Source organism: Roseibium salinum (assembly GCF_026240905.1).
Classification (GTDB): Bacteria; Pseudomonadota; Alphaproteobacteria; order Rhizobiales; family Stappiaceae; genus Roseibium; species Roseibium salinum.
In genome coordinates this window covers 226,130-340,874 of the sequence record NZ_JAPEVI010000003.1, presented here as the reverse complement: position 1 = coordinate 340,874, position 114,745 = coordinate 226,130, and the positions used below count along the sequence as shown (strand labels likewise).

The 114,745-nt window shown below is 61.1% G+C and carries 100 protein-coding genes, 1 tRNA gene, 2 other RNA genes and 4 pseudogenes (2 of these 107 cut by a window edge); 50 read left to right on the top strand and 57 right to left on the bottom strand.

Annotated elements, in window-relative coordinates; all coding sequences use genetic code 11:
• Together ON753_RS06035 and gvpC are read left to right on the top strand one after the other, a co-directional pair.
• Positions 1-573, top strand: partial view of a hypothetical protein gene (locus ON753_RS06035; protein WP_265961670.1) — the 3' end only. It extends 648 nt beyond the left edge of the window; 573 of the gene's 1,221 nt are visible here — the last part of the coding sequence; the start codon falls outside the window, past its left edge; it ends in the stop codon at positions 571-573.
• Positions 570-776, top strand: coding sequence for a gas vesicle protein GvpC (gene gvpC / locus ON753_RS06030; protein ID WP_265961669.1), 207 nt, complete (start codon positions 570-572; stop codon positions 774-776). The genes ON753_RS06035 and gvpC overlap by 4 nt, the downstream gene beginning before the upstream one ends.
• A 172-nt stretch (positions 777-948) precedes the next feature.
• On the opposite strand, the gene ON753_RS06025 is transcribed toward gvpC, so the two are convergent.
• Complete coding sequence (locus ON753_RS06025) at positions 949-1,308, bottom strand: hypothetical protein (RefSeq protein WP_265961668.1); 360 nt, start codon at positions 1,306-1,308, stop codon at positions 949-951.
• Between the two features lie 565 nt (positions 1,309-1,873).
• Positions 1,874-2,542, bottom strand: a complete 669-nt coding sequence (locus tag ON753_RS06020) for a hypothetical protein (protein ID WP_265961667.1) — start codon at positions 2,540-2,542, stop codon at positions 1,874-1,876.
• 92 nt (positions 2,543-2,634) lie between these two features.
• On the opposite strand from ON753_RS06020, the gene ON753_RS06015 reads away from it, so the two are divergent.
• Positions 2,635-2,865, top strand: coding sequence for a helix-turn-helix domain-containing protein (locus tag ON753_RS06015; protein ID WP_265961666.1), 231 nt, complete (start codon positions 2,635-2,637; stop codon positions 2,863-2,865).
• Between the two features lie 2 nt (positions 2,866-2,867).
• Positions 2,868-3,242 carry a thermonuclease family protein gene (locus ON753_RS06010; RefSeq protein WP_265961665.1) on the top strand — a complete coding sequence of 125 codons (375 nt, stop codon included), beginning with the start codon at positions 2,868-2,870 and terminating at the stop codon, positions 3,240-3,242.
• 527 nt (positions 3,243-3,769) lie between these two features.
• Here the strand turns inward: ON753_RS06010 and ON753_RS06005 are convergent.
• Positions 3,770-3,845 (bottom strand) — tRNA-Lys (locus ON753_RS06005).
• A gap of 688 nt (positions 3,846-4,533) precedes the next feature.
• On the opposite strand from ON753_RS06005, the gene ON753_RS06000 reads away from it, so the two are divergent.
• The 4 genes from ON753_RS06000 (at position 4,534) to ON753_RS05985 (ending at position 8,864) form a co-directional block, all read left to right on the top strand.
• Positions 4,534-6,309: an acetolactate synthase 3 large subunit gene (locus tag ON753_RS06000; RefSeq protein ID WP_265961664.1), complete on the top strand. Its 1,776-nt coding sequence runs from the start codon at positions 4,534-4,536 to the stop codon at positions 6,307-6,309.
• Between the two features lie 25 nt (positions 6,310-6,334).
• Positions 6,335-6,907 (top strand): acetolactate synthase small subunit, encoded by a 573-nt coding sequence (gene ilvN / locus ON753_RS05995; protein WP_265961663.1) that lies wholly within the window; start codon positions 6,335-6,337, stop codon positions 6,905-6,907.
• Between the two features lie 102 nt (positions 6,908-7,009).
• Positions 7,010-7,825, top strand: a complete 816-nt coding sequence (locus tag ON753_RS05990) for an arylamine N-acetyltransferase family protein (RefSeq protein ID WP_265961662.1) — start codon at positions 7,010-7,012, stop codon at positions 7,823-7,825.
• A 205-nt stretch (positions 7,826-8,030) separates the two neighbouring features.
• The gene (locus ON753_RS05985) at positions 8,031-8,864 is read left to right on the top strand and encodes a hypothetical protein (RefSeq protein ID WP_265961661.1); all 834 of its coding nucleotides are present in this window, start codon (positions 8,031-8,033) and stop codon (positions 8,862-8,864) included.
• A 150-nt stretch (positions 8,865-9,014) separates the two neighbouring features.
• Here the strand turns inward: ON753_RS05985 and ON753_RS05980 are convergent, their stop codons facing one another.
• On the bottom strand, positions 9,015-9,497 hold the full coding sequence (locus tag ON753_RS05980; RefSeq protein ID WP_265961660.1) for an SRPBCC family protein: 483 nt from the start codon (positions 9,495-9,497) through the stop codon (positions 9,015-9,017).
• 149 nt (positions 9,498-9,646) lie between these two features.
• On the opposite strand from ON753_RS05980, the gene ON753_RS05975 reads away from it, so the two are divergent.
• Positions 9,647-9,979: an ArsR/SmtB family transcription factor gene (locus ON753_RS05975; RefSeq protein WP_265961659.1), complete on the top strand. Its 333-nt coding sequence runs from the start codon at positions 9,647-9,649 to the stop codon at positions 9,977-9,979.
• Positions 9,980-10,183: 204 nt separating this feature from the next.
• Positions 10,184-11,428 (top strand): phosphoglycerate dehydrogenase, encoded by a 1,245-nt coding sequence (serA, locus tag ON753_RS05970; protein WP_265961658.1) that lies wholly within the window; start codon positions 10,184-10,186, stop codon positions 11,426-11,428.
• 166 nt (positions 11,429-11,594) lie between these two features.
• Here the strand turns inward: serA and ON753_RS05965 are convergent, their stop codons facing one another.
• Entirely contained in the window at positions 11,595-12,842 is a 1,248-nt protein-coding gene (locus ON753_RS05965) for a GGDEF domain-containing protein (RefSeq protein ID WP_265961657.1), read from the bottom strand.
• A 416-nt stretch (positions 12,843-13,258) separates the two neighbouring features.
• Between ON753_RS05965 and ON753_RS05960 the strand changes: the two genes are divergently transcribed.
• From ON753_RS05960 to ON753_RS05935, 6 genes are all read left to right on the top strand, one after another.
• Positions 13,259-13,678 carry a thiol-disulfide oxidoreductase DCC family protein gene (locus tag ON753_RS05960; RefSeq protein ID WP_265961656.1) on the top strand — a complete coding sequence of 140 codons (420 nt, stop codon included), beginning with the start codon at positions 13,259-13,261 and terminating at the stop codon, positions 13,676-13,678.
• Positions 13,671-15,437, top strand: a complete 1,767-nt coding sequence (locus ON753_RS05955; RefSeq protein ID WP_265961655.1) for an SDR family oxidoreductase — start codon at positions 13,671-13,673, stop codon at positions 15,435-15,437. Before ON753_RS05960 ends, ON753_RS05955 begins: the two co-directional genes overlap by 8 nt.
• A gap of 166 nt (positions 15,438-15,603) precedes the next feature.
• Positions 15,604-16,353: a pyridoxine 5'-phosphate synthase gene (locus ON753_RS05950; protein ID WP_265961654.1), complete on the top strand. Its 750-nt coding sequence runs from the start codon at positions 15,604-15,606 to the stop codon at positions 16,351-16,353.
• Positions 16,354-16,424: 71 nt separating this feature from the next.
• Entirely contained in the window at positions 16,425-17,048 is a 624-nt protein-coding gene (locus ON753_RS05945) for a LysE family translocator (RefSeq protein ID WP_265961653.1), read from the top strand.
• A gap of 38 nt (positions 17,049-17,086) precedes the next feature.
• Positions 17,087-17,632: an NADPH-dependent FMN reductase gene (locus ON753_RS05940; protein WP_265961652.1), complete on the top strand. Its 546-nt coding sequence runs from the start codon at positions 17,087-17,089 to the stop codon at positions 17,630-17,632.
• 67 nt (positions 17,633-17,699) lie between these two features.
• Positions 17,700-18,077 carry a DUF805 domain-containing protein gene (locus ON753_RS05935; protein WP_265961651.1) on the top strand — a complete coding sequence of 126 codons (378 nt, stop codon included), beginning with the start codon at positions 17,700-17,702 and terminating at the stop codon, positions 18,075-18,077.
• A gap of 33 nt (positions 18,078-18,110) precedes the next feature.
• Here the strand turns inward: ON753_RS05935 and ON753_RS05930 are convergent, their stop codons facing one another.
• The 3 genes from ON753_RS05930 to ON753_RS05920 all read right to left on the bottom strand — a co-directional run bounded on the left by ON753_RS05930 (position 18,111) and on the right by ON753_RS05920 (position 20,476).
• Complete coding sequence (locus tag ON753_RS05930) at positions 18,111-18,914, bottom strand: siderophore-interacting protein (protein ID WP_265961650.1); 804 nt, start codon at positions 18,912-18,914, stop codon at positions 18,111-18,113.
• 331 nt (positions 18,915-19,245) lie between these two features.
• Positions 19,246-19,740, bottom strand: a complete 495-nt coding sequence (locus tag ON753_RS05925; protein WP_265961649.1) for a YHS domain-containing (seleno)protein — start codon at positions 19,738-19,740, stop codon at positions 19,246-19,248.
• Positions 19,741-19,879: 139 nt separating this feature from the next.
• The gene (locus tag ON753_RS05920) at positions 19,880-20,476 is read right to left on the bottom strand and encodes a TetR/AcrR family transcriptional regulator (RefSeq protein WP_265961648.1); all 597 of its coding nucleotides are present in this window, start codon (positions 20,474-20,476) and stop codon (positions 19,880-19,882) included.
• A gap of 149 nt (positions 20,477-20,625) precedes the next feature.
• Here ON753_RS05920 and gatC point away from each other — a divergent pair, with 149 nt between their 5' ends.
• The 6 genes from gatC to mdoH all read left to right on the top strand — a co-directional run bounded on the left by gatC (position 20,626) and on the right by mdoH (position 27,562).
• Entirely contained in the window at positions 20,626-20,913 is a 288-nt protein-coding gene (gene gatC, locus ON753_RS05915) for an Asp-tRNA(Asn)/Glu-tRNA(Gln) amidotransferase subunit GatC (protein ID WP_265961647.1), read from the top strand.
• A 17-nt stretch (positions 20,914-20,930) separates the two neighbouring features.
• Positions 20,931-22,415 (top strand): Asp-tRNA(Asn)/Glu-tRNA(Gln) amidotransferase subunit GatA, encoded by a 1,485-nt coding sequence (gene gatA / locus ON753_RS05910; RefSeq protein ID WP_265961646.1) that lies wholly within the window; start codon positions 20,931-20,933, stop codon positions 22,413-22,415.
• Between the two features lie 65 nt (positions 22,416-22,480).
• Positions 22,481-23,578: an NAD(P)/FAD-dependent oxidoreductase gene (locus ON753_RS05905; protein WP_265961645.1), complete on the top strand. Its 1,098-nt coding sequence runs from the start codon at positions 22,481-22,483 to the stop codon at positions 23,576-23,578.
• Between the two features lie 198 nt (positions 23,579-23,776).
• Complete coding sequence (locus ON753_RS05900) at positions 23,777-25,381, top strand: OpgD/OpgG family glucan biosynthesis protein (protein ID WP_323054685.1); 1,605 nt, start codon at positions 23,777-23,779, stop codon at positions 25,379-25,381.
• A 20-nt stretch (positions 25,382-25,401) separates the two neighbouring features.
• Positions 25,402-25,761, top strand: coding sequence for a hypothetical protein (locus ON753_RS05895; protein WP_265961643.1), 360 nt, complete (start codon positions 25,402-25,404; stop codon positions 25,759-25,761).
• A 1-nt stretch (position 25,762) separates the two neighbouring features.
• Complete coding sequence (gene mdoH, locus ON753_RS05890; protein ID WP_265961642.1) at positions 25,763-27,562, top strand: glucans biosynthesis glucosyltransferase MdoH; 1,800 nt, start codon at positions 25,763-25,765, stop codon at positions 27,560-27,562.
• 26 nt (positions 27,563-27,588) lie between these two features.
• Here mdoH and ON753_RS05885 read toward each other — a convergent pair whose 3' ends face one another.
• Positions 27,589-27,939, bottom strand: coding sequence for a ribbon-helix-helix domain-containing protein (locus tag ON753_RS05885; protein ID WP_265961641.1), 351 nt, complete (start codon positions 27,937-27,939; stop codon positions 27,589-27,591).
• 81 nt (positions 27,940-28,020) lie between these two features.
• Positions 28,021-28,614: a DJ-1/PfpI family protein gene (locus ON753_RS05880; RefSeq protein WP_265961640.1), complete on the bottom strand. Its 594-nt coding sequence runs from the start codon at positions 28,612-28,614 to the stop codon at positions 28,021-28,023.
• Positions 28,615-28,850: 236 nt separating this feature from the next.
• Here ON753_RS05880 and ON753_RS05875 point away from each other — a divergent pair, with 236 nt between their 5' ends.
• Positions 28,851-29,501 (top strand): TetR/AcrR family transcriptional regulator, encoded by a 651-nt coding sequence (locus ON753_RS05875; protein WP_265961639.1) that lies wholly within the window; start codon positions 28,851-28,853, stop codon positions 29,499-29,501.
• Between the two features lie 98 nt (positions 29,502-29,599).
• Complete coding sequence (ilvC, locus tag ON753_RS05870; RefSeq protein WP_265961638.1) at positions 29,600-30,619, top strand: ketol-acid reductoisomerase; 1,020 nt, start codon at positions 29,600-29,602, stop codon at positions 30,617-30,619.
• 145 nt (positions 30,620-30,764) lie between these two features.
• On the opposite strand, the gene ON753_RS05865 is transcribed toward ilvC, so the two are convergent.
• Positions 30,765-34,481, bottom strand: coding sequence for a tetratricopeptide repeat protein (locus ON753_RS05865; RefSeq protein ID WP_265961637.1), 3,717 nt, complete (start codon positions 34,479-34,481; stop codon positions 30,765-30,767).
• Between the two features lie 479 nt (positions 34,482-34,960).
• On the opposite strand from ON753_RS05865, the gene ON753_RS05860 reads away from it, so the two are divergent.
• A complete protein-coding gene (locus ON753_RS05860; RefSeq protein WP_265961636.1) occupies positions 34,961-36,136 on the top strand; it encodes a GGDEF domain-containing protein in 1,176 nt (391 codons plus the stop codon).
• A 36-nt stretch (positions 36,137-36,172) separates the two neighbouring features.
• Here the strand turns inward: ON753_RS05860 and ON753_RS05855 are convergent, their stop codons facing one another.
• The 4 genes from ON753_RS05855 to ON753_RS05840 are packed head-to-tail and all read right to left on the bottom strand — an operon-like array spanning position 36,173 to position 39,309.
• Positions 36,173-37,063, bottom strand: coding sequence for a D-alanyl-D-alanine carboxypeptidase family protein (locus ON753_RS05855; protein ID WP_265961635.1), 891 nt, complete (start codon positions 37,061-37,063; stop codon positions 36,173-36,175).
• 24 nt (positions 37,064-37,087) lie between these two features.
• Positions 37,088-37,849, bottom strand: coding sequence for an ABC transporter permease (locus ON753_RS05850; protein ID WP_265961634.1), 762 nt, complete (start codon positions 37,847-37,849; stop codon positions 37,088-37,090).
• A gap of 21 nt (positions 37,850-37,870) precedes the next feature.
• Positions 37,871-38,377, bottom strand: coding sequence for a GNAT family N-acetyltransferase (locus ON753_RS05845; RefSeq protein ID WP_265961633.1), 507 nt, complete (start codon positions 38,375-38,377; stop codon positions 37,871-37,873).
• Between the two features lie 8 nt (positions 38,378-38,385).
• Positions 38,386-39,309, bottom strand: coding sequence for an ABC transporter ATP-binding protein (locus ON753_RS05840; RefSeq protein ID WP_265961632.1), 924 nt, complete (start codon positions 39,307-39,309; stop codon positions 38,386-38,388).
• Between the two features lie 249 nt (positions 39,310-39,558).
• Between ON753_RS05840 and ON753_RS05835 the strand changes: the two genes are divergently transcribed.
• The 3 genes from ON753_RS05835 (at position 39,559) to ON753_RS05825 (ending at position 42,895) form a co-directional block, all read left to right on the top strand.
• Entirely contained in the window at positions 39,559-40,461 is a 903-nt protein-coding gene (locus tag ON753_RS05835; RefSeq protein ID WP_265961631.1) for a pirin family protein, read from the top strand.
• Positions 40,462-40,678: 217 nt separating this feature from the next.
• Positions 40,679-41,827 carry a GNAT family N-acetyltransferase gene (locus ON753_RS05830; protein WP_265961630.1) on the top strand — a complete coding sequence of 383 codons (1,149 nt, stop codon included), beginning with the start codon at positions 40,679-40,681 and terminating at the stop codon, positions 41,825-41,827.
• A 156-nt stretch (positions 41,828-41,983) separates the two neighbouring features.
• Positions 41,984-42,895 (top strand): PhzF family phenazine biosynthesis protein, encoded by a 912-nt coding sequence (locus ON753_RS05825; protein ID WP_265961629.1) that lies wholly within the window; start codon positions 41,984-41,986, stop codon positions 42,893-42,895.
• Positions 42,896-42,975: 80 nt separating this feature from the next.
• Here the strand turns inward: ON753_RS05825 and ON753_RS05820 are convergent, their stop codons facing one another.
• Entirely contained in the window at positions 42,976-43,629 is a 654-nt protein-coding gene (locus ON753_RS05820) for a glutathione S-transferase family protein (RefSeq protein WP_265961628.1), read from the bottom strand.
• A 143-nt stretch (positions 43,630-43,772) separates the two neighbouring features.
• Between ON753_RS05820 and ON753_RS05815 the strand changes: the two genes are divergently transcribed.
• The 5 genes and pseudogenes from ON753_RS05815 to ON753_RS05800 all read left to right on the top strand — a co-directional run bounded on the left by ON753_RS05815 (position 43,773) and on the right by ON753_RS05800 (position 48,111).
• Positions 43,773-44,126, top strand: coding sequence for an ArsR/SmtB family transcription factor (locus tag ON753_RS05815; RefSeq protein ID WP_265961627.1), 354 nt, complete (start codon positions 43,773-43,775; stop codon positions 44,124-44,126).
• Positions 44,123-44,614: an SRPBCC family protein gene (locus tag ON753_RS05810; RefSeq protein WP_265961626.1), complete on the top strand. Its 492-nt coding sequence runs from the start codon at positions 44,123-44,125 to the stop codon at positions 44,612-44,614. Before ON753_RS05815 ends, ON753_RS05810 begins: the two co-directional genes overlap by 4 nt.
• Positions 44,615-44,786: 172 nt before the next feature.
• Positions 44,787-45,203 (top strand): annotated as a pseudogene (locus tag ON753_RS26780) (DUF899 family protein); the annotation flags it as partial.
• A gap of 107 nt (positions 45,204-45,310) precedes the next feature.
• The gene (locus tag ON753_RS05805) at positions 45,311-46,174 is read left to right on the top strand and encodes a DUF7946 domain-containing protein (RefSeq protein WP_265961625.1); all 864 of its coding nucleotides are present in this window, start codon (positions 45,311-45,313) and stop codon (positions 46,172-46,174) included.
• A gap of 380 nt (positions 46,175-46,554) precedes the next feature.
• The gene (locus ON753_RS05800) at positions 46,555-48,111 is read left to right on the top strand and encodes a 2-isopropylmalate synthase (RefSeq protein ID WP_265961624.1); all 1,557 of its coding nucleotides are present in this window, start codon (positions 46,555-46,557) and stop codon (positions 48,109-48,111) included.
• 230 nt (positions 48,112-48,341) lie between these two features.
• Here the strand turns inward: ON753_RS05800 and ON753_RS05795 are convergent, their stop codons facing one another.
• Together ON753_RS05795 and miaA are read right to left on the bottom strand one after the other, a co-directional pair.
• The gene (locus ON753_RS05795; protein WP_265967071.1) at positions 48,342-48,851 is read right to left on the bottom strand and encodes a GNAT family N-acetyltransferase; all 510 of its coding nucleotides are present in this window, start codon (positions 48,849-48,851) and stop codon (positions 48,342-48,344) included.
• A gap of 250 nt (positions 48,852-49,101) precedes the next feature.
• Complete coding sequence (gene miaA / locus ON753_RS05790) at positions 49,102-50,043, bottom strand: tRNA (adenosine(37)-N6)-dimethylallyltransferase MiaA (protein WP_265961623.1); 942 nt, start codon at positions 50,041-50,043, stop codon at positions 49,102-49,104.
• On the opposite strand from miaA, the gene serB reads away from it, so the two are divergent.
• On the top strand, positions 50,042-50,932 hold the full coding sequence (serB, locus tag ON753_RS05785) for a phosphoserine phosphatase SerB (RefSeq protein ID WP_265961622.1): 891 nt from the start codon (positions 50,042-50,044) through the stop codon (positions 50,930-50,932). The genes miaA and serB overlap by 2 nt on opposite strands.
• A gap of 143 nt (positions 50,933-51,075) precedes the next feature.
• Here serB and ON753_RS05780 read toward each other — a convergent pair whose 3' ends face one another.
• From ON753_RS05780 to ON753_RS05755, 6 genes are all read right to left on the bottom strand, one after another.
• Positions 51,076-52,563 (bottom strand): Do family serine endopeptidase, encoded by a 1,488-nt coding sequence (locus tag ON753_RS05780; protein WP_265961621.1) that lies wholly within the window; start codon positions 52,561-52,563, stop codon positions 51,076-51,078.
• Positions 52,564-52,718: 155 nt separating this feature from the next.
• Positions 52,719-52,904, bottom strand: coding sequence for a DUF2065 domain-containing protein (locus ON753_RS05775; RefSeq protein ID WP_265961619.1), 186 nt, complete (start codon positions 52,902-52,904; stop codon positions 52,719-52,721).
• Positions 52,901-53,863 carry a protease modulator HflC gene (gene hflC / locus ON753_RS05770; protein WP_265961618.1) on the bottom strand — a complete coding sequence of 321 codons (963 nt, stop codon included), beginning with the start codon at positions 53,861-53,863 and terminating at the stop codon, positions 52,901-52,903. Before hflC ends, ON753_RS05775 begins: the two co-directional genes overlap by 4 nt.
• Positions 53,864-53,865: 2 nt before the next feature.
• A complete protein-coding gene (hflK, locus tag ON753_RS05765) occupies positions 53,866-55,047 on the bottom strand; it encodes an FtsH protease activity modulator HflK (protein ID WP_265961617.1) in 1,182 nt (393 codons plus the stop codon).
• Positions 55,048-55,330: 283 nt separating this feature from the next.
• Positions 55,331-55,807, bottom strand: a complete 477-nt coding sequence (locus ON753_RS05760; protein WP_265961616.1) for a GNAT family N-acetyltransferase — start codon at positions 55,805-55,807, stop codon at positions 55,331-55,333.
• Positions 55,808-55,827: 20 nt separating this feature from the next.
• Positions 55,828-56,388, bottom strand: coding sequence for a dihydrofolate reductase (locus tag ON753_RS05755; RefSeq protein WP_265961615.1), 561 nt, complete (start codon positions 56,386-56,388; stop codon positions 55,828-55,830).
• Positions 56,389-56,501: 113 nt separating this feature from the next.
• Here ON753_RS05755 and ON753_RS05750 point away from each other — a divergent pair, with 113 nt between their 5' ends.
• From ON753_RS05750 to ON753_RS05740, 3 genes are all read left to right on the top strand, one after another.
• Positions 56,502-56,879 (top strand): TfoX/Sxy family protein, encoded by a 378-nt coding sequence (locus ON753_RS05750; RefSeq protein ID WP_265961614.1) that lies wholly within the window; start codon positions 56,502-56,504, stop codon positions 56,877-56,879.
• Entirely contained in the window at positions 56,876-57,556 is a 681-nt protein-coding gene (locus ON753_RS05745; protein WP_265961613.1) for a DUF2461 domain-containing protein, read from the top strand. The genes ON753_RS05750 and ON753_RS05745 overlap by 4 nt, the downstream gene beginning before the upstream one ends.
• 61 nt (positions 57,557-57,617) lie before the next feature.
• Positions 57,618-58,979: a GH1 family beta-glucosidase gene (locus ON753_RS05740; protein ID WP_265961612.1), complete on the top strand. Its 1,362-nt coding sequence runs from the start codon at positions 57,618-57,620 to the stop codon at positions 58,977-58,979.
• A gap of 12 nt (positions 58,980-58,991) precedes the next feature.
• Here the strand turns inward: ON753_RS05740 and ON753_RS05735 are convergent, their stop codons facing one another.
• Entirely contained in the window at positions 58,992-60,071 is a 1,080-nt protein-coding gene (locus ON753_RS05735; RefSeq protein WP_265961611.1) for a serine hydrolase domain-containing protein, read from the bottom strand.
• 388 nt (positions 60,072-60,459) lie between these two features.
• Positions 60,460-61,254 carry a thymidylate synthase gene (locus tag ON753_RS05730; protein ID WP_265961610.1) on the bottom strand — a complete coding sequence of 265 codons (795 nt, stop codon included), beginning with the start codon at positions 61,252-61,254 and terminating at the stop codon, positions 60,460-60,462.
• A gap of 163 nt (positions 61,255-61,417) precedes the next feature.
• Here ON753_RS05730 and ssrA point away from each other — a divergent pair.
• From ssrA to ON753_RS05710, 4 genes are all read left to right on the top strand, one after another.
• Positions 61,418-61,788: a transfer-messenger RNA gene (ssrA, locus tag ON753_RS05725) on the top strand.
• A 173-nt stretch (positions 61,789-61,961) separates the two neighbouring features.
• Positions 61,962-62,543, top strand: a complete 582-nt coding sequence (locus ON753_RS05720) for an SspB family protein (RefSeq protein ID WP_265961609.1) — start codon at positions 61,962-61,964, stop codon at positions 62,541-62,543.
• A gap of 17 nt (positions 62,544-62,560) precedes the next feature.
• Positions 62,561-62,770, top strand: coding sequence for a DUF4169 family protein (locus ON753_RS05715; protein ID WP_265961608.1), 210 nt, complete (start codon positions 62,561-62,563; stop codon positions 62,768-62,770).
• A 6-nt stretch (positions 62,771-62,776) separates the two neighbouring features.
• Positions 62,777-62,995, top strand: coding sequence for a ribbon-helix-helix domain-containing protein (locus ON753_RS05710; protein ID WP_265961607.1), 219 nt, complete (start codon positions 62,777-62,779; stop codon positions 62,993-62,995).
• 83 nt (positions 62,996-63,078) lie between these two features.
• Here the strand turns inward: ON753_RS05710 and ON753_RS05705 are convergent, their stop codons facing one another.
• Complete coding sequence (locus ON753_RS05705; protein WP_265961606.1) at positions 63,079-66,888, bottom strand: AsmA family protein; 3,810 nt, start codon at positions 66,886-66,888, stop codon at positions 63,079-63,081.
• A gap of 281 nt (positions 66,889-67,169) precedes the next feature.
• Positions 67,170-68,585: an FAD-binding oxidoreductase gene (locus ON753_RS05700; protein WP_265967069.1), complete on the bottom strand. Its 1,416-nt coding sequence runs from the start codon at positions 68,583-68,585 to the stop codon at positions 67,170-67,172.
• Positions 68,586-68,833: 248 nt separating this feature from the next.
• On the opposite strand from ON753_RS05700, the gene ON753_RS05695 reads away from it, so the two are divergent.
• Entirely contained in the window at positions 68,834-69,328 is a 495-nt protein-coding gene (locus ON753_RS05695; protein ID WP_265961605.1) for a thioesterase family protein, read from the top strand.
• 128 nt (positions 69,329-69,456) lie between these two features.
• Complete coding sequence (locus ON753_RS05690) at positions 69,457-71,100, top strand: chloride channel protein (RefSeq protein ID WP_265961604.1); 1,644 nt, start codon at positions 69,457-69,459, stop codon at positions 71,098-71,100.
• Positions 71,101-71,130: 30 nt separating this feature from the next.
• On the opposite strand, the gene ON753_RS05685 is transcribed toward ON753_RS05690, so the two are convergent.
• A complete protein-coding gene (locus ON753_RS05685; RefSeq protein ID WP_265961603.1) occupies positions 71,131-72,945 on the bottom strand; it encodes an aminopeptidase P family protein in 1,815 nt (604 codons plus the stop codon).
• 239 nt (positions 72,946-73,184) lie between these two features.
• Between ON753_RS05685 and ON753_RS05680 the strand changes: the two genes are divergently transcribed.
• Positions 73,185-73,391 (top strand): hypothetical protein, encoded by a 207-nt coding sequence (locus ON753_RS05680; RefSeq protein WP_265961602.1) that lies wholly within the window; start codon positions 73,185-73,187, stop codon positions 73,389-73,391.
• Positions 73,392-73,568: 177 nt separating this feature from the next.
• Here ON753_RS05680 and ON753_RS05675 read toward each other — a convergent pair whose 3' ends face one another.
• Positions 73,569-74,459, bottom strand: a complete 891-nt coding sequence (locus ON753_RS05675; protein ID WP_265961601.1) for a 50S ribosomal protein L11 methyltransferase — start codon at positions 74,457-74,459, stop codon at positions 73,569-73,571.
• Between the two features lie 138 nt (positions 74,460-74,597).
• Here ON753_RS05675 and ON753_RS05670 point away from each other — a divergent pair, with 138 nt between their 5' ends.
• Positions 74,598-75,188, top strand: a complete 591-nt coding sequence (locus tag ON753_RS05670; protein ID WP_265961600.1) for a tetratricopeptide repeat protein — start codon at positions 74,598-74,600, stop codon at positions 75,186-75,188.
• A 148-nt stretch (positions 75,189-75,336) separates the two neighbouring features.
• On the opposite strand, the gene ON753_RS05665 is transcribed toward ON753_RS05670, so the two are convergent.
• The 3 genes from ON753_RS05665 to ligA form a co-directional block, all read right to left on the bottom strand.
• Entirely contained in the window at positions 75,337-76,164 is an 828-nt protein-coding gene (locus ON753_RS05665; protein ID WP_265961599.1) for an IS5 family transposase, read from the bottom strand.
• 300 nt (positions 76,165-76,464) lie between these two features.
• A complete protein-coding gene (locus tag ON753_RS05660) occupies positions 76,465-78,900 on the bottom strand; it encodes an ATP-dependent helicase (RefSeq protein WP_265961598.1) in 2,436 nt (811 codons plus the stop codon).
• A 394-nt stretch (positions 78,901-79,294) separates the two neighbouring features.
• On the bottom strand, positions 79,295-81,448 hold the full coding sequence (gene ligA, locus ON753_RS05655; protein WP_265961597.1) for an NAD-dependent DNA ligase LigA: 2,154 nt from the start codon (positions 81,446-81,448) through the stop codon (positions 79,295-79,297).
• 145 nt (positions 81,449-81,593) lie between these two features.
• Between ligA and ON753_RS05650 the strand changes: the two genes are divergently transcribed.
• Complete coding sequence (locus ON753_RS05650) at positions 81,594-81,881, top strand: hypothetical protein (RefSeq protein WP_265961596.1); 288 nt, start codon at positions 81,594-81,596, stop codon at positions 81,879-81,881.
• A gap of 43 nt (positions 81,882-81,924) precedes the next feature.
• On the opposite strand, the gene recN is transcribed toward ON753_RS05650, so the two are convergent.
• From recN to rnpB, 20 genes and pseudogenes are all read right to left on the bottom strand, one after another.
• Positions 81,925-83,595 carry a DNA repair protein RecN gene (recN, locus tag ON753_RS05645; RefSeq protein WP_265961595.1) on the bottom strand — a complete coding sequence of 557 codons (1,671 nt, stop codon included), beginning with the start codon at positions 83,593-83,595 and terminating at the stop codon, positions 81,925-81,927.
• A 143-nt stretch (positions 83,596-83,738) separates the two neighbouring features.
• A pseudogene (locus tag ON753_RS05640) lies at positions 83,739-84,556 on the bottom strand (outer membrane protein assembly factor BamD).
• Between the two features lie 263 nt (positions 84,557-84,819).
• Positions 84,820-85,764, bottom strand: coding sequence for a UDP-3-O-acyl-N-acetylglucosamine deacetylase (gene lpxC / locus ON753_RS05635; protein ID WP_265961594.1), 945 nt, complete (start codon positions 85,762-85,764; stop codon positions 84,820-84,822).
• 254 nt (positions 85,765-86,018) lie between these two features.
• Positions 86,019-87,821: a cell division protein FtsZ gene (ftsZ, locus tag ON753_RS05630; protein ID WP_265961593.1), complete on the bottom strand. Its 1,803-nt coding sequence runs from the start codon at positions 87,819-87,821 to the stop codon at positions 86,019-86,021.
• Positions 87,822-87,936: 115 nt separating this feature from the next.
• Positions 87,937-89,257: pseudogene (gene ftsA, locus ON753_RS05625) on the bottom strand (cell division protein FtsA).
• Positions 89,254-90,168 carry a cell division protein FtsQ/DivIB gene (locus ON753_RS05620; protein ID WP_265961592.1) on the bottom strand — a complete coding sequence of 305 codons (915 nt, stop codon included), beginning with the start codon at positions 90,166-90,168 and terminating at the stop codon, positions 89,254-89,256. The pseudogene ftsA and the gene ON753_RS05620 overlap by 4 nt, the downstream one beginning before the upstream one ends.
• Positions 90,156-91,082: a D-alanine--D-alanine ligase gene (locus tag ON753_RS05615; protein ID WP_265961591.1), complete on the bottom strand. Its 927-nt coding sequence runs from the start codon at positions 91,080-91,082 to the stop codon at positions 90,156-90,158. Before ON753_RS05615 ends, ON753_RS05620 begins: the two co-directional genes overlap by 13 nt.
• Positions 91,083-92,054: a UDP-N-acetylmuramate dehydrogenase gene (gene murB / locus ON753_RS05610; protein WP_265961590.1), complete on the bottom strand. Its 972-nt coding sequence runs from the start codon at positions 92,052-92,054 to the stop codon at positions 91,083-91,085.
• Positions 92,055-92,066: 12 nt separating this feature from the next.
• Positions 92,067-93,467 carry a UDP-N-acetylmuramate--L-alanine ligase gene (gene murC, locus ON753_RS05605; protein ID WP_265961589.1) on the bottom strand — a complete coding sequence of 467 codons (1,401 nt, stop codon included), beginning with the start codon at positions 93,465-93,467 and terminating at the stop codon, positions 92,067-92,069.
• Complete coding sequence (gene murG, locus ON753_RS05600; protein WP_265961588.1) at positions 93,464-94,570, bottom strand: undecaprenyldiphospho-muramoylpentapeptide beta-N-acetylglucosaminyltransferase; 1,107 nt, start codon at positions 94,568-94,570, stop codon at positions 93,464-93,466. The genes murC and murG overlap by 4 nt, the downstream gene beginning before the upstream one ends.
• A 17-nt stretch (positions 94,571-94,587) precedes the next feature.
• Entirely contained in the window at positions 94,588-95,745 is a 1,158-nt protein-coding gene (ftsW, locus tag ON753_RS05595) for a putative lipid II flippase FtsW (protein WP_265961587.1), read from the bottom strand.
• Position 95,746: 1 nt separating this feature from the next.
• A complete protein-coding gene (gene murD, locus ON753_RS05590; RefSeq protein WP_265961586.1) occupies positions 95,747-97,147 on the bottom strand; it encodes a UDP-N-acetylmuramoyl-L-alanine--D-glutamate ligase in 1,401 nt (466 codons plus the stop codon).
• Positions 97,148-97,152: 5 nt separating this feature from the next.
• The gene (gene mraY, locus ON753_RS05585) at positions 97,153-98,238 is read right to left on the bottom strand and encodes a phospho-N-acetylmuramoyl-pentapeptide-transferase (protein ID WP_265961585.1); all 1,086 of its coding nucleotides are present in this window, start codon (positions 98,236-98,238) and stop codon (positions 97,153-97,155) included.
• A 10-nt stretch (positions 98,239-98,248) separates the two neighbouring features.
• A pseudogene (locus tag ON753_RS05580) lies at positions 98,249-99,678 on the bottom strand (UDP-N-acetylmuramoylalanyl-D-glutamyl-2,6-diaminopimelate--D-alanyl-D-alanine ligase).
• Complete coding sequence (locus ON753_RS05575; RefSeq protein WP_265961584.1) at positions 99,675-101,144, bottom strand: UDP-N-acetylmuramoyl-L-alanyl-D-glutamate--2,6-diaminopimelate ligase; 1,470 nt, start codon at positions 101,142-101,144, stop codon at positions 99,675-99,677. Before ON753_RS05575 ends, ON753_RS05580 begins: the two are co-directional and overlap by 4 nt.
• Before the next feature lie 103 nt (positions 101,145-101,247).
• Positions 101,248-102,960 (bottom strand): peptidoglycan D,D-transpeptidase FtsI family protein, encoded by a 1,713-nt coding sequence (locus tag ON753_RS05570; RefSeq protein ID WP_265961583.1) that lies wholly within the window; start codon positions 102,958-102,960, stop codon positions 101,248-101,250.
• 10 nt (positions 102,961-102,970) lie between these two features.
• A complete protein-coding gene (gene ftsL / locus ON753_RS05565; RefSeq protein WP_265961582.1) occupies positions 102,971-103,324 on the bottom strand; it encodes a cell division protein FtsL in 354 nt (117 codons plus the stop codon).
• A 1-nt stretch (position 103,325) separates the two neighbouring features.
• Positions 103,326-104,366 (bottom strand): 16S rRNA (cytosine(1402)-N(4))-methyltransferase RsmH, encoded by a 1,041-nt coding sequence (gene rsmH, locus ON753_RS05560; protein ID WP_265961580.1) that lies wholly within the window; start codon positions 104,364-104,366, stop codon positions 103,326-103,328.
• Positions 104,363-104,830 (bottom strand): division/cell wall cluster transcriptional repressor MraZ, encoded by a 468-nt coding sequence (locus ON753_RS05555; RefSeq protein ID WP_265961579.1) that lies wholly within the window; start codon positions 104,828-104,830, stop codon positions 104,363-104,365. Before ON753_RS05555 ends, rsmH begins: the two co-directional genes overlap by 4 nt.
• A gap of 1,138 nt (positions 104,831-105,968) precedes the next feature.
• Positions 105,969-106,380: RNase P RNA component class A (rnpB, locus tag ON753_RS05550), an RNA gene on the bottom strand.
• Positions 106,381-106,747: 367 nt separating this feature from the next.
• On the opposite strand from rnpB, the gene ON753_RS05545 reads away from it, so the two are divergent.
• Complete coding sequence (locus tag ON753_RS05545) at positions 106,748-108,316, top strand: sensor histidine kinase (protein WP_265961578.1); 1,569 nt, start codon at positions 106,748-106,750, stop codon at positions 108,314-108,316.
• Positions 108,317-108,350: 34 nt separating this feature from the next.
• Entirely contained in the window at positions 108,351-109,169 is an 819-nt protein-coding gene (locus ON753_RS05540; RefSeq protein WP_265961577.1) for a response regulator, read from the top strand.
• Here the strand turns inward: ON753_RS05540 and pdxR are convergent.
• Positions 109,166-110,605: a MocR-like pyridoxine biosynthesis transcription factor PdxR gene (pdxR, locus tag ON753_RS05535; protein ID WP_265961576.1), complete on the bottom strand. Its 1,440-nt coding sequence runs from the start codon at positions 110,603-110,605 to the stop codon at positions 109,166-109,168. The two genes, ON753_RS05540 and pdxR, sit on opposite strands and share 4 nt — an antisense overlap.
• 113 nt (positions 110,606-110,718) lie before the next feature.
• On the opposite strand from pdxR, the gene ON753_RS05530 reads away from it, so the two are divergent.
• Positions 110,719-111,393, top strand: a complete 675-nt coding sequence (locus ON753_RS05530) for a pyridoxamine 5'-phosphate oxidase family protein (protein ID WP_265961575.1) — start codon at positions 110,719-110,721, stop codon at positions 111,391-111,393.
• Between the two features lie 102 nt (positions 111,394-111,495).
• Here ON753_RS05530 and ON753_RS05525 read toward each other — a convergent pair whose 3' ends face one another.
• From ON753_RS05525 to ON753_RS05515, 3 genes are all read right to left on the bottom strand, one after another.
• The gene (locus tag ON753_RS05525; protein ID WP_265961574.1) at positions 111,496-112,071 is read right to left on the bottom strand and encodes a lytic transglycosylase domain-containing protein; all 576 of its coding nucleotides are present in this window, start codon (positions 112,069-112,071) and stop codon (positions 111,496-111,498) included.
• 370 nt (positions 112,072-112,441) lie between these two features.
• The gene (locus tag ON753_RS05520; protein ID WP_265961573.1) at positions 112,442-113,203 is read right to left on the bottom strand and encodes an N-acetylmuramoyl-L-alanine amidase; all 762 of its coding nucleotides are present in this window, start codon (positions 113,201-113,203) and stop codon (positions 112,442-112,444) included.
• Complete coding sequence (locus ON753_RS05515; protein WP_265961572.1) at positions 113,200-113,892, bottom strand: J domain-containing protein; 693 nt, start codon at positions 113,890-113,892, stop codon at positions 113,200-113,202. The genes ON753_RS05520 and ON753_RS05515 overlap by 4 nt, the downstream gene beginning before the upstream one ends.
• 273 nt (positions 113,893-114,165) lie before the next feature.
• On the opposite strand from ON753_RS05515, the gene ON753_RS05510 reads away from it, so the two are divergent.
• Positions 114,166-114,745, top strand: the beginning of a protein-coding gene (locus ON753_RS05510) for a putative bifunctional diguanylate cyclase/phosphodiesterase (protein WP_265961571.1). The gene runs 1,616 nt beyond the window's last position; only the first 580 of its 2,196 coding nucleotides appear in the window; it begins with the start codon at positions 114,166-114,168; its stop codon lies off the right edge, out of view.

The window sequence follows — 114,745 nt, the reverse complement described above, 5'->3', positions numbered from 1 at the left end:
AACAACGGCTGGAAATTGGTGATGCAATTCAAAGGGTTTGCTCTTGCCGCTCATCAACGAGTGCTGATCGCCGGCCTTCAGGAAAACCCGCTGCGCCTGGCTGAAAACCTCGTCTTTGCCTCCGCCCTCGGAATGATGATCGGCTATTTGAAGTTCATGGAACGGGGCGACACTGAGGGAGCTAACCGCCTGTTGGACAATCCGGGGCTATGGATCTCGGAAGGCCTGGACCGCTCCGGCATCCTGACAATCCCATTCGAGGTTTCCAACACTGCGGAAAAGCTGGGAATGCCGATCGGCATCAAGTCCGGAATCCAGGCGGCAGCGCAGGACGAAGACCGGGGAGGGTCATTGTCCCGGTATGCGCAGCGCAACAAGCTGGGCGCGGTCCTGGGGCCATCTGCGGGCCTGTTCAGAGACCTGAGCACGATTGCCGAACAGACTGCCAAGGGGAGCTTTACGAAGGGCGGCGTGGGCTCACTGGTCCGGCAAATCCCCGGCGGGTCATTGCCTGGCGTCCGGACGGCAACGTATGGTTTTCTCAAGCCTGCACTGGAAGAAGGGATTGAATGATGGTCACGTTCCTGGCGCGACTCCGTGAAGAACAGTTACGTCAGGCAAAGGAAAGCCGCCGCTCTCTGCACGACGCTGAGCAGCAAGCACGCGTTGCCAGGTATTTCGCAGAGCCGCAGGCCACCGTCGCCGCTGCCGAGCTTCGCCGGGCACAGATCGAGGCCGCGTGGGCACAGCACATTTTGACGGACACCGGCGCTTGATCCCCGGCTTCCTCTTCGCGGCGTCTTTCGGCTTTGTCCTGGCCATCGTGTTCGGCCTTTTGTGAGCCTGTTTCAGAGGGAATTTTGACAATGGCCAACGCTGTAAAAAATATTGTATGTCCAAATATCGATATTACACCTGAGATGGTCTCAACCGCGATCAGGGCCGAAATCAAGGATTTCTATTCTTGCCCGACGCTAACTGGGCACGAGCCTCCTGAAACAGACTTAAGGTGGATAATCGGCGGAGTGCTTCAGCGCTTGTTCCCGCATCAATTGCTTTAGCGAATCGTCCCCCCCAACCCCGTTTTGCTTCCTCGGCATCTTCTGCTGTTGTCATGGGATTAATGTAGAGATCGAAATTCGATAAAGCTGTCGCGGCTTGCCCCAAATTCTTTAATCCTGCATCAAGATGTTTCGGTTGATAGACAAATATTGCGGACGTATCGAATGTTACATTTTTAAAAAGTCTTTCCAGCCGCTCACCATGTTTTTCGCCGTCCAGGGGTCTAATTGATCGCATGTTGGTCATGGTGAGGTTAACAAGCTTGACGTCCCTTGGATCGGCAAGCAGCAGAGCGTCTGGAAGATCTGAAGAAACTCCCCATCGCCAGTGTGCAAGCGTGTGTCAGAATCTTTCCAGCGCGTGTACACATGGCCAAGACGGCAGAGAAAACCTCAAATTGCTCGCTCGTCTCTCCAAATCGTGCCTTGGCCGCGGCATTGAGAGCCTGCCTTTGGATTCCTTGATTGTTGAGTGCCGAGTAGACCGCGTGGGCGGCGACATTGTCAGGTCCGATAATTCGAGCAAATAGTATTTGAAAATCGTGCTCGATTACCGTCCATAGCGAAAATATTTGCGTTACGAGGTTTGAAAGTTCTGGTCTGTCAACTAGCGCTGCTGTTGTTAATGTGAACTCAGCATTTGGGGCGATTGAGCTTAATGGTTGTGGCTCCACATCCGCCATTTTATTCTCCCCCTCGCTTAACTGTGATGGAAAGTACACACGAGAAACGAGAAGAGAGTCAAACCACACTCAAAAGAAAAGCGCGGCAGGTCGAAACCAACCGCGCTGTAATGTTGAGCAAAATTCAGTTCAGGCTGTAACACGCAATAGCCGGCGCAAGTCTTCGATGACAGCCAAGGTGCCGGGGTTGTCGTCATAAGAGCTTTGGCCAGACAAGGCGGGTTCAAGCTCGATCACCCGCATTTTGATCTTCACACCTTCCAGCGTTTGAGCGGGCGTTTCAAAGATCTGATAGCGAAGTTCCGAATATTCCCCAAAACACCTATCCGCGCGATCCTCGAATTCGCCAATGTTGTACTTCTCCTTCAGGCGCGCGTGGGTTTCCTCGTACGCCTGATATTCTTCCTTGGCTTGCCGCTGCCTTTCTTCCAGATCGTCATGCCATTTGTTGTAAATTTCCGGCAAATCCTTGCGGGCGAATTGGCCAAACGTCATTGCGTTGAAGGCTTCTTGAACGTCTGGCGGCATTGTGTCGTCAATGTCCTTGGGCATAGGCGGTTCGTAGGGCAGCTCCTTATCGACAATCTTGAACAGCTCCGTCATTTCCCTGTCGGCGGTGTTCATGCGCTCAACTGCATGTTCGTAGAGCTTGAACAACTCTTTTAGCTTGGCATCGGGATTGTCTGCCGCACTGGCGGGGAGGTTAGTGACTGCCAGGGTGGACAGCGCGGCAGCCGATCCTGTCAGCATATTGCGGCGGTTAATCGGATTTGTTGATACCTGTGATTTGTCGGGCATAGTAATGTACTCCTTCATGGATACAGTGTATCAATACGCGCAGAACAAATCTGCGTCAATACAACGTATCTATGCGGCAGGCTTTTATATCGATGAATGCAGAACAGGCACGAATGGCAAGGGCGCTTCTTCAAATGGGTGTTCGGGAAGTCGCGGCAGAGGCCGGCGTAACGCCCAACACGATTTCACGCATTGAAAATGGCGGCGATGCAAAGACATCGACAATCCAGGCCATCAAGGCAGTTTACGAAGCCCACGGGATTGTTTTTGTCGAACGGGGGGCAACGGTACAAACTGCGACAGTTTTCCAAAAGGCTGGATAGCAATGAAATCCACCGTTCTTCTCACGTGCACCCAACTGCTTGCCATTAGTGGAGACAGCATTCAATGCGATCGCATACCTATGCGCGATTTGGGCGACGGTGGGCCATTTCACTCCAGCTATGTTGCGCCAGAGATATATCGGGCTAGATGTCAAAAGGAACGTGAACTTGGCGTTGCGGCGAAGGCTCGCATGCAGGAATTTTTGGATACGCCCGGTGTCCAGGTTTTCTATTCAGGAAATCAGGGCTTTCTCGAGTGGCCCCTGGTCAGGGTCATATTGCCGAATGGGCGTAGCGCCGGGTCTGTTTTGATGGAGGAAGGACTGGTGCAGGTAATGCCATCGGATGAATTTCCAGATTGGTGCAATGAAAATTGACCAACTACGTTTCGATGGAGCGGCACTGGAAACGAGAGTATTTAGCCGCCGACTTCTGAAATGCTGACGACCTTGAGCGAGCGGCGAGAGTCAGCGCTACCCTAATCGTTTCTCTTTTCCAGTCCGATCCAATCTCGTCACGCTTTCTTGGAAACATATTTCGGTCGGCACTCGATATCCTGGCCACCACATCGAGGGCAGCGCCAGTTCCATTGCCTGGGCAGCTCTATGACAAGCTCCTGATCTCCGAATCCATCAAAGCCAGCCACCTCGTAATAGGCGCAGTACTGGAAGTCGATGATTATGCCAGCGCAACGCGCCTTGGCGAACGCAATGTTTATGGGGCTGACTGATGACGGCCTCGACACTCCCCTCTCCTTCTTCCTGTCCCTGGAACCAGAAAATAGGGAGCAAAATGGAAACAGATAATACGCCGGCAGATTCCGGACATAGTACGGACACAAAAATGCACCGCACTACCACCCCTTGAAGGTTAGCGTCTAAGCAATTGATTTTAAGAAAGAAATTGGTGGGTGAGTGGGGGCTCGAACCCCAGACCCGCTGATTAAGAGTCAGCTGCTCTACCAACTGAGCTACACACCCGTAAGCGACAAGGGCCGCGGCAATGCGCGGCGCGTCGGATTGCGGCTGTATATAATGCGGCCTGCCGTGACGCAATGCTTTTTATGTCACTTTTTCATCAATACGGTTATGCGCTTGGCGCCCGGCGGCTTCGGGCAAGTTTTGATTGCAAGATCCGCCGGGCGAAACAGCCCCGCTGGCAACTTTCAGAAACATAGCGCACCCTTTGCGCAATTTTCGAAATTAAGGCTTGACCGGTCAAACCCGCCTCACTAGGGTGCAGCGCATCAAGACCGGTCGGACATGACGGGCTTGTGCCACGTGTTGTATTGATGCCGTCATGCGGCTTCCGGTAGGGCTGGCGCGGGATTTCCCGCAAGACATGTCCACAAAGGCCCTGACGGCCTGCAGCATCAAAGGACCGGGACGGCATGATGATGTCGCTCATTCTAGTAGTGGTAGGAAGGCGCGCCTCCGCGGCGGGATAGACCCCGTACGGACAGGACGGCGCGCGACCAAGGCTCCCTCAGGGGCCTTTTTTTGTATCCGCCTCCTGACAACGCCCCTCTCCCGCCACCCGGGTCTTTGACGCCGCATGCGCCAGGGTGAAAACTAGCGAGCCAGAGCATCCAGGTGTTTCAACCTGCCTGCAGGCCGATCTGAAGAGCCAAGCCTGAAAATTCAGGCGCTTAATGCAAGGACGGAACGAATGACACGGGAAATGACCGGCGCCGAAATGGTCATCCAGGCGCTGAAAGACCAGGGAGTTGATACGATTTTCGGCTACCCGGGCGGTGCAGTGCTTCCCATCTATGACGAGCTCATTCAGCAGGAAGGTCTGGAGCATATTCTGGTGCGTCACGAGCAGGGCGCCGGCCATGCGGCCGAAGGCTATGCCCGCTCCACCGGCAAGCCGGGCGTCGCGCTCGTCACTTCCGGTCCCGGCGCCACCAACATGGTGACCGCGCTGACCGATGCCATGCTCGATTCCATTCCGCTCGTGTGCATCACTGGCCAGGTGCCGACCCATCTCATCGGCAACGACGCTTTCCAGGAATGCGACACGGTCGGCATCACCCGCCCCTGCACCAAGCACAACTGGCTGGTGCGCGATGTCGAGCACCTGCCGCGCATCCTGCATGAAGCCTTCTATGTCGCCACGTCCGGCCGTCCGGGCCCCGTCGTCGTCGACATTCCCAAGGACGTCCAGTTCGCCACCGGCACCTATCAGGGCCCGACGCCCAACCCGGCATCAGCCCACAAGAGCTACCGCCCGCAGATGAAAGGCGACGCAGCCAGCATCCGGCAGGCGGCGGAACTGATGGCGGCGGCCAAAAAGCCGGTGCTCTATACCGGCGGCGGCGTGATCAATTCCGGCCCGCAGGCGAGCCAGCTGCTGCGCGAACTGGTGTCGCTGACCGGCTTCCCGATCACGTCCACGCTGATGGGCCTGGGCGCCTATCCGGCGTCGGGCGACAACTGGCTCGGCATGCTGGGCATGCACGGCACCTATGAAGCCAACATGACGATGCACGACTGCGACCTGATGGTCTGCATCGGCGCGCGCTTCGACGACCGCATCACCGGCCGCACCGACGCCTTCTCGCCGAACTCGCGCAAGATCCATATCGACATCGACCCGTCCTCCATCAACAAGACCATCAATGTCGACCTGCCGATCATCGGCGACGTCGGCCATGTCCTGGAAGACCTGGTGCGCATCTGGCGCTCGTCCTCCATGAAGACGGACGAGACGGCGCTGAAGGTGTGGTGGGCGCAGATCGACGCCTGGCGGGCCCGCAATTCGCTGGCCTACAAGCCGAATGACAATGTCATCATGCCGCAATACGCGATCCAGCGGCTCTATGAACTGACCAAGCACCGCAAGACCTTCATCTCCACGGAAGTCGGCCAGCATCAGATGTGGGCGGCGCAGTTCTACGGTTTTGAGGAGCCCAATCACTGGCTCACGTCCGGCGGCCTCGGCACCATGGGCTACGGCCTGCCGGCGGCCATCGGCGCACAGGCCGCCCATCGCGACGCGCTGTGCATCGACATTGCGGGCGACGCCTCCATCCTGATGAACATCCAGGAAATGTCGACCGCCGTTCAGTTCGGCCTGCCGGTCAAGGCGTTCATCCTGAACAACCAGTACATGGGCATGGTCCGCCAGTGGCAGCAGCTGCTGCACGGCAACCGCCTCTCGCACTCCTATACCGACAGCCTGCCCGACTTCGTCAAACTGGCGGAGGCTTACGGCGGCGTCGGCTTCCGGGTGGACAAGCCGGGCGACCTCGATGGCGCGATCGAAGAGATGATCGCAATCGACAAGCCGGTCCTGTTCGACTGCCGTGTCGCGAACCTCGCCAACTGTTTCCCGATGATCCCCTCGGGCAAGGCTCACAACGAAATGCTGCTGCCGGACGAGGCCAACGACGAGGCGCTCGCCAACGCGATCAGTGCCGAAGGCAAGAGCCTCGTTTGAGTGCCGGGCAAAAGGATAGTTTGAAATGAACGCACAGAATGTGGATGCCCCTTCCGCCTATTTCCTGGCCGAAGTCAGCAACGAGACCGAAACACACACCCTGTCCCTGCTCGTCGACAACGAGCCGGGGGTCCTTGCCCGGGTGATCGGCCTGTTCTCCGGCCGCGGCTACAATATCGACAGCCTGACGGTGTCGGAAACCGAACACGAAAGGCACCTGTCCCGGATCACCATCGTGACCACGGGCACGCCGATGATCATCGAACAGATCCGCCATCAGCTCGACCGTCTGGTGCCCGTCCACCGCGTCACCGACCTCACCGTGCGCGCCCGCCGCGCCAACCAGGACAAGCCGCTGGAGCGCGAACTGGCCCTGGTCAAGGTGACCGGCACCGGCGACAAGCGCCTGGAAGCCCTGCGCCTGGGCGACGCCTTCCGCGCAACGGTGATCGACGCGACCACCGAGCATTTCGTCTTCGAGATCACCGGCCGGACGTCGAAGATCGAGCAATTCATCTCCATCATGAAGCCGCTCGGCCTGGTGGAAGTCTCCCGCACCGGCGTCGCGGCCGTGCAGCGCGGGCCGGAAGGGCTGTAATCTGCCTTGAAGGCGCCGCCGATCCGCAGATCGGGACTCTAACAACGAGAACCCGCCGCCTACATGCGGCGGGTCTCTTTGTTTCCACGTCTGGTATTTCTCATGTCCTTTGACCTTGCCCCCTACCTCCACCGGATTGGCCTTGAAAGCTGCAGCGCCGATCTGGCGGGCCTCAGACAGCTTCAATCAGCGCAGATCAGCGCAATTCCCTTTGAAAACGTCCTCCCCTTTTCCGGCCGGGTTCCCGACCTTGCCGGGGAGAGCCTGTGGCGGAAGCTCGTCGACGAGCGCTGCGGCGGCTTCTGCTTCGAACTGAACTCGCTGCTCGGCAATGCCCTCGAGGCGGTCGGTTTCACGTCCCGAAAGGTGCTTGCGCGCGTGCGCATGGGCGAGGCGGAAGGCGGTGCCAGAACCCATCTGGCCTTCGTCGTGGCCCTGGACGGGCAGGAATGGCTTGTCGATGCCGGCTTCGGCGGCCGGGCCCCGGCCGAACCGGTCCGCATTGCGGAGGGTGAAGAACAGCCGATCAGGGATCAGGTCTACCGCATACGCTTCGATGAAACCCCCGGCGAGCACGTGCTGGAACGCAAGACGGTTGATGGCTGGTTTCCGCTCTACGGCTTTGACCGGGTGGACGTGCGGCAGGCGGATATCGAGGCGGCCAATTATCTGTGCGCCACGTCGCCCGATCTTTCCTTTTCCTCGACCATGAAATTCTACCGGCTGACTGACGATGGCTGGATCAGCTTCCTGGACGGACGCGCCCGTTTCGTCGGCACTGGCGGCAAAGAGGAACGGGACATCCTGGCACTGGAGGACCTGACGCATTTCATGCGCCAGGATCTCGGTCTCGGCTACGGCGACGACGTGATCCGCGCCATCGCCACCCGCCTCAACAGCGTCACAAGCGCGGCCTAGCCGGCAAGCGCCAACGCACCGCCGACGATCGGGGTTTGCGGCCTGAAGCGATCGTCTGCATGGGCGAATACCGGAATTATGTGATGTAGGAGACAGAAAGGCTCCAGCGTCCAGCGCAATCTGGGGCGCCGGTGTTCTGATGGAAAGACGCCGATCACAGTGCCAGTCAGGGGACCGTCGAGGGCCCGATCTAGGGAGAGTGAATGTGGCCGAGTCCTTTTTCCTGCCGTACGAATACGTCAATCATCTCACCAGTCCGGGTCTTCAGACCAGCGCCGGTCCGGTCAGGCTCAGTCAGTATCTGTGCAAGGACCGCGGCAACGGCGGCAACGACAGCGCGACCAGCCTCTACAAGAACTTCCGCTGGATCAAGGATGCGAACGGCGTCACGCTGAACCAGCATGTCGGCGGGCTCGCGATCGACCTTGCGCTCAAGGGTCAGGGCAACGACAAGGCCTTTGTGAAGATCTGGAACTTCATGCTGAAGAACAAGGATCTCCTCGACAAGTACAAGGTCGAGGTCTGCGGCCGTGCCAGCAAGGACGGCTCCAAGGATGTCGAGGCGACCGGCAAGATCAAGAAGCTCTATTTCGACAAGATGTCGGATCAGGCCGCACTGCAGAAAATGGTCCAGGACCGCTTCTTCGGCATGGACTGTATCGGTTTCGTCGCCAATTTCCTGATCTATACCGGCGAGTGGGACAAGTACTACGGCGTTTCGCCCAAGCGCTACCCGGAACAGGTCGCCAAGATCAACATCGATGACATAAAGGAGGTCAGGCCGCTCGACTTCATGGTCTGGAACGGCCATGTGGCGCTGGTCGACTGGGTCTGGGAACAGATCGACGACAAGCGCGCCCGCATCGACATGTGCCAGAGCTCCAGCGGCGGACCCCAGTGCAACGAGTATGTCATCCTGCGCCGGACCGGCGGCAAGGGCCTCAAGGGCGGCATGGAATTTACCATCGACGGCGGGACACCTGCGCCGCCTGTCCGGGGCCACTTCACGATCTGGCGCCGGGAGGGGTTCTGGTATTGAGGGGTTGGCGTACACCCCATTGGTGGACCCAACGGCCGCTGCGCCTCCTGATCAAGTCCCAGAACCCAGATGATGACCGACCTTGCGCCGTGGGCGCAATGTCCGGTTTGTCGGCAAAGCTGCATATATTCTAGCCAGATGTGGCCCGGCCTACTTGTAGAAGCCTTCCCGCAGATTGACGCCGTGTTCGACCCAGCCCTTCAAGGCACACAGCATCTGGGTCCAGCCCTCGCAGTTGCCGTAGGAGGCTTTCAGGCCGCCGGGCGTATCGCGCCAGCCTTCCTCGCTGATGGTCACCAGTGTGCGCCCGTCATCAAGCGGCTCGAAGGCCATGGTCACCATGGTGTCGTAGTTCGCCGCTTCGGGCATCACGCCCGAGGAACTCACCTCGCCGCTTTCATGCGCGGCCCATTGCAGCACGATTTCCTTGTCCTTGACGACCCGCGTCACCTTGACCGGAAAACGGCCCGGAAAATCTGCGAAATCCCAGTAGACGGTCACGCCGGTTTCCAGCCGCCCCTCGGCACCGCCCGTGGTGAAATAGGCCGACAGCCGGTCCGGATTGGCCACGGCTTCGAAAACCTCGGAAACGGGTTTTGCAATGCGGCCCGCGATCTTGAATGACAGTCCCATGTCTCACTCCATACACAACAGAAATCACGGCACTGCCTTGCGCATGCGCCGCCAGCTTGCCTGGACGAAGAACCCGTGCCTGCCGGCAAATCCGAGCTACGCAAGGGTTCCTCCTTGTTCGCGGCTCCATAATGTTATAAAATCATAACATGTCAAGCACAGATGATTCGGACCGGATTTTCAAGGCGCTGGCGGATCACCGCCGCCGGCACATCCTCGATCTCCTGAAGGACAGCCCCAAGACGACGGGGGCGCTCTGCGCCGCGTTTCCCGACCTGGACCGCTGCACGGTCATGCAGCACATGCGGGTTCTGGAGGCGGCGGACCTCATCATCGTCCAGCGCAAGGGACGGGAGCGCTGGAACTATCTCAACGCTCTGCCGATCAAGAAAATCCACGACCGGTGGATCGGCGAATATGCGGAAAACGCGGTCAACATGCTGGACCGGCTCAAATCCGATCTGGAGACGCCCCCGAACTGACATCTCCTGCGTTGCGAAGACTTGAAAACCGGCCGGATTTCCTGCGCCTTCGCGCCTTGAATACGGCCCGCTCCAGAGCGGCCAGGGAAGTTAATATTTGGGTCCGTACCCTAGACGCGACACGGATGAGCGCGTATACAACACCCGCGCTTCAGCGCCAATCCGGCGCGTTTCAACTCATCAGACCAAGAAGGCATTTTCGCCATGAATCACGGTCTTTCCCGACCGAAAAATCAGATCCGCTGGCTGCTGCTGGAAGGCATTTCGCCGACCGCGCGCGCGGTTCTGGAAAAGAACGGTTACAACAACGTGGAAGTCCTGCCAGGCGCATTGGACAAGGACGCCCTCATTGAAAAGCTGCAGGGCGTCCAGATGCTCGGCATCCGCTCGCGCACCCAGGTAACGGACGAAATACTCGATGCGGCCAAGAGCCTTGTCGCGGTCGGCTGTTTCTCCGTCGGCACCAACCAGGTGGACCTGCACGGCGCGCTGACCCGCGGAATTCCCGTCTTTAACGCCCCCTTCTCCAACACCCGCTCGGTGGCCGAGCTGACGATCGCCGAGATCGTCATGCTGATGCGCGGCATCTTCCCCAAATCCTCCGCCGCCCATGAGGGCCGCTGGATGAAGAGCGCCGCCGGCTCCCATGAGGTGCGCGGCAAGACCCTCGGCATCATCGGCTACGGCAATATCGGCACCCAGCTGTCGAACCTGGCCGAAGCCATGGGGATGCGGGTCATCTATTTCGATCTGGTCGACAAGCTTCAGCACGGCAACGTGATGCCGACGGAGACGCTGGAGGAACTGCTCGGGGAATCCGATGTCGTTTCGCTCCACGTGCCGGACACGCAGGAGACGCGCAACATGTTCGGCGCGGATCAGATTGCCGCAATGAAGAAGGGCGCGTTCCTGATCAACAACGCCCGCGGCAAGGTGATCGATATCGAGGCCCTGGCCGCGGCCCTGAAGTCGGGCCATCTGGCGGGTGCGGCCATCGACGTCTTTCCGGTCGAACCCAAATCCAACAAGGACGAGTTCTTCTCCCCGCTGCGCGGCCTCGAAAACGTTATCCTGACGCCGCATATCGGCGGATCGACGGAAGAGGCGCAGGCCCGGATCGGCGAGGAAGTCTGCAAGCGGCTGGTCGAATATTCCGATGTCGGCTCCACCATCGGCGCCGTCTCCTTCCCCCAGGTTCAACTGCCCAAGGGCACGGACGCGACGCGCTTCATCCAGGTGCATCACAACGCCCCCGGCGCCATGCGCACGCTCAACGACCTCTTCACCCGGCACAACCTGAACATCTCCGCCCAGTATCTGCAGTCCTACCAGGACATCGGCTACGTGGTCATGGACGTGGACAGCCCGGTCGAAGATCCGGTGAAGATCCTGGAAGAAATCCGCACCCTGCCGAATACCATCCGGGCCAGACTGCTCAACCGGGTCTGACCCGCAAGCTACGGAATGGAAAAGCCCCCGGCGGACGGACTGCCGGGGGCTTTCGTTTTTGTTGACGGTTCCCTTGCCTCGTCGCCCCGGACAGAGCCAAGCGTGCCGGAACGATGAAATCCGAAATGTTCCGGCAGGCTTGAGACCGCCTGCCGCTCCAGTCAGATCACGGACCGGCCACCCGGTTCCGGCCCTGTTTCTTTGCCTCGTAAAGGCGAACATCAGCCCGCTGGAACAGGTCCTCTATGTTTTCGCCGTCCACCGGCGCACTGGAGATCCCGATGCTGACGGTAACCTTTTCGGGCAGATAAATGGTGCTGAACCGCTCGATGCTCTTCCTGATCCGTTCGGCCATCGAGACGGCTCCCTCGGCAGGCAGGCGCTCGCACAGCAGGACGAACTCCTCGCCGCCGACCCGGTAGAGATGATCGTCCGAGCGCAGGTTCTCCTTCAACATCCGGGCAATGGTCGTCAGAACCTTGTCGCCGACCTGATGGCCGTGGCGGTCGTTCACCTGCTTGAAATGGTCGATATCGATTACCAGGAGGGAAAGGGTCCGGCCGTCCTTCAGGCTCCGCGCCAGGATTTCCGGCGCTTCCTGGTCGTACTGGCGGCGATGCAGGGTTCCGGTCAGGTGGTCGTAGGAGGTCGCCTCCAGAAGGTCTTCGTAGCGCTCGCGGTAAGTCAGCACCTGGAAAACGTCTTTCAATGGCCGGTTGGTCAGCCAGCCCCGCTCGTCATTGAAGAACTTCAGGTAGGCGACGAAGAACCCGGTATAGACAACGGTCGCAATCATCTTGGCGACCCAGCCGCCGAAGAATACATGCCACGGCGCGCCGGAGACATAGTGCAGCGCCAGGAAAAAGCCGGCCTGGTCGAATGTCAGGACCGCGGCGCCGCAAATCAGGAACCGCAGCGCCGGATTGCGGCCGACCCAGACCCCTATTCGCTCGTAGAGGACGATGATCGCAATGGAATCGATGAACAGCAGGATGGTTCCCCAGACCATCAGGAGGCCCATTTCGTCCACGAAGGCGATGTCCGGAATGCGGCCGTCGGTGACGACGACCGTATCGTGGTTTCTCAGGATCATGACCAGAGCGACGATCAGAAAATTGCCGATCAGCAGGCCATAGATCGGTTGGCGCGCCACCAGCGCGTCTTCGCGGATATAGAGCAGGAGGATCATCAGCAGCTTGCCGGAAAACAGTACGGTCGATCCCGGCGAGACGATCCCGAACGGCAACTGGATATAGAAGACACTGGCGAGATAGGTTTCCAGGAAGTGCATGACGCCGAGCGCGCACATGAAAACGCCGATACCGATCGTCCCGCGGACGCGAAGCAGGCTCATCATCACCGCGAAATAAACCGCCGCCTGGGCGAACATGAGAAACGCATTGTAGATCGCCATGGGCGCGTCAGGGCTCCACTTTTGGTTGGGGCCATAATGTATGCATCGATTCCCTCACCAGGTCATGTCCACGTGAGCCGCCCGGCGAACCGTGACGAAGCCCGGTTGGCCCGATGACTGGCTCTGGAGAAGTAAGGGAATCCGATTTCTTCACGTGACGATGCAGGAACAATATGAAAACAGCCTTGTTGGCCGCAGTTAACCACCAAAAGCAGATTACGTCATCAGTATTACAAATTACTTCGGTGAAAATAGAGGCCTTGGGATCGGGTCGTCACCACCGGAATGCGAAGGCAGAGCGCCGCCCTTCGACATCGCAACCGGGCAATCCGAATGCAACGGAATCGAAGCTTCGGCAACAAGGGTGTTTGATGGTAGGTAACGCTGTAGCGCGTTTCCAGAACGGAGTCTGCGGCATGATTCTGCCCCGGGATGAAAAACCCGTCACCGGCAATCTGATCGTCTTCGACGCCATCTGTGTCCTGTGTTCCGGCTTTGCGCGGTTCATGGCGACCCACGACAAGAATGCAGGCTTCAGGTTCGTGGATGCCCATTCCGAAACCGGCCGCGCGCTCTACCGCCGCTACGGTCTCGATCCGGACCTGATGGAGAGCAATATCGTCATCCTGGACGGCAACGCCTATACAAGGATGGCCTCGTTCACCGCCGCAATGCGCAGTCTCGGCTGGCCGTGGCGGCTTTTCACCGTCCTTGATCTCCTGCCCGCAAAAGTCGCCGACTGGCTCTATGACCGAATCGCGCAGAACCGCTATCGTGTCGGCTGGCGCTCATGTCCCCTTCCCTCCCAAGAGATCAAGGACCGGCTGATTGACTGAAGCAGTTTCGACCCGGCGGATGGTGATCCTCGGCGGATATGGGGTTTTCGGCGGCAGGTTGGCCGAAGCGTTGCTTCGTTCATCCCGGTTCGAGGTGATCGTCGCCGGGCGCAGCCTTGAACAGGCGGAACGCTTCTGTGCGCAAACTGGCGGGACGCCGGCTGTGCTGGACCGTGAGGCAGCGGATTTTCCGGCTGCCCTGGCTGCGCTGTCACCGTTCATCACCGTGGATGCGGCCGGTCCCTTCCAGGCCTATGGCGGCAATCTCTACCGGGTGGCCGAGGCCGCACTGAAAACCGGCAGCCACTATCTCGATCTGGCGGACGACGGCGCATTCACGAGAGGCATCCACGCGCTCGACCGGCAGGCGAAAGCGGCCGGCTGCGTAGTGCTGTCAGGCGTGTCGAGTGTTCCGGCGCTATCCTCGGCCGCCGTGGAAACGCTAAAAACGGACTTCACGCGCCTGGATCTGATCGAGAGCACCATCCTGCCCGGCAACCGTGCCCCGCGCGGGCTGTCCGTCATCCGGGCGATCCTTGCGCAAGCGGGCCGGCCGCTCGTCATCACGAGAGACGGTATTCGCCAGACGGTGTCCGGCTGGTCGGGCCTTCGGAAACGCAGGCTCGGGCGTGCGGGCGATGGCGGCCTGCCGCCACGTTGGTCGTCCTTCATAGGCGCTCCGGATCTCATCCTGTTTCCGGATCACTATGGCGCGCGGACGGTTCTGTTCCGCGCCGGCCTGGAACTGCCGCTCATGCATCTCGGCCTCTGGGGCCTTTCCTGGCTGGTCAGGCTCGGGCTGATCCGCTCGCTGGAACATGCCGCAAAGGCCCTTCAATGGACCGCGAACCGGCTGAAACCGCTCGGCACCGACCGCGGCGGCATGGAAGTCAGGGTTTGCGGATCCGATCTCCAGGGGCGGCCCCTTTCGCGCTGCTGGACGCTGATTGCCGAGGCCGGTGACGGGCCGCACATTCCGGCGGTCGCTGCCACGGTTCTTTGCGAACGGATTTCCGGAGACGCCGTGCAACCGGGTGCTCGCCCCTGCCTGGGCGAATTTACGCTTCGCGAAGCAGACGCCGCGATGGCGCCTCTCAATGTCAGAACATTCATGTCGGCCGATACGCGGCCAACGCTGTTCCAGCAGGTCCTCGGCGACACCTTCGCTAATTTGCCGCAGCCGATCCAGGCGCTGCACACGGTCTATGACCGCCGCCACTGGGCGGGACAGGCCAAGGTGACCAGGGGCCGCTCGCTCCTTGGCAATCTGCTGTGCCGGATGGTCGGGTTTCCGCCCGAGGCGGCAGAGACGCCCGTGAGCGTAGGGATCGACCGACACCAGGACGGCGAAACCTGGCGACGCTGTTTCGGCAGCAAGGCATTCACGTCGCACCTGTGTGCAAGGGACGACACCGGGTCGGGCCATATCCGTGAACGATTCGGCCTGGTGAGGTTCGACATCGATCTTCATCTTGAAGACGGACAGCTTCACTATCCGGTTCGCCGCGGAACGCTCCTGGGGCTGCCCCTGCCGAAATGGCTCCTTCCGGTCAGTGCAGCGACGGAGTTCGTAACGGACGACAGGTTTCACTTCGATGTAAAACTTTCCCTGCCGGGGATCGGTTTGCTGGTTCACTATCAGGGCTGGCTTGAAGAGGCTCGGCCGGAAGACCTGCGCCCTTCCGGCGCCGTTCACGCTGAGGCTTTGAATTGCCGGCCCGGCGTGACACCGAGGAGAACGGAGCGCGCCGAACCATGACCGGAGTTCTGCTCCAACATTTCCCGGAGCGTCTTGTCAGCCGACCGGACAACATTGTCCCTAGAGACAATTTCCTGTTTGACTTCAATGGCTTTTGGTCCAAATCTGCAAAGATGCCCTAATTTCTTGAATCAATCTCGCAACCGCTTCACCCGGAATTTTAACAATGCCTTCCGTCTCCCGTCTCTCCGTGAACGTCAATGCCGTCGCTATGCTGCGCAACCGCCGCGACCTGCCGTGGCCGAGCGTGATCGGCCTTGCGGCGATTGCGATGGAAGCCGGAGCGAAAGGGATTACCGTTCATCCGCGCCCCGACGAACGCCATATCCGCAAGTCGGATGTGTTCGACCTGGCGGAGTTGATCGAAGACCGCTTTCCCAACAAGGAATTGTGCCTGGAAGGCTATCCTTCCGACGATTTTCTCAAACTGGTGGAAGATGCCCGGCCGGAGCAGGTGCTCTTCGTGCCGGACGCGCCGGACCAGACCACATCCGACCACGGCTGGGATTTTGCAAAGGACACCGGTGCACTGGAAAGCGCGATTGCCGCTGTCAGGGAATGGGCCGTCACCGTCTCGCTTTTCTGCGATCCGGATCCCGCCGCTCCTGAACACGCCGCTCGGATCGGGGCTGAACGCATCGAGATCTACACCGGGCCCTTTGGCGCCTGTTATGACGACCCTGCCCAGGCCGCGAGGGAACTGGATCGAGTTGTCGCCGCAGCAGAAGCCGCGCGTGCGTGCGGACTGGGCGTCAATGCCGGACACGACCTGACGGTCGAGAACATTCCGGCGCTGATCGCCAGGGCCCCCTTCATTCGCGAAATGTCCATCGGCCACGGCTTCACCGCGGACGCACTGGTCTACGGGTTCGGGGCGAGCGTCCAGCGCTTCAGGAGAGCCATGGGTGAACTGTGACCATACGCTCCCTGCCCCGCAACGTCCCCTTCCTGCAATCTGCTGTTCCTGTCATCTGTTGAGAATTCCCCATGCCCATCGATCTCTGGCTCGTCTTCGTCGCCGTCTCGCTGATCCCCGCGATCAGCCCGGGCCCCGCCGTCATGCTGGCGATTTCCAATACGCTTCGCTTCGGCCGGAACGCGACGCTTGCCTCCGCCACCGGCAATGCCGTCGGCCTTGTGGTGATCGGCTACGCCGTCGCCCTCGGTTTCGGAGCCCTGATGGCAACGTCGGCGGTCGCCTTCACGGTGCTGAAACTCATCGGCGCGGCCTATCTGATTTATCTCGGCATCAAGGTCTGGCGCGACAAGTCCGGCTTTCACCTCCAGGACGGCCTGCCCGCGGCACGCAACAGCGGCTGGAAGCTGTTCCTGCAGGCGTTTCTGGTATCGGTGACCAATCCCAAGGCCATCCTCGTAATCACCGCGCTCTTTCCGCAATTCATGCGGCCCGACGGCATCGACTTGGCCGAGATCTCGATCCTCTCCTTCACCTACGCCGCGCTTTGCTTCCTCAACCATGCGACTATCGCATTCGCCGGCGCACATATGCGCCGCTTCCTGACGTCCGCCAGGCGCATGCGTTGGGTGCGCCGGATCACCGGCGGACTGTTCGTCGGCTTCGGCACGGCGCTCGCGACAGCCTCCCGCTGAACGAAACCACCGCCCGTCACACCAACCGGATCGGTACCTTGCCTGTCAAGATCCTGACCTTCTGCGGCAGCCTGCGTGCTGCCTCCTCCAATCTGGCGCTGTTGCAGGCCGTCGAACGGCTCGCCCCGGCAGGTATCTGCGTCAGCAGATATACCGGCATTACCGGTCTGCCACATTTCACGCCGGACCAGGATGAAGACGCACTTCTGCCGCAGCCCGCGCGGGATCTGCGGACCCAGGTCGCGGCGGCCGACGGTCTTCTTTTCGCGGTACCCGAATACATGCATGGTCTACCCGGAAGCTTTAAGAACACCCTCGACTGGATGGTCGGCTGCCAGCGGTTTCCCGGCAAACCCGTCGCCCTTGCCCATGTCACCGCCCGCCATGCCTTCGCCCCGGCACAACTGGAGGAGATTCTCCGGACAATGGCGGCACGCATCGTTCCGGATGCGGGCATTCATCTTGGCCTCTCGTCCAACAGGCTCGACGCGGACATGATATGTGCCGACGCGAGCCACGCGGCAGTAATCAGGACTGCCCTGGAGAATTTTCAAAGGTCAGTTCAGTCGAAGGAATTTGAATAAACCGCAGGTTTATGGTTTTCTACTGTCGAAAGCTTTGGTTTAAGCCTCCACAGCCAGGAGCGATCGGATGGCCGCGATCATCAATCCCTTCCACGGGCGGATAGGCCGTCTCCAATGGTGGCTGCTTCAGTTCGTGATTTTCGCGTTTGCCGTCGCCGGTCTGCTGGTCACGATTTTTCTGTTTGCCGAATCCGGCGCGCCGGCAGGGCCTCAGACGGTCAATGAACAGGCCAGCCTCCTGCTCATCGCTTTTCTTGTCGTCAACATGAACTTCTCAACCTGCATCAACAGGTTGAGAGACACCGGGCGAAGCGGGTTCTGGTATCTCACCTTCCTGCTTCCGGCGGTCGGCACCGGGCTGATGATCTATTTCTGCGGCGTGGAACCGGGAAAGAAGCTTTCAACGCCGGCCGAGCCTGATAGCCGCCTGCACATCATCACCTGATGCCGCCCGTCCGGAGCCGCAGGCAAGCCGGGATCAGGCAGCCGCCGCTTCCGCACGCTTCATTTTCTGATGCTCGTCTTCCACCATGCCCATCTTCCAGTAGCCGGAAATATAGGTGTCTTTCTTTTCCACCTTGAGCTCGTTGTGCAGGTAATCCCGCAAGGCGCGGATGACTGAGCTTTCGCCGGCGATGCAGGTCTGGACGATCCCGGCAGGCCAATCCAGCGCCTTGACGAAATCGACCTGAGCGGTCGACGGCACGTGCGCGTCTTCCTGGATCAGCCAGTGCACCTCGACGGCTGCCGGTGCCGTTATCTCGCGGATATCCTCCCTCAACGGCACCTCGAAGACGGCAATCCCCCGGGCATCCTGCGGCATGGCCTCGAGCGTCGCCTCGGCGACCGGCATGGCAGACAGATCGGCCGCGATCAGATACCAGTCGGCGTAGTATTCGGTAATCTTCGGCTGGCTGGGGCCGAGAAATCCCAGAAACGAGCCTTCGCGGGCCTGCTGCGCCCAGCTGCTTGCCGGGCCTTCGTCGCCATGGGCAACGAAGTCGATATCCAGTTCAAGGCTGTCGCGGCGAAACGCACGGATCGTGTAGGTCCTGACCGGATGAACCTTCTCCTCCGGCCGGTCGGTGGCAAAATGCGCTGCGAAAGCCTCCCTGCTCTCGCCCTCGCGCGGCAGGAGAAGCTTGCAATTGGCCCCCTCGTGGCCTTCCGGGAAGCCCTCCAGCTCCGGCCCGGCAAAGGTGACGCGGATCATGTTCGGGCTGAGGTAACGGGCTGACTGGACGTTGAGAATTCTGGGGCTGCGTTTCGGGCGGTCGGCCACGGGCATCTCCTAAATGATGAGTATTTCACTCATAATTAGCACCCAAGCAGAAGAAACTGAAGAGCCGCAGCGTTCGAAAATGTCTGACAGACCGTCACCCATACGGCTTCAGGTCTCCCGAAACCGCAAAAGCGCGCCGCTTGACCGGTGCGTGGCCCAGGATGCCGACGAACCACGTCTATTGCGTTGTCGTCCCGGCCAGGCGAAGCGCGAGCCGGGACCGGAGAGCCGCAAGTCCTTGCCCTTTGTCCGATAGACCTCGGCTCACCGATCCCGGATCTCCGCTCCGCCCGGAATTACGATGTGAGGGTTTGTCGTCCCCGAAAAGTCGTCACTCGCGGATGATCGGTTCTTTCAGGTCTTCCGGCTTCTTTTCCTTGATGACCTCCCAGTTCAGCGTGGCCTTCCGGATATAGCCCGGAATGTCTTCTTCAAAGCGGTCCTGAACCTTCAGGGAATTGTTGAGGTAAAGCTTGCCGTCGACGATCGACCAGGCATCCGGAACGACCGGAACCTTGAAGCCCATGGCGGCGCCAAAGGCGCAGAAGCCGCCATATTGCGGGGCATATTTGGCCGGATCGGCCACGAACGTGTCGCGGTTTTCCGCAGACGCGAATTTCCATGTCACATCGTCATATTCGGCCGTGAACTCATCCGACCCGGCAACCGGCTTGCCCTCCGTGAAATAGGCGACTGGATCCGTCCCGCCAATGGCGGCACCGTCCTTGGTGAAGGTGGTGATTTCATCGGCGGAGGCGGTAAAGGCGGCTGCGGAGAAAAGAGCGGTCAGTCCCAGAAGAACGGACTTGGACGTGTAGAGCGGCATGGTTCGTCTCCATCGGCGGTAAGAAGGGCATTTTCCCGGTGGCGCGCTTGGCCGACACGAAAATGTGCCGAACGGCTCCGGAAGGCCAATCAACCGTGATCACAGAGTTGCCAGCGGGCGGCGAGCAGGTCGTGATCGTTCAAACACCCGGAAGTCCCCGGAGCGCCGCCGGGTCACGGGGTGCAACCAGGCCGAGGACGAGATAGATCGCGGTTTCGATGTCGTCCGGCGTGATGGCGATATTGCGCAAGAGCAGGCGGAAATAGATCAGCCCCAGCAGCAGGTCGATCCGCGTTTCCATATCCGCCTCGAAGGGCGTGGCGATGAAGATCTGGCGCATGATCAGGCGGCGCCGGTTCTCCGCTTCATCGAATACGCTCGCCAGCGCCGGCACATGCCGGTGGGGAACGAGAGCACGGACTGCGCCGCCCAGCGGCGTGTCCTGCAGGGCGGTCGCCGTGTTCGTCAGACATTGCCTCAGATCCTCCGCAACGCTGCCCCGCTGCGGCGCGGCAGGATTGGCCTCTTCCAGGCCGTGCTCGACGGCGGCTGCAACGAGGCTGGCCTTGTCGCCGTAACGCCTGTAAACGGCCTGCTTGCTCGTTTGCGCCCGGGCGGCGACTGCCGCGATGGTGGTCTTCTCATAGCCATGGGCAGCCAGCTCCGAAAGCGTCGCCTCCAGCAATGCGGAGGTCACACGGCTTTCGCGCGGTCGTCCGGCGGCTTCTGTCCGCATCGTTGCTTCCGTTTCGGTACCCATTGGAACCGTAATAGGGAGATTGACGGCCAACGACAAGCCTTAGGGCTTGAGTTTGATCGCCGCCCGCCGCAAAGAGATCAGGACCCCGTGCGCAGGATCTGCGCGCCGAACCAAACGAGGACCCAATGTCTGTTGATACCGATACGGTAAAACGCGTTGCCCGGCTGGCCCGGATCAAGGTGAGTGACGACGACGCCAACCGCATGACAGGCGAATTGAACGCCATTCTCGGCTTTGTCGAACAGCTGAACGAGGTGGATATCGAAGGCGTGGAGCCGCTCACCTCCGTGGTCGAACAGACCATGAAGAAGCGCAATGACGGCGTCACGGACGGCGGCAAGGCCGCTGAAATCACATCGAATGCGCCGGCATCCGACGACAATTTCTTCGTCGTGCCTAAAGTCGTCGAATAACCGGGAAGCTCGTTGCAATGACCGACCTTACAAAACTTACGATCGCCGAGGCCCGTGAAGGCCTGAAGAACAAGGACTACACGTCGCTGGAGCTGACCGACGCGTTTATCGGCAACATCGAAGCGGCGAACAAAGCGCTGAACGCCTATGTGGCGGTGACGGCCGATCAGGCCCGTGACATGGCCCGGGCCTCCGACGAGCGCATTGCCAGGGGCGAAGCCGGAGCACTGGAGGGCATTCCGCTCGGCATCAAGGACCTGTTCGCCACCAAGGGCGTTCATACCCAGGCCTGCAGCCATATCCTGGACGGCTTCAAGCCGCCTTACGAATCCACCGTCACCGCCAATCTTTGGGCCGACGGCGCGGTGATGCTCGGCAAGCTGAACATGGACGAGTTCGCCATGGGCTCTTCCAACGAGACCTCCTACTACGGCAGCGTCGTCAATCCGTGGCGCAAGAAGGGCTCCAACCAGGACCTGGTGCCGGGCGGCTCGTCCGGGGGCTCGGCAACCGCCGTGGCAGCCCGCATGTGCATGGGCGCGACGGCAACCGACACCGGCGGTTCCATCCGCCAGCCGGCCGCCTTTACCGGCACCGTCGGCATCAAGCCGACCTACGGCCGGTGCTCCCGCTGGGGCATCGTCGCCTTCGCCTCTTCGCTCGACCAGGCCGGCCCGGTCGCCCATACGGTGCGCGACAGCGCGATCCTGCTGAAATCCATGGCATCCGTCGACCCGAAGGACACCACCTCCGTGGATGTCTCGGTGCCAGACTACGAGGCCGCCATCGGCCGGTCGGTCAAGGGCCTGAAGATCGGCATCCCGGCCGAATACCGCATGGAAGGCATGCCGGACGAAATCGAAGAGCTCTGGCAGAAGGGCATCGAGTGGCTGAAGGATGCAGGCGCCGAGATCGTCGACATTGCCATGCCGCACACCAAATACGCCCTGCCGGCCTATTACATCGTCGCCCCGGCGGAAGCCTCTTCCAACCTCGCCCGTTATGACGGCGTGCGCTACGGGCTGCGCGTACCGGGCAAGGACATTGTCGACATGTACGAGAACACCCGCGCCGAAGGCTTCGGCGAAGAGGTGAAGCGCCGCATCCTGATCGGCACCTATGTGCTCTCGGCCGGCTACTACGACGCCTACTACCTCAAGGCTCAGAAGGTCCGCACCCTGATCAAGCGCGACTTCGACGCCGCTTGGCACAATGGCGTCGATGCCATCCTGACGCCGGCAACCCCGTCCGCCGCCTTCGGCATCGCCGACCAGGACCTCCACTCCGACCCGGTGAAGATGTACCTGAACGACATCTTCACCGTCACCGTGAACATGGCCGGCCTGCCCGGCATTTCGGTTCCGGCAGGCCTCGACAAGAGCGGCCTGCCGCTCGGCCTGCAGCTGATCGGCAAGCCCTTCGAGGAAAGCACGCTCTTCCAGATCGGCCAGGTCGTCGAAGACGCCGCCGGCTCGTTCGAGCCGGAAAAGTGGTGGGGGTAAGCGCCTGAAGCTCCAACAATGTCGCTCCGGGCAACCGCCCGGAGCGACACGACAGGAGACCGTCCATGCATGACATCGAGACCGTCGTCGTCGGAGCCGGGGTGATCGGCCTTGCCTGCGCCAGGGCGCTGGCCTTGACGGGGCGCGAGGTCATGGTGCTGGAACAGCACGGGCTGATCGGCTCGGAGACAAGCGCGCGCAATTCGGAAGTCATTCATGCCGGGATCTATTATCCGACGGGCAGCCTGAAAGCGCGGCTCTGCGTTTCCGGCAAGGAGCTGCTCTACCGCTTCTGCGCGGAGAACGGCGTCGGGCACGAGCGCATCGGCAAGCTGATCGTTGCCGCCAGCAAAGCCCAGCTCAAGGACCTTGAGCGGATCAGACGGAAGGCGGCGGAGAACGGCGTCACCGACCTTGTCTTCCTCGATCGGCGGCAACTGGAGGAAAGCGAACCGGCCCTTGCCTGTCAGGGCGCCCTCCTCTCTCCGTCGACGGGCATTATCGACAGCCACGGCTTCATGCTCGCACTTCAGGGCGGACTGGAGGCCGCGGGCGGTCAGGTGGTGCTGAATACCCGTGTTGAACGCATCGAGACGCTTCCCGGCGGCGGCTTCCGGGTGCATGCGGCCACGGGAGGGACCGAAACCCATGCGCTCACCTGTAGGGAACTGATCGTTGCCGCTGGCCACGGCACGCCGGCCGTGATGAGCGACCTGCCGCAGGCCCGCGCACCCGAGACCTTTCTCGCCAAGGGCAGCTATTTCAAGCTCCAGGGCAAGGCCCCGTTCTCAAGGCTGATCTATCCCGTCCCGGAACCTGGCGGCCTGGGCGTGCATCTGACGTTCGACCTGCAGCATCAGGCGCGTTTCGGGCCGGACGTGGAATGGGTCGACAGCCTCGATTATCCGGTCGACCCGGCGCGCGGCGACAAGTTCTACGCTGCGATAAGGGCCTACTGGCCGGATCTGGCGGACGGCTCCCTCGTCCCGGACTATTCCGGCATACGGCCCAAGATCGCCGGCCCGGGCGAGCCTGCCGCCGATTTCCACATCGACGGTCCGCCCGCCCATGGCATCCCCGGACTGGTCGCGTTCTACGGCATGGAATCGCCCGGACTGACCTCGGCGCTGGCCATCGGAAATCTGGTCACGTCGCTTCCTTGAGACCGCCCGAAAGACTCCGTAAATCTGCCTAAAAAATGTCCCATTGACTGTATCAGCCGTTGAGATATGAACGAGCTGGCGGACAATGCTGCAATGCACTGAAATACCACTTTTTGGCCGGTATTTCTCCTTAAAATCGCTACACTGCCTGTGCTCATTCAGACTTAATGAGAAAAAGAATTCTTTAATTTCAACAAGGTGTCAAACGTCGTGATCAATCGGCGCAATTTTTTGTACGCAACGGCCCTGGCTGCAGGCTCGCTGGCAGGCGGTGCATGGCCGACCGTTGCCCTCGCTGAGAACGGCGCTCCCGCTGAAGGCGGTGCAGCTTTCTCGCCTGGTCAGAAGTTCGACTTCGAAGCTCTGGTGGGGCGCATGAAGGCAAAGGCCGGTGAAGCTTACGCGCCGGCGACGCCTGCGCTGCCGGGAAACCTGGCCGAAATGACCTACGACCAGCACCGGGCCATCCGGTTCCGGCCGGAACGGTCGGTCTGGCAGGATACGCCCAGTAACTACCAGGTGCAGGCCTTCCATCCTGGCTGGCTGTTCAAGGAGCCCGTCGAGCTTTACGAAATCGCGGAACGAGAAATCCGTCCTATCCATTTCACCGGCGCGGATTTCGAGTACCGCAAGCCGCTCGATCCGGCACATTTCAAAAACGTCGAACTGCCGGGCATCGCGGGATTCCGGCTCCACCATCCCCTCAACACGCCGGACTATTTCGACGAGCTCATCGTCTTCCTCGGTGCCAGCTACTTCCGCGCCCTGGGCAAGGGCACCGTCTATGGCCTGTCCGCAAGGGGATTGGCCGTCGACACCGCCATTGCCGGACCGGAGGAATTTCCGAGATTCACCAGGTTCTATCTGGAGCGTCCGGCGGAAGGCGCTGCCGAAATGCGCCTCTATGCGGAGCTTGAAAGCAATCGCGTCGCGGCCGCCTATCAGTTCGTCATCAAGCCGGGGATCAACACCGTCGTTGAGGTCGATGCCCGCATCTTCCTGCGGGACGATGTCGAAAGACTGGGCATCGCTCCTTTGACCTCGATGTTCCTGTTCGGCGAAAACGACCGGGTAGGTTTCGACGACTACAGGCCGGAGGTCCATGACAATGACGGCCTCCTGATCCTGCGCAAGAGCGGACAGCGCCTCTGGCGGCCGGTCCGCAATCCGGAAGCCCTGTCGCTGTCCTTCTTCGGAGAAAAAGATCCTGCCGGGTTCGGTCTTTTGCAACGAGATCGCAGTTTCGAGCGTTACCAGGACACCGAAGCCAAATATCAGAGCCGGCCATCCCTCTGGATCGAGCCGGTGAATGGTTGGGGCGACGGTAGTGTGATGCTCGCCGAAATCCCTGCAGAGAAGGAGATCTACGACAATATCGTTGCGTTCTGGGTCCCGGAAGGCAAGACGGAAGCCGGCTCCGAACACCGTTTTGCCTACCGGATGATCTGGGGACGAGATCCCGAACCCGGCACGGAACTGGCACAGGTTGTCAGGACCGCCACCGGGCACGGCGGGGCTGCCGCATCCGATCCCGATCCCAAAATCCGCAAGTTTGTGGTGGAGTTCGACGGCGAGGCCATTTCCGGCCTTGGTGCGGACGCACCGCTGAAACCCCGCCTTTCGATCCAAAACGGCACTGCGAAACATCATTTCGTGCAGCGCCTGGAAGGCGGAACCTGGAGGGCCGTTCTGGACGTTGAACGGGATGACTTGAAAATCCCGGTCGAATTCGTTCTGGCCCTGCAACTCGATGGAGCCGATGTAACTGAAACATGGATGTATCAGTGGAGTGGAAACTCATGACATCGCGTGAGAAACTTGCCATGAGCGCTAATTCGGATCCGAGCGAATGCGCATCTGTGTGTGAAGAAATCCGCCAGGTGATGAAGCGGCCGGATCTTTCCGACGACGTTCTTCTTCATGCCCTGTCCGGGCATTACGATCAGGACAACAGTCTCACCCCCGGTGCGCTTGCGGCCGGACAAGGTCTTCCCGAAGAGCGGGCGAGCGTCATCCGGACCATGATCGTTCCCCCGCCCAGGCACGGGCTCGAAATGCCGGCCCACGACCTCGCCCCGCCCCTGTCCGTGCGGTTCGCCCCCGTCATTGCGCGCTGGCAGAGGGTCCTGGCGGCGGGAAGACCCCAGCTGAAACGGGCACCGGCGGTAACAAGGAGCCGCTGACATGCAGCACCCAGCCGGTGACGCCGCCTGGTCAGCGCATTTCCGGCGTCTGGCCATGGGGACGATCGCAGTGTGCCTGACCACGGCGGCTTCCTTCATGTTCGCTATCGTGGTTCAGGCCGATGGGTTCGACTGGCTTGACGTCGTGCGCATCGGCCTGATGGCCATTGCGGCGTTCTGGCTGGCCTGGGGCGCCTGCATCGCCCTTTTCGGCGTTCTCTTTCCGACAGACGAACCCGTGCGAACTGTGGCGCGGCCGAAGGGCCGCACTGCCGTTCTCATGCCGATCTACAACGAGGCGACCGGCCCGGTCTTCGCGCGGGTCGGGGCGATCATGAAGTCGGTCGACGCGCTCGCCGACGCCGACTGTTTTGACTTCTACGTCCTTTCGGACACCACGAAACCGGATGTCGCGGCAAAGGAGCAGCGCGCCTACGAGCAGCTTCTGATCAAGCAGCAGGCCGGCGGACGGCTGTTCTACCGCCGCAGGGAGAAGAATATCGGCCGCAAGGCGGGCAATATCGCGGACTTCCTGCAGACCTCGGGCGGTGCCTATGACTACATGCTGGTTCTGGACGCGGACAGTCTGATGGATGGCGGGACCATTATCGAAATGGTCCGGCGCATGGAGGCCGATCCGCGCCTCGGCATCCTGCAATCCCTTCCCCAGATCATCCGGCTCGACACGCTGTTCGGCCGTCTCCTGCAGTTCGCGACCTGCCTTTACGGCCCCTTTTTCGCACGCGGCCTTGCGGCCGTTCAGGGCGTGGAAGGAACCTATTGGGGTCATAACGCCCTGATCCGCACGAGGGCTTTTGCCGCCGCCTGCGGCATGGCCTCGCTGAAAGGCGAACCGCCGTTCGGCGGGCAGATCCTGAGCCACGACACGGTTGAAGCCGCCATGATGGCGCGCGAGGGCTGGAAAGTGCGCCTCGATCCGGATCTGACCGGATCCTACGAGGAAGCGCCGGCGAACATGGTCGACTACGCCAAGCGCGACCGGCGCTGGTGCCAGGGCAACCTGCAGCACAGCCGCATCCTGGCCGCACCCCGCTTCCGCTTCTGGAACCGGATCTCCATCATGCAGGGCATCTTTGCCTATCTCGCCTCGCCCATCTGGTTCCTGTTCCTGCTGGCCAGTCTCGCAGCGCCGCTGGTGGCGCCGCCTCCGGTCTATTTCGACGGCCGTTCGCCCTTCCCGGTGTTTCCGCACCCGGAAACGGCAATCGCCCTCGCCCTGCTCTTCGGACTGGTCGCGCTGTTGATCCTGCCGAAGCTGCTGCTGGTCGCCAGAGCCCTTCTGGGAGGTGACGCCAGGGATTTTGGCGGCCCGGTACGGCTCGTCATCAGCTTCGTGGTCGAAATCCTCCTGACCTCGATCCTGGCTCCGATCCACATGATGTTTCACTGCCGCTCGGTTATGCAGGTGCTCACAGGCGCGGATTCCGGCTGGCCCGCGGCAGAACGCGACGACGGGTCCCTGCCCTTCGGCGCCGCGATGAGCGCCACCTGGTGGATGGCTTTGACCGGCATCGCGGGGGTCGGCTTCTCGCACTATTATGTGCCGGAACTGTTCTACTGGCTGCTGCCCGTCGCCCTGCCGCTGGTATTCGCGCCGCTGCTGGTGTGGATGACCGCGTCCGTCGCTATCGGCAAGGCGACCCGCTGGCTCGGAATACTGGCGGTTCCCTCCGACAGGCGGCCGGTTGAGATCGAAGCCGAAATGCGCAGCGTCCTGCAGGAAAGCGAACCGGCATCGGGCGCTGCTCGGGCCGTGGAAGGCGGCGTGGCGGCGGCTTAACCGGTTCGCTGGAGTTGTTCCGGGCTTCAGTGCACCCGGCCGGATTCGGCCTCCAGAATGCCGTCGGCATCAAGTCCGGCGATCGGCAGGCGCGTGTCGGTCGGAACGTCTCCGGACAGCTGCAGGGCAAGATAGCGGCCGCAGCACACGCGCAGGAAGCTTGTGAAATTGCCGAGGTCGTGCCCGGCATCGATGCTTTCGTGGTGCAGCCGTGTGATCAGCTGCACCACATTCATCCCGTCCCGTGCTGCTATTTCGTCGAGCACCTTCCAGAAAAACGTCTCCAGCCGCACCGAGGTGACCATGCCGTCGATGCGCAGGGATTTCGTCGTACTTTCCCAAAGCGCGGGATCAGAATCGATAAAAAGCTTGCACATGGCTTTCCTCCTGGGCCCGGCGCATGAGAGCCGGATCCTCACATGGTGACGAGCGAAGCGCAATCCTGGGAGATCACGTCGTCACGCCGCCATTGAAGCAGCCGCCTTGCCGCCCAACACCGCATTGAACTGGGAGAGCCATGCCGGATGCGCCGGCCACGCCGGGGCGGTGACAAGATTGCCGTCGGTCACGGCGGCATCGATCGCGATCTCGGCATAGGTCGCGCCGGCAAGTTCCACTTCCGGACGGCAAGCCGGATAAGCGGAGACGGTGCGGCCCTCGATGACCTTCGCGGCGGTCAGGATCTGCGCGCCATGGCAGATCGCCGCCACCGGCTTGCCCTCCTCCATGAAATACCGAACGGCCTTGAGAACATCCGCGTCGAGCCGCAGATATTCCGGCGCACGCCCGCCCGGAATGACGATCGCGTCATAGGCTGCGACATCGACATCGGCAAAACTGGCGTTCAGCGTGAAATTGTGGCCGCGCTTTTCGCTGTAGGTCTGGTCGCCTTCGAAATCGTGGATGCAGGTGGCCACCGTCTCGCCCGCCTTCTTTCCCGGGCAGACCGCGTCGACCTCATAGCCCATGGCAAGCAGCGTCTGGAACGGCACCATGGTCTCGTAGTCCTCGGTGAAGTCCCCGGTAATCATCAGAATTTTCTTGGCAGTCATGCTTCTTCCTCCCATGCAAAATTTGGCAGAAGAAAACCGTAGCAGCGGACGGGAATGAACGGGTATTACGGGATTACTACAGGTTGATTTTCCGCCACTGCGAGGGCCGGCTTGCAAAGCCGGCCTGCCTGCAAATTCCCCCTTGACCTCCCCCCGTCGTGATGTCATAACCCCTGCGAACCGTACCGTACGGTTCAGCGCCTGAATGCCGTTCAACACAGACCGACCTTTGAAAAATGCCGTCAACCGCTTTTGACATCGCCACCTCCCGCACGGATGCAGCGCCGGAGTTCTCGCCGCGCCAGCAGGTGGTTCTGCAACACGCCCTGACATTGCTGGTCGAAGGCGGGGAAAAGGCGTTGACGACGGCCGGGCTCGCCCGCACGGCCAGTTGCTCGAAGGAAAGCCTCTACAAGTGGTTCGGCGACCGCGACGGTCTTCTGGCGGCCGTCGTCGCCTATCAGGCAAGCCAGGTGCAGTTTCCCTCCGAAGCCGGTGCGACGGCGGACGCCGCGACCTTCCGCGCTCACGTGACCGCGTTTGTCGAAGCTCTGCTCGCGGTCCTGTTCTCGGAGACCTCTCTGGCGCTGAACCGCCTCGCCATCGGCCAGTCCAACACCAATTCCAACCGGCTCGGCCAGTTGCTTCTGGTGCGCGGCAAGCACATGATTTCCGCCCGCGCCCGCGCCATGCTGGAAAGCGGCCGCCGCCACGGACTGTTGAAATTCGACAAGGCCGAAGACGCCTACCAGGTGCTCTACGGCCTTGCGATCCGCGACGTTCACGTCCGTCTCCTGCTCGGCGAATCCGCCGGCCCGGCGGAGAAGGATCTCAAAACCCAGGCCGAAACGGCTGTGGACCGCTTTTACCGGCTGTTCGAGGCTTGACGGCCCCGGACGGCAGGGCATCAACCAGACACAACAAGGACCGGCATCAAACCCGGCTATTTTCAAAGACAGAATGCAAACGGGAGAAAGGATACCCCATGCGCGTTTATTACGATCGTGACGCTGACATCAACCTGATCAAATCCAAGAAGGTCGCCGTTATCGGCTACGGTTCCCAGGGCCGCGCCCATGCCATGAACCTGAAGGACAGCGGCTGCACCGACATTGCCGTTGCGCTGCGCGAAGGGTCCACCACGGCTCTGAAGGCCGAAGCCGACGGCTTCAAGGTCATGTCCGTCGCCGAAGCCGCGGCGTGGGCCGACCTGATGATGATGGCCACTCCGGACGAGCTGCAGGCCGACATCTACAAGGACCACATCGCCGGCAACATCCGCGACGGCGCCGCAATCGCCTTCGCTCACGGCCTCAACGTTCACTTCGGCCTGATCGAGGCGAAATCCACCGTCGACGTTCTGATGGTTGCGCCCAAGGGCCCGGGCCACACCGTGCGCGGCGAATACGTCAAGGGCGGCGGCGTGCCGTGCCTGATCGCCGTTCACCAGGACGCGTCCGGCAACGCCCATGACCTCGGCCTCTCCTACGCCTGCGGCGTCGGCGGCGGCCGGTCGGGCATCATCGAAACCACCTTCCAGGAAGAGTGCGAAACCGACCTCTTCGGCGAACAGGCCGTTCTCTGCGGCGGTCTGGTTGAACTGATCCGCGCCGGTTTCGAAACGCTGGTCGAAGCCGGCTACGCTCCGGAAATGGCCTATTTCGAGTGCCTGCACGAAGTGAAGCTGATCGTCGACCTGATCTACGAAGGCGGCATCGCCAACATGAACTACTCCATCTCCAACACCGCAGAGTGGGGTGAATATGTCACCGGCCCGCGCATCGTGACCGCGGAAACCAAGGCGGAAATGAAGCGCGTCCTGAAGGACATCCAGACCGGCAAGTTCACCTCCGACTGGATGCAGGAATACCGCGCCGGCGCCGCCAAGTTCAAGGCAACCCGCCGCCTCAACGACGCCCATCAGATCGAGGAAGTCGGCGAAAAGCTGCGCGGCATGATGCCGTGGATCAAGTCCAACGCCCTGGTCGACAAGTCCAAAAACTAAGGGTCGTCCAACCGATCGCGCAAACGAAAGGCCGGGCAGCGTTGTCCGGTCTTTTTCTTGCTGGCAATGCAGGACCGCGGCCACGTCACGGCGTCCGGGGGCTGCTCGAGCCGGGATGCCTGCAATCGCCGCCCTTCGGTGAAACCTACTTCGCCAGCCGTTTCAGAGCGGCCTTCGCCAGAAGATTCCCCTTCTCCGCCGCAATCCGGTACAACGCCTTCGCCTGGTTCAGATCCAGGGCGACGATTTCGCCCTCCTCCAGGAGTACGGCCAGGTAGTAGGTGCCATCGTGGTCGTCCAGGGTGGCGGTTTCCTCGAGAAGGGCAAGGCCTTCCGTCCTGTTTTCCGGCATGCCCAGGCCGTGGATCATCATCCAGGCGGCATTCGCCTTTCCCGACAGATCGCCCCGCTCGCTGGCTTCCTTGAACAAGCGGTTGGCCTCGGTGTAATCACGCGGGACGCCCCATCCCTCCCGGTAAAGGATGCCGAGAGCGGAGAAGGCTCCGGCAAAATTGCCGTCAATCGCCGACCGGTAGTAGGAGACAGCCTTTTCATAGTCCCTTTCTACCGAAAGTCCGTTTTGATACATCCAGCCGACATTGTTCTGCGACATGGTGCTTCCCAGCTCGGCCGCTACGGAAAAATGCTCGAAGGCGAGGTCATAATCCACGGCGCCTCCCTTGCCGTCGTAGAAGTAGTTACCAAGCGCGGTGTGCGCGGCCATGGGCTGGCCCTGAACCGCCTCGCGGAAATAGGACAATGCCTTTTCCGGATCCGTGGCGACACCGCCTCCTTCAGCATAGGCACGACCGAGCGTCATCAGAGCGTACCCATCGCCACGTTCTGCATGGACGTTCAAGATTGCGATCGCATCCTGCAACTGGTCGGCGCTGAAAGATCGGGCTCCCTCCACGTAGAGCATCGCAAGGTTCAGTTCCGCCCAGCTGTCGCCGGCGTCCAGCGATTTCAGGTACCAACTTTCCGCCGCGAAGACATCCTTTCTGACCCCCACCCCGTTTTTGAGGTGCCACCCAACCGATCCCATTGCCCCGACATGGCCCTGCTCTGCGGCTTGCAGCAGATAGCGATAAGCCGTTTCAGGTGACGATTCGGCCAGAAGGCCCTGCTCGTGCAGGATGCCGATCGCATTCAGTGCTTCGACACTGCCGAGCCGTGCCGCCTTTTCAAACCAGGCGAGCGCGCGCTCGGGATCGTAGGAAAGAACAGACCCTTCGGAGCTGGCATAATAGCCAAGCCTGTAGGCTGATTCCGAATAGCCTGCCGCCGCCAGGTCTTCGAGCATTTCAACGCCGGCCGCAGGATCGCTCTTGCCATCCCAGTTTTCGGCGATGGCAACGGCCACCTGATGGCGCGCGTCGAGGCTGTGCTTCGCGGCCTGCCTGTACCACATCAGCGCCGTCGCCGAGTTCTTTGCACCGAACTGCCGCCATTCAAGAGTTCCCGGTCCAAGGATCAGGCCAAGAGTGAACTGCGCGCTGACGTTTCCATTGTTGGCCGCAAGAGTGACAAGCCGCATGATTTCGGCGTTGGTCTCCGCGGTTTCCGGCCTCATATCCATCAGGGCCTTTGCAAGCGCGAATTGCGCCGGCGGGAATGGATCGGGATCCATGTCAACGGCGCGGCGCAGATGCTCTTCGGCCTTGTCCATGTTCTTCGGCAAGACGATGCCATAGGCGTAGGCCAGGCCGAGGAAGAGGTCTGTTTCCCGCTGTTTCGGCCAACGACCACCCGTCTCCGCATCCTTGGAGATGAGCTGCGTGAGCGGCGCCAGAGCTGAAAGCGCGTGCTGGTCCGCCACACGCTGCATTTCCTGAAGACCTGCGCCGAAATCGGCGCTTTCCACTTCCCCGAGGATCTGCATTCGCGCCCATTTGACCGAAGCATCGACATTGCCCTGGTCGGCAGCGATCCGGTAGAGGCGGGCGGCCTGGTCGAGGTCCCTGCGAAGAGTGCCGTCAGTAAGGGCCTCCGCCGCCTCGTAGGCCGCCACCTCGTCGCCGAGTTCGCCGGCACGTATCTTCCACTTCAGCACCTCCCAAGCATCCGCATCGTCGCCCCGGCCTTCTCCGGCGAGATAGGCAAGTCTTACAGCGGCATCGGGATTGTCCCCCGTTGCGCCCAATTCATAGCTCTTCCTGGCTGCCTCAATGTCCCTGGGGCCGCCAAGACCCTCCTCCTGCATGTAACCCAGGTAGTGCGCTGCAAAGGTGTGACCGTTTTCCGTGGCGCGTCGCAAATAGTCCCGCGCAAGGACGTCATCGACGTCCACCCATTCGCCGTGGAAATAGGCGAAGCCGAGCGCTGCGAGAGCATCCTCCACTCCGGCCTCCTCGGCCTTGCGGAAGTAATCCATGGCTCTGGCATGGTCCCGGTCCTCCCAGCCTTCCCTGACGTAGAGCCGGCCGAGATCAATGAACGCCTCCAGATCTCCCTTGTCGGCGGCCTTGCCGTAAAGCGCGAGCGCTTTTTCGAAATCGTGCGGAACGCCGTCGCCCTTTGCGTAGAGGTCTCCAAGCGCGCGCATGGCGTAGGTATCGCCCAGGCTTTCGGCCCGGCCGTACCAGGACATGGCTTCCACCGGGTCCGCCGCGACCCCGACGCCGTCATCGTACATGTCGCCCAATACCGCCAAGGCGGGGATATGGTCCTCTTCGGCTGCCTGCTGCAGCATCCTGCGACCGCGATTGACGTCCTGCTCGAAGCCGCCGATTCCGTTGACAAGCGCAAATCCATACTCGGTCAGTGCGAAGAGATCCCCCGCTGCAACGGCTTCCTCGTAAAGCTTCCGCGCCTTGGCGGTATCCTGCTCGACACCGTCACCTTCCTGGTAGAGCCAGGCCAGATACGCCAGGGCTTTGGGAAGCCGTTCCGCCTCGATCGCCAGCCGGTACTGCGCGGCCGCTTCCTTAAAACTCTGCTCCACCCCGCCGCCCTGCTCGAAGGCGACGCCAAGGGACACATGAGCATAGGCATAACCCATATGCGCGGCCTTGCGAAAAAGGACTACTGCGCGATCCCGGTCCTTTTCGACACCGAGGCCCCAGTAATACATGGTGCCGACGTGATGTATCCCTTCGGAGGAGCCGGCATCCGCAGCTTTTTGATACAGCGCGGCGGCTTCGCTCAGGTCCCTGGTGCCCAGCGCGCCATATTCATGCAGAAGACCGAGCTGCACCCAGCCGTCCGGCGATCCGGTTTCGGCCCCTTCCCGATAGAGCTTTGCCGCCATCCGCGCGTCGGCCTGTGTTCCGATCCCGTCCTCGTAAAGCCAGCCGAGGGCGACGGTCGCGGCCGGCAAACCATCCCGGCTCGCCCACTGGATCCAGAAAAAGGCCTGTGATTCGGTCTTCCGAACTCCGAGGCCTTCCAGATACAGAAAGCCCAGACGAAGACCTGCCCAGCTGTCCCCGAAATCGGCCCCCTGCTGATAGTAGGACGCCGCCTTGCCATAGTCCTGCTCACCGGCGAGACCGGTCTCGTAGTAATAGCCGAGCAGCGACTTGGCATAGGGAAACCCTAGGTCTTCCGACCTTTGGAAATAGGAAAAGGCCTTCTCGTAATCCGGCTCCCAGAGTTCGTCGTTTTCATAGGCGAGACCCAGGAGGAACAGGTCCTCGGGATCCTGTGCCGCCTCACGGGCCAGCAGCTCTTCCAGTTCGCGCGCATCAGGAAGCTTCTCCAGCGCCTTGCGTCCGGACTGGTCGGACCCGCCCAGCTCATGGCGCGGAGTGTGCTGTCCCCAGCCTTGTGCCTTGTTGCCGTCACCGCTCTTGTTCGACACCGCGAGCGCGGAAGTGGCCGAAAAACAGACCAGGAAAAATGTCAAATAAATAGAATTCATCGAGCCCACCCGACACGGACACCACTGCAGAAATCTACACGCGGATGCCATTCAAGAACCTTCTCATCCGACCGCGGAAACCTTGCCTGAAAGGGCGCGAGTCCGCGTCCGGAACGCACATGATGGGGCGTTCTCTGACGTGCAATTGCGCCCAGACACTCCCGATTTCGTCTTACACTGCGTTTGCCGGATAGACAACTTCCGCAACGGCGGCCAGGTATCCACTACCCAGACTGGCAATCCACGCCGCCCCCTGTGCCGATCGTCACCCGCCACCGGTTCGAGTTTTCACCTGCCAACCGGGGCAAATGGTCAATGGCAAATGTGACTTGGATAAATCTCACAAAGTTGTAGAAGAGTTGCAATTTTAGGGTTACCAAAACGGTGAGATTTTTTTCGGCTCCGTAACTGGATCAAAATACAGACTTTGTAGTTATAGAATCCTGCCTTCCCGGTAATTCTCGCTGGAGCATGTCCGCATGGATATATCGACACTGTTTTTGGCCAACGTGCTTCTCCTGTCGATATTTGCCATCTGCTTTCTTGCCGTCTCCCTGCAGGCGAGCCCGCGCGGCCACTGGCTCAGCTGGTCAGCCGCAAATGCGCTTCTGGCTGCCGCCCTGTTGGGTTTCGCGCTGGACCGGCATGCGCCGTCGCTGGCAGCCTATCTGCTTCCGAACGCTCTTCTGCTTCTGGGGTTCGGATTTCACTGGCACGCCGCCCGTCAGCTCGCACAGCTTCCGACCGGCATCGTAATCGTTGCAGCGCCCGCCGCCGGCTATCTTATCGTCGCCGGCAACGCCTATCTCTTCTCGAATTTCGCCCTCGCCTATACGGCGTCCAACGCCATCCTGACATTCGTCGCCGTTGCGACCATCAGCGCCTATGCCTCCAAGCCTTTCCAGGGGCTGATTTCGGCGATCGGCCTTGTGCTTGCCTTCTTCTTTCTGGGCGTCGACGGAGCTCTCAGGACCGTGCACGGACTGGTCCTCGGCGGCCTGTCCGGCCCGCTCGTGATCGATGATACGCTCCAGAACGCGCACCTGATGTTCGCGCTGGTCTTCGTCAGTCTGACGGGTGCCTTCTCCCTGGCCATTTCCTTTGAACAGGTGGCACAGCGAAACCAGGAAGCCGCGCGCCGCGACCCGCTGACCGGAACCTTCAACCGGCGCGAATTCCAGGATCGCCTGGAAGAGATCCTTCGCGCGGAGCCCGCCCAGCCCTTCGGGCTGCTTCATTTCGACCTCGATCATTTCAAACAGGTCAACGACCGGTTCGGCCATGTGGCCGGCGACGCAGCGCTGGTGAAGATCTGCGATACGGTCAAGAACCACCTGCGCCAGGACGATTGCCTGGCACGGCTCGGCGGCGAGGAATTTGCCGTTCTGCTCCCCAGGATCTCCCGGGAGAACGCCTTCAAGGTTGCCGAACGCGTCCGCGAGAGGATCTCCGAGCTGCGTTATGACTTCGCGCCGCAGGAATTCAGCATTACCGCGTCGTCCGGGATCTATCACGGCACCGGCGACGGCCTCGGCTACGAGGAACTGTTCCAGATCGTGGATCAGGGTCTTTATCAGTCCAAGAGCGCCGGCAGAAACCGCATTTCCATCGCCGTTGCGGGCGAAGAGCTCGCGCTGGTGCGCCAACCCGCCTGATGCGGAACGGGGCACCTGCGATCGATGATCATCTGATCAGAAATGCGCTTCGATCAGCCGCGTGACTTCCTCGTCCCGTGCGGATTCGCTCTCCCCGCCCATCACCACGACGATCAACTGCTTGCCGCCGCGGTTGGCGGTCGCGACGAGATTGTAGCCGGAGAGCCGGATATAACCGGTTTTCAGCCCGTCGACACCGGGCACCTTGCCGAGAAGATTGTTGGTCGCCCGGAAGGACCGGCCGCCATAGGAATAGGACGTGGCCCGGTAATAGCTTGCATACTGGGGGAAGTGCCGTTTGAGAGCGAGGCCGAGTTTGGCCATGTCGCTGGCCGTGGTCACCTGGGCCGGTTCGGGCAGTCCGGTTGCGTTGACGAACCGCGTCCGGCCAAGGCCCATTGCCCGCGCCTGCTGCGTCATCTGCCGGGCGAAGGCGTCCTCGCTGCCGGCAAGGTTTTCCGCAATGGCGACGGCAACGTCATTGGCGGATTTGACCGCCAGCGCCCGGGCGGCCTGTTCCACCGTGATCGTCGACCCGGCCTTCAGGCCGATTTTCGCAGGCGGCTGGGACGCTGCGTTTGCCGAAACCTTGAGCGGCGTGGACAGGGAATACCGGCCGTTGGAGACCGCATCGAAGAGCAGATAAAGCGTCATCATCTTGGTGAGGGAGGCTGGAAAGCGCGCCGCGTCGGCGTTTACCGCGTAGAGTTCCTCTCCGCTCGCCGCGTCCAGAACGAGGGCCGAATAACCGCGTTCGACCGCTGTTGACGGTGCATAGCTGACGGCCGGCAGCGAAACCGTCTGGACGGATGCGCTTGCAACCGGCGCCGACGAGGCCGCCGGGCCTTCCTGCGTGCTCTGGCAGGCGGCGAGCAGTCCCGCCAGCAGGAGGGCTGCGGGCTTCATCCAGTTTGCAGTCCAGCGCATTGCCGATCCCACGCTATTCCGGCTTCACGGTTTCAGGCGATAACCAGTCTTGAATATCCGGTGTACGATGAAAAGCGATCCGCCAAGGAAGACCATGGTTGCCAGCAGAGACATCCACAGGCTGACATCGGCCTCACCGTAGAAACTCCAGCGGAACCCGGAAATCAGGTAGACGACCGGATTGATCAGCGTCACCGTCTGCCAGAATTCCGGCAGCATCTTGATGGAATAGAAGCTGCCGCCCAGAAACGCCAGCGGCGTTACGATCAGAAGCGGGACGAATTGCAGCTTTTCGAAATTGTCCGCCCAGATACCGATGATGAAGCCGAGCAGTGCAAAAGTAATGGCGGTCAGCATGAAAAACGTGACCATCCAGAACGGATGCTGGATTTCGAGCGGCACGAAGAAACTCGCGGTCGCCAGGATGATCAGCGCAACGATGATCGCCTTCGTCGCCGCGGCCCCGACAAAGGCGATGGTGATTTCGAGATAGGAGACCGGCGCCGACAGGATTTCGAAAATCGTCCCCGTGAATTTGGGGAAGTAGATGCCGAAGGACGCGTTGGAAAGGCTCTGGGTCATGAGCGACAGCATGATCAGGCCCGGCACGATGAACGCGCCGTAGCTCACACCGTCCACTTCGGTAATGCGGGAGCCGATGGCGGCGCCGAAGACGACGAAATACAGCACCGTCGATATCACCGGCGAGATGACGCTTTGCATGAGCGTGCGCCTGGTGCGTGCCATCTCCGCGAGATAGATGGATTTGATCGCTTCAAAATTCATGATCTTTACCGTACCCCGTCCCTAGCGTCCTGCGCCGGCCACGACTTGCGGCGGCCGGTCCAAAATCAATTCCATCCGCGGCAACGTGCGGCCAGGTATGGACCCGGAGGGCGACCGGCCGACCGTGCGAAAGCCCATGCGGGCGTAAAAAGCCTCGGCGAACGGGTCCGCATCCAGACCGATACACGTCAGGTTGTGTGCCTGCGCGTCGGATTTCAGCCGGTCGAAAAGCTGCCGGCCGACGCCCTTGCCCCGCCATGCCGGATCGACAAAACAGGTTTCGAGCTCGCCGGCCTCTCCATCGTCGCCCACGGACAGGCGGATGCAGCCGACAAGGGATCGGCCGTCCGCTTCGCCGAGCCAGAACTCGTCCCGCAGAATCCAACTGTCGCGAACCCGCAATTCTTCGGCGCATTGCGCCATGAAGGCATCGTCATACCCGTTCGACTGCTTGGAGCGCATGCACAGGTCCGTCAGTCCGTTGCGGTCGCGGAGCTCTGCCTTGCGGAAGATGATGCCTGCCGTCATTTGGCCTCTCAGCTCCTCTTCACCAGGTCGACAAATATGTCCTCGAGGGACGACTGGTCCGTCTGCAAGTCGTGGAACCGCACACCCGCCGTCGAAAGGTCCGTCAGGAGTGCGGTGATGCCCGTGCGTTCCGCCTGCGTGTCATAGGTGTAGGTGAGACTGCTGCCGTCGTCTTCCAGCTCCAGATTGTAACCCGACAAGGCGTCCGGCACGGCTGGGAGCGGCTCGACCAGGCTGAGCGTCAGCACCTTGCGGCCCAGCTTGCGCATCAGTTCGGATTTGTCCTCCACGAGAATGATCTCGCCTCCGTTGATGACCCCGACCCGGTCGGCCATCTCCTCGGCTTCTTCAATGTAATGCGTTGTCAGGATGATCGTGACGCCGCGCTCCTTCAGGCTATCGACGATGCGCCACATATCGTGCCGAAGCTCGACATCAACCCCCGCCGTCGGTTCATCCAGAAAGAGGATCTTGGGTTCGTGGGCCAGGGCCTTGGCAACCAGCAACCGGCGTTTCATGCCCCCGGACAGCGCCATGATCTGGTTGTCGCGCTTGTCCCAAAGGGTCAGGTCCTTCAGGATTTTCTCGACCAGGTTGCTGTCGGGGCGCAGTCCGAACAGGCCGCGGGTGAAGGCGACCGTATCGCCGACCTTTTCGAACGGCGCGGTCGGCATTTCCTGCGGCACAAGACCGATCAGTTGCCGCGCGGCGCGGTAGTCCTTAAGGGCGTCATGGCCGCCGACGAGAATACTGCCCGATGACGGACGCACCAGGCCGCATATCAGGCTGATCAGGGTGGTCTTGCCCGCGCCGTTCGGCCCGAGAAGCGCGAAGACTTCCCCTTCCTGAATGTCGAGAGATACGGATTTGAGAGCCTGGAAACCGCCGTCATAGGTCTTATCCAGGTCACGGACGGACAATATCGGAGCCATGAAGTCCAAACCGGTTCGGAAAATGTGTTTTGACCAGACGGCCAAATGGGTGAGGCACACTTGCATGTGGGCAGGAGCACTGCAAGATGCAAGTCGTTTCCGGCTTGCCGGCCGATTTCATCGGCTGCCGCTCCCCGGGCGAAGCACTGTTTCACCCCTGGAAACACTGCGTTTGTGCTCGGCCAGCTAGGTTTCACGCACGGCAGCACTATGTTGGTGGCAAGTTCTTTTGACGAAAGTGAGACACCCATGTCCATCCGACCGGTCACACACATCGGCACGACGCAGCCGACCCTTGAAGGCGCCGGCGTCAAGCTGGAGCGGGTTTTCGGATTTCAGGATCCGGAAATGCTGGATCCCTTCCTTCTCCTCGATGATTTCCGCAACGAGCGCCCGGAAGACTATCTCAAGGGCTTTCCCTGGCATCCGCACCGGGGCATCGAGACGATCACCTATGTTCTCGCCGGCACGGTCGATCACGGCGACAGCCTCGGCAACACGGGCAATCTCGGCGCTGGCGACGTGCAATGGATGACCGCGGGCCGCGGCATCATGCACCAGGAGATGCCCAAGGGCGACGCAAGCGGGCGCATGCACGGCTTTCAGCTTTGGGCCAACCTGCCCTCCTCTCTCAAGATGACGGCGCCGCGCTATCAGGATGTCAATGCCACGGACATTCCGGTTGTCATCGATGACGACGGCACGTCCGCGCGGATCATCTGCGGTGAGTTCTGGGGCAAGCGCGGTCCGGTCGACGGCATCGCCGCCGATCCGCAATATCTCGATATCCACGTGCCCGCCGGACAGAAAAAACGCTTCAAGGTCGACACCTACAAGCAGACCTTTGCCTATATCTTCGAAGGCACCGGCACCTTCCGTGATGCTTCCGATCCCTTCGGCGTCCTGACGGAAAAGGAATTCGCAGGCGAGGAACTGAAGATCCGCGACCAGACCGGCAACCGGTCCCTGGTGGTCTTCGGGGCCGGCGACGAGATCGTGGTTCAGGCGGGCGCCGAGGGCATCCGCTTCCTCCTCGTCTCCGGCGCCCCGATCAAGGAACCGGTCGCCTGGCACGGCCCGATCGTGATGAACACGCGGGACGAGTTGATGCAGGCGGTGACCGAACTGCGCAACGGGACGTTCATCCGCTAGCACGCGACGTTCGGGAAGGCAGCTGACACAGGTTGGTTGCCTTCTCCGCCGCCCTGCCTTGCAAGTATCACAATGTCCGGCTACGCCTTCGCGGTGTCAAGGCATCTCGTCCATTTCCAATCTCGGACGAGGTGCTCCGGCACTATGAAGACGATCGGCTTTCTGCATTCAAGTCGGCTCAGCTGAATGCAGGTCGATGAGAAGCGACCGGATATCCATGCCCCTGAAACTCCGCCCCGCCACCCTTTCCGATGCCCCTGTCCTCACCGATATTCTCCACCGGTCGAAAGCCTCCTGGGGGTATCCGGAGGAGACCATGGCGACGTTCCGGGAGCACTGGCGCATTTCCGAAGCCACGATCCGCTCGCTGCAGATGACCGTCGCCGAACGGGGCGGCCGGCCCATCGGCTTTTCCGGCCTCTCGGCGGAGGGCGAAGACACGCTGCTGATTGACTTCCTGTTCGTGGCGCCGGAGGCGCAACGCCAGGGCGTGGGCAATCTCCTGTTGAGCCGCGCCGAAGATTATGCCCGCAGCAAAAATCGCACGCGTCTTTATCTGGAATCCGATAGTCATGCAGGCCCGTTCTACGAGCAGCGCGGCTTCCGCAGGCTGACGACGCGGCCGAGCGAAATGCCCGGTGGCGAGATTCCGCTGATGGAAAAGGTTCTGGCGCCAGGCGTCCACGAAGTTGCCTCGCTCGACATCTCCCTCTCGCCCGAGACCTGGGGCTTCGAGACGGCCCACGAAGCCGCCATCGGCACCCACTTCGAAGAAGCCAGAAAATGCAATCCGTATCTGTGGAACGGACGCACGCTGAAGCTGATGGGGTATCGGTTTGAAAACGGCGTCTTCAAAGGCACATGCAGTGAAAGTACCTTTGCAGCGCACCTTGCCTGGCGTGACTGGGGCGCACCCGACGCTTCTGCCTACAATCTCTTCGGCTCCGCGATTCTCAAATCCAGCGACGGCGCGCTGCTTTACGGGGTCATGTCGGACCACACGGCAACCGCCGGCATGATCTATCCGCCGGGCGGCAACCTCGATCCCACCGATCTGACGCCGGAGGGAAAGGTGGACATGATCGGCGCGATCTACCGCGAGCTGGAAGAGGAAACCGGGCTGACGAAAGACGAACTGCGTGCCGACCGGCTTCTGGTTGCCTTCGACGGTCCGCGCATCGCCATAGCCCAGGTGTTCGACACCGGCCGGAACGCGGCGGAATTGCGCGAGAATATCATCCGCTTTTCGGCAAACTCCGAAGAGCAGGAACTGGCGGATGTGCGCATCATCAGAAGCCGCGAGGACCTGAAGGACCCGGCCATCGTGCCCTTCGCCCGTGCGATCGCAGACGAGCTCCTGCCCTGAACCACACGATTTCGGGTGCCTGTCGGAGGCGCTGTTTTGTCCGCTAAGAAAGATCCAAGATAATCGGGATAACCACTGGCGAGACGTGCCCAGAAATGCAAAAGTCCGCTCAACTGAGGTACCGCCGTCAGATAAATCGCTCGGGAGAAGTGAAATATGAGCCGCCGCTATGCGATCCTGGATGTCTTCACCAACAAAAGCCTTGCCGGAAATCCCTTGGCGGTGGTTCTGGACTCCGAGGGCTTGAGCGATGTGCAGATGCAGAAGATCGCCGGCGAGTTCAACCTCTCCGAAACCGTCTTCGTGTTTCCCCCGGACCATCACGGCCAATCGGCCAGCATCCGGATCTTCACCCCGAAGCTGGAACTGCCCTTTGCCGGTCACCCCACTATCGGAACCGCCATCCTGCTGGCAACCGAGCGGTTCGGCGATATCTCCGGGGAGCAGGACGCAGTGGTCGTCCTGAAGCAGAATATCGGCCCCGTGCGCTGCGCGGTCATCCTGCGTGAGAACGCCGCCGCCTTTGCCGAGTTCGACGTGCCGACGCTGCCCGAGCCGGCCGGTCCGACGCATAATGTCGAACTGATCGCGGCGGCCCTCAATCTGGAGCCGTCCGACATCGGCTTTGAAAACCACTCGCCGTCCCGGTTCCGCGTTGGCCCGCCCTTTACCTTCGTTCCGGTTCGCGATCTCAACGCACTTGCCCGGGCCAAGCCCGTCCCTGCCATGTGGAAGGCCGGCTTCGGCAAGAACGGGCACAATGACGCCTATGTCTACTGCCGGGAAACCCGGTCCCACGACAGTGCTTTCCATGCCCGCCTCTTCGCCCCCGACATGGGCATCCCGGAAGATCCGGCGACGGGATCCGCCGCCGCCGCCTTTGCCGGTGTGATCGACTATTATGACGACCTGCCGAACGGCACCCACATCTTCCGCATCGAACAGGGTTTCGAAATGGGCCGCCCATCCATGATCGACATGGAAATCGACATGGAAGGCGGCATGATGCATGCCGTGCGCATCGGCGGCCAGGCCACTCTCGTGGCCCGCGGCGAACTGTTCATCTGATCTGTCCACGCGCGGCGGAACGCCGCAATGCCGGGAAAGGCATCCCATGGCGGCCGGCGTTCGCCGCCACGGGAGCCTGTTTACTCCGCGGCTTCGGCCGCCGGACGCGGCGGCGCGGTTTTGCTCCAGGCGGGCAGGCTTTCCAGCCGCTGATACCACGCTTCGACGTTCGGATAGTCCTGCAGCGGTATCTGAGACTGCGGGTGCAGGGCAAATGCCGACGGCGCGCCGACAGCGAAATCCGTCACCGTGACCTTGTCTCCCAGAATGTAATTGCGGCCTGAAAGCCGGTCGTTCAGGACGGCCGCAAAGCGGCGATAATTCTCCAGTCCCGCGTCGATCTTCGCCTGATCGGGTTCGCCCATATCGAATGACGGCTTGACGATGGTCTCCCAGATAACCTCGCCCAGGGCACGGTTATAGTGCTGGACCTCCCAGGACATCCATCGCAGGATCTCAAACCGACTGTTCAGGTCCGACGGGCAGAACGCTTCCGCGCCGGCCCGGTCGCACAGATAGATCATCATCGGATTGGCTTCCCAGAGCTTCATGTCTGCGATGACCAGTGTCGGAACCTTCATGTTGGGATTGGCGGTGCGCATTTCGTCGCTCATGTGCTCTCCCGCCGCCAGGTTGAGCCGGTGAGTCTCGACCCCGTCATGAAGCCCGAGGTGGTAAAGAACCGCTTCGACGCGGCGGCAATTGGGCGAAAAGTCGTTCGTGTAGAATTTCATGTCCATCTCTCCTGTCTGATGAATACGGGATCGAAGCCGGCCCCGCCGTCTGACATGCTGAGCTGGTAAGTGCGCTTCACTTTACTCAACCATTTAGTTGACTATAATGAGATTCGATATTAGTCAACCAAAAGGTTCACTTTATGGACGCAGCAGACATCCCCCAACTGGATGCGACCTTTTCCGCCCTGAGCGACGGTACAAGGCGCGCGATCGTCGCCCGCCTTGCCGATGGCGAAGCGTCGCTTTCGCAATTGGCGGAGCCGTTCGACATGTCGCTCACCGCCGTCTCGAAGCACCTGCGGGTTCTGTCCGATGCCGGTCTGGTCGACGTTGAAAAGCGGGGCCGCACCCGCCACTGCCGCCTGCGCGGCGCCCCGATCAAGGAGGCGGTGGATTGGCTGAGCAAATACGAAGCCTTCTGGACCGACCGGTTCGAGGCCCTCGCCCGCCATCTCGCCAAGGACGACCAAGACAAGAAGGAACGCGAAAGATGACCGTTCAGCAGCCCGCCGGGGATTTCCTGAAATCCGAACCCGGCGTTGATCCGATCCTCATCGAAGGCCTGTTCCGCGCGGCGCCCGAACGCGTCTTCAGGGCCTTTACGGAACCTGAAGAGGTCAGTTGCTGGTTCCTGCCGCGATCCGGCGGTCTGGTTTCGGCGGAGATCGATCTGCGGGTCGGCGGCAGGTGGTGTTTCGTCATCGAGAGGAGCGCGGAAAAGCAGGTCCATTTCGAGGGCGAATACCTTGCCATCGAAGCCCCTGGTCGCCTCGAGTTCAGCTGGCGCTACGTTCAGGAATTCGCCGACGGCACACGTGAGGCGACGGACACGTCCCGTGTCTGTGTGACTTTCACCCGGGCAGGCGCCGCCACCAGGGTTCACCTGCGTCACGAGGCCATCAGGACGGAGGACGCACGCCGGGGCGTCGGCAGCGGCTGGACCCGCTGCTTCGGTTACCTGGTCGACTTTGTTTCCGATTAGCGCCTGGAGGAAGACATGACACATCCCAACCTCGTCAGGCGGGAAGATTGGCTGAAAGTAAGAGAAGCCCTTTTCCGAGAGGAGAACATTTACCAGGAAGTGTAACTGCCTCCCCGCCGCCCATGGTTTAGTTCGAAGAGGACTATGTCTTCGACACGCGAGCCAGAAGAAGAGCTTGACGGAGCTTTTCGGCCGGCGCCGGCAGCTAGTCGTCTACCATTTTATGTTCGGCGAGATCCGGGAGGAAGGCTTCCCGAGCTGTTCCTTCTGGACGGACAGTTTCGAAGGGAGCGACGTCCATCTCGCCGTCCGGGAACACGACCCTTGTCCTCATTTCCAACGCCCCGCTTGGAAAGCTTCTCGCATCGTGAATGTCGCCTACAGCCTGCTCGATATGATCTCGATGGGACGCCACGAGGATGGACTGCCGTATACGATGAGCTGGGTGAGGAAAACTAAGCAGAAAATGTGCTCGGTATGTGCGCCCCGCTGTCGACATGACGGCTCGACGATGAGCTTTCCGAGGCAGTTACATAGATACAATTTCTTGCGGCGCTCTCAGTACCTCGGTTTACTAATCAATAATTGAAGTTTCGACTTGTCTCTGCGAACGCAACTTAAATTACTATTGCAACTTATCAATTGAATTATCGGCGCACGTCAATTTATGATCGATACCCGTAGCGGGAGGCAACAATGGTAGAATCACTATTTTCGATAAAATATACGGGCGCGATTGCCGATTATGCAAGACTCGATTTGTATGACGCAAGCCAATCATACTATGGACTTGCACGAACACTTTCAATTTTAGGTCACTATTACATAACTGGAGAGATAATTGCACAGGCTCCTAGAAGCAAACTTGAACTTTATATTATTCCTCCTGAAGAAGGTTCTTTCAAACAAACCGTCATTGCTGGTGCACTTGGGGCAATAGTAGCCGCCCCTTTCACCACCTTTGTTAGCAAGACAGTAGAAAACTGGATCCCAAGCGGAGACCCTCAGATTGAACGCCTAATTGAAGCTCTTGAGGAGAATAATGACTTACTTAGGGAAAGAAATGGGGTGCTTCATAAGTCGGACGAAGAAGTTCGACAAGAAAGTGAGGTCGAACAACACCTAGAGCAACACAACGATAAAATGCAGGTGTTAAGAAGCATTACTTCAAATTCATTTCGGTCAGTATTTAGACCAATTGGCCGAAGTGCTGAGTACGTGAACCTATTGGCAGGCCCGTTCGAAGAACCCATAGGCGTGGTCGACGCGCACGTATTATCTCGCATAGAAGCTGACAGAATTGATGATGAAGACAGTATTCTAGTGGGCATTGTAAATTCATTTAGCAGATCATCAAAGACAGGCGTCATATTTTCTGAAGATATCAATAGAGGATTCCGCTTCGAATTCAAAGCCGATGGACGACTACCGAGAGAAGACGACTTTTCATGGAGCCAGTTCACTGGAAATAAGATTAGGATCTATGGTAGGTTTGTGAGATTCTTTGATGGAAACATTAAGAAATTCATTGTCTATACTGTGGAGAGAGACACAGATTAAGTTAGGTGATCTCAAAGCCGCACACTTGCATCAAATGGATTCCTGCCGTAAGAACGATACCCGTTAACAATCAGGTCATGCTTTTCCGTCAGTCTTGGCGGGCGACCTTTTGAGACGACAGGCCAAAGACAGATCCATGATCGCGCCACGCGACATTCACGGTTCTTCTCCGAGCGCGCATTCCCTGCGCTGCGGCCTGATTCTACTTGGCGATCTCCTCCTTCTTAGATGCCCCTGAGCGTCGGCTGATCCGCGTCTGACACGTGGAACGGGCACTTAGGGGAGAAATTTTGCAAACCGCATGACGAAATTCGGATCGCGTCTCGCAACTCCTGTCGTTTTCACTTAAGAAGAGCCGATCCAAGCCAGGGACGAAAGACATGACTGCCACATCCGCACAGGATCAAATCCGCATCTTCGACACCACCTTGCGCGACGGCGAGCAATCGCCCGGCGCGTCCATGACGCTGGAAGAGAAGCTGCAGATCGCCGAAATCCTCGACGAAATGGGCGTCGACATCATTGAAGCGGGCTTCCCGATTGCCTCAAACGGCGATTTCGAAGCAGTGCGCGAAATCGCCAAGCGCTCCAGGAACTCGGTCATCGCCGGCCTCGCCCGCGCCATCCATGCGGATATCGACCGTTGCGGCGAGGCTGTGAAACATGCCGAAAAGGGCCGCATCCACACCTTCGTCTCCACCTCGCCGATCCATCTGAAATACCAGATGAACAAGACGGAAGACCAGGTGCTGGATATCATCACCGACACGGTCACCCGCTCCCGCAACCTGATCGACGACGTCGAATGGTCGGCAATGGACGCGACGCGCACCCCGATCGACTATCTGTGCCGCTGCGTGGAAGCCGCGATCGATTGCGGTGCGACCACGATCAACCTGCCGGACACGGTCGGCTACGCAACGCCGGAAGAATACAGGACCATGTTCGAGCAGATCCGCGAGCGTGTGCCGAACAGCGACCGGGCGATCTTCTCCGTCCACTGCCACGACGACCTGGGGCTGGCGGTTGCCAATTCGCTGGCCGGTGTCGCGGGCGGCGCCCGCCAGATCGAATGCACGATCAACGGCCTGGGCGAGCGCGCCGGCAATGCGGCCCTGGAAGAAATCGTGATGGCGATCCGCACCCGCGGCGACGTGCTGCCCTATGAGACCCGGATCAATCCGAAATACCTGGTGCGGGCTTCGAAGATGGTCGCCGGCGCGTCCGGCTTCGCCGTCCAGTTCAACAAGGCGATCGTCGGCAAGAACGCCTTTGCCCATGAAAGCGGCATTCACCAGGACGGCATGCTGAAGAACGCCGAAACCTACGAGATCATGCGTCCGGAAGATGTCGGCGTGAAATCCACATCGCTGGTCATGGGCAAGCATTCCGGCCGCCATGCCTTCCGCGACAAGCTGCGCGAATTGGGCTTTGAGCTGGGCGACAACGCCCTGCAGGACGCCTTCCGCCGCTTCAAGGAACTCGCCGACCGCAAGAAACACGTCTATGACGAGGACATTGAGGCGCTGGTCGAGGACGAAATCACCATTCATGGCGAAGGTGCGAAGGTGATTGCACTGACGGTCATTGCCGGCACGGGCGGCCCGCAGAAGGCGATCCTGACGATGGACGTCAACGGTCAGCACATCACCAAGGAAGCCACCGGCGACGGTCCGGTCGACGCGACCTTCAACGCCATCAAGTCCATCGTGCCCCACGAGGCGACCCTGTCGCTCTACCAGGTGCATGCGGTCACCGAAGGCACCGACGCGCAGGCGGAAGTATCCGTGCGCCTGGAAGCCGAAGGACGCATCTCGACCGGCAAGGGCGCCGACACAGACACCCTGGTCGCCTCCGCCCGTGCCTATGTCTCCGCCCTGAACAAACTGGCCCTGCGCCAGCAGACCGGCAATCCGGGCGCCCTGCAGGCCGTCTGATCCGGCAGGCCGGCCGGCGCTCAACGCCCCCCTGGAGGAATGCGGACCTTTCCGCTCGTCCTTCAGGGGAGTGGATATTCCTGAGCCTCGGCGAACAGGAAACGGCATCCTGCAAATCGGACGGCCTTCAAAGAAAAAGGGACCGTACGATACCCGGTCCCCATAGTCGCTCTGTTGCAGTGTCAGTCTGTTCGAGCTGCCGCATTCTCCCGCGTTTATACGGGGATGCTTCAGGCGCTCATGAGATAGGATTGCATCGACGGGCTGAGCATCTGGAAGACGTCCGCCTGCATGCCCTCAATGACCTTGCTTTCGCGGTGATAGAAGCCGGTCTGCTTGACGACTTCGCGCACTTCGCGATTGTCCGTGCGCACGACCGTCACGAGGTGGGAAAAGTAGGTGTTCTCGAAGAACCAGTCGGCCAGGGCCGAGAACAGCCGCGTGGGCAGCCCCGGATCCCGGTCCACGACTTCCTTCGGGAGACAATAGTTCACGCTGATTTCAGACGTTTCGGCGACCGGTGTAAAACCCGCCCAGCCGAGAAATCTTCCATCTTCCGAAACGGCCTTCCACTTCGCAAATCCGAGATCGTTCTGGTTCTGCAATGCTGTGCGCACCAGTTCCCCCGCATCCATGGGGGCACAATTGGTCGACAGTTCGTTGCACCTGTTACCAAAGGGATCTGAATGGAGATCTTGGACCAGTTTGATATCGGCTGGAGAGAAGGGAACAAGCCGCACTGAGCCGCATTCGAGGAAAATCGTCTGCACCGTGTCCTCCCATTCTTGGATATTGCTACGGACAGCCGCGGGACCCCGCAATCACTGCTGTTCGTAACCAGACCCTCATAACCCTGAATTGCGCCAACTCGGTGGCAGACCAAAGTATAAGGTCAAAAAAATAAAATTACACTCACAATTCCAACAAGTTAGGCAAATTAACCTCGCTGCACTGCACAACCTTAAGATTAATTCATTCTCCTCAAATTATTCACAGCAGCGCGTTCGTGTCCAATTCGGTTGATGGATCAACTCGTTGCCATTTAGCCATCTGATTACGGAACCAGGTCTCCTGGCGTTTGGCGTATTGCCGCGTTGCAATAGTGAGGCGAATTGCCGCTTGCTCGTATTCGACCTCACCGGACAGATAGGCGCCAATTTCGCCGACCCCGATGGCCCGCATGGCCGGAAGTTTGCCCGACAGTCCCTTGGCAAGGAGTGCCCGGACCTCTTCACACCCTTCTTCCGACAGCATCAGACGCGCGCGCCGTTCAATCCTCTCGTGCAGCCACGGCCGGGGCGGCGCCAGCACGAACCGGTCACATGCCTCGTCCGTGAGGATCGGCGCGGATTGCTGTTCCTTCTGCCACAGGGCCAGCGGCTTGCCGGTCGCCCTGATCACTTCCAGTGCCCGCGCGAGGCGTTGCGGATCGCTGAGCCCGGCCGCCGCCTCCGCATCGCCCGCTTCCGCAAGCGCCGATTTCAATCCCGTGACGCCTTCCTCATCGGCGAGTTCCCGCGCACCCGCGCGCACGTCTTCGGGAATATCAGGCAAATCGGCAAAGCCTTCGGTCAGAGCCTTGAAATAAAGCCCCGTTCCGCCTACCACTATCGGCAGCCGCCCCGCCTGCCAGGCAGCGTCCAGTTCCCTGGACGCCAGGCTGAGCCAGGCGCCGGTCGAAAAGGCGGACGATGCCGGCAGGATGCCGTAGAGCCGATGCGGAACCAGCGCCTCTTCTTCAGCCGATGGCCGGGCGCTCACGAGACGCAGGTCCTCGTAGAGCTGCATGGAGTCGGCGTTGATGATCACGCCGTTCCGCCGTTCGGCAAGGTCCAGCGCCAAAGCGGACTTGCCGCTGGCCGTCGGCCCGGCTATCAGAATGGCGCGTCTGCCAACAGCCCGTTTTCCATTGCCTTCCAGGGAATCATTCATGTCTTTAGTTGCCACTCTGGTGTCCACCCCAACTGCGCCCTCGGTCGAAGCGGAACTGATCCGCAGGGCGGAGGATGCCCTCGGCGTCACCGGAACATCGACACTCCTCAATCCTGGCGTAGCCGCCGATATCCGGATTGAAGGGATGAACGCAAGCGAAGCCGACGCTGCCCTGCGCGAGGTTGTCGGGCGGGCTCCGGTGGATGTCTTTGTGCAACAGCAGGAGGGCCGCCGCAAGCGCCTGCTGATCGCGGATATGGATTCGACCATGATCCGCCAGGAATGCATTGACGAACTGGCGGCCGAACTCGGTCTGAAAGACGAGATTTCCGCGATCACCGAGCGCGCCATGCGCGGCGAGATCGAATTCGAGCCGGCCTTGCGCGAGCGCGTCGCCCTGCTTGCCGGCCTGCCGCTTTCGGCGATCGACTCCGTATTGAGCAACCGCATCCAGTTGATGCCCGGCGGCCGCACCCTGGTGCAGACCATGAAGGCGTCCGGCGCCTATTGCTCGCTCGTCTCCGGCGGCTTCACCAGCTTCAGCCGGGCCGTTTCGGACATGATAGGCTTCGACGAGAACCAGGCCAATATCCTCTTGGAAGAGGGCGGCAAGCTGACCGGGAAGGTCCAGGAGCCCATCCTCGGCCGCGACGCCAAACGCGCCCGCCTGGAGGCTCTGGTGGCGGAAATCGGCCTTTCCTTGGAAGAAACCCTCGCTGTCGGTGACGGTGCCAACGATCTGGCAATGCTCGAGCGGGCCGGCTGCGGCGTCGCCTACCGCGCCAAACCCGCGGTGGCGGCCGCCGCCGACTTCCGCATCGACCACGGTGACCTTACCGCCCTGCTCTATCTCCAGGGCTACGCGGAAAGCGAGTTCGTGCTGAGCTGACAGGGTTGCCCCAGGCAACGCCAGGTGGCTCGACCTGCTTTCGTCCGTGTCGGACATTTCCCTGCCAGGGAGCAAGCCAACAGATCAAATGAATAGGGCGCCGATCGGCGCCCTATTGCGTTCAGGTGAACCGATCGGCCGGTTTACTGGTCTTCGATCCGCACCGGCACGAAACGGACATCGCCGGTCGGATTCGCCAGGAGCAGCAGGGCCGAGCGGCGGCCTTCATCCTTGAGTTTCTTGATCTGGGCTTCGACGTCAGCCGGCGTCGCGACCGTTTCCTGCGCGACCTCCTTGATGACGTCGCCGGCCATCACCCGTTTTTCCTCGGCCGAGGATCCCGGCTTCACTTCCGTGATCACCACACCGGTGACATCTTCATCGATGGAGAATTGCTGGCGCAGAGCATCGTCAAGCTCAGCCAGGGTCATGCCCAGGACTTCGCTCTTGTCGACGGGCTTGTCCGGCGTCTGCTCCTCGGTCTCCGTGCTGGTCTCGATCACCTCGTTTTCCTCAAGGCGTTCCAGTGTCACCTTGATGGGGACCTCCTTGCCCTTGCGCAGGACGGTGACCTCGACCTCCTTGCCGACGGCGGTTTCAGCGACCATGCGCGGCAACTCGCGCATCGTGGCAACCCTTCTGCCATCGAACCTGATGATGACGTCACCTGCCTCGATCTTTCCCTTCTCGGCCGGTCCACCCTCGGTCACCCCGGCAACCAGGGCGCCTCTGGCATCGCCCATGCCAAGGCTCTCGGCGATCTCGTCGGTGACTTCCTGGATGCGGACGCCGAGCCAGCCGCGACGGGTCTCCCCGAATTCACGCAGTTGATCGATCACCCGAATGGCGGTCTTGGCCGGGATGGCGAAACCGATCCCGATCGAGCCGCCGGAAGGAGAAATGATCGCTGTATTGATACCGACCACATTGCCCTGCATGTCGAACAGCGGGCCGCCCGAGTTGCCCCGGTTGATGGATGCATCGGTCTGGATGAAGTTGTCGTAGGGTCCGGCATTGATATCGCGGTTCCGCGCGGAGACGATACCCACGGTCACCGTGCCGCCGAGACCGAACGGGTTGCCGATCGCCATCACCCAGTCGCCGACCCGGATCACGTCGGAATCACCGAAACTGACGGCCTTCAGCGGCTTGGGCGGGTCGACCTTCAGAACGGCGATATCGGTCTTGTCGTCGATCCCCAGGACGTCCGCCCTGAGCTTTGTCCCGTCATTGAAGTTGACGGTCACTTCGTCCGCGCCTTCAATCACGTGGTTGTTGGTGACGATGATGCCTTCCGTGCCGTCGAGCACGAAACCGGAGCCAAGGGACTGAACGCGGCGCGGCTGGTCGTTGTCGCGGTTCTGCCGGTCGAAGAACTCCTCGAAAAACTCCTGGAAAGGAGACCCGTCGGGAACCTCCGGCATGGGCACGGAGCGCTGCGCCTGCACGGTCTGGGCGGTGGAAATGTTCACGACAGCATCAGCTAGGTTCTCCGCCAGATCGGCGACGGAGACCGGTCCTTGCGCCTTTGCTGGCTGGACTGGCTGAAAAGCAACCATTCCGCCAAGAACGATACCGGCCGCAGCAAATCCGATCCGGGTCATTCGGCGGTGAAAGAATTCTGGTGCCATGGGGCTCTCTCCTCATCCCTGCGGGCTGGGCTGTTGTCGGGTCACGAGACTGATAGTGACATGAGACCAGACAGTCGATGGCCCAGTCCGGCTCAGATCCTCTTGAATATAGAACGGGCGGAAGGTTTTGGCGCCTCCCGCCCGACAACTTTTCGCTATCCGCGTATGATCCACACAAGAAGCACGCCAATTGCGGCGGCAATCAGACCTGCAGTGCGCAGGGTCTGGTCCGAAGTCTCCAGCGCGCTGCGCATGACTTGCTTCATGCCGCCGGGCGCAAGTGCATAGAGCACTCCTTCGAAAACCAGAACCAGACCCAGCGCGGTCAGCAGTTCACTCATTGCGCGGTGAGCGAAGAGGTACGATCGATGAGGTCTTCACCACCATCGCCATTGCCATTGCCGTTGCCATTGCCGTTTCCGCCACCGGCCCCGGGCGCACGCTCGCCGGACGGGTCCTTGAAGAAGCGGAAGAAGCTGGAGTCGGGCGATAGGACCAGGCTGGTGTCACCTGCCTCCAGGCCGGTCTCATAGGCCTGCATGGAACGGTAGAAGGCGAAGAACGCCGGATCCGCGCCAAAGGCTTCGGCAAAGATCCTGTTTCTTTCCGCATCTCCGTCACCACGGGTGATTTCCGAGTCACGTCTGGCTTCCGCCACCAGAACCGTGGCCCGGCGATCGGCCTGCGCCCGGATCTGGCGCGCCCGCTCTTCACCCTCTGCCCTGATCTCGGTTGCCTCACGCTGACGTTCCGTCTGCATTCGCGCGTAGATCGCCTGGGAGTTGGCTGCCGGCAGATCCGCACGGCGGATTTTCACGTCAACCAGTTCGATCCCCAGTTCCGCAGCATTGGCGCTGACATTCTTGCGGATCTCTTCCATGACGCCGGCACGATCGTCCCGCACAAGGGCCATGAAGCTGGTTCTGCCGAGCACCGATCGCAGCGTGGACTGCAGCAGGGTCGCAAGGCGCAGGTTCGCCGTCGGGATGTTCTGAACACGCTGATAGAACAGAACCGGGTCGGAGATCCGGTACCGTGCGAAAGCGTCCACGACCAACCGCTTCTTGTCCGAGGAGATCGGCTCAAGAGGCGGGATATTCAGGTTCAGGATGCGCTTGTCCAGATAGACCACGTTCTGAACGAACGGATATTTGAAGTAGGCACCCGGTTCGGTTTTCGTCTCGATGATCCGGCCAAGCTGCATGACAAGCGCCTGCTGGGTCGGCGTGACGACATAGATCGACAGGTAACCGACAATGGCTACGACGACCAGGATGATTGCGATGATTCCGCCGCGCATGATCAGTTTCCTCCCGTGCGTGCGGCCGGAGCTGCGCCGCGACCGCCCAGTTCGTTAAGCGGCAGGAACGGCAACACGCCGGAGCCGGATGTGCTGCTGTCGATGATGATCTTGTTGTTCTTGCCCAAGACTTTTTCCAGCGTTTCGAGATAGATGCGCTCCCGGGTGACATCCGGTGCGAGCTTGTACTGGTCGTAGATCTTGGTGAAACGCTGCGACTCACCCGTCGCCTCGGCGATGGTCTGCTCCCTGTAGCCGTTCGCGGCTTCCAGAATGCGGGCCGCTTCACCACGGGCTTCCGGAACGATCCGGTTGGCATAGGTTTCGGCCTCGTTGCGGATGCGCTCCTGGTCGGCCCGTGCTGCCTGCACGTCCCGGAAGGCGTCGATGACCTGCTCCGGCGGGTCGACCCGCTGCATCTGCACCTCGGCGATTTCAATGCCGGCGCGGTAGGTATCCATGGTCGTCTGCATGAGCGTCAAAACGTCTTTTTCGATCGTGACACGGCTCTCGGTCAGGATCGAATCGATCCGCGATTCCCCGACGACCTCGCGCATGGCGCTTTCGGCAACCGCCTTCACCGTCACGAACGGTTCCTCAATGTTGAAAAGATAGTCCGTAATGCCCTCATTGGTATTCTTGATTCGCCACAGGACCTTGAAGCCGACGTCGACGATGTTCTCGTCCCCGGTCAGCATGAGGCTTTCTTCCGGAACGTCCCGGCTTCGCACAGCGCCGGAACCGGTGACGCTCTCATCAACCCCGACGGTCGTCTCGCGCTGCAGTTCGACCCGCGGCTTGTAGACCTGTCCTACCGGATAAGGCCAGTTGTAGCTGAAGCCCGGGGGCGTCTGGTCCACCACCTCGCCGAGAACCAGTTCCACGCCGACTTCACCTTCGTTGACGATGTAGAAGCCGGTCATGAGCCAGGTGATGATGCCGATGCCGATGACGATCAGCACGCCGACGAAACCGAGATTGCCGCCACCGCCCGGAAGGATCGACTTCATCCGGTCCTGCGTGCGTTTCAAAAGCTCTTCCAGGTCCGGCGGCGCGCCGCCACCACCGCGGCTGGGGCCGCCGCCCCAAGGGCCGCCGCTGTTTCCACCGCTTCCCCAAGGGCCGCCGCCGCTCCCGCCACCTTTCCAGGGACCGCCGCCGCCTGATTGATTGCTCCAAGGCATCAAAACTTCCTTCTGTGAAATCCAGCCGCTGCCGGACGTGGGCTTTGTTGTTTCGCCCGTTCTGACTCACCGTAGGTTATAAGGAGGTTACCGGCTGCTTTCAACGAAAAGCCCCCTGCCCAACTCCTGAAGAACCCCTACATTTTCCCGCGCCGCAGGTGGGGTCGGACATCGGATGTGTCAAGACCGGGGCAGTTCGTTTTCGCCGCTGCCGCCCGGCTACCGGCATCATAGCCGCCATATCCGGTTTCAGACGCGGCCCGGCCTGCTCGGAACCTATCAGTTAACAGGTCCGGATCATATCGATATGCGCAATCCCGTCCTGGATGTAGACCTGCGAAGCGGGCTCAAATCCAAGCGACCGGTAGAATGGCTCCAGATGCGCCTGCGCCGTGACGTGCAGTCTACACCCGGGCACCAGCCTTGTCGCCTGCTCGATACCGGCCTGCATCATGGCCCGCCCGAGCCCGGCGCCGCGCGCCTCTTGCGCTATGACGACGCGGCCGATGCGTGCCTCCCCGTTTTCGGCATCGGTGAACAGCCTGATGGCTCCGACCAGCGCCCCGGTATCACGGTTCCTGATGTGACAATGCAGCGCGGCCGTGTCCTTGCCGTCGATGTCCGCATAGAGCGAGTTCTGCTCCATAATGAAAACGGTCTGGCGAAGCCGCAGCAGATCATGGACATCATGATTGCTCAACTCGTCAAAGGCGGCCCATTTCACAGCCAGATTCCGGGACAGGTCTTCAGTCGGGCTCATGCATGCTCACTCTTGGGATCTCAGGATTTGCGCCGGTAGGTCACGAAATCAAAGCCGGCGCTGTCTTTTTCCGTACGCTCGCCCCGCTCGCGGCCGGTTTCGCTCCATTGTGCCGGGTCGATTTCCGGGAACCTGGTGTCGCCTTCCGGTTCGGTTGCCACCTCGGTAACTTCCAGCCGATCGGCAAGGCCGATCGCCTGCCGGTAGATCTGGCCGCCGCCAATGATCATGATTTCGTCGACGCCGAGCTCCGCGGCCTGTTCCCGGGCCCTTTCCAACGCCGCCTCGAGCGAAGTGGCGGCCTCCGCGCCGTCCGGAGCGTATCCGGGATCCCGTGATATGACGATATGCGGCCGGCCCGGCAGCGGCTTTCCTCCAAAGGAAAGAAAGGTCTTTCGGCCCATCACCAAAGGTTTGCCGAGCGTAAGCTTCTTGAAGCGCTTGAGATCGCTGGGCAGTTTCCAGGGCATGTCGTTTTCCGCCCCGATGATCCCGTTCCTGGCGACGGCGGCAATCAACACGATGTCAGGCAACGGCGCTCTCCGAATCCGGTTTTCAAATGCTCTGACGCCTCCTAGCATGGATCCGGCGCGAGAAAAAAACGGATGCAGATTTCTTTTGCGCCGGGTGTCGGATTGAAGCGCTCACTTACGTCCTGAGCGTCGGGAGTATTTGCGTCAGGAGAGAGTTGGACATGTCTGCATTGATGGATACCGTTTTGATTGAACGCACCCGGGCCCTGATCCCGGAGGAACACGTCGAACAGAAGCGCATGTTCGGCGGCACCTGTTTCATGGTCAACGGCAACATGCTGGTCTGCATCTCCAAACGCGGATTGATGGCAAGGGTCGGCAAGGAGCAGGCAGCGGAAGCCCTTTCCCGGCCCCATGCCTCCCCGTGCGAGCCGTCCGGACGCCCCATGCCGGGGTTTATCCGGGTGGAGCCGGAAGGCATCGAAACCGATGAGGATCTCAAGAGCTGGGTCAATCTGGCGCGAAACTACGTGTGCGCATTGCCGCCCAATGCCGCCAAGAAGCCGAAAAAGGCAAAATCCGGGAAGGCGGCGGAATGATTTCCGCGGGATATCGGCCGGAGACCTTCACGTTTTTGAAGGGCCTGGCGGCCAACAACACAAAGACGTGGTTCGAGGCGAACAAGTCCGACTACCTGCATTTCGTCAAACAGCCGTCCGACGCCCTTCGCCGCGCCCTCCAAGAAGCGCTTTCCGAGCTGACCGGCCGCGAGATCACCTCCAAGCAGTTCCGCATCAACCGGGACCTGCGCTTTTCCCGGGACAAGAGACCGTTTAACGCGCATGTCCGCATGGCTTTCTGGCCGACGGGAAGCACGTTCGAGGGCAAGGACGCCCAGCCGCCGAGCTTCTTCCTGTCGATCGAACCGGATCACATCCGCATCGGCACCGGCTGCATGGCCTTTTCCAAGCCCGCGCTCACAGTCTTTCTGCACGCGCTTGAAACCGGAGAAGGCGAAACGCTCCTCGCCCTTTTGCGGAAACTGCAAGAGAACGGCTTCGAGATTTCCGAACCGGATCTTGCCAATGCGCCGAAGGGCTTTCCCAGGGATCACCCTCACGCCGGCCTTGCCAGGCACAAGGGCCTCGGCGCCTGGAAAACGCTGGGGGATACCGGCCTCGTCCAGGGAAATAGCGGCATCGCGGCCCTCGCCGACATCTGGGCGGGCACCCTTCCCTTCTGGAAATGGCAGCTTGGACTTTTGGAAAAAGCTTGATCCAAAGCGCTTTGAATTTTAAGAGCCTTGCAGTCCTTCCTCCTGCAGAAGTTGAGATCCGATGGTATCGAACAAAGAGCTGGCGCAGCGTTTTCCCGAAGATTTCCGGTTCGGAGTCGCAACGGCCGCCTATCAGATTGAAGGCGCCACCGATGAAGACGGCCGCAAGCCCAGCATCTGGGACGCGTTCTCGAAGATGCCCGGCCGGGTCTATCAGCACCATAATGGCGATGTCGCCTGCGACCATTATCACCGTTGGGAAAGCGATCTCGACCTCATCAAGTCCCTTGGCGTCGAGGCCTACCGGTTTTCGATTGCATGGCCGCGGATCCTCCCGGACGGGCGCGGCGCGGTGAATGAAAAGGGTCTCGATTTCTACGATCGGCTGATCGACGGCATGGTCGCGCGCGGCATCAAAGTCTATCCGACGCTCTACCACTGGGATCTTCCGCTGACGCTTGCCGGAGATGGCGGCTGGACGGCGCGCAGCACGGCGGAGGCCTTTGCCGACTATGCGGACATCATCGTCCGGCGCCTGGGCGACCGGATGGACGGACTTGCGACCATCAACGAGCCCTGGTGCGTCTGCCATCTGAGCCATCTCTACGGAATTCACGCTCCGGGTGAGAAGAGCGTCGAGGCCTTTGCCGCCGCCGTTCACACCGTGAACCTTGCCCATGGCCTCGGCACCCAGGCAGCCCGCGCCGCCCGGTCGGACCTGCCGATCGGGACGGCGATCAACGCCCATTCCATCTATCCGGTCCGCGACACACCGCAGGACATTGCCGCGGCCGAACGCGCCTTCCTGTTCCATAACGACATCTATTTCTCACCGGTCTTCAACGGCTCCTATCATCCGGAAATCCTTGAAGCTTTCGGCGACAGGATGAACATCCGGCAAGGCGATCTGGAGATCATCAGCCAGCCGCTCGACTGGTGGGGCCTCAACTACTACACGCCGATGCGGGTGAAGCAGGACCCGGACGGGGCGGCAACCTACCCGATGGCTCAGAGCGTTGCGCCGAAGCCCGGGCCGGAACTCACGGACATCGGCTGGGAAGTCTATGAACAAGGCCTGTCGGACCTTCTGAAAGAGCTCTATTCCCGCTATCGGCTCCCGCCCTGCTACATCACCGAAAACGGCGCCTGCTACAATGACGAACCGGTTGACGGCGCCGTCGACGACCAGCGCCGGATCGACTATCTCGAAAAGCACTTCGACGTGCTCGCCGGGGCCACCGAGAACGGCATTCCGTTGAAGGGCTATTTCCTCTGGAGCCTGATGGACAATTTCGAATGGGCCGAAGGCTATTCGAAACGGTTCGGCATCGTGCATGTCGACTACGAAACCCAGGTCCGCACGCTGAAGAACAGCGCCCACTGGTACCGGGATCTGATCGGCTTCCACGAGCAAACGCGGTGAAGCCGGCTGCCTCTACGCCCCGGCATCCGTCAGATTCGCCAGGATGATCTCGCTCCACACCCGTGTGGGCGCGATCCAGGCGGTCCAGTCGTTGTAGTTTCCCGAAAAGACGACCGCGGCCACGTCCGCCCTGGGGCACAGCCACAGCCGCTGACCGCCGTTGCCGAAGCCGGCGAACCAGGGCGACGGGCCGCCGAGGGCCCGGACAGGTGCCTGACCGCAGAACCAGAAATAGCCATAGTCCAGCCCATCGTCCGTCGCGATCACCGGCCTCAGAGAGGCGGTGATCCAGGCCTCCGGCACAATGCGCCGGCCTTCCCAAATGCCGTTGTTCAGGACCAGACGGCCGACCTTGAGGAGATCGGGAGCGGTCATGCGAAGACCGGAGGCCGGCGAAAGGGTGCCATCCTTGCCCGCGGACCATTCGAAATCGCTGATTCCGAGCGGATGGAACAGCATGTCCCGCGCAAGATCCACCAGGGATCTACCGGTGCCCCGCTGCAGGATCTCGCCGATCAGCGCGGTCGCCCCGCCGCTATAGATCCAGCGCGTTCCCGGCTCGGCAACCAGAGGACGCTCAAGAATATAGCGGAACCTGTCAGGAGCGGGTTCTTTGGCGATTTCGCTGTTTTCGGCATCCGTGTAGGGGCGCGTTTCGTCCCATTCCATGCCGAGGCTCATGGTAAGCGCATGTTCGACGGTCCGCTTCATGCGCTCCGGGTCGGATGCGAGATCCGCATATTCGGGAAAGAAGCTGAGAATTGGCGTATCGAGCCGCGGCACCAGCCCTTTTTCCAGGGCAATGCCGTAAAGCAGGCTGACGATGCTCTTGGTGACGGAGCGAAGGTCGTGGAGTGTTTGACCGGTGAAGGCGACCACTCCAAGCGGCCGCCCCCTGTTTTCATCCGGGCCGCTGCCGTAGCTCTCAAGGATGATTTCCCCCTTCCGGTCGGCAACAACCGCATGAAGGTGGGGCAACAGTCCGGCCTTGGCATCGGCGCAAAGCCTGCGGCCGATCATCGGATCAAAGCCGAACAATTCGGCCTTCAGCGCGTGGGGAGAGAGTGAAAGGGTCTTGTCTGCGACGGACATGATCAAATCCCTTTAAGGAGACGATCCGTTAAGACTACAGCCAACGCGCCTGTTCAGCCATGTGTGGTTGCCGCCGGCTTAGGGTGTGGACCCATAAATGAGGATGAAATGGTTTGAGGCGGATTGCGCGTCCTCAAGAAGCGGAAGCGTAGGAAATGTGGTTCATTTTCAAGCCTTCCGCGACGTAGAGGAGGCGCAATCCGGTCAAATCCGAAGGACATGAAAATGGCTTCACCCCGCTTCGTCAGCGCGCTTGACCGGGCATGCAGCCCGCTCTGCGCACCCTTCCTAACGGTGTTTCGCCATTTCTCATGCCATTTCGTCCTCATTTATGTGTCCGCACCCTCGGACATCAACCCAATCTGCTGCCTTCGGCAGGCCATGCGCATCACACTGCGATAGGCGCCGCGATATGAGGGTGCGGATCGTAGTTTACCAGTTCGAAGTCCTTGAATTCGAAGGAAAACAGGTCCCTGATGTCGGGATTAAGATTCATCCTGGGCAGAGGCCGCGGGGTGCGGGTGATCTGTTCGCGCGCCTGGTCGAAATGATTGGCGTAGAGATGCGCGTCACCGAAGGTATGCACGAAGTCACCGGGTTCGAGGCCGCTCACCTGGGCAACCATCATGGTCAGGAGCGCATACGAGGCGATGTTGAACGGCACGCCGAGGAACACATCGGCAGAGCGCTGGTAGAGCTGGCAGGAGAGTTTGCCGTCGGCGACATAGAACTGGAACAGCGAATGGCACGGCGGCAGCGCCATTTCGTCGACAAGGGCCGGGTTCCATGCCGAGACGATCAGCCGGCGGCTTTCCGGGTTCGTGCGGATCATGTCCACCAGATTGGCGATCTGGTCTATGGACCGACCGTCCGGTGCCGGCCAGGAGCGCCACTGATAGCCGTAGACGGGCCCCAGGTTGCCGTTCTCGTCCGCCCAGTCGTCCCAGATTTTGACGCCGTTCTCCTTCAAGTAGCGGATGTTGGTATCGCCGGAAAGGAACCAGAGCAGCTCGTGAATGATCGATTTCAGATGCAGCTTCTTTGTGGTGACCAGCGGGAAGCCCTCCGACAGATCGAAACGCATCTGATGGCCGAAAATGGACCGCGTTCCTGTTCCCGTCCGGTCTCCCCGGTCGACGCCCTCATCCAGGATTTTCTGCAAGAGATCGAGATACTGCTGCACGTCGCGGCCCTTTGAATGGAGATCGGCTGATCCGCTTAACTTGGCAGATTTTCGCGAAAACACAGCCCCTCCGCGGAACTTTCCCCAGTTCGTGCACAGGCTCGCGGCGGAGTTCGCCCTACGGGCGCAAACTTTACCGGCAACGCGAATTGAAGGCCTTCACCCCCTTTTCATTAAGGGTCGGGACCCTTATATGTGGGGTGCTGGTTTTCCAGCTATGGCAATAAATGGGCAGTGCAATAAACCTATCGGACCCGGGGGCGGTACCCGGCGCCTCCACCCAAGCCCATGAGGCTTACCTGAGTAGACTTCATGGGTTTCGGCGGGGGCGAAATAGGATCGACGAGGGCGTAAAGACTGTGCTTTTGCTCGGCATTGTACCACCGTTATCGGGCTGTTCTAATAGTTGCAAATGACAACTATGCTATGGACAACGCTGTCGCAGCGTAACGCTGTGCCAGTAGTCCTTTAAAGCCCTTCCGGGTAGCACCGGCAGGCGGGGTTCGGAGGCACCTGGCAACAGAAGCCTCCACTGATTTCCCGCACATTCTCCATCTGTTGAGTACCCGTTTCGGCAAGAGTGCTGTAAGGTCTTCTGGAGACGTGCATTTATCTGGTATCACCTGGAAAAGAGCCTTTCCTTTTTGAGCGGAGGCCTTCAATGTGAGCCTGATAAACAAAATTCCACCGAGATTCGACGAAAACTGATGTCTGAAGACCTGCTGCGATACGACATTCTGATCCAGGACGCGCTGCGCGGCGCCGTGAAGAAGATTCTTGCCGAAGTCGGACGCACCGGCCTGCCCGGCGATCATCATTTCTACATTGCGTTCGACACCAATGCGCCCGGAGTCCGCGTCTCCCAGCGTCTGAAAGAGCGCTATCCGCAGGAAATGACCATCGTCCTGCAGCATCAGTTCTGGGACCTCGCCATCGGCGAACATGCCTTTGAAGTGGGCCTGTCCTTCGGCGGCGTTCCGGAAAAGCTGCTCGTTCCCTTCTCCGCCATCAAGGGCTTCTTCGATCCGTCCGTTCAGTTCGCCCTGGAGTTCGATCCGGGCAAGACCGCGGAAGAACTGCCGGAAGAACTGCTCGAAGCGGTGGAAGAACTCGCCAGGGCCGAGCAGGAACACGCCGAGAGCGAAGCCAAGGCCGAGGACGGTGCCGGCGGCAGGGAAGCAGCGTCGAGCGAGCCCAAACGCAAGAAGCCGAAGGCTGCCGCTGAGGCCGCGGACAATGCCGCCAGCGGAGAAGTCGTCTCGCTGGACGCATTCCGTAAGAAGACCTGATATCCGGAGTCATTCTCATGAGCGCGGAAATCATCAATCTGCGCACGGTGCGCAAACAGAAACAGCGTCAGGACAAGCAAAAGTCGGCAGAAGACAACCGGCTCAAATTCGGCCGGACCAAGGCTGAACGCGAGGCGGCGCGCCGGCGCCGGGACGAGTTGGAAAGCCATGTCGACGGCCACCGTCTGAACACGGGCGAAACGCCCGGCGACGACGGTGCGGCCTGACACCTGATGGCGCTGCTCAAACGGTCTCTTTCCCTGCACGGCCACAGAACCAGTCTGGCGCTGGAAGCCGAATTCTGGGAGATCGTGGATCAATGTACCGGCGTGGAAAATCGCTCGCTGGCCAGTCTGATTGCCGAAATCGATGACAGCCGCGATCCTGAAGACCCGCTCTCCTCCGCCGTCAGGGTGTGGGCGCTCAACCGGGTCAGATCAGGAAATCTCTAGGGTACACGGTCCGTTATTCCCTGGGTCGATCACGCGGCCAAGATGCTCTCGCACCCAAGCACGATCTCTTCAGCCCGCGCTACCTATTGCGGTGCGCCCGGCAGAACCAGAGGTCGGCCCTCCTCGCGGTTGAGCAGATCGTCGATGGAAACCGGCGGATCGAGGGGCGGCAGGCTATCGGCCGGTTCCGTCCCGGTATCGGAGTTCCGGGATGCCCGGCCCCTGTCGGCCTCGGGACTTTCGAGCAGCGCCCGGATCTGATCCGCAAAAGGCCGTGGCGGCTCCTGCCGGGTCGCTCCGCTTTGCTGCTCCGTATTGATGTCGCGCGGCGCCGTCGTGTCTTCCTGAGCGGCGCTCGGGCTCTCTTCAGGCAGGCTTTCTTCCCGCCGCCGCCGCTCGTCCTCGGCAGCTTGGGCCGCGGCGGCCTCAGCGGCTTCGCGCTCGCGGCGCGCCGCGGCCTCTTTCTGCCGCTTGAGTTCGCGGGCAAGCCGGTCACGTTCCAGGATTTCCGCCTGGAGTGTTTCCACCCGCTCGACTTCCTGCTCAAAGGCGCGCAAGGTGAGATAAGCGGTAAAGGGCGCGATATCCACCCGCCGCACCGGCGCCTCTACCGGCCCTTCGAAAAGCAGCCCGACCTGTGGCTCCGCGCCGGTCACGGCGTCTTCTCCAGGATCAACCTTCAGCGAGAAATCGGCATCAACGTCAAGGGTCGCAAGATCCAGTTCCGCCGACCCGAAGATTTCCGCCTTTTCGGAATCCACCACCACGTTGCGGGCGCTCAGGCGACCGCCGACCAGCGTCAATGTGCCTTCCACTTCGTCGAACGGCAGGCTGCCTGCCGACATGTGGCTGACGAAAACCTCGCGAATCTTTTCGTCCCGAAGATCCAGCCCCGCATCGACCGCCCGCGTAACGAGCGGGAAGGCCTGCGGGCTCAGCCCCCTGAAATCGCCGTTCTCAAGAGAGAATGTGCCGCCGCCGCTGAGACCTGAAACGATCGCCGAGATGGACCGGCCCACCCCTTCGTATTCCAGGAAGAGATCCATCGTGCCGGACGCCACCGCCCGATTATCCGGACGCCAGACAAGCTGGCGAAGATTCGCATCTTCCAGTTTTACCCGGCCGGAGAGCGCTGCCTCCGCATCGGTGCGGGTCAGGGAAAGGCTGCCCTCCAGGCTGCCACCCGCAAACGCCCCCTTCAGACCGTCGAGCCGCAAAAGCGTCGGCGAAATCCGCAGGTTGCCATCCGCATTGGCGATTTCCGTCGTCTCATCGATAAGCAGCCGGCCCGCATGGAAGTCGAAGGCGAGATCAATCCCGTCCAGCAGGGGCGCGCCGAAGGAAGCGACAGGCCAGATGCTCGAGCCGTCGCCGGCGGAGAACCACTGATCCGGCCCCAACACGAGTTCGGTCAGATTGCGCAGATCCGCTTCAGAGACGCTGAGTTCACCCGCAAAGCGCCGGTTGCGCTCACCGGGCGCCGGTTCCATATCGCCTTCCAGACGCCCCTCGAAAGACGTTCCGCTGATCGATCCCGACACACTCGGCAAAGCGATCGCGCTGCCTACCCCTTCAATCTCCAACGAGAGATCGGCGGGAATCATGCCGGTCATCATGGGCAGGACCCGTCCCGCCATCAGTGCAAGCGGTGCAAGGTCGGGCGTGTTGGCACTCACCGTCGCGCGGTATTCCGGGTCGCTCCCCTCCTTGAGCGTCAACGTCCCGTTCGCACCAAGTTCCGATGCTCCGACCGTGGCGGCAAGATCGATCGCCATGCCATCGGCCGGAACGCCTTTTGCGGTAAGCTGAAGATTGCCGCCAGCGACCGCTTCGATCGGGATCACGTCAAACCCGAGCTGTTGCAGAAGCTTGCCGCCGTCCGGCCCCTGAAGACCAAGTTCGATGTCGATGCCGGCAGCGTGCCAATCATCGACCCTGCCCTTCAGACCGGCCCGCAGGTTCGCTTCCGCTCCGCCCGCGGTGCCCTTGAGGGAAAGTGTCATATCCGTCGCATCGCCATTGGCGGCCGCTTTCAGCTCGGCATCGAATTTTGCCGGTACGAGGCTCCCGGCAGCCCTTTCCAGGCGTTCGACAAAAACCGTTTGCGGAAAGAGACCACCGGCCAGGGCGACAAGACCGGAGAGATCGCGCGCGTCGAGCGTGCCTGAGACGGCCCCTTGCGGAGCCGAGAACAGGTTAAGGATCTGGCCTTCCACATCGAGGCGGGCGCCAGCCAGATCTTCCGCGAACAACCGGTCGATCCTGAGGCCGCCATCGGAGTACTCCGCCTCCAGGGCGAGACCCTTGCCATCGACGCCCCGGGCGGTCACCTGCTTGGCCCGCAGGCGAATGGAGACGTCAAGTCCTTCCGGATCCTGCGCCGCGCCTGAAGCAGTCGGTTCGGGCTTGATCAGTGCGGCAAAGCTCTCGATCTGGTCGAGATCCAGCTTGTCCGCATCGAGGCTGAAGGAGAATTCGGCGTTTCCGGCGGGTGGGTTGCGATACGACAAGCCCCCGCGCGCCTGCGCATCGCCGAGCGTCAGCCGCAGATTGTCGAGCGCAGCCCCCTCGGGCACCAGATTGAGCCGGCCTTCCAGCGAAACCGGTTCCAGCGTCGCGACACCGGTGTCCTTCTGCCGCCACCAGCTGAGGAGAGACCCCGGCTGATCGGAGCTGACGGAAACGGCGCCACGATAGACGAGCCTCGGTTCCAGGCTCAGGTCTCCCTGCGTCGCCACGGTCGTGCGCCCCGGCAGCCGTCCGGCCAGGCGGGCAACGCGCCAGCCGCCCAGCATGGTCTCAAGGTCGAGCCGCACATTCTGAATGATCCCGCCCCCGACGACCAGCGCCGGAACATCCAGGGAAATCGCTCCATCGATGGGGGGCAGCGGCACGGCCCGCAGCGCGGCCAGCAATTGTTGGCGCGCTACGTCGATGTCGACTGGCTTCTGCGGTCCGCCGCCGAGCAGCCGGTCCAGATCGACCTGATTGGATTGCGCCCGGACTTCGAAACGCTTGTTGCCGGCATAGACCAGATCGGCGCTTCCGGCAGCGCTCAACCGCCGGTCTTCCGGTCCGTAGCGGAACTCGAATTCCGGCACCGCCACTTCGGCGATGTCGGCGACAAACCGGCCTTCGGCGACCCAGCTGTTTTCGTCGTTTTCTTCAAGCGCAACGGAGGCGATGTTGAAGCTGCCGTCGAAGGAGGGTGCGGCGTCCGACTGGTTCAGCATGCCGTCGAAGGCAAAATTCACCGGCATGGTCGTCGGTGTCAGCTCACCCTTGATCCTGAGCCCGCGCTCCTCCTGCGCCCGGCCGGTTGCCAGGCTGATATTGTAGGGCGCTTCGTTGAGCGTCAGGCTGCCCACCGCCTTGAACGGCCCGGCAAGCGATCGCGCGCTGACCGACAGATTGCCGTTGTCGAGCCTGTGCGTTTCCCCCGAGCGGGCATCGACAATGGACAGGGCACCATCGCGGATGGTGACGTTTTCGAAGGCGACATCGTCCGGCGGCAGTTTGGCGAGCACGCCGTCCGAAGTGACGGCGGTCAGCCAGTCCAGGCGCCCCTGTTCGTCCAGCGACAGCGACAGATGCGGCCGGTCGAGTTCCATCTCCATGACACGAATCTCGCCTTTCAGGAGCGGCGGCAGCTCGATCCGCATCTTGAACCGGGAAACCACCAGAAGCGGGTCTTCCGCCTCGCCCACCCGAACATCGGAGAAACTGATGGACGGGGCCGGCAGCAGCCGCAGATCCGCTTCGCCCAGCACCGTCACCCGGTGGCCGAGCGCGCGCTCCGCATAGGTCTCGAAGGTGGACCTGTACACCGTCCAGTCAATAAAAAACGGCCCCACCAGCGCCGCGACCAGCACCAGTATGACGGTTATTCCCACGGTGATGTAAACGGAGTTCAGGCCTTGTCTCCTTGTTCTCCCTGAAGCATCCCGCGCATATATCAACGCCGACAGGATGCCCTGACACAATCGAGCGGATCAACTCTCCTGCCTTCACAGGTTTCCACATGAAGGCAGGCCGACCCGGTCACCGAAAACCATACCGGTCAGATGTAGCCGATCACAGCCGCGCTGCAAACTTTCTATCGGCAGTCCCCAGCGGTACTGCCGGACAATAACCTGCTTTGCAATCAGGCTTATTGTACTGATTCCATACAATATCATGACTGAGGCAGGATCTTGCCCGGATTCATGATGTTGTCCGGATCGAGTGCCTGTTTGATTGCCCGCATGACGTCAAGCGCATCACCATGTTCGCGGCGCAGATATTTCTGCTTGCCCTGGCCGACGCCATGCTCGCCGGTGCAGGTGCCGCCCATGTCGATCGCCCTCAGGGCCAGCCGTTCCACGAACGCTTCGGTCTTGCGCACCGCTTCGGCATCGCTCAGGTCTACCAGGATCTGGACGTGGAAATTGCCATCCCCCACATGGCCGACGATCGGCGCCAGGAAACCTTCCGCCCGGATATCCTCTGCGGTCCTGGTGACGCATTCGGCAAGCCGTGAAATCGGCACGCAGACGTCCGTGACCATGATCTGGGCGTCCGGATTGAGCGTCTTTCCGGCCCAGTAGGCATCATGCCGGGCAGCCCACAGCTTTGAGCGCTCCTCGGCGACGGTCGCCCACTGGAACGGACCGCCGCCATTCTCCTCCGCGATGGCCGAGAACATCTCCGATTGCTCCCTGACGCCGGCCTCAGAGCCGTGGAATTCCAGGAAGAGCGTCGGCGTTTCGGCGAGTTCCAGCTTGGAATAGGTGTTGCAGGCCCTCACCTGCACGCTGTCCAGAAGCTCTATCCGTGCGACGGGCATCCCCATCTGAATGGTCGTGATGACCGCGTTGCAGGCCGAATTGACGTCCGGAAACGGGCAGACGCCTCCGGAAACCGCTTCCGGCTGGCCGTGAAGGCGCAGGGTCAGTTCTGTGATCACGCCGAGCGTGCCTTCCGAGCCCACGTAAAGGCGGGTCAGATCGTAGCCTGCCGAAGACTTCTTCGCCCGCCCGCCTGTCCTGATGATCGTGCCGTCCGCGGTCACCACGGTCAGGCCGAGGACGGCGTCCTTCATCGTGCCGTAACGCACCGCGTTCGTGCCGGAGGCCCGTGTCGCTGCCATGCCGCCAATGCTGGCGTCCGCGCCCGGATCGATCGGGAAAAACAGGCCGGTATCCCTGATGTAGCTGTTGAGCTGCTTGCGAGTGACGCCCGCTTCCACCCGGCAGTCCAGATCGTCCGGATTCACTTCCATGATCCGATTCATGCGCGACAGGTCGAGCGAAACGCCGCCGAGCGGCGCATTCACATGCCCCTCCAGCGAGGATCCCGTGCCGAACGGAATGACCGGCACCTTGTGCGCGGCGCAAAGCCGCACGACTTCCGCGACCTCTTCGGTGGTCTCGGCAAAGACGACCGAATCCGGCGGCTGGTTTTTCAGCCATGTCGTCGTATGACCGTGTTGCTCTCGCAGGGCCATCGACGTGCTGCAGCGCTCGCCGAACCGCTCTTTCAGTCCGGCGATGACGACCGCGGTTTGGCTGTTGGTGTCGGTCGCTTGCGGATCGTTCGCTGCATTTGCCATTTCCGGCATGTTAGTTCCTCCTAGAGCATCCTGTGTTGGCGAGTTGCTCTAACATATTGGGATCGACCGCTCTTTTTATCCTTTTCATGTAAAAGCACGTGAAAAAGGCGACAGATCCGGCGGGCGGCTTTGGCCACCGGGTGAAAATCTGAATATGTTGGCCCCAGCCGGAAAGGTCAAAGTCAAATCTGTGCCCACAGCTTATTGGACGCGGGGCCGATTGAACACGGGTACGAATGGAGAAAAGGATGGCAGTCAGCTGGGACGAAAAGCCGGTCGAGAGCGAAGTGATGTCGGTCAGGGATGACTGGATCGACTACAACGGCCATCTCAACATGGCTTATTACAACGTCCTCTTCGACACGGCTGTCGATCAGGTCTGTGAACGGCTCGGCCTCGGCCCCGGCTATGTCAAGGAATGCAACGCCTCCTTTTTCACCGCGGAAGTCCATGTCTGTTATGTTCGCGAGCTGAGCGTCGGCATGCCGGTCAGGGCCACGCTGCAGCTGATCGACTTCGATTCCAAGCGCGCCCATCTGTACCAGGAACTGCGCCATGCGGAAGAAGGCTGGCTGTCGGCCACGTCGGAGCAGATAAGCCTTCACGTCGACCTGGAAGCGCGCAAGGTCGTTCCATGGCCCGACGATATCCTGGCCAATCTGACTGCCCTCGCCCGGGCCCATGGCGGGCTGCCCCGTCCGGAACGATCGGGAAGGCGCATCGAAATACGAAAAAAGAGCTGATTCGGCGTGGCGCTTGAACAAAAGTCAGTGATTTGCACGCCGAACCGGCCATACGGCCCTGTTCTTTCGCTCCGACTCGGGCCAGATTCCTACGGAATTCCACATAGCTCGCTCAAAGCCCGCGACTGATGCGAAAAATAATAGAAACGGCCAGTCAACTTCCTGACATCCTCGTCAGCTGGATAACGCCGAACCTGCGCCAGTATCGGGCAAACCGGATGCATCTCGTCTGGGGCCTTGCCATCGTCATCGGAACCCTGGTGGCGCTGGCGGCAATCGCGTTCCGCACCGCGATCGGTCTCGTTCAATGGCCCTGGCTTGGCACGACGACCGAACTGACGATACAAGCCGCCGCACAGCAGCCCTGGTGGATCATTCTGCTGGCACCGACCGTGGGCGGCCTGCTGGTCGGCTGGATCCTGCAGAAGTACCATCCGTATCAGCGCGCCGGGGGCGTGCCCGACGTGATCGAGGCCCGGGCATATGGCGGGCGCGGCCTGCCGCTGCGCGCCGGGTTGTGGTCGGCCCTGGTGACCGTGCTCTCGCTCGGCAGCGGAGCGAGCGCCGGTCGTGAGGGCCCGGTCGTCCATCTGGGCGCGACGCTGGGTGCTGCCGTCTGCCGCTATTTCCAGCTGCCGGATTCCGCCCGGCGCATTCTGCTGGCCGGCGCGGTCGCCAGCGGCGTCTCCGCCTCGTTCAACGCGCCGATTGCCGGGGTGCTTTTTGCCCATGAGGTGGTGCTCGGCCACTATGCCACGTCGGCCTTCGTGCCGATCGTGCTGGCCTCGGTGATGGGGACGCTTCTCTCGCGCCTCTGGTTCGGCGATGTGGCCGCCTTCGAAATCCCGCTTTACGAGATCACCTCGTATCTCGAAATCCCGGCCTTTGCGCTCCTCGGCCTGACCTGCGCCGCCGTTGCCATCATCTTCCAGTTCGCCCTGATCGGAACCGACTGGGCGGCCCGCAACGTCACCATGCCGCTATGGCTGCGGCCCGTTGTCGGCGGCCTGGCGGTCGGCGCGCTCGGCATCTTCTTTCCCGGCATTCTGGGGGTCGGATATGAAGCGACCGACCTTGCGCTGAAGCACGAGCTGTCCATCACCGTCCTGCTGAGCCTGCTGATCGTCAAGACCGCCGCCACCGCCATCACGCTGGCCTCGCGCTTCGGAGGCGGCATCTTCTCGCCGTCCCTCTACCTCGGGGCCATGACGGGCGGAGCCTTCGGCCTCATCGCGGCTTCGGTGTTTCCGGAAATGGCGTCCAGCCACGGCCTCTACGCGATCCTCGGCATGGGTGCGGTTGCCGCCGCCGTTCTCGGAGCTCCCTTTTCCACCACGGTGATCGTGTTCGAACTGACCGGCGGGTATGCGCTTTCCATTGCCCTCCTCCTGGCGGTCTCCATTGCAACCGGCCTCACCCAGGCCGTTCACGGCAAGTCCTATTTCCACTGGCAGCTGGGCATGCGCGGCTGTTTCGTGAATGAAGGCGTGCACCGGTTCCTGAGCGAAACGGTGAAAGTGCGCGACTTCATGGATCCGCCTCCGGAGAATGAAGAACAGCGAACGTTCAGGCCCGGGAAAGACGGGCCCTACCTGCACGACACCGACACGCTGGAAAGCGCACTTAAGAGCTTCGACTCCTGCGGCATGGCGGCCTTGCCGGTTGTCCGCAAGGGCGATGCGACAACGATCATCGGCGTTGCCCGCCACGTCAGGGGCCTGCGCTACTTCAACGCCGCCCTCATCAGTGCCACCAAGGAAGAGCATCGCTGAACGAGAGCCGGTTGGGGCCGATGCGCTGTTTTAAATCGCCTTGGTCGCGTGTTCGAGCCAGATTCGCTCCCTGGCCCCGACAAGCGGTCCGATCTCTTCGCGGACCGTCTCATGGTAGCCGTTCAACCAGTTCCGTTCGTCCAGCGTCAGCAGCGGCACGTCCACCAGGCGCAAATCCATGGGGACCAAGGTGATCGTTTCGAAGCCGAGCATCGGCCGCTCGCCCCCCGGGATGTCTCTTGCCTGCGTCACGATCTCCAGGTTCTCCAGGCGGATCCCGTATTCGCCGGCGGGATAATAGCCCGGCTCGTTGGAGAGGATCATGCCCGGCTTCAGCGGCACGGTTCCGGTCTTGGCGATCCGCTGCGGCCCTTCATGGACGCTCAAATAGGCACCGACGCCATGACCGGTGCCGTGGTCGAAGTCGAGCCCGGCTTTCCACAGCTCGATCCGCGCCAGCGTGTCGAGCTGCGCGCCCGTGGTCCCTCCCGGGAACCTCGCCGTGGAGATGGCGATATGCCCCTTCAGCACCAGCGTGTAGTGCCTTTTCATCTCCGCGGTCATCTCCCCGACGGCCAGCGTGCGGGTGATGTCGGTGGTGCCGTCTTCGTACTGGGCGCCCGAATCGATCAGGAAAGGTTTGCCGACCGGAATTTTCCGGTTGCTGGTGCGGCTGACCCGGTAATGGCAGATCGCCCCGTTCGGCCCCGCCCCGGATATCGTGTCGAAGGAGATGTCCTTCAGGTCCCCCGTTGCCCGGCGAAACTCCTCCAGCTTTTCCGCGGCGCCGATCTCGTCCAGATCGCCCTTCACGGCCTCCTGGTCGAACCAGTAAAGGAAACCGACAAATGCCGCGGCATCGCGCAGGTGTGCGGCCCGGGCGCCCTTCAGTTCGGTCTCGTTCTTGATCGCCTTGGGCAGGAGAACCGGATCCTGGGCTTCCATCAAGGTTCCGCCCGACCCGGTGATCGCATCCGCGATGCCGACCCCCGCCAGGGCGGGATCGATCATGACCCTGGACCCCGCCTTGCCGAGTGTTGTCAGTCCCTGCTTGAAATCGTCCGGCTCCGCCAGATCCGTCAGCTCCGCGAGCGCATCGCGCACCGAGTTGGAAAGCTTGCGACCGTCGATGTAAAGCGAAGGCTTGCCGTCGGCCGGCACCGTCGCGAAGGAAAGCGGCAGCGGCGTGTGGCTGACATCCGAACCGCGGATATTGAACAGCCAGGCGATCGAGTCCGGCTGGGTCAGCACGCAGGCATCTGCCTTCTTGTCGGCCAGGGTGGACTGGATCTCGGCGATTTTCTCACGTGCGGACCGACCGGCAAGTTCGACCGCATAGAGGGAAACCTGCCCGACAGGCGGTGCCGGGCGGTCCTGCCAGACGCTGTCGATCGGATTGTCGTCCAGCGTCACCAGTTCCGCCCCCGCGTCCTCGCACACCTTCTTCAGGCGGCGGACATCCCGGACCGTATGAAGCATGGCGTCGATGCCGAGTTTCTGCCCCGGTTTCAGCCTTGCCGCCAGCCAGTCGGTAACCGGTTCGTTGATCAGGTGCTGCGCCGGGAACACATCCATATCCACCTGTTCGCGCACCTGGATCGTGTAGCGCCCGTCGACAAAGATGGCGGCACTGTCGCCGAGCACCGCAGCCATCCCGGCAGAGCCGGTGAAGCCGGTCAGCCATTGCAGCCGGCAGTCATGCGGCGGCACGTATTCACCCTGATGGGCGTCGGCACGCGGAACCAGAAAACCGTCGAGGCCACGGCGGGAAAGTTCGGCCCTTAGAAGCGCTGCATGCGGCGCTCCACAGGAGGGATCGCTGAGATCGTCAAAGTTCTGAAACATGAGCCGAACGGTAATTTGCCCGCGGCGATCGATCAAGCGGGATAATCGTCCGGGACGGGCGGAGAAACTCAAAATCATATCGCAGCGCAACATATTTCTTCGCATATGCGAAATACGCAAGGCTGTCATGCGTTTGGAAGCCTACCGGATGGCGGAGCAAGTCGGCATATAAGGTGCACAAGACAGAAAAAGACGTTCTCCCTAGGGAAGCTCTTGAACTTCAAAAAGGGACTGATCACATGACCATCGCAACCACCACTTCAACCCGTGCCGGCGGCAGCAACTTCATGCGCCGGGCATTTGACCGCATGATTGAAGCTCGCTCCGTTCAGGCGCGCCGCTACGTCAACGGTTACCTTCTCTCGCTCGACGACGCGACGCTGGCAGCACATGGCTACAACCGCAAGCAGCTTGAGCGCGAAGGCACTGCCCCCAGCGCATTCTAAGCCTCTCGGTCCCGCCAGGGCGGGACTGCGGACTTAAAGCACCGTGCAAACAAAGAGCCTGCCAGGATTTCCGGCAGGCTTTTTGTTTTTCAGTCGGTTGGCCTGCGTGGTTCATCCTGTTTTCGAGGGACACCGGAATTCAATGGTCTCCGTCCCGGGTCCGCGCCATGCGCTTCCTCACGCGGTCTTGCGGCCCCGGACGAGGGTCAGCGTCAGCCAGCCGTCCTTTTCCCGGCGTCTGTCCAGCACAAATCCCTGGCAGCCATAGGCAAACAGGATGCGCGGGCCGTCCTCGATCCTGAGGCCGGACAGGACGAGCGTAGCGGTCTGTGCCGCGCGCGCGCCGATGGACTTCGCCATTTTCATCAGCGGCCGTGCCAGGATATTGGCGATGATGAGATCAAACGGCCCGTAAAGCCGAAACCGCCGGTCGTCCATGCCATTGGCAGTGAACACCCGCACCAGATGCCCCGCATCGTTGAACCGTGCGTTTGCCAGGGCTGTTTGGGTGGCGACCGGATCGATATCCGTTGCCAGAACCGGCGTTTTCGCCTTCAGGGCCGCCGCGATCGCCAGAACGCCCGTGCCGGTACCAAGATCCAGGATGCTGTCATATTCACGCAAGGACAGCAGCCGGTCGATCTCCTCGAGGCATCCTGCGGTGGTCCCGTGATGTCCGGTACCGAAGGCAAGCGCCGCCTCGATCTCAAGGGCGATGGCGCCGGCCGGCACCTTGTGGCGGTCATGCTTTCCATGCACGACGAACCGGCCCGCCCGCACGGGCTTGAGGCCTTCGAGGCTCTTTTCCACCCAATTGATGTCCGGGAGTTCTTCCGCCTCCATCGGCGCGGCAAAGGCATCCGCCCCGACCCGGTCGCGAACGGTCTCCATCGCGGCGTCCGGCTCCGCGTCGAACAGCAGTACCTCGGCGGCCCACAGCCTGCCGTCCGGTGAGACCTCGTAAATGGTCACCGGATTGCCCTCGTCCTCGAACGCGCGTTCCAGAATGTCCGAAATCCGCTTGGCTTCCAGTTCTTCGGCGGTGATCCGCACCCGGATGGTTTTCATGACCGATTGCGCCCTTCGTAATTTGGTTCAAGGCGAGCGGTATAGCCGCAAGCTTGCGGACACGCCAGAGTGAACCACGGCAGACTGGGCAAAACGGCGCGCTGCTCCATTTCTTTCACAAGACGAAGGAAGAGACCGATGACGCTTTGTGAACCACGCATCGACACGCACCGCCCCACCGACCACCGGGCGGCTTTTCTGTCGCTTCTCTTGATCCTCACCGTCCTTTGCCTTGCCGTGCTGCCGGCCGCATCCCATGCAACGGAGTATCAGGACGAGTTGTTCGAAGCGCTGAAAAAGGCGGCGAACGAGGAGGAAGCCCGAAAGATCGAGGATGATATCTGGCACTCCTGGCTGGACGCGGCGCCGACACCGGAAATCCGGGAGAAGATCGACACCGCCATGCGCCGGCGCGACTCCTATGACTTCCAGGGCGCCAAGGACCTGCTCGACGAGGTGGTCGAAGAAGTTCCCGACTATTCCGAGGGCTGGAACCAGCGCGCCTTTGTCCTGTTTCTGCAGGGCAATTACGAGGCCAGCCTCGAGGATGCGGAACGCGCGCTTGCCCTGGAGCCCCGCCATTTCGGCGCCCTGTCCGGGAAGGCCATCATCCTGATGACGTTGGGGCGGGTACAACCCGCTCAGGAGGCCCTCAGGCAGGCGGTCGAGATCCATCCCTTCCTGAAGGAACGCCACATGCTGATCGAGCCGGAGGGAGTGGAGCTGTAGCTGTCGGAAAAGCTCGGGGACGAAGATGCTCTCGGCGTGAACCGCGCGACAGAATATCCGGAGCTACGCCGGGGATGATCGTCTGAGTAAGCCCCGCTGAACGTACGCCGCCTCCCACCGACCTCATCCTGAGAGTCTGACTCGAAACTCATTTTGTTAGCTTTGCCTGTCGCCTGATGATTAGTTCGATGTTTGCGATATAGATCCAAGCGGTTTGGGTTTCCTGTTTTGCTTCAAAGTCTTTTGCAAGGCGTCTGCGTCGGCCGAACCAGGCAAAGGTTCTCTCAACAACCCATCGTCTTGGCAGGAGCGCAAATCCCTTGACCCCAGGTGGCCGTTGCACGATTTCGATCGACCATGGCCCGCAATCCTTGAGCTTTTCCAGAAGCTTCGGGCCACGGTAGACGCGATCGGCGAAGATATGAGTAAGATCGGGATAGATCCGCCGCAGGCTTTGCAGCAGCGGCACAGCTGCGTGCACGTCCTGGATATTGGCGGGATGCACCAGAACGTCCAGAACGAGCCCGTCTGTATCGGTGACGATGTGACGCTTGCGACCCTTGATGCGCTTGAAGGGATCAAGGCCTCGTGGCCCGCCGACTTGGGTCGTTGCCACGCTCTGGCTGTCGATCACACCGGCGGACGGAGTGGCACTGCGTGCCTGCGCTTGTCGGTGCTGCTCCACTATCCGCCGGTTCAACCCACGCCATAACTCATTGTCACGCCACGCATAAAAGTATCTCTGGACAGTCGAGCGCGGCGGAAAATCACTTGGCAAAAAGCGCCAGGGGCAGCCCGTACGCAGCAGATAGAGGATCGCGTTGACCACTTCCCGAAGCGACGTTGTGCGCGGCCTCCCACGCTCTCGCCTCTCCGGAAGATGAGGCGCGATCAAATCCCACTCTTCGTTCGTCAGATCGCTTGCGTAACGCTGGCCACGACGCTCATAGTTGGCACGGGTGATCTCGGTCCACATGGTGAAGCTCCGTTCTGTTAGCGCAATAACGGAATCACAAGCGGCCGGGATCACTCAATACATTTCGGGCCAGTCTCTGAGGAGCGAGCCTGCTCGCGTCTCGAAGGATGCGCCGCTTGCTCCGCGTCCATGCTGCGAGACGGGCCAGAAGGCCCTCCTCAGCATGAGGCCTGTGGGGAGGTGGGGCAGAATTGGCCTGGCTGTCAGGCTCTACATCTGAAATGTTTCACCGGACAATTTGCGGAAATGCCACATAGGCACATCCCGAACAGATGGGCGCCTGGTGACACCTGCAACCCGTCAGTGCCGCTCGACAAAGCTGTCGATGACCTTCTTGACGCCGGCCTTTTCGAAATCGATGGTCAGTTTGTTGCCCTCGATCGACTTGATCGCCCCGTATCCGAACTTGATGTGAAACACCCGCTCGCCGAGGGAGTATTCGGACGGCGTATCGCTGACGGATTTGGCGACCAGTTCGCCCTCGATGGTGAGCGGTCCCTGGCGTTTCATGCGTGCCGACTGATAGCCGCGCCCGCCCTCGGAAAACCCCTCGGATGACCGGGCCCTCTGAGCCCTCTTCCAGCCCGGCGTTGAATAGCTTCCGGTATCGAACGGATCGTGACTGTCGAAACGGGACGGCCCGTAACCGCCACCCCCATATCCACCGTAGCTGGTCGACGGTTCGGCGATCTCCACATGATCCACCGGCAGCTCGTCCAAGAAGCGGGACGGCAGGGAGGACTGCCACTGGCCATGGATGCGCCGGTTGGAAGCGAAATAGATCTTGGCGCGCTTCTTGGCACGGGTAATGCCGACATAGGCAAGGCGGCGCTCTTCCTCCAGCCCCGCCCGGCCGCTCTCGTCGAGCGAGCGCTGGTGCGGGAACAGCCCCTCTTCCCAGCCCGGCAGAAAGACGGTGTCGAATTCCAGCCCCTTGGCGGAGTGCAGCGTCATGATCGACACGGCATCCGTCGCATCGGCGCTGTCCCGGTCCATCACCAGGGAGATATGCTCCAGGAACCCGGTCATGGATTCGAACTCGTCCATCGAGCGGATCAGTTCCTTCAGGTTGTCGAGCCGCCCGGGCGCTTCGGCGGAGCGGTCCTGACGCCACATTTCCGTGTAACCGCTTTCGTCCAGGATGATTTCAGCCAACTCGGTATGTTTCATCTGCTCCAGCTGGCGCCGCCAGCGGTCGAAATTGTCGAGCACGTTTTTCAGCGCATTGCGCGGCTTGGGCTTCAGTTCTTCCGTGTCGATCAACTGGCTGGCCGCCTGCATGAGCGGGATGCGCTCGGCCCGGGCGACCCCGTGCACCAGCTTGATCGTGGCCTCGCCCAGGCCCCGTTTCGGCGTGTTGACGATCCGCTCGAAGGCGAGATCGTCAGACGGCTGCACGACGCAGCGGAAATAGGCCATGGCATCGCGGATTTCCAGGCGCTCGTAAAAGCGCGGACCGCCGATGACCCGATAGTTGAGACCGAGGGTGACGAAACGATCTTCGAACGAGCGCATCTGGAAGGAGGCGCGCACCAGAACCGCCATCTCGTTGAGAGAATGGCCCTTGGTCTGCAGCGCTTCGATTTCCTCGCCGATCGTCCGGGCTTCTTCTTCGGAATCCCACACGGAGGCGACCGACACCAGATCGTGGTCGGGTTCCGAAAAATCCGTGAAAAGCGTCTTGCCGAGCCGGCCCTCGTTGAAGGAGATCAGATGGGATGCCGCCGCCAGGATGTGGCTGGTCGAGCGGTAATTGCGCTCCAGGCGGATGACTGTCGCGCCCTTGAAGTCATGCTCGAAGCGCAGGATGTTGTCGACCTCCGCCCCACGCCAGCCATAGATCGACTGGTCGTCGTCGCCGACACAGCAGACATTGGGATTGCCCTGGGCGAGCAGACGCAGCCACAGATACTGCGCAACGTTGGTATCCTGATACTCGTCCACCAGCATGTAGCGGAAGCGGCGCTGGTAGTCCTTCAGGACATCGGGGTGCTTCTTGAACAGCGTGATCACATGCAGCAGCAGATCGCCGAAATCCGCGGCATTCAGGATCGACAGGCGCTCCTGATACTCGCGGTAGAGCTTGCGGCCCTTGCCGTTTGCAAACGCCCGCGCCTCGCCTTCCGCAATGTCCTCCGGACCGAGCGCCCGGTTCTTCCAGCCGTCGAGAATGCCGGCGAAGGCGCGTGCCGTCCAGCGCTTGTCGTCCAGCCCCTCGGCCTGGATGATCTGCTTGATCAGGCGGATCTGGTCGTCCGTGTCGAGAATGGAGAAACTGGATTTCAGGCCGACAAGCTCGGCATGTTTGCGCAGGATCTTGACGCAGATGGAGTGGAACGTGCCGAGCCAGGCCATGCCCTCCACATTGCCGCCGACAAAGCCCGCAATGCGTTCCTTCATCTCCCGCGCGGCCTTGTTGGTAAAGGTCACCGCCAGGATTTCGAACGGCCGCGCCCGGCCGGTCGCCAGGATATGGGCGATGCGCGTCGTCAGGACCCGGGTCTTGCCAGTGCCGGCCCCGGCCAGCACCAGAAGCGGCCCTTCCGTCGTTTCCACGGCCTGGCGCTGCTCCGGGTTGAGACCGGCAAGATAATCGGAGGGCGCTCCCCGTGCCGCCATGGCCCGCGCGGCAATCCCGCCTTCCCGCCTCGCCGGCACGGGCGCGGACTCTATCCGTGTGCCGACCGGCTGAAAGGGATCGTCGAATGAATCGTCATACCCGTTCGGGTCTGCCATGGTTCACTGGTCCGGTTCTTAGAGCTCCAGATCAACCTGCTTTCAGGTGCGCGCGCAAAAGCAGACGGGTTGATCGATCTAAATCAGTTCTGGCGTCAGGTCTGCACGCAAACACAATGCGGAGCAGATACTCGGCTGAGAACAATATAGCAACAACCCGGCGCTGGCGAGGCCGGATAGCGGGATTTGGTGGGGACAAGAGATGCCGCGCCCATGTCCTTGGCGAAGCTTCAGAAGCCCACACCCCCAGCTCTAACGATAGTCCACCGGATTGTCATCCCTGCACGCTGGGACCGGATAATGCCGGGCGCTTTCGGATCAACGGACGGGGTTGGCGGACCTCCTGTCCTCGCCAACGCCAAACCGGGACGACAACGACAGGTTCGGGGAACCCTCACGCCCCGACCAGATCGAACCAGTCGTCCTCGGAAATCACGTCGATATCCAGATCCTGCGCCTTTTTCAGTTTCGATCCGGCACCCGGACCCGCCACGACCAGATCGGTCTTCGCGGAGACCGAGCCGGATACCTTGGCCCCGTAGCGTTCGGCCATGGCCTTGGCCTCGTCCCGGGTCATGCGTTCCAGGGAACCGGTGAAGACCACCGTCTTGCCGGCGACGGGAGAACCGGAGGCGTCGATCTTTTCGGCTTCCTTCGGCGTCACCTGCTCGAGCAGCGCCTCAAGCTGTTCCCGGTTGTGCTGTTCCGCGAAGAACTCCACCAGAGCATCGGCAACGATCCGGCCGATGCCGTCGATGTCGTTGAGCTCGGCATAGGCCTCGCCGTCCGGGTCGTGAGCAGCCTTCATCGCCGCGTAGAATGCGTCCCAGGAGCCGTAGGCCCGCGCCAGCAGCTTGGCATTGCCCTCGCCGACATGGCGGATGCCGAGCGCGAAGATGAAGCGGTGGAGGTCGATCTCGCGACGGGCATTGATGGCCTCGAACAGGTTCTGCGCCGAAACGGCGCCCCAACCCTCACGGTTGCGCAGTTTCGTGAGGCTGCGCTTGTCGCGTTCTTCCAGGGTGAAGATGTCCGCGGGGGACATGACCAGGCCGTCCCTGTAGAAGGCATCCACCTGCTTGTCGCCGAATCCTTCGATGTCGAAGGCATTGCGAGACACGAAGTGCTTCAGCTTTTCCGTTGCCTGCGCGGGGCAGATCAGCCCACCGGTGCAGCGGCGCACCGCATCGACGCGGCCGGTCTTCTCGTTCTCCTCGCGCACCGCGTGGCTGCCGCAGGCAGGACAAACGGTCGGAAACTCGTAGGGGCTGGCGCCCTCGGGGCGTTTTTCCAGATCGACATCGACGATCTGCGGAATGACGTCGCCCGCGCGCTGGATTTTCACCGTGTCACCGATGCGCAGATCCTTGCCCTCCCGGATCGGTTCGCCATCCTGGCCGATGCCCTTGATATAGTCCTCGTTGTGCAAGGTCGCGTTGGAAACCACCACACCGCCGACCGTGATCGGCTCCAGTTTGGCAACGGGCGTCAGGGCCCCGGTACGGCCGACCTGGATCTCGATCTCGTTGAGGATGGTATAGGCCTGCTCCGCCGGGAACTTGTGGGCGATCGCCCAGCGCGGCGAGCGGGAGACGAAGCCCAGGCGCTCCTGCAGGTCGAGCCGGTCAACCTTGTAGACGACCCCGTCGATGTCGTAGTCGAGCTGTGCCCGCCCCTCTTCGATGGAGTGGTAGACGGCAATGAGTTCTTCCACGGTTTCGCAGCGTTTCATGAGCGGATTGACCTGAAACCCCCAGGCCTCGAGCTGGCTGACCATGCCGGATTGCGTGTCTTCCGGCATGTCGCTCATTTCGCCCCAGGAATAGGCAAAGAATCTCAGCGGCCGCGAGGCGGTGATTTCGGGTTTCAATTGGCGAAGGGACCCGGCAGCGGCGTTGCGCGGATTGGCGAAGATCTTGCCGCCATTGGCGGCCATCCGTTCGTTCAGCGCCTGAAAATCCTTGTGCGCCATGTAGACTTCGCCGCGCACTTCCACAACCTCCGGAACGCTGCCCGAGAGCGTCACCGGTATGTCCTTGATGGTCTTTGCATTCTCGGTCACGTTTTCGCCCGTTGTGCCGTCGCCCCGCGTGGCGGCATGGACCAGCTTGCCGTTCTCATAGCGCAGGGACAGGGACAGGCCGTCGATTTTTGGCTCCGCCGTCACCGCAAGCGTGCCCATCAGCGGATCGAGCTTCAGGAACCTTCGCACCCGGCCGACAAAGTCCCGCACGTCGTCGTCGCTGAAGGCATTGTCGAGAGACAGCATGGGCACGCGGTGCGTGATCTTGCCGAATCCGGACGCGGGAGCCGCCCCGATCCGGGCGGACGGGCTTTCAGGCACGATGAGGTTCGGGAAGCGGGCCTCGATTTCCGAATTGCGGCGCCTGAGAGCATCATAGTCCGCATCGGAAATACTCGGCGCATCTTCCTGATGGTAGCGCCGGTCATGCTCCGCGATTTCGGCTGCCAGCCGTTTCAGCTCAACCTGCGCTTCTTCCAGGGTGAGGTCGGTAACATCGATCTGGGCGGTTGAGGTGTCGGTCATGATGTCTTCACGGATTATGTCAGCGGATGGAGCGGATTTGATAACCGGTTTCAATCGGATAGCGGAACCTATCCGTGTGCTCAAGCGTTCATGCGCCAACTGTAACATTTACTGTCGGACTTGCCGGAAGACTCAGGAGGTCGAAATGGCTGAACATGACCGCGAAACCCACTATGTCGAAAAATCGAGCGGCAGTGGTGCCGGATGGTTTATCGCCGGTGCCCTGATAGTGGTGTTGATTATCGGTGGAGTGCTCTATGCGAACGGCTACTTTGGCACGGGCGACAGCGTCAGCATTGAAATGAACGCCCCGAGCACGGACAGCGGAACCGCACCGGCGGGCGATACGGATTCCGGCTCCGGGACGGGTGTCGAACCTGCTGCACCCGAACCCGCAGCACCCGAGCCGGCTACGCCGGCAGACGGGCAGTAAGTTTTCTTACGCACAGATGCGTGAATGCGGCGGGAGGCTTCGGCTATCCCGCCGTTTCCGTGAGCAGCTTGCCGGCCGCGGCACGCGCCTCGTCGGTGATCACGCTGCCAGCCAGCATTCTGGCGATTTCCTCACGCCTGTGCCCCTCGTCGATACGCTTGACCCGCGTCGCGACCCGGTCCGGCGTCGTCGGTTCCTTGACAATCAGGAAATGGCCTTCCGCGCGGGCCGCGACCTGCGGCGCATGGGTAACGGTGAGGACCTGAACATTGTCGGCCAGACGCGCAAGGCGCACGCCGATGGCCTCGGCGACCGCACCGCCGACGCCGGTGTCGATTTCGTCGAAAACGAGCGTGGGAGCCGACCCCTTGTCGGCCAGAGACACTTTCAGCGCCAGAAGGAACCGGGACAGTTCGCCGCCGGAGGCGACCTTCATGATCGGCCCCGCTCTGGTTCCCGGGTTTGTCTGAACGTGGAATTCCAGCTGGTCGATACCGGAGCGGCCGCGGCTTTCCGGATCGCTCTGCAATTCAACGATGAACCGGGCACGCTCCAGCTTCAGGTCCGGAAGTTCGGCCTCGACCGATTTTTCCAGGGCCTTGGCGGTCTTTGTGCGCTTGCCCGATAGAGCGGCGGCCTTTTTGTCATAGTCCGAACGAGCTGCCGCAGCCGCCTTGACGAGAGCCGCGAGCTTGTCCTCTCCCGCATCGAGATCGGAGAGATCACCGGCCATGCGCTCGCAAAGGGCAGCAAGTTCGTCGACCGGCACGGAGTATTTGCGCGAAGCCGCGCGAAGGGCAAACAGGCGTTCTTCGGCCGCTTCCAGTTCGTGCGGGTCGAACTCCGTCTCCCGTAATGCGCTTTCCAGCCCGGCGCGCGTTTCCTCCAAAAGGTCGAGCGCCTCGGACAGTGTCCTGACCGGCTGTCCCAGAAGATCCGGCACCTGATCCGTCTTGCGCTCGAGCCGGCGCAGCAGACTGGCAAGTTCCGGCATCGGGGATGCGGAGCCGTTGAGCGTTTCGAAGGCCTCGGCGAGATCACCGGCGATTTTTTCCACCCGCATCATGTCGGCACGCCGGGTCGCCAGCTGTTCCTCTTCACCCGCCTGAGGTTTGAGGGTGCTCAGTTCGTCGACCGCCGCACGCAGGAAGTCTGCCTCGTTGCGGGCCGATTCGATGCGCTTCTCGTGGTCGCTCACAGCCTTTTCCGCTGCCCTGAACGCCGTATAGGCGCGGCCGACGGCGTCCACATCGCCCGTCAACCCGCCAAATACATCGATAAGCGCCCGGTGGCTGTCGGGATCGACCAGGGCCCGGTCGTCGTGCTGGCCGTGGATCTCGACCAGGAGAGACCCCGCCTGCCGCAATAGACCCGCACTGACCGGCTGGTCGTTGACAAAGGCGCGCGTGCGCCCGTCCGCCGTCTGAATACGGCGCAGGATCACGTCCCCGTCATCGACCACATCATTGTCTCGCAGGAGCGCCCGAACCGGATGGTCCGCGGCGACATCGAAAACGGCAGTCACCTGTCCCTGGGCCTCGCCGTGACGGACGAGATCCGCATCGCCGCGGGCCCCAAGAGCCAGCGACAGAGAATCGAGAAGGATGGATTTACCCGCACCGGTTTCGCCGGTGAGAACCGACATTCCTGCGGTGAAGTCAAGGTCAAGACGGTCGATGAGTACGATGTCACGAATAGACAGCGTGACCAGCATGTAGGGATGCTCCTCAGATTCGGCGCGGCTCACCATACAGGAGAACCGAGCCGTCTTTCCAGAGCCTGCGAGGCCGTTGCTTCACAAAATGGCAGAGCTCATGAACGCTGCGCCGCTGCAAGGCGGAAAGCGGCGGAAAACCGTCAGGTCCTGAGGCTGCTGAACGCCCGGCTGATCCAGCTGCCGCTATCTTCGGAAGGCTCGTACCCCCCTTGTTAAGAAGGGAATAGGCGTCCTTGTACCACTGGCTGTCCGGATAGTTGTGGCCAAGCACCGCCGCGGCGGTCTGCGCTTCGCTGACGACGCCAAGCGCGTAATAGGATTCGGTCAGGCGGAACAGGGCTTCCTCGACGTGGCGCGTGGTCTGATATTCGAGCACGACCGTCTTGAAGCGGTTGATGGCGGCAATGTAGTTGCGCTTGTTGAGATAGTAGCGGCCGACCTGCATTTCCTTGCCGCCCAGCTGGTCGTGCACGATCCGCAGCTTCTCTTCCGCATCCGGCACATATTCGGATTCGGGGAAGCGCTGGATCAGCTCGTTAAAGGCGGATGCCGCCTTTTTCGTCACCGCCTGATCGCGGGTGATGTCCGGCATCTGACGGAAATAGCTCTGCCCGGCGATGTAGAGCATGTAGGCGGAATCCTCGTCCCCCGGATAAAGGGTCACGAACCGCCTCGCAGCGTTCACCGCCTCGGTGTATTTGCCGCGCGAGTAATTCAGGAAGGCCAGGTTGACGAGCGACTTCTTGGAATACTCGGAATAGGGATAGAGCTTGTCGAGCTCTTCGAACTTCTCGGTGGAGTCGCGCAACTTGCCCTGCGCGCGCAACGCCAGTCCTTCGTTGAAGAGAACTTCCGGCGGCGTGTCGTTCAGGGCCAGGTCGTCCAGGTCATCCTTGCCGCTACAGGCCGCAAGGAGGATTGGCGTTGCCAAGACGGCCATTCTCAAAAGGATTTTCATACGCTTGGCTCTGCTCACGTCAGAACCGGTACCCATTCCGTTCACGCCTATACTCCCGAGCCCCTGCAGGCCCATCCGGGCCCTTTTCAATAAGGCCACCTGATTTATCGACAGGAGTGTTTAGCGGAAATCACCTGTCCCCGTCACGCCCTGATCGGCCATCTGACGGTTTTTTTGAGCAAATTTATGGCAGAGCAACCAAATTGTGCCGATTTCCGCGGAAATGAAAATGGCCGCTTCGGACAAGCGGCCTCAATAACCGGTCAGGAAACATCCGGGCCGAAGGCGGCAGCGGCTGCAAGGCCGCCCTTTTCCACCTGCCCCACCTGGCGGTAGGCCGGTGCCTCGACGATTTCAAAGGCGCTCGGATCCTCGAAAAGCTTCACGAGAATGGAATGGTTCATCTTGTGGCCGCCCTTGTAGGACCGGTAAAGGCCCAGGATCGGCAGGCCCGCCAGGGCAAGATCGCCAACGGCATCGAGGGCCTTGTGACGTGCGAACTCATCCGGCCAGCGCGTGCCTTCCGGATTGAGAACCTTGTCGTCGCCAATGGCAACCGAGTTTTCCAGGGACGAGCCCAGGGCAAAGCCCATCTTCCACAGCTGTTCGACGTCCTTCACGCGGCCGAAGGTGCGCGCACGGCACAGATCCTCACGGAACACTTCCGGCGTCAGGTCGGATACGAATTGCTGACGGCCGATAAGCGGCGTATCGAAATCGATGGTGATGTCGAACTTCGTGCCGCTGTGAGGATGCAGTTCACACCAGGCGCCGCCATTGTCGACCCGCACGGTTTTCTTGATCTTGAGATAGCGGCGGCCGCGGTCGAGCTTCTTCACTCCGACCTGCTCGATGGCATCCACGAATGCCTTGCTGCTGCCGTCCATGATCGGCATTTCCGGCCCGTCGATTTCAGCGATCACGTTGTCGATGCCCATGCCGAACAGGGCGGCCATGAGATGTTCGACTGTGGAAACCCCTTCCTTGGACGGATCGCCCAGAACCGTGCAGAGCGCTGTCGCGGAGACTTTGTTCCAAAGGGCGGGAACCTCTGTGGACGTCTCCTGGTCGGTCCGGGTGAATATGATCCCGACACCTGCGTCGGCGGGCAACAGTGTGATCGACGCGGGTTCCCCCGAATGGACACCGATTCCAGTCAGGGTCACCTGATCGGCAAGCGTTGTCTGTCGGTCTACATATGTGGTCATAAGGCCCTGCCCTTCCGGTTATGACCGGGAGAAATCCGGGATTCACGTGCTGAACATACGGACTTTTCACGATCATGAATTGCCGCGAACATAGTCCCGATGCCTGGAAGAGCGAAATAAAGCTTTATTACGTTTTGTAACGATCCACAGGACCCCAAGGCACTGATAAGACAGCCGTTTCGATGCCGCAACGGAAACAGCCCGGAGCAAAGGCTCCGGGCTGCTGCGATCAGGGAAGAAGATCGCGCTGCGAATCAGTTGGCTTGACGGCGGAGAAACGCCGGTATTTCCAACTGTTCGTCCTCGGTGGAGTTGACGGGCTTCGGCGATGCACGGCCCGTTCCATCCAACTGTCCGGCCGCGCCCTGGGCAGACGGCCGCGCCTGCGGCGCACGCGGAGCCGGCTGGGACGCAGGCTGCATTTGCGGCGCGGTGCGGGCAACCGGCGCGCCTTCATGCTCTTCCTCTTCCTCCCGGCGGCTCAAGCCGCTGGCAAGACGCCGGAGAAGCCCCATCGGACGCCGGTCTTCGTCATCATGCTCGTCATAGAATTCCGCGGGAGCGGCCTGTTGCGGCTGTGCTGCGGAAAACTGCTGCGGAGCGGGTGCCTGCTGCTGCGGCTGCGGCCGGGCCGGCTGGGTGCTGGTCGAAGCGGCCTGCTGAGCCCGGATTTCACGCTGAGCGATCGGCGGGAAGTCCTCCACGCGCGGCATGCGCGGCGCCGGGTTGTGGTGTTCGGCGACCGGCGGGATGTATGGCTGGCTGACAGGTGTGTCCTCGGCAACCGGCCCCGGCAGATCCTCTCCAACGTCCATCAGCGCGGACTTGTCGTTGAAGCTTCCGCTCGACGGCTGGACGCGCTTGATTTCCACATCCGGATCGCTGGCGACGGACACGGACTGGGGCTCGGGAATTGCCAGCTCCTTTTCCAGGCTGGCAACAGCCTTGGCTGCCGCATCCTGGGCATTTGCCTTGCCGGTTGCGGCATGGGACTTGGACGTGGTGATTTCCGGCGGACGGCTGGCTGCAGGCGCCTCGCTTTTCACGTACTGTGCTGACTGTCCGGGAAAGGTGTTGGCCGCCAGGCCTTCCTCCCTGTCAATGCCGGTGGCAACCACGGAGACGCGGATGATTCCGTCGAGGGTTTCGTCGAAGGTCGCGCCAAGGATGATGTTGGCGTCGGCGTCGACTTCCTCGCGAATGCGGGTGGCCGCTTCATCCACTTCGAACAGCGTCAGGTCATTGCCGCCCGTGATGGAAATCAGCAGGCCCCTGGCGCCCTTCATCGACGATTCGTCGAGAAGCGGGTTGGCGATTGCCGCTTCGGCCGCCTGCTGCGCGCGCTTCTCGCCGCTGGCTTCACCGGTGCCCATCATGGCCTTGCCCATGCCGCGCATTACGGAGCGGACATCGGCAAAGTCGAGGTTGATGAGACCTTCCTTCACCATCAGGTCGGTGATGCAGGCAACACCGGAATAGAGCACCTGGTCGGCCATCGCGAATGCGTCGGCGAAGGTGGTCTGTGCATTGGCGATCCGGAACAGGTTCTGGTTCGGAATGACGATCAGCGTATCGACACTGCGCTGCAGCTCTTCGATGCCGGAATCCGCAATGCGCATGCGGCGGGCACCTTCGAACTGGAACGGCTTTGTGACGACGCCGACGGTCAGGATGCCCTGTTCGCGTGCCGCGCGGGCAATGACCGGGGCAGCGCCGGTGCCGGTGCCGCCACCCATGCCGGCGGTGATGAACACCATGTGCGATCCGGACAGGTGGTCGTTGATCTCGTCGATCACCTCTTCAGCCGCGGCAGAGCCGACTTCAGGCTGAGAGCCCGCGCCAAGGCCTTCCGTGACGGCCACGCCCATCTGGACGAGTCGTTCGGACTGGTTCATGGCAAGAGCCTGGGCATCCGTGTTGGCAACGACGAAGTCGCAGCCCTGGAGGCCAGCTGTGATCATGTTATTGACGGCGTTTCCGCCCGCGCCGCCGACGCCGAAAACCGTAATGCGCGGTTTCAGCTCCTGAATATCGGGCATCTTCAGGTTAATGGTCATGTTTTCCTCGCGACCCACTGGCACCCCCGATGCGGGGGAACCCTCTTCTTCCCTAAATTCCTCTGCCATTCCTGGCAGTTCCAATTCCTGGCTGTCGTCTTCTTGGCTCATATCGTCAGAAGCTTTCCCTGATCCACTGGCCCACGCGGGCCAGGTAACCAGATTGTCCGCTCCACGCCGATCTCCGGTTCTTGTGTTCGAACTGCTCGATCTGGGCGACTTGCGGATAAATCAAGAGACCCACCGCGGCGGCGAATGCCGGACCTTTGGCAGCCTCGGGAAGACCGGCGACGCCTAGCGGCCGGCCAAGACGGACGTTGCGCCCCAGGATGTGACGCGCAACTTCTCCAAGACCTGTGAGCTGACTGCCCCCCTGTCAGCACGATCTGCTTGCCGACACGACCGGCAAAGCCGGATGCGATCAGGCGATCTCTCACGAGTTCAAGGATCTCTTCCACGCGCGGACGAATGACCCGGGTCAGGGCCGAGCGCGGAATCTGGTTCGGCAAGTCGCCATCGCTTTCCAGCGGCGGCACCGTGAGCAGGTCACGGTCGTCGGAGCTGGAGGTCAGCGGCGAGCCGTAAAGAGTTTTCAGGCGCTCTGCGTCCTGGAGACGAGTCGCAAAAGCGCGGGCGATATCGGTGGTGACATGATTACCGCCAACGGCAATCGCGTCGAGGTGAACCATCTGGCCATCAACAAAAACCGACAGGGTGGTCGTGCCGCCGCCCATGTCGATGCAGGCAACGCCAAGCTCCGCTTCGTCGTCGACAATGGTGGAAAGCCCGCTGGCAAAGGGCGTTGCCACCATGGTCTCCACATGCAGGTGCCCGCGGTTGATGCACAGTTCCAGGTTGCGGACCGGTGGGATCTCCGCCGTCACCACCTGCATCTCCACACCAAGCTTGTGCCCCATCATGCCGCGCGGATCACGAATGCCGCGGCTACCGTCCAGCGAATAGGATATCGGCAGCGCGTGGGTGACTGCCCGGCCGTCAGTGACCGAATGGCTGGAGCCGGCGGACAGAACCCGCTGGATATCGGCCTCCGAAACGCTGTCGCCGGCAAGCGGCACGCTGGCGCTGTAAATCTCGCTCTGCAGGCGGCCGCAGCTGATATTGGAAATCAGCGACTCGACCGTCACACCCGCCATGCGCTCGGCACTGTCGACGGCCAGGCGAATGGCCTGCTCGGCGGCATCCATGTCGACCACGACACCGGACTTGATCCCCCGCGAGCGCTGATAGCCGTAGCCAAGCACTTCCACCTTGTGGGAGCGGCTGGAGAGAATGGACTTCTCTTCGCGCGGCACCAGCTTGGCGATCAGGCAGCAGACCTTGGTCGATCCCACGTCGAGAACCGACATGATGACCGCACGCCGGCTCGGCAGCGGCCGCATTTTTGGCAGGTAAAGAAGGCTTCCGGAACCGCTCATGTATCCCGCTCCTTCCAACCGGCGCCGCCGGTGCCGCCGGTCATGACCTTGCGCTGTTCAGCCGCCTCGGGCGACAAACGTACGGTCACCCGGTCTGCCAGGCGCATATCGATCGCCACGATGTCACGGGACAGCAGAGCACTCTCCTCATCCATTTTCACCAGGTCAGCCAGCGCGGCATCGACGTTTTCAGCCGGCAGGCGAACGGAAATGCCGTTTTCCAGTTGCAGATCCCAGCGGCGTTCGCTGATCAGGAATGCGGCGCGCACGCGCGGGCGCAGCTCCGGCACCTTTGCCAGCGCGGTATTGATTTCCGCGGCCCGGCGCTGAGCGCCGTGATTGACCACCAGCAGCAGGTTGGCGTAGCGGCCGTCGACCTGATCTGTGATGACCTCACCTGATTCGTTTACGATCGAGACCAGATCCCCACGCTGCCACAACGCATAGGGAACCTTCTCCTCGATCCTGATCTGGAGCGTGCTCGGATAGAGTTTCATCACCGAGGCGTTCTTCACCCAGGCCATCTGGTTCAGGCGCTCGCGCGCGGTGTCCGCGTCGAACAGCGCCAGGGACGAGCCTTCGTGGATTTCCAGCGCTTCGAGTATCTGGAATTCGTTGATTTCGCTCTGGCCGGAAAGCTTCACCGCTTCGATGCCGAAGCCTGCGGCGGACAGCAGCGCATCGGAAACGATGCGGCCGTGCCCCCCTATGACTATTCCATAACCAATTGTTAAGGTTAAGAAACCAAGTGCGGCAGCAGACCCCGTCCACTGCGGCAGTTCCGCCAGTCGCCCGGCGGCGCGCCATACCGGCTGACGGTGCAAACGCGCAACGCCGCGCCCGCGCGGAGCCAGTTCGGCCTCCAGCGGGGTCAGTGCATTGCGTTTGTGTTTGCGACCTAGCGACAGCAACTTGCGTCCTCAACCATCCAACTAACCAGATCCTTGAAACTCATCCCCTGATAGGCCGCCAGTTCCGGCACTAGAGAGGTTGGCGTCATGCCTGGTTGCGTGTTCACTTCAAGGCAAATCAGTTCGCCGCTTCCGTCTTGTTTCTCGTCGAAACGGAAATCGGCCCGGGATACGCCGCGGCAACCCAAAGCCTGATGCGCCTTAACCGCTAGTGTCTCTATGGTTTGGTAAACAATCGGTGAAATTTTTGCAGGAAGAATGTGTTTTGAACCGCCTTCTACATATTTTGCATCATAATCGTAGAAGCCATGCCCCACCGGAACGATGTCGATGACCCCGATCGACCTGTCGTTCATGACCGCGCAGGTCAGTTCCCGGCCGTCGATAAACTTTTCGCACATCAGGACATCCGGGTACGGCCAGTCCGCACGGCTCAGCTCCTGGGGCGGAAACTCTTGATCTTCCTTGACAATCAGGACCCCGAAGCTCGACCCTTCGTTGATCGGCTTCAGCACGTATGGCGGCGCCATCGGATGTTCGCGCTGGATGTCGTGGCGGTTCACGACAAGGTGTTCCGTGACCGGAATCCCCGCCGCCGCCATCACCGCTTTGGCCTTCACCTTGTTCATCGCAAGGCTCGAAGCCAACACGCCGGAATGTGTATAGGGGATGTTAAGAAACTCTAAGATTCCCTGAACGCAGCCGTCCTCGCCGTAAGGACCGTGCAATGCGTTGAAGGCCACATCCGGCTTCAGTTTCTTGAGCACCGCGGAAATATCCCGGTCCACGTCGATGCAGGTGACCTTGTAACCGGCCTCTTCCAGGGCGCTTGCGCACTCCCTGCCGCTTGCCAGGCTGACCGGGCGTTCGTTCACCCAGCCGCCCATCAATACGGCAACGTGTTGTCTGGCCATTTACGCAGCCTCCCCTTCCTGTCCCAAAAACGGTTCGATTTTTTCCTGTGCCCCGAACTGTCCGAGACGCTTGATTTCCCATTCGAGCCGGATGCCGCTATTGGCCAGCACCCGCGCCCGCACGGTCTCGCCGAGCAGTTCCAGATCGTGGCCGCTCGCCTCACCCGTGTTGATCATGAAATTGCAGTGCATTTCGGACATCTGCGCTCCGCCGACGGTCAGTCCGCGGCAGCCGGCTGCATCGATTTCCTTCCAGGCCGAAGTCCCGGCCGGGTTCTTGAAGGTGGAACCGCCGGTCTTCTCCCGGATCGGCTGGGCCTTTTCCCGGTGCTCGACGACATCCGCCATTTCCCGGCGGATCGCCGCCTCGTCCTGCGGAACGCCTTCAAATACCGCGGACGTGAATATCAGGTCCCCGGAGGCGGAAGAATGGCGGTAGGCATAGCCCATGTCCGCATTCGTCAGCACATGGCGGCTGCCGCCGCGATCGTAGGCGGTGAGTTCAACCATCCGCTGGCAGGTTTCGGTCCCGTGCGCTCCCGCGTTCATGCGCAAAGCTCCGCCGAGGCCACCAGGAATTCCTGTGTAAAAGGCAAAACCCCCGAGGCCGGCCTTTGCGGCTGCCTCGGCCAGGCGCTTGTCCGGCACCGCGGCACCGGCCCTGATTCGGCCATTGCCGATCTCCTCGATCGCCCCGAAGCCCTTGGCGCTCAGCCGGATCACGACCCCTTCCAGCCCGCCGTCGCGGATGAGCAGGTTGGATCCGAGGCCCACCGGGAGAACCGGAACGTCCTTTGGCAGTTTCTTGAGAAACAGCGACAGGTCATCCTCGTCGGCCGGCTGAAACATCAGTTGCGCCGGCCCTCCCGTGCGGAACCAGGTGACGGTCGACAGCGGCTGGTTGGCCGTCAGCCTGCCGCGGATGCCTTCGACAAGGTGCGGATGGAGTTCGAGAAGATTGGGGAAACTCATGCAAAGTCTCCCTCAGAGGTCTTCGAGTTGTTTCGGCAGCGCATAGGCCCACTGGGTGATGTTACCCGCGCCGAGGCAGACCACGAAATCTCCGGGTCCGGCGAGTTCCTTGATGAGGCCCGGCAGTTCCTCCGGCCCCTCGATCGCCCGCACGTTCCGGTGACCGCGTGTTTTCATGCCGGAGACCAGGTCGATATGCGTGGCGCCCTCGATGATCTGCTCGCCCGCGGCGTAGACAGGTGCGATGATCACCGCATCGGCGTCGTTGAAGCAGTTCGAGAAATCGTCGAACAGGCTGGACAGGCGCGAGTAGCGGTGCGGCTGCATCACCGCGATAACCTTGCCGGCCGTCGACGCACGGGCCGCGTGCAGCACGGCTCTGATCTCCACCGGGTGATGGCCGTAATCATCGAAGATCTGAACGCCGCCCACCGAACCGGTCAGCGTGAAACGACGCTTGACGCCGCCGAAGGACGCAATGCCCTTCTTGATATCCTCCGGCCCGACGCCGAGCTGTGATGCCACTGCGATCGCCGCGGTCGCATTCGATACGTTGTGCAGGCCCGGCATTGGCAGGACCAGATCCTCGAGTTCGGTCACCTGACCGCTGCGGCGATCACGGATGGTGACGGAGAAGGTCGATTTGCCGCCGTCCATCGAGACGTTGGTGAAACGCACGTCTGCCTGCGGGTTGGTCCCGTAGGTGACGACGCGCCGGTCCTCGATCGTGCCGATCATGGTCTGCACTTCGGGATGATCCAGGCACATCACGGCAAAGCCGTAGAAGGGCACGTTTTCCACGAATTGCCGGAACGCCGTGCGGACACCGGCAAAGTCGCCATAGTGATCGAGATGTTCCGGATCGATATTGGTTACCACGGCAATGTCGGCGGGAAGCTTGACGAAGGTGCCGTCGCTTTCATCGGCCTCGACCACCATCCAGTCGCCCGAACCCATCCGGGCATTGGTCCCATAGGCGTTGATAATGCCGCCGTTGATGACCGTCGGATCGAGATTGCCGGCATCCAGCAGCGCGGCCACCATCGAGGTCGTCGTGGTCTTGCCATGGGTGCCGCCGACGGCGATCGCCTGTTTGAAGCGCATCAGCTCGGCCAGCATTTCAGCACGACGGACCACCGGGATCAGCTTCTCGCGCGCGGCGACCAGCTCCGGATTGTCCTTCCTGATCGCCGAGGAGGCCACGAGGACCTCCGCATCGCCGAGATTGTCGGCGCTATGGCCCACCATGACCGGAATGCCGTTTGACCGCAGGCGCTGCACATTGGCATTTTCCGCCATGTCGGATCCCTGCACCTGATAGCCGAGGGTCTTCAGGACCTCGGCGATACCGCTCATGCCGATCCCTCCGATTCCGACAAAATGAACCGGTCCGATATCGTGCGGCATCTTCATGGCCGTTCTCCTTGTTTTCTGGCGACCTTTTCGACCAGGTCTGCAAGACGTTTCACCGCGTCCGGTTTGGCGACGCTGCGGGCATGCCCTGCAGCCTCCGCCAACCTGTCCGGCGCGTTCATGAATTGGGCGATTTCGCCGGCAAGGCGATCAGGCGTCAGGTCCGCCTGCCGGATCGGCCAGGCGCCGCCGGCCTTTTCCAGGACCTGCGCATTGGCAGCCTGGTCCTGGTCGATGGCGCCGGGCAGCGGCACGAGGATCGACGGGCGGCCGAGCACGCTGAGTTCGCTGACGGACGACGCGCCCGACCGGCAGACCACCAGATGGGCTTGGGCGATGCGCTGCGGCATGTCCTGGAAGAACGGCGCGCATTCGGCAGCAACGCCCAGGCCGTCATAGACCTTCTGCACCCGCTCCATGTCTTCCGGCCGACACTGCTGGACGATGCGGAGGCGCGAGCGGATGTCTCCATCAAGTAATTCGACCGCAGGCGGCACAAGGTCGGAAAAGTACCTCGCCCCTTGAGAGCCGCCGAAGACGAGCAGCTTGAACTCGCCGCCCGGCCGCGGCGGCGAATAGGGAAGCTCGGCTGCGTTCAACACGGCGTCCCGCACCGGGTTGCCAGTCTCGACGAGCTTTTGGCCGAGCTCGGCCGGCAGGCCGCTGAGCGGCACGCTGGACGCAATCGCCGTAACCCCCCTGGCGAGAAGCTTGTTGGCGCGGCCCATGACGCCATTTGCCTCATGCAGGATCGACGGCGTACCCGTCAGGCGCGCGGCGTACATGGGCGGAAAGGTCGGATATCCGCCAAACCCGACGACGATATCCGGCTTCAGCGTCTTGATGACGGAGCGGGCCTGGAGCGTGCCGCGCAGGAGACTGAACCCGGTCCTGGCGAGTGCCAGCGGATTGCGGGCCCGGATGGTTTGCGAGGCGATGATATGGACATTGCGCGCCGGAAAGGCCGAACCGTACTTGTCGGCCCGTTCATCCGTGGCAAGTTCAACGGTCCAGCCGCGCCGGAGAAGTTCGCTGGCAAGTGCCTGTGCAGGAAACAGGTGGCCGCCCGTTCCGCCGGCCGTCAATAGAACTGTCTTACTCATAAGCTCGGCTTCTGGCCTTACATTAAAGATGAGGGTGACAACCGGCTCACGGTCACGACTTCCCCGCGGGAGGTCTGGGGCCGTCGGCGCGTCAGAGCGAGAATCGCGCCGGCCGTCATGGCAGACGACAACAACGACGATCCGCCATAGGAAATGAACGGCAGGGTCATGCCTTTGGAAGGCATCAGATGAAGGTTCACGGCAAGATTGATGGTCGCCTGCAGGCCGAAGAGGACCACCAGTCCCGCTGTCGCGAGGCGGCTGAAAGCGTCCTGATCCCGGCTGGCATGGCGAAGTCCGCGAATGACGATGAAGGCGAAGACGGAGACCAGAAGCAGACAGGCAATGACCCCGAATTCTTCTCCGACGACCGCAAAGATGAAGTCGGTGTGACTGTCCGGGAGAATGCGTTTCACCGTACCCTCCCCCGGCCCGCGCCCGAACCAGCCGCCGGCCAGGAAGGAATCGATCGCCGTATCGATCTGATAGGTGTCGCCCGACCCCGGGTCCAGGAACCTGTCGACGCGGGTCGTCACGTGCGGCAGCAAGGCATAGGCGGCAAACAGGCCGATGACCCCGATCAGGCCGAGAGCCACGACGATCAGCCAGGAGATGCCGTTGAGGAAGAACAGGCCCGCCCAGACGAGACCGAGCAGCATGGTCTGGCCGAAATCGGGCTGTGCGATCAGCAGAGCCGCGCAAATGGCGAACAGCACGAATGCGAAGAGGACGCCCGGAACTTCCCGCCGCCGCCCGCTTTCGGAAAGCAGAAAGGCGATCAGCACCACGAACGCGGGCTTCAGGAATTCCGAGGGCTGCAGGGAAAAGCCTGCGAAGTAGATCCAGCGCCGGGCGCCCTTGGCTTCCATGCCGATAAACAGCGTCGCGACCAGCAGGACCAGCGACACCACGAACACGATCAGCGCCGCGCGCCGCACCATGCGCGGCGGCATGAGCGATCCGGCCAGCATGACGCCGAGCGCGGGGATCAGGAACAATGCCTGGCGCTTGACGAAGAAGAAGGTCTCAACGCCGATGCGCTCGGCAACAGGGGGACTGGCGGCAAAGGACAGGACCACGCCTCCGACCATCAGCATGACGAAGCAGGCGAGCAGGTAGTGATCGACGGTCCAGAGCCATTCAGCAAACCGACTGCGATCGGCACGTGATACCATTTCAGGCGACCTCCTGAGTGTTTCCAGCATCAGGCAAGGCACGCACCGCGTCTACAAAAGCAGCGCCCCGCAATTCGAAGTTCCGGTATTGATCGAAGCTGGCACAGGCGGGAGACAGCAGGATCGCAATCTCCTGCGCCTCGTCCTCCGCGGCTTCGGAGGCCGCATCCCTGACCGCTTGCGGCAGGGTTCCGCTGATCTTGTACGGCACCCGGCCGTCCAGTGTCTTGGCGAAATCCTCCGCCGCTTCCCCGACCAGGAACGTCTTGGCGATCTTCGGGAAATATTCGTCCAGCGAGGAAATGCCGCCGGCCTTCGCACGCCCGCCGGCGATCCAGTAGATCCGGTCGAAGCTGGCGAGCGCCCGTGCCGCGGCATCCGCGTTGGTCGCCTTGGAATCGTTGATGAACAGCACCCGTCCGCGCTTGGCCACCACCTCCATGCGGTGCTGCAGGCCCGGGAAGGTTTTCAGCGCTGCGGCGATCTTCGCGGCCGGGATTTCCAGCGCCCGGAGCGTGGCAAAGGCAGCGGCCGCGTTCTGGCCGTTGTGGTCGCCGCGCAGGCTGTCGATCCCGCCAAGCCGGGCGACCTCGACCTGGCTGCCGTCATGCGCTTCGATCAGGCGGCCATGGCGGGCATAGAGACCGTTGGTAAGTTCCCGCTCCCCGGCGATCCGGCACACGGGCTTGCGCGCCAGTTCGAGACGGTCGGCAATGTCTGACGACAGGCGGTCGTCGACACCGACAATAGCAACCTTGGCGGCCGCGACCAGCCGTTCCTTGATGGCGGCGTAGTTCTCCATCGTCCCGTGCCGGTCGAGATGATCCGGCGAGAGGTTCATGTGTATACCGACCGTCGGATCCAGCGTGGGTGCCAGATCGATCTGGTAGGACGAGCATTCCACGACGTAATGACGGCCGGGCTGCGGCGGTTCGAGCTCCAGGACGGGCGTACCGATATTACCGCCGACCTGCACGTCATATCCGGTCTCCCGCAGGAGATGAGCCGTCAGAGCGGTCGTGGTCGACTTGCCGTTTGTGCCGGTGATCGCGATGAGCGGCGCGGCTGGACAGAGCTTGCGCCGTTCGCGGCAGAAGAGTTCCACATCGCCGATGATCTCCACACCGGCATCACGGGCAAGGTCCACCGACCAGTGCGGAACCGGATGGGTGAGCGGCACGCCGGGGGCCAGCACCAGCGCCGCGACCCCGGACCAGTCTAGCGTCCGCAGGTCCTGCGCCTGGAGCCCTTCACCCGCGGCCCGGTCGACCCGGCCCGCATCATCGTCGAAGCACACCACATTCGCGCCGCCGAGCTTCAGCGCATGGGCCGTTACAAGCCCGGAGCCGCCGAGCCCGAACAATGCGACCGTTCTGTTTTCGAATGTGGTGACTGGGATCATTCGGCTTACCTGAGCTTCAAGGTGGCAAGGCCGAGAAGGGCCAGAACGACGGCAATGATCCAGAAGCGGATCACCACCTGGCTTTCCGTCCAGCCCATGATCTCGAAATGATGATGTATCGGCGCCATCCGGAAAACCCGCTTGCCGGTGAGCTTATAGGAAAACACCTGCACGATGACCGACACTGCCTCCAGCACGAAAAGGCCGCCGATGATCGCCAGAACGATCTCGTGCTTGGTGGCAACCGCGATGGCGCCGATCATGCCGCCGAGGGACAACGAGCCGGTATCCCCCATGAAGATCGCGGCGGGCGGCGCATTGAACCAGAGGAACCCGAGACCTGCACCGATCACAGCGCCACAGATCACGGCGAGTTCACCCGTGCCGGAGACGTGATGGATCTGCAGGTATTCCGCAAAAACGGCGTTCCCGGAGAGATAGGCAATCAGGCCGAAGGAAGCGCAGGCGATCATCACCGGAACGATGGCGAGCCCGTCCAGACCGTCTGTCAGGTTCACCGCATTGCCCGCACCCACCATGACGAAGGCGGCAAAGGGGATGAAGAACAGTCCGAGGTTGAGCGTGAAGTCCTTGATGAACGGAAAGGTGATCGCCTCCGAAGACGCGGACGCGTCGAGAAGCGTGACGACATAGGCGGCGGCAATGGCAATCACGAATTCCAGCGCCAGACGCGCCTTGCCGCCGAAACCGTTGTGCGATGACTTGGTCACCTTCAGATAGTCATCGTAAAAGCCGATGCTGCCGAAGCCGAGCGTAACGCAGATCACCACCCAGACGTACGGATTGGAAAGATCCGCCCACAGGAGCGCGGCAACCAGCGCGCCGGACAGGATCATCAGCCCGCCCATGGTGGGAGTGCCCTTTTTGGTCAGCAGGTGGTTCTCCGGCCCGTCCGCACGGATCGGCTGGCCGTGACCCTGGCGGATACGCAAGCTGGAAATGATTTTCGGTCCGAACAGGAAGACAAAGAACAGGGCCGTCATGATGGCGCCGCCCGTGCGGAACGTAATGTACCGGAACACGTTCAGAGCCGAAACCTGATCGGCAAACTGCCCCAAAAAATAAAACATCAGCTATCCCTTATGCCGCTGCGGTGTCGTCCGCAGGCGGATATTCCTTTTTCAAGGCTTCCACAAGCGGCCCCATGCGGGTTCCAAGCGATCCCTTGATCATAACAACATCACCAGGCCGGACGTCGCCCAAAAGCACGTCTTCCAGATCTTTTGCATCCTCGCTGTAGTGGGCGCGCAGGTCGTGCGGCAGACGCTGCCAGAGCGCATGCATGTGCGGGCCGGCGCAATAGACGGCATCGACCGCCGCTTCACTGATCGGCTGGGCGAGGTCCGCATGCAACCGGGCGGAATCCGCTCCCAGCTCCCGCATGTCACCGATGACCGCGATGCGGCGGCCCGGCCGCTTGACCGGCGCCTCCCCCAGCACGGCAAACGCGGCGCGCATGGAGGCCGGGTTTGCGTTGTAGCTTTCATCGATCACGTTGAGCTCGCCGCCCGGCATGGGCAGCCGGGTGACTTCCCCCGGCCCCTGGGAGCGCGCATCTTGTCGAGAGCAAGGCCGGCCTTGGCAAGATCCGCGCCCAGATCGGATACCGCCGTCAGCACAGCCAGGCTGTTTTTCACATGATGCTTGCCCGGGGCGCCGATCTTGTAGGTGATTTCCTGCCCCAGGATGCTGGCATCGACGCTGGAGCCGGCCGGATAGCTGACGACCTTCTCGGTGTGGCTGTCGGCCGACGGATCCTCGCCGAATGTGTGGACCCTGGAAACGCCTGCCGTGACCGCCAGAAACTTCAGGAGATCGAACTGGAGATTGTCCTTGTTGAGGATCGCGACACCGCCTGGTTCAAGACCCTGGAAGATCTCGGCCTTTGCCTGGGCGATCTTTTCAACGGACTCGAAAAATTCCAGATGCACCGGCTGAACGGTCGTGATGATCGCCACGTGCGGACGCACCATCTTGACGAGCGGCGTGATTTCTCCGGCATGGTTCATGCCGATTTCGAAGATGCCGTAGTCGGTGTCGGCCGGCATGCGCGCCAGCGTCAGCGGCACGCCCCAGTGATTGTTGAAGGAAGCGACGGACGCGTGCACCTTGCCAGACGGCTCCAGCGTCAGCCGAAGACCTTCCTTGGTGCCCGTCTTGCCGACGGAGCCCGTGACGGCCACGATGCGTGCATCGGCGCGCGCGCGCGCGGCCCGGCCGAGCTGCCGCAGGGCCTCCAGCGGATCGGAAACCACCACATAGCGGCCGTCCTCCGGCAGATCCGCCAGACGGTCCTCGGCGACCAGGGCCAGCGAGGCTCCGGCTTCGAGGGCTGCGGAGACATAGTCGTGGCCATCCAGCCGGTCACCTTTGATCGCGACAAACGCGTCGCCCGGCTCAAGGGTGCGGCTGTCGATGGATATTCCGGTGATTTCTGCGCCAATGTCGCCCTTGCTGCTGCCGCCGGCAGCCTCCACAAAGGCATCCAAAGTCCAAAGCGGTTCGCTCATGTGTTTCCTTCGAGGCTGATGGCGCGCCTAACGGCTTCGTGGTCCGAAAAGGGAATCACTGTGTCGCCAACAATCTGGCCGGTTTCGTGGCCTTTTCCGGCTACGCACAGAATATCGCCGGAGTTCAGCCGGCGCACCCCTTCGGCGATGGCTTCAAAGCGATCACCGATCTCCAGGGCGCCCGGCGCGCCGCTCAGAACGGCCTTGCGGATCAGCGCCGGGTCTTCGGAGCGGGGATTGTCGTCGGTGACGATGACGAGATCCGCATGGCGGGCGGCGGCGGCCCCCATCAGCTCGCGCTTGCCCGGGTCCCTGTCTCCGCCGGCGCCAACGACCACGGCAAGCTTGCCTTCCGCAAAGGGTCTGAGAGCGGCAAGCGCATTGTCCAGAGCATCCGGTTTGTGGGCATAGTCGATAAACACCATTCCGCCGGTTCGGGTTCTTCCGGCGAGTTCGAGACGCCCGGGAGCGCCCTTCAGGTTTTCCAGCGCCCGCACGGCGGTGCCGGTATCTATTCCCGCGGCGATTGCAAGTCCCGAAGCGATCAATGCATTGGAGACCTGAAACCGGCCGATGAGCGGCAGGGTCACCTGATATTCACCGCGCGCCGTCTGCAAGGTCAGCTGCTGCCCGACACCGGCGGGTTTCAGGCCGGTCAGGGTCAGGTCCTTGCCCGTTTCACCGACCGTGAACACCGTCAGGTGTCGCTCGCGGGCAACCGCCACGACACGATCCGCATATTTCTCGCCAGGATCCACAACCACCGTACCGCCCGCGGGGAGCAGCTCCGCGAAGAGGCGCAGCTTGGCGCGCAGGTAATCCTCGATGGTCGGGTGGTAGTCCATGTGGTCGCGGCCAAGATTGGTAAAGGCCGCCGCCGTGAGCCGCACGCCGTCGAGCCTGAACTGATCGAGCCCGTGCGAGGAAGCTTCGATGGCCGCATGGTTGACGCCTTCGGCCTCCAGCTCGGCAAGTTCCTTGTGAAGCGCAACCGGATCAGGCGTCGTCAGCCCGCCATAGCTCTCGCCGTCCGGACGGATCGTCCCGAGCGTCCCGAGGCTGGCTGCCGGATGGCCGGCGAACTGGAAGATCTGGCGGGTGAAATGCGCAACCGACGTCTTGCCCGACGTGCCGGTCACTGCGACAACCGTATCCGGCTGCGCGCCGAAAAACCGTGCCGCCATCCTGGCAAACGCCCGTCGGGGTTCCGACGCACCGATGACAATCACGTTCTGCGGACATGAGGAGCGCAGTGCCGCGACCTGTTCATCAGCGCATAAAATGGCAACAGCCCCGGCCGCTACCGCGTTCGGGGCGAATTGAGTTCCATCGACGGATGCGCCCTTGAAGGCGGCAAACAGAAATCCGGGCTGCACCTTGCGGCTGTCCGCCGTCAGCCCTCCTATGTTCAGCCCCTTCGCCGCATCCGGCAACTCCAGGCCGGTGGCTAGATATTCAAGATCCATTTCATCCGATCATCCGGTTCGTGCGTCGTCCTTGGGAAGCCTGGCTTGAACACCGGATAACGGCTGCGACCCCGCCGGTCTTCGATACTTCCGATCTGTTTCCTTAATAGGAAATCTCGATTGGTTCATCCCCTTTACCGAAACGCGGCATCACACCGAGCATCGGTGCGGCGCGGCGGATGATCGCGCCAACGGTGGGCGCGGTGTTGAGGCCGGCCGTCGCGCCGATACCCTCGCGCTCGGACTTCGGCTCATCCAGTACGACCAGAACGATGTAGCGCGGATCGTCCATCGGGAAGGCCGACAGGAACGAGTTGCGGCGCTTGTTGCTGACGTAGCGTCCGTTCTCGATCTTTTCGGCCGTGCCCGTCTTTCCGCCGACCGTGTAACCCGGCACGTCGGCGCGGCGGCCGGAGCCGGAGAGCACGTTCAAACGGAAAAGGTAGCGCATTACGCGGCTGGTCTCCGGGGAAATCACTTGCTTGCCAACGGCTTGCACTTCGCCCGGGTCACGCGGCACGAAGGTCGGCGGCAGGAGCGTCCCGCCATTCACGAGCGCGGCTGCGGCAACGGCCGTCTGCATCGGGGTGACGGAAATACCATGGCCGAACGAGATCGTGATCGCCGCCAGTTCGTTCCATTTCGGTGGCAGCAAGGGCGCCGCGTTTTCCGGTAGCTCCGTCTTCAGGCGCTCCGTCAGATGCAGGCGGGTGAGAAACTCCTTTTGCCGGTCGATACCGGTCGCCAGCATCATTTTTGCCGTGCCGATGTTGGAGGAATAGATGAAGATTTCCGGTACGGAGAGGATGCGGTTTTTTCCGTGGAAATCCGAGATCGTCCGTCCACCCGCCCGGATCGGACGCGTCGCATCGAAGCTGTCGTTGATCGAAACGGCTCCCGGATCCAGAGCCATGGCGGTGGTAAAGGTCTTGAACACCGAACCCATTTCGAACACGCCGCCGGTTGCCCGGTTCAGCCGGTCCTTTTCCAGAGCCTGGGAGCGGTCATTCGGATCGTAATCCGGAAGGGAGGACATGGCGACCACCTCGCCGGTCTTGGCATCCAGAACGATGCCCACCGCTGCGATGGCGCGATAGCGCTCCATGGCCTTGGCCAATTCGTCGCGCACCACATGCTGAACGCGCAGGTCGACGGAAAGACGCACGGGCTCCATCGACCGGTCGGAGGCGAAACCCAGCGACTGGAGATCGGAAAGCCACTCCTCGTCTATGTATTTTTCGACCCCGGCAAGACCCTGGTTGTCGACATTCACCGAGCCGACGATGTGGCCGGCGGTCGGTCCGCCGGGGTAAAAGCGTTGATTTTCCGACAGAAAGCCGATGCCCGGCAGGCCGAGATCATGGATGCGCTCGGCTTGCTGCGGCGTAATCTCCCGCTGCAGCCAGGCAAAGCCGGCACCGCTGTCAAGGCGGCGGCGCACCACGGTCTCGTCGAGTTGCGGCAGGACCCGGATCAGCCCCTCGACCGCCTCATCCACATCGAGGATGCGGCGCGGTTCGGCATAAAGGGAAGCCGTCTTGATGTCGGTCGCAAGGATTTCACCGTTCCGGTCGACCAGGTCCGGACGGGACGCGGCGACGGTGTCCTGGGCGGAAATCCAGGCTGTCGACGGCGCCTCGTCCATCTGTGCCAGCAGCACCAGACGGCCCGCGATTGCGGCATAGACACAGGCGAAGGCCAGCATGGCCACATAGACACGGGACTTGACCGCACTGGAGGAGACGGAACCTCGCGCGATCCTCGGCTGCGCACGCCGCACCTGAAGGAAGCTTTCCGGTTCGCTTACCATCGTCATGACCACCCCCTCACCGGATCACCGCCGACGAGCCGGCATAGCCGCCCATCTGCGCGCCACCGATCGGTTCGAGCATGACCGGGCGCGCCGGAATATCTTCCGGCGTGACGATCTGCTTCACATCGAGCGGTTTCAATTGCAGGTATTCGTTGTAGCGCTCAACCAGGGTCTGCAGACGGTCCGGCTGGTTCAGAAGGCTCCACTCCGCCTTCAGCATCCTGATTGCGTCGCGCTCCTCGTCGATCTGACGACGAAGGTCGGCAACTCTTTCCGCCGATTTCGTTGCTGCCAGCTTCATGTCATAAACAGTCGCCGCGCCGATCACGACCGCCAGAATGAACAGGATGTTCAGCGTTCGAACCATCTTAGCCCCCTAAGCCATGAAATTCCGCCAGACGAGGAACGCCTGCGGCATGAATGTCCAGGTCACGCGCTTGCGCGTCTGTCCGCCGGCCCGCCCTGAGCTTTGCGGAACGGGCGCGCGGGTTGATGTCGGTCTCACCTGCGCCCGCCTCCACCGCCTTGCGCGTCAGCAGTTCAAAAGTTGCGGGAGGCACTTCCTCCTCCGGCAGATGGCGGGACCCGCCGCCTCTGGTCCGGGTCCGGTCCTGGAAAAACCGCTTTACGATCCGGTCTTCCAGGGAATGAAAGCTCACAAGGACCAGGCGTCCGCCCGGCTTCAGAATGCGTTCGGCAGCGCCGAGAGCTTCGGCAGCCTGGTGCAACTCGCCGTTCACATAGATCCTGAGCGCCTGAAACGTCCGGGTTGCCGGATGAATCTGCGCCTTTTTCGGGGAACGGCCGAGCACCTTCTCGATCAGGCCGGCAAGTTCCACCGTGCGCGAAAACGGCTTTTCCTTGCGCGCGGCATCGATCGCATGGGCGACGGTGGTGGCCCTCTTCTCCTCGCCCAGCAGGCCGATGATACGGATGAGATCCTTGACGGGAAGTTCGTTCACCACGTCTGCAGCCGAAGGACCCGCCTGTTCCATACGCATGTCCAGCGGACCGTCGCGCAGGAAGGAAAAGCCGCGACCCGCCTCATCAAGCTGCATCGAAGAGACGCCGAGATCGAGAACGACGCCATTGACACCGTCAAAGTCGTTGGCGGACGCATGCGCGTCCAGATCGGCAAATCGTCCTTCGACGAGGATAAGCCGACCTTCGGCTTCCTTCACCAGTGACTGACCACCGGCGATCGCGTCCGGATCCCGGTCGATGCCGATGACCCGGGCGCCCCGTTCGAGGAGCGCGCGGGAATAGCCGCCGGCGCCGAACGTACCGTCGATGAACACTTCCTCCGGCTGCGGGTCGAGCCACTGCAGGACCTCCGACAGGAGAACCGGCACATGGCGCTCGGGTCCGCCAGCGGCAGGAGGGTTCTCCTTGTCGCCAAGCGCCATCATACCGGCTCTCCTGGAGAGGGTGCGGGGGCTTGCCCCGACAGCAACGCGAGCGCGCGCCTTTGGGCCTCTGCGCGGTACTCGCGGAACTTTTCCGGCTCCCAGATCTGAAATTTGTATTTCATGCCGACGAAGGTCACCTGGTCGGTGATACCGGCATGGTCGCGGATCATGTCGGAAATGGTCATGCGGCCATCTCCGTCGATTTTCGGATTTTCGCTGGCACCAAAAAGAGCAACTGCCAGAGCGTCGTGATCGGGCGACAGCTTCGCAACTGTATCGGAGCGCTTTTCGATCTCGGCCAGCAACTCGTTCCCGCCGGCGTCGACCGCCTGACAGTGCGGAGAAGCAATGCAGTAAAGACCTTCAAATCCATCTCTCGCCAACACCGCACGGAAGGGCGCCGGGATCGATACACGACCCTTGGCATCCAGCCGGTTGGTAAAGTGAGAAACAAAGCCGGCCATAAAATCCCTCGAAACGGATGTCCATCCGTCAAAACCCCCAGAGCAGCCCGCGCTTTCCGGTGCAACCAAGCTGCTCCAACACTTTGAAGTCAATCAACTTTTGATGAACTCAGGCGACATCGCCCGAATGCGGATTGACCAAAGACCCGAAACAAGGAGAAAGGCCGGCTACCTGCCAGGACATGCAATTTGCAAAACCGAGCCCCTTGCGAGCCGGTAAATCGATGTCCTCAGCCCTACTGAAATGGGCCTGCACTCCCCATTCTGGGTCATTATGGGATAGCATGGGATGGCATGGGCGGTCAATGGAATCTCATGGATTCCGCCTGGAATTGCCCTCCCACGATCCCGTCGGATGACCTTAGGCGAAACATGCTTAATGAAGCCTTGACAGAAAAGGAGAATCGGATTCGCAGGATTACGGAGGTTTTAGGGCTCCATCGTTGGAAACCCGGCAATTTTTGCCCGGCTTGAAAGACTTGTGGAGAACGAAACCGACGCCTGCCGAAGTCTGGCGCAGCGTCTGTGACAGGCCTGAATGCGACCCGAAAGCATTCACCCCGCAGGCCACCGCCTTGAACAAATCTGATTGCATTTTGCAATTGGTTTGACTATGATTGCATGCAGGCCCGTTTGCTGCGGCCGCACAGCCGGGGAGTGCACTTCAAGCCTTCCCAACTCCATCTTCCTGACCAGGTCGGCATCCGGGACCGGTCGGAACTGCCGGCACCACTCGCCCAGCTGGAGGCACACATCAATGAATTCAACAATCGAGACTGCGAAGGCCATCTTCCGTGCCTATGCGAAGAGCGACCGTGAGACCGCCGAAGCCCTGATCTCAGACGAATTCCGCTTCACCAGCCCCTATGACAATCGCATCGACCGAAAGACCTATTTCGACCGATGCTGGCCGAACCACGCGTCAATCGTCGAGATGACAGTCCTGCGGGCCATTGCGCACGAAGAGGAAGTTGTCGTCACCTATGGAAGGCACAACGGACAAGGGAAAGAAATTCCGCAACACCGAAGTGCTCACGATCAAGAACGACAAGCTCGTTTGCGCGGAAGTTTATTTCGGTTGGAATGTGCCACATGCGGCGGCACCCGGATCGTTTATAGATCCGGAGTGAGGAAAAAAGGCGCCAGCCGGCCTGTAAGCCGGGTTCTGTATGGCCCGCTTGCGCGGACGCGACAGCCATTCATCTGGGACGCCTGTTGCCAGACGCCTCGTGCAACCAACCCGGACAGCTGGCCTGGAAACCGGCCTGGTCCCGGATCTCTCCGGGCCCGCGCTGTCCCTATTCGGTCTTGCTCCCGGTGGGGTTTACCATGCCGCCCCTGTTGCCAGTTGCGCGGTGGGCTCTTACCCCACCCTTTCACCCTTACCCCGAACAAGGCCTCTCGACCCGGCCGGGGCGGTTTGCTTTCTGTGGCACTTTCCCTAAGGTCACCCTCGCCGGGCGTTACCCGGCACCGTGTTTCCGTGGAGCCCGGACTTTCCTCCGCCGCGGCCTTTCGGCACTTGCGGCAGCGGCTGTCCGGCCGACTGGCGCATGGGACTTAGGTGGGTTTGGCCTCCAGGTCAAGCAAGTGGACTGACCGGGTTCGCTTTTCCGATGAACGTCGCCCGCCACTGCCGGGCACGACACATGTGGATGCGGCGCAAATCAAGCGAAACCGCCGCTTTTCGTCGATGTCAGATCTGGTTGCAAAGCTCAAAGCTCGTCAAAATGACATAAGTAAAGCAACAGGTATTCATCGTCAATTTTCGCGATGAAATAACTAAAAACCTAACTTATGTAGCAATGAATGTACAACCTTAGGAGTCTCTCCCGATAATTTACTCTTTGTTATTTTCGGATGCGCATATTTCCCTCAGATGAATGTCGCAAGGCCGGGAATTCCCAAGGTAAACCAATGCACTTTATTCACGGCAATTTTGAACCAACCGAACTCCTCAAGTGCCTGGCCTCATCGGTCCCTCAAGGGCTGTCAATCATCGACAAGGAGCTCAACCTGGTGCTGGTCAGCCAGACCGCACTGAAACTCCTGGGCATTTCGTATGACCTTCTGCAGGAAGACCGCAGCCTGGAAAACGTCTTTCGGTTCAATGCAAAGCGCGGAGATTACGGCCCCGGCGACCCGGATGAACAAGTGCAGCAGCGTCTCGAACTCGCCAGAAAGTTCCTGCCGCACGATTTTGTCCGTGGCAGACCTGACGGCACCGTGCTGCGCATCCAGGGATCGCCCATGGAGAACGGCGGTTTCATTACGATTTACACTGACGTCACCAAGGAACATGAGCAGGAAAAAGCCCTGCAGATCGGCCGCGACCACCTGATGATTTCTTTGAAAGAACGGACAAGCGAACTCGAGGCGAACCGGGACTTGCTGCTCAATTCCATTAACGGGATCAAGGACGGTCTGTCCATTGCCGACCCGGATGGGAGGGTGATCCTTGCGAACAACAAGATGCGCGAGATCTACCCCGAACTGCCTAGGCTGCTGGCTAAGAACGCTCACGTGAGTGAGGTAATTCGTTCATTGTTTCCCGGCGATCCTCACTGGAGTCTCGACGAACTCGCCGATGACCAAAACATGTGGAGTGAACGCAAGTTTCCGGACGGCCGGTGGTACAGGGCAACGCGAACCCGGACGGACGACGGCGGTATGCTGTGTGTCTATTCGGATATCACCACCTACAAGGAACAGCAGTCCGTCCTTCAAAGCCATACTGACGAACTGGTCCGCCATCTCAGAAAAGAAAAAGAAGTCAATGAGATGCAGCGCGAATTCGTCTCGATGGCATCCCACGAGTTCAGAACGCCGCTGGCCATCATCGACAGCAATGCCCAACGGATGCTGCGCAAGGTGGAACGGTTGGAACCGGGAACCATCGTGGAACGGCTTGGGAACATCCGCGAGTCCGTCGAGCGGATGCAGTACCTCATCAACCGCTTCCTGAATTTTTCTCAATCGCAATCCGTGGGAATGGAAGTCGAAGTCGAGCCCGTGGCCCTGCGCGATCTGGTCAAAACGGTTTGCGGCAGGCAGCAGACCCTCGCAAGGATGCACAAGTTTCATGTCGATGTTGACTGGCTTCCCGAGCAGATGGAAGTCGATCGAAAGCTCATCGAACAAAGCATATCGAACCTCATATCGAACGCGGTCAAGTATTCCCCCGACAACTCGAGGATCTACGTAATCGGCTCGGAAATGGGAGACCATGCGGTCATCACGGTGCGCGACGAAGGCGTGGGGATTCCGTCCGACGAATTGCCGAACATCTTCAAGCGCTATTTCCGCGCCTCCACCTCCAGCGGCATCGCCGGCACGGGCATCGGCCTCAACATGACAAGAATGGTCGTGCAAAAGCATGGTGGCACTATCGAAGTTGACAGCGAAGTCGGCAAGGGAACGACAGTCACCGTGACCATCCCCAAAACACAGCAAAAAGTGAGAAAAATGCTGGCCGAGGCAAATTAATCCGCAGCCGTCAAACAGATGTGGAAGTTGAGTAATGTCCAAGACTGCAAAGATATTGTGCGTGGAAGATGAAGAGATGCTTCTTCGGGACTTGAAGGAGGAACTCGAAGACCAGGATTACGAAGTCCTGACGGCCAAGAACGGACAGGTGGCTCTTGAACTCCTGCAAACCGAAAAGCCGGATGTCATCATCAGCGACATGATGATGCCGAAAATGGACGGGACCGCGTTCTTGAAACACATCCGCCAGAGCCGGCCGAACCTGCATGACGTTCCCGTCATCTTTCTGACGGCAAAGGCAACCCGGGACGACCTGCTGGAAGGCAAGCGGCTCGGCGTCGACGATTACCTCACAAAACCTGTCGACTACGACCTGCTCCTGGCAACGGTCGAAGCAAGTCTTGCACAAGTTCTCCGCGTTCGAAAACAGAACCAGCAAAAGCTTCGGCGCATTTACAGCGCCCTGCAAAAGCAGAGAGCGTCATCGGAAGATCTGCGCGTTACGTTCATTGCCCAGAAACCGTCATCCGTGCAACCGATACTGAATGCCCTTAACGATCTCGGTTGCGTCGTGACGGTTATTTCAGAAGATCAGCTGGTAAAGCGCAGCTTCACGCTCAAGGACACGGACATCGTTTTCATCGTCTACAGCAAGATCGTCCATTACTATCTGAAATACGTGACCGAAGGCATCGGCCGGGACTGGAAGGGAGTTTCGGTCCTTCTGGCCCCTCCCAAACTGTCCGAAGAACAACGCGAATGTATCCGGGACGCAGGGATCGACGACACGATCGAGTACCCCTACCCTCCCATTCAGGTGTTCAAGCTGCTCATGAAACGCATGCGGGTCTAGAACGCATACTGCCCGAGAAGATCTCCCAGGATGTCGACCCCCTGAGAGATCTGTTCGGCCGTCGCTCCGGCGAAGCCGATGATCAGGCCGGAGGTCCTGTCTTCGCCGGAGTAACAGTTGCTGAGCGGAGACACCGCGAAGCCGAAATTCTGCATGGCCAGGGCGAGCCCCACATCGTCGATCCGCTCGCGGAAACTGAGAGCCACCTGGACATTTCCCGTCGGTAGCTCCACCCGAATACGATTGCCCAGGCGTCTTCTCAACGCCTCCACCAGCATCTCGCCCCTTTCCCGGTAGATATGACGGATCTGCTTCAGGTGCTTCTGGTAGGCGCCACAGTCCATGAACTGTGCCAGCGCTACCTGCGCCTGCACGTTGGCGGCGCAACCCACGTTGCGCATGAGCTGAGTGAACGGCTCCACAAGCGTCACAGGCACAACGCAATAGGCGATGCGCAGGCCCGGCATGAGGCTCTTTGAGAAGGTGCCCAGGTAGATGACCCTGCCCTCCTCCGCAAGACCGTGGAGGGCCGCCACCGGGCGGCCCGAGAACAGAAACTCGCTGTCATAGTCATCTTCCAGAACAATCGCCCCGGCGGAGCGCGCCGTGTCGAGAAGAGCCATGCGCCGTGCGAGCGGCATGCGCATGCCGAGTGGATAGTGATGTGACGGCGTCACATAGATGAGTCTGGGGGAACCGTCCCGGGTGGACATCCTCGTTGCGTCCGCCCCTTCCCCGTCGGTGGGCAGCGGATGGATCCTCAGGCCGGCCCCATGGAAGGCTGTGCGCGCCCCCAGATATCCCGGCTCCTCCAGCCAGACATCGTCTCCGGGGTCGGTGAGTACCTGAGAAATCAGAAACAGGCTTGCCTGCATGGAACCGGTGACCAGGATCTGGTCCGGCCTGGCCCGCACGCCGCGTTCGGCTGCAAGGTGGCTGGCGAGCCGCTGCTTCAGGACCGGAACGCCCGCATAATTGCGGTATTGCAGGTCGGCCGTGCGCTCGAGGCGGGCAGCCCGGCGCAGGCACCGGGCCCATTCCTCGTATGGAAAGCAATCGAGAGCCGGTGCGCCGGGCTGAAGCGCTCCGTGCCGGAAGGCCCACCCCCTGCCGCGCAGGTTTGCCGCCATGATCTCACCGCGAGCCGAAAGAGCCGGCCCGGGAACCGGCCCCGAGCAAGCATCCGCCGCCCCCTCAAGGCGAAGGCCCTCCGTTATCCTCGGCGCAGCGCCGGCCCTGACGGTGGTGATGCCTTCCGCCTGCAGCAGCTCATAGGCGGTAGACACCGTGTTCCTTGCCACTTTCAGGATTGCAGCCAGACGCCGCGTCGACGGCAGCCGCGTGCCGGACGGTAGCAGTCCGGTCCGGACCGCATCGCGAAAGCCGCGATAGATCTGTTCGGTCAAGGGCACCTGGCCCGACCGATCCAGGTTCAATATGCCTTCAGGAAAAACTGGATCTGTCATTATGTAAAAACTGGATCTTTGAAGGGACCAGTTTATCGGCGAAACAGCAGAAAACAAGTCAGATAATCAAATGGAGACTATTTATGTCCTCTTCGGACAAACGGCAGGCTGCAGATACGCCCGGCCACGCGAAAATCCGGCAGATGAGTCGCGGCAGCTATGACAGGGACCTGGCTTACGAGATCCTGGATCAGGGTCTGGTCGCGCACTGCGGCTTCATCCACGAAGACCGTCCGATGGTCATCCCAATGGCCTACGCACGGGTCGGGGACAGGGTCTACATTCACGGGGCGAGCACGACCCGCATCATCACGAACAACTCCGCAGGCGTTCCGGCCAGCCTGACCGTTACGATGATCGACGGTCTCGTTGTCGCCCGTTCGGCCTTCCATCATTCCATGAATTACCGTTGCGCAATCGTGCATGGCACCGCGCGGCTGGTGGAAGATCCCTCAGAACAGATCGAGGCGCTGGCCGCCATCACCGATCATCTTCTGCCCGGTCGCTGGAATGAATGCCGCGAGATGATGACGAAGGAGCACAAGGCCACCGGTGTACTGGTGCTGGAAATCGAGCACGCCAGCACGAAAATCCGCACCGGCGGTCCGGTGGACGACAAGGAAGACCTTGGAACACATGTCTGGGCCGGGACCGTGCCGGTGGTGACGGCTCTCGGCCAGGCTCTTGCCGCCGCCGATGTTCCCGACGGAACACCTCAGCCGGCTTCCATTCCTGCCGCCCGGCGCAAATTCGTCTGAACAATTCTTGAACAACTGACCGGCCGGCGATCTGCCGAGCACAAAAAACCCCGCTGAAAGCTCAGCGGGGTTTCCGTTCAGATGGATTGTCCTGCTGCCTGATCAGCTGGATGCCATCAGGCGCTTGACCTTGCTGCAATAGCGGCTGCTGATCGGGTTCATGCGCTTTGCATAGTGACCGGCATTGTAGCGCAAAATCGTGCCGCAGAGATCACCGTTGGCCCGTTGATGGGCACCGGCGAGATACTTCATGCCCCACTCCAGGTTGGTCTCCGGGTCATACAGCGCCTTTGTGGAACCGCGATAGCCAATGCCCCGGGCGGTCGCCGGTTTGATTTGCATGAGGCCGACTTCCCCTGCACTGCCGCGGGCCCGCGGGTTGAAATTGCTTTCCACTTGGACGACCGCCTTCGCGATGTTCAGCGGCACGCCGTGCTTGTCGGCCGCCTTGCGAATGAGCTTGACATATTTGTCATGGCTGCTTGTGGATTTGCTTCCCGTGCCTGACGACTTGGAGTCGACCGAAGCAAGCTCGGTCTCCCGGTCGGCATCGAGGATGTGGAGGATCGGTTCGGATCCGGAACTGACACCTGCTGCCAGAGCACCCGGCGCGGTCAGAGTGGTTGCATAGGCGAAAAGGCACAGCGCCCCAGCCAGTTTCGTGAATGACAATGACATTCAGTCCAGCCCTTATGGTTCTCGTTGCGTTAAATTCGGGGCGGAGGAATGACGGATCTATGGGACCAAAATGGGCGCTATACAATCACGAATTATTTCAATTTATTACAGCATTTTACTGCATAATAGCGCTAAAACTGGTCAATTTCTGCAGTTTTTGACCAAAAGGGGCCTGCAATCAGGCGATTGACCGTCATTCCTGAGAAGCTATGTGACGGCGGCCCGAATTCGCGACATAAAAAATGCTGCAATGCGGGAACCGGACGAATTGGCCATGCGTTGGTTCCGGTTGATCTGTGGTGAGGCCCAGTACCAGCGGGCTGCGCCACGGACATTGAAATCCGGTCCTTCCCTGCAATGGCTGCAGGGATCAGCTAAAATTGGGCAGTTTGCGCAGGAGAGCGTTGAGGGTCTCGATCGTGGACTGATCGGCAATACCATCCACCTTTTGAGGCCGAAAGTGCCTCTGAAAGGCGGCGACGACAAGTTGGGTCCGTCTGTCGAAAACACCCGTAATGGCAACGTCGTATCCATAAAGAGCCAGCATTGACTGCAGCGCTTCCACCGGTTGCCCGCTGTCGCCCTCCTGCATGAGCAGACCGGATCGGATGGGAAAAGGTTCTACGTAGACACCGACATTCTTTTCCGCCAGCCTGATCCATGGAAACAGCTCGCCAGGGTCCTGCTTCCGCTCGGGAGCGATATCGGAGTGACCAAGCACCATCCAGGGATCAATGCCATGCCGGCGGCAAACGTCGGCCACCAGCCGACTGACCGCATCGACCTGCTCCTCAGGAAACGCCCGGTAGCCGTGCTCATGGCCCGGATTGACGATCTCGATGCCGATCGACCGCGAATTGATATCGGTTTCTCCCTTCCAGAAGCTCCGCCCCGCGTGCCAGGCGCGCCGCGCCTCCGGCACACACTGGAGGATGCTGCCATCCTCATCCACCAGGTAATGAGCGGAAACCTCTGCGCGCGGGTCGCACAGCCTCTTCAGCGCCGCCTCGGCGGTCGGCATACCGGTGTAATGCAGTACCACCATATCGATCGGCACACCCTGGGCGCGTTCGCCGTGATTTGGAGACGGGTGGACCCTGGCTTTCACTCCCGTATCAGTCGCGACGCTCATATACCTCTTTCCGCGCAGATCTGCGCCCAAGCCTGGTTGAGTGCCACGAGACGGTCATTTGCAATCCTGACGAATTCCTCCGGAACCCCTCTGGCAATCAGACGATCCGGATGGGTTTCCTGCACCTCGCGTCGGTACTGCGCCTTCAGTTCCGCCACACTCGCCCCCGGTCCGATGCCAAGCACATCGTAAGGATTGCCGTCTCCCCGTACATGCCGGGCCAGCACTTTTGCGAACTCGCGTTCGCTCAGCCCGAAGACTTCGGCCACTCTCGAAAGATAGCCTATTTCGCTCTCGTGAACGACGCCGTCAGCCTTGGCAATGTGAAAAAGCCCATCGAGGATGTCGAGCAACGTCTTGTGGTCATAGGGGAAAAGATCGGCAAGCTTCTTGGCATAAACCTCAAATCCGGCCACGTCCGCCTGGGCCAGGTTGAACAATCTGGCAACGTTCTTCTCCTCGCTGCGCGGGACGTCGAACAACTCCCTGAAAGCAAGGACTTCGTCGGTGGTCACGACACCGTCGGCTTTCGCCATCTTCGCGGAGAGAGCGATCATTGCGACCGTGAAGCCGACACTGTTGGTCCCCTCGGGGCGTGCCAGCACGAGCTGGACAAGACGGTCGACGATCTGCGCACCGCCCGTTCCAACCGCGCTCACGATACTGCCGATACTGGTCCAGACGCTCACCAGTCAACTCCTGCTGGGACCGAAGCCGGAGACCGTAACCCGCCATCTCCACCCGGATGAATCAATTCAATCAGACACTCTTATCGGCACCGCTTCGCTTTGACTAGGGAGAGGCAGCCGATCTCTTTCGGCCGGAGGATCACGGCGTTGACAATGGCGGAAAATCCCGCTGCGTCAGTCTGTTCGAGGCCGGAGAATCGAGCAGATTCATGATGGTTAAAGGAATTGAGCCTAGTCTTGCACGGCACTTTTTGAAAGATGGTTCCATACTGGATGGCGACGTTCCCGGTCAGAAGCAATATTGCGATTTTCCTCATTTCCATGTCACTCATGCTGACACTGGCGCTGGGGATCTATGCCAGTAACCGCCTGCTGACCTACTGGCTCCTGGTGCGCGGTCTGGAGCACAGTTTTCTGCCGCAGGAACAGGCCGTCGCGGAGATACTCGCCGCGACCAACGAGAGGCCGGCGACGCCGGCATCCGTCGCCGGGTTGCGCCTGTCGAGCCCTGATGACGCTGTTCACGATCTTGCGGCAATAAAAGCGCTGAAACGCCTGTTTCAGGATGAAAGCACCGGCACCATCGCTCTGGACGCAGCGCTTCTCCTGCCTGCAGCGCCGAACGCAGGCGCCCCGAGCAGCGCAAATTCGCTCCCGGCGTCCTGGACCGGCGAGAAGCGTTTCCTGTCGACCGATACGTTGAACAGAACACGGGCGGTGCTCGGATCGACGGGACTGGCAGTGGTTCCGGAAGTGACCTGGCACGGAAAATTTGGCCCCAATGCCGTCATTGCATACCGGCCGGCAGACGCCGGCCCGGCGACGCCGCAACTGCTGCTGCTGGTGGATCAGT

What these genes read in the sequence shown, in the direction of transcription:
- mraY (WP_265961585.1), bottom strand. Translation starts at nt 98,238, where the DNA reads ATGTTTTATTTTTTGGGGCAGTTTGCCGATCAGGTTTCGGCTCTGAAC.
- ON753_RS05800 (WP_265961624.1), top strand. Translation starts at nt 46,555, where the DNA reads ATGACTGCCACATCCGCACAGGATCAAATCCGCATCTTCGACACCACC.
- ON753_RS05690 (WP_265961604.1), top strand. Translation starts at nt 69,457, where the DNA reads ATGCGAAAAATAATAGAAACGGCCAGTCAACTTCCTGACATCCTCGTC.
- ON753_RS05740 (WP_265961612.1), top strand. Translation starts at nt 57,618, where the DNA reads ATGGTATCGAACAAAGAGCTGGCGCAGCGTTTTCCCGAAGATTTCCGG.
- ON753_RS05710 (WP_265961607.1), top strand. Translation starts at nt 62,777, where the DNA reads ATGGCGCTGCTCAAACGGTCTCTTTCCCTGCACGGCCACAGAACCAGT.
- ON753_RS05530 (WP_265961575.1), top strand. Translation starts at nt 110,719, where the DNA reads ATGTCCTCTTCGGACAAACGGCAGGCTGCAGATACGCCCGGCCACGCG.
- ON753_RS05860 (WP_265961636.1), top strand. Translation starts at nt 34,961, where the DNA reads ATGGATATATCGACACTGTTTTTGGCCAACGTGCTTCTCCTGTCGATA.
- ON753_RS06000 (WP_265961664.1), top strand. Translation starts at nt 4,534, where the DNA reads ATGACACGGGAAATGACCGGCGCCGAAATGGTCATCCAGGCGCTGAAA.
- ON753_RS05840 (WP_265961632.1), bottom strand. Translation starts at nt 39,309, where the DNA reads ATGGCTCCGATATTGTCCGTCCGTGACCTGGATAAGACCTATGACGGC.
- hflC (WP_265961618.1), bottom strand. Translation starts at nt 53,863, where the DNA reads ATGCGCGGCGGAATCATCGCAATCATCCTGGTCGTCGTAGCCATTGTC.
- ON753_RS06015 (WP_265961666.1), top strand. Translation starts at nt 2,635, where the DNA reads ATGAATGCAGAACAGGCACGAATGGCAAGGGCGCTTCTTCAAATGGGT.
- ON753_RS05570 (WP_265961583.1), bottom strand. Translation starts at nt 102,960, where the DNA reads ATGACGATGGTAAGCGAACCGGAAAGCTTCCTTCAGGTGCGGCGTGCG.
- rsmH (WP_265961580.1), bottom strand. Translation starts at nt 104,366, where the DNA reads ATGATGGCGCTTGGCGACAAGGAGAACCCTCCTGCCGCTGGCGGACCC.
- ON753_RS05720 (WP_265961609.1), top strand. Translation starts at nt 61,962, where the DNA reads ATGTCTGAAGACCTGCTGCGATACGACATTCTGATCCAGGACGCGCTG.
- ON753_RS05700 (WP_265967069.1), bottom strand. Translation starts at nt 68,585, where the DNA reads ATGGCAAATGCAGCGAACGATCCGCAAGCGACCGACACCAACAGCCAA.
- mdoH (WP_265961642.1), top strand. Translation starts at nt 25,763, where the DNA reads ATGCAGCACCCAGCCGGTGACGCCGCCTGGTCAGCGCATTTCCGGCGT.
- ftsL (WP_265961582.1), bottom strand. Translation starts at nt 103,324, where the DNA reads ATGGTTCGAACGCTGAACATCCTGTTCATTCTGGCGGTCGTGATCGGC.
- ON753_RS05750 (WP_265961614.1), top strand. Translation starts at nt 56,502, where the DNA reads ATGTCTGCATTGATGGATACCGTTTTGATTGAACGCACCCGGGCCCTG.
- ON753_RS05960 (WP_265961656.1), top strand. Translation starts at nt 13,259, where the DNA reads ATGATTCTGCCCCGGGATGAAAAACCCGTCACCGGCAATCTGATCGTC.
- ON753_RS05935 (WP_265961651.1), top strand. Translation starts at nt 17,700, where the DNA reads ATGGCCGCGATCATCAATCCCTTCCACGGGCGGATAGGCCGTCTCCAA.
- ON753_RS05680 (WP_265961602.1), top strand. Translation starts at nt 73,185, where the DNA reads ATGACCATCGCAACCACCACTTCAACCCGTGCCGGCGGCAGCAACTTC.
- murB (WP_265961590.1), bottom strand. Translation starts at nt 92,054, where the DNA reads ATGAGTTTCCCCAATCTTCTCGAACTCCATCCGCACCTTGTCGAAGGC.
- ON753_RS05815 (WP_265961627.1), top strand. Translation starts at nt 43,773, where the DNA reads ATGGACGCAGCAGACATCCCCCAACTGGATGCGACCTTTTCCGCCCTG.
- murC (WP_265961589.1), bottom strand. Translation starts at nt 93,467, where the DNA reads ATGAAGATGCCGCACGATATCGGACCGGTTCATTTTGTCGGAATCGGA.
- ON753_RS05525 (WP_265961574.1), bottom strand. Translation starts at nt 112,071, where the DNA reads ATGTCATTGTCATTCACGAAACTGGCTGGGGCGCTGTGCCTTTTCGCC.
- ON753_RS05990 (WP_265961662.1), top strand. Translation starts at nt 7,010, where the DNA reads ATGTCCTTTGACCTTGCCCCCTACCTCCACCGGATTGGCCTTGAAAGC.
- ON753_RS05980 (WP_265961660.1), bottom strand. Translation starts at nt 9,497, where the DNA reads ATGGGACTGTCATTCAAGATCGCGGGCCGCATTGCAAAACCCGTTTCC.
- ON753_RS05695 (WP_265961605.1), top strand. Translation starts at nt 68,834, where the DNA reads ATGGCAGTCAGCTGGGACGAAAAGCCGGTCGAGAGCGAAGTGATGTCG.
- ON753_RS05810 (WP_265961626.1), top strand. Translation starts at nt 44,123, where the DNA reads ATGACCGTTCAGCAGCCCGCCGGGGATTTCCTGAAATCCGAACCCGGC.
- ON753_RS05805 (WP_265961625.1), top strand. Translation starts at nt 45,311, where the DNA reads ATGGTAGAATCACTATTTTCGATAAAATATACGGGCGCGATTGCCGAT.
- ON753_RS05875 (WP_265961639.1), top strand. Translation starts at nt 28,851, where the DNA reads ATGCCGTCAACCGCTTTTGACATCGCCACCTCCCGCACGGATGCAGCG.
- serB (WP_265961622.1), top strand. Translation starts at nt 50,042, where the DNA reads ATGTCTTTAGTTGCCACTCTGGTGTCCACCCCAACTGCGCCCTCGGTC.
- ON753_RS05775 (WP_265961619.1), bottom strand. Translation starts at nt 52,904, where the DNA reads ATGAGTGAACTGCTGACCGCGCTGGGTCTGGTTCTGGTTTTCGAAGGA.
- recN (WP_265961595.1), bottom strand. Translation starts at nt 83,595, where the DNA reads ATGCTGGTCACGCTGTCTATTCGTGACATCGTACTCATCGACCGTCTT.
- ON753_RS05575 (WP_265961584.1), bottom strand. Translation starts at nt 101,144, where the DNA reads ATGGATCTTGAATATCTAGCCACCGGCCTGGAGTTGCCGGATGCGGCG.
- miaA (WP_265961623.1), bottom strand. Translation starts at nt 50,043, where the DNA reads ATGAATGATTCCCTGGAAGGCAATGGAAAACGGGCTGTTGGCAGACGC.
- ftsW (WP_265961587.1), bottom strand. Translation starts at nt 95,745, where the DNA reads ATGGTATCACGTGCCGATCGCAGTCGGTTTGCTGAATGGCTCTGGACC.
- ON753_RS05685 (WP_265961603.1), bottom strand. Translation starts at nt 72,945, where the DNA reads ATGTTTCAGAACTTTGACGATCTCAGCGATCCCTCCTGTGGAGCGCCG.
- ON753_RS05920 (WP_265961648.1), bottom strand. Translation starts at nt 20,476, where the DNA reads ATGCGGACAGAAGCCGCCGGACGACCGCGCGAAAGCCGTGTGACCTCC.
- ON753_RS05975 (WP_265961659.1), top strand. Translation starts at nt 9,647, where the DNA reads ATGTCAAGCACAGATGATTCGGACCGGATTTTCAAGGCGCTGGCGGAT.
- ON753_RS05945 (WP_265961653.1), top strand. Translation starts at nt 16,425, where the DNA reads ATGCCCATCGATCTCTGGCTCGTCTTCGTCGCCGTCTCGCTGATCCCC.
- ON753_RS05520 (WP_265961573.1), bottom strand. Translation starts at nt 113,203, where the DNA reads ATGAGCGTCGCGACTGATACGGGAGTGAAAGCCAGGGTCCACCCGTCT.
- ON753_RS05830 (WP_265961630.1), top strand. Translation starts at nt 40,679, where the DNA reads ATGCCCCTGAAACTCCGCCCCGCCACCCTTTCCGATGCCCCTGTCCTC.
- ON753_RS05545 (WP_265961578.1), top strand. Translation starts at nt 106,748, where the DNA reads ATGCACTTTATTCACGGCAATTTTGAACCAACCGAACTCCTCAAGTGC.
- ON753_RS05880 (WP_265961640.1), bottom strand. Translation starts at nt 28,614, where the DNA reads ATGACTGCCAAGAAAATTCTGATGATTACCGGGGACTTCACCGAGGAC.
- murD (WP_265961586.1), bottom strand. Translation starts at nt 97,147, where the DNA reads ATGATCCCAGTCACCACATTCGAAAACAGAACGGTCGCATTGTTCGGG.
- ON753_RS05675 (WP_265961601.1), bottom strand. Translation starts at nt 74,459, where the DNA reads ATGAAAACCATCCGGGTGCGGATCACCGCCGAAGAACTGGAAGCCAAG.
- ON753_RS05865 (WP_265961637.1), bottom strand. Translation starts at nt 34,481, where the DNA reads ATGAATTCTATTTATTTGACATTTTTCCTGGTCTGTTTTTCGGCCACT.
- ON753_RS05745 (WP_265961613.1), top strand. Translation starts at nt 56,876, where the DNA reads ATGATTTCCGCGGGATATCGGCCGGAGACCTTCACGTTTTTGAAGGGC.
- ligA (WP_265961597.1), bottom strand. Translation starts at nt 81,448, where the DNA reads ATGACCGACACCTCAACCGCCCAGATCGATGTTACCGACCTCACCCTG.
- ilvC (WP_265961638.1), top strand. Translation starts at nt 29,600, where the DNA reads ATGCGCGTTTATTACGATCGTGACGCTGACATCAACCTGATCAAATCC.
- ON753_RS05735 (WP_265961611.1), bottom strand. Translation starts at nt 60,071, where the DNA reads ATGTCCGTCGCAGACAAGACCCTTTCACTCTCTCCCCACGCGCTGAAG.
- ON753_RS06010 (WP_265961665.1), top strand. Translation starts at nt 2,868, where the DNA reads ATGAAATCCACCGTTCTTCTCACGTGCACCCAACTGCTTGCCATTAGT.
- ON753_RS05665 (WP_265961599.1), bottom strand. Translation starts at nt 76,164, where the DNA reads ATGTGGACCGAGATCACCCGTGCCAACTATGAGCGTCGTGGCCAGCGT.
- ON753_RS05850 (WP_265961634.1), bottom strand. Translation starts at nt 37,849, where the DNA reads ATGAATTTTGAAGCGATCAAATCCATCTATCTCGCGGAGATGGCACGC.
- murG (WP_265961588.1), bottom strand. Translation starts at nt 94,570, where the DNA reads ATGAGTAAGACAGTTCTATTGACGGCCGGCGGAACGGGCGGCCACCTG.
- ON753_RS05820 (WP_265961628.1), bottom strand. Translation starts at nt 43,629, where the DNA reads ATGAAATTCTACACGAACGACTTTTCGCCCAATTGCCGCCGCGTCGAA.
- ON753_RS05780 (WP_265961621.1), bottom strand. Translation starts at nt 52,563, where the DNA reads ATGGCACCAGAATTCTTTCACCGCCGAATGACCCGGATCGGATTTGCT.
- ON753_RS05715 (WP_265961608.1), top strand. Translation starts at nt 62,561, where the DNA reads ATGAGCGCGGAAATCATCAATCTGCGCACGGTGCGCAAACAGAAACAG.
- ON753_RS05835 (WP_265961631.1), top strand. Translation starts at nt 39,559, where the DNA reads ATGTCCATCCGACCGGTCACACACATCGGCACGACGCAGCCGACCCTT.
- ON753_RS05555 (WP_265961579.1), bottom strand. Translation starts at nt 104,830, where the DNA reads ATGGCCGGCTTTGTTTCTCACTTTACCAACCGGCTGGATGCCAAGGGT.
- ON753_RS05845 (WP_265961633.1), bottom strand. Translation starts at nt 38,377, where the DNA reads ATGACGGCAGGCATCATCTTCCGCAAGGCAGAGCTCCGCGACCGCAAC.
- ON753_RS05760 (WP_265961616.1), bottom strand. Translation starts at nt 55,807, where the DNA reads ATGAGCCCGACTGAAGACCTGTCCCGGAATCTGGCTGTGAAATGGGCC.
- ON753_RS05855 (WP_265961635.1), bottom strand. Translation starts at nt 37,063, where the DNA reads ATGCGCTGGACTGCAAACTGGATGAAGCCCGCAGCCCTCCTGCTGGCG.
- lpxC (WP_265961594.1), bottom strand. Translation starts at nt 85,764, where the DNA reads ATGACCACATATGTAGACCGACAGACAACGCTTGCCGATCAGGTGACC.
- ON753_RS05905 (WP_265961645.1), top strand. Translation starts at nt 22,481, where the DNA reads ATGCATGACATCGAGACCGTCGTCGTCGGAGCCGGGGTGATCGGCCTT.
- hflK (WP_265961617.1), bottom strand. Translation starts at nt 55,047, where the DNA reads ATGCCTTGGAGCAATCAATCAGGCGGCGGCGGTCCCTGGAAAGGTGGC.
- serA (WP_265961658.1), top strand. Translation starts at nt 10,184, where the DNA reads ATGAATCACGGTCTTTCCCGACCGAAAAATCAGATCCGCTGGCTGCTG.
- ftsZ (WP_265961593.1), bottom strand. Translation starts at nt 87,821, where the DNA reads ATGACCATTAACCTGAAGATGCCCGATATTCAGGAGCTGAAACCGCGC.
- ON753_RS05540 (WP_265961577.1), top strand. Translation starts at nt 108,351, where the DNA reads ATGTCCAAGACTGCAAAGATATTGTGCGTGGAAGATGAAGAGATGCTT.
- ON753_RS05965 (WP_265961657.1), bottom strand. Translation starts at nt 12,842, where the DNA reads ATGGCGATCTACAATGCGTTTCTCATGTTCGCCCAGGCGGCGGTTTAT.
- ON753_RS05950 (WP_265961654.1), top strand. Translation starts at nt 15,604, where the DNA reads ATGCCTTCCGTCTCCCGTCTCTCCGTGAACGTCAATGCCGTCGCTATG.
- ON753_RS05670 (WP_265961600.1), top strand. Translation starts at nt 74,598, where the DNA reads ATGACGCTTTGTGAACCACGCATCGACACGCACCGCCCCACCGACCAC.
- ON753_RS05895 (WP_265961643.1), top strand. Translation starts at nt 25,402, where the DNA reads ATGAGCGCTAATTCGGATCCGAGCGAATGCGCATCTGTGTGTGAAGAA.
- gatC (WP_265961647.1), top strand. Translation starts at nt 20,626, where the DNA reads ATGTCTGTTGATACCGATACGGTAAAACGCGTTGCCCGGCTGGCCCGG.
- ON753_RS05755 (WP_265961615.1), bottom strand. Translation starts at nt 56,388, where the DNA reads ATGCTAGGAGGCGTCAGAGCATTTGAAAACCGGATTCGGAGAGCGCCG.
- ON753_RS05660 (WP_265961598.1), bottom strand. Translation starts at nt 78,900, where the DNA reads ATGGCAGACCCGAACGGGTATGACGATTCATTCGACGATCCCTTTCAG.
- gatA (WP_265961646.1), top strand. Translation starts at nt 20,931, where the DNA reads ATGACCGACCTTACAAAACTTACGATCGCCGAGGCCCGTGAAGGCCTG.
- ON753_RS06020 (WP_265961667.1), bottom strand. Translation starts at nt 2,542, where the DNA reads ATGCCCGACAAATCACAGGTATCAACAAATCCGATTAACCGCCGCAAT.
- ON753_RS05885 (WP_265961641.1), bottom strand. Translation starts at nt 27,939, where the DNA reads ATGTGCAAGCTTTTTATCGATTCTGATCCCGCGCTTTGGGAAAGTACG.
- ilvN (WP_265961663.1), top strand. Translation starts at nt 6,335, where the DNA reads ATGAACGCACAGAATGTGGATGCCCCTTCCGCCTATTTCCTGGCCGAA.
- gvpC (WP_265961669.1), top strand. Translation starts at nt 570, where the DNA reads ATGATGGTCACGTTCCTGGCGCGACTCCGTGAAGAACAGTTACGTCAG.
- ON753_RS06025 (WP_265961668.1), bottom strand. Translation starts at nt 1,308, where the DNA reads ATGACCAACATGCGATCAATTAGACCCCTGGACGGCGAAAAACATGGT.
- ON753_RS05615 (WP_265961591.1), bottom strand. Translation starts at nt 91,082, where the DNA reads ATGGCCAGACAACACGTTGCCGTATTGATGGGCGGCTGGGTGAACGAA.
- ON753_RS05925 (WP_265961649.1), bottom strand. Translation starts at nt 19,740, where the DNA reads ATGCCGCTCTACACGTCCAAGTCCGTTCTTCTGGGACTGACCGCTCTT.
- ON753_RS05825 (WP_265961629.1), top strand. Translation starts at nt 41,984, where the DNA reads ATGAGCCGCCGCTATGCGATCCTGGATGTCTTCACCAACAAAAGCCTT.
- ON753_RS05650 (WP_265961596.1), top strand. Translation starts at nt 81,594, where the DNA reads ATGGCTGAACATGACCGCGAAACCCACTATGTCGAAAAATCGAGCGGC.